A 115,343-nucleotide genomic window follows, 5' to 3' on the forward strand; every position below is an offset into this window, starting at 1 on the left:
AAGTACCTTTATCGGTGGCGCGGGTTGTCCTGTTCAATGATGCGGTATTGGTTCCCTTGGGTGGCCCTTTAGTCGATGTGGTAGCTACTGCGAAAATCGACCTCAAAGCTGGGGAAACTATTGATGGCATTGGCTACTTTATGACCTACGGACAATGCGAAAATTCTGATGTCACCCAGGCGGAAAACTTGTTACCAATTGGTTTAGCTGAAGGGTGTCGCCTGAAGCGGGATATTCCCAAGGATCAAGTCCTCACCTACGATGATGTGGAATTGCCTGAAGGCAGACTTTGCGACAAGTTGCGGGCTGAGCAAAATGCTTACTTTGCCCCAGCAAAAGTTCCGGCTACAGTTGGGTAGTTTTTTAGTTTCAATCACCACCAGTTAGAGCTAAAAAGGCCAAAGTGAACGTAGGAAATGGGAGCCACGGTTGTGCGCGGGTTAAGAGCGCACGAGAGGGCGTGGCTCTTGAGGCAACAAAACCCAATTATTCTTTTGGATTTGTTGGGTTTCGCGTTCTCTCAAGGCAACCTACAGCTAACTTAGATTACTGCTGGAGAGTTCAACTTGCGGGGATTGCTCGCATATCTCGAATTTCCGGGGAGAATCATGTCTTGTTGTATAAAAAGTACCGACCTTTGGGTATGCCTGAACTTTCATGGAAGAGCGGTGTGAAAGAATGGTTAGTTTTGTTTAAGCACTTTCCGCAAGTCCGTTTGAAGGATGGTCGAGCAAGATGGGTACGTCACTTTAATTGGCGGCTGGGGCGGTTAAAGGGTTGTATGAAGCATCGGGTTTTGGCTCTCTGAATGACCAAAATTAAGACAACATTTACCTTAGTGTTGATGTCTAATTGTTATTGTTTAATTTACTAAGTTTTTGCGTTTTGTGGCTGAGGTAGGAAACGTGAAAACAAAACAATCCCCTCTCAAAAATACATCGAGAGAGTAAAATGCAAAAGCGCTTGTACAATCTCAGTAGAAATCGGGTTTTTTACATATCAGGGTTAATATCGTTATCTGTTCTTTTAGCTTTTCCCGTTCAGGAATATGCGAAGAAGTTCTTCCGGAAGGAAGTTATTTTACCGAATTCTCAAATCAAACCCCAGACTATTCAATTAGATTTGCCCGCAGAAGATAAGCGCATTGGTGGTTTGATTGCGGCGGATGTTAATAATGACACAAAGAAAGATTTTATTATTACTAAGCCGGGTTACATGGCGGTTTATAGTAATTCTGGAGAAAAGCTCTGGACTAAGCAAATTGATATCCAAGTCAGCGGACAAGCAGAAAAGCAAGGACTACCAGGCTGGCATGGATCGGGGGTACAAGCAGCTGATGTAGATGGCGATCGCTTGACGGAAGTTTTATTCTTAACCAGGGACAAAAATCTTCATATTGTTCAAGGTGCAGATGGGAAGACCAAGCAGAGTATCAAACTAGAACCGCAAAAGGGCGCAAGCAGTTGGGAGCATTTAGTCGTTGCGAATTTTCGTGGTAAAGGCAATCGCGATTTACTTCTTCAAGCTACCAATGCTAAAGGTTATCGCAAGGGACGTTATCTAGCAGCTTATGCCATAGATGACTTGCTCAAACAAGAAAATCCTAAACCTCTATGGACGCAAGATAAGTTTTTAGGTGGTGTACACGCTGGTGCAAGGGTTGCAGATTTAGATGGAGACGGTAAGCACGAAGTTTTAGGCGGAACAATCGTAGGAAGTGATGGAAAAATTCTCTTTCAAGTTCCTATGGAAAATACCACCAAACAACATCCTCACATTGATGCGATTTTTGTCGCTGATGTGCGTCCAGACATTCCAGGGTTGGAGGTGGTAGCGTTGGAAGAGGGAGGAAGCGATCGCCTGAAAGAGGGAGGTAGAGGTATTCGCAAGCGCTTTGCCGAGATGTACAACAACATCGCAGGCGGCGGTAATCGCATTTTCCTCTATAACAAAGAGCGCTTAATTTGGGAAACCCATTTTAAACACCAGGAACCTCAAAATGCTGCTGTTGGTGACTTTGACCTTCAGCGACCAGGTTTAGAAATTTGGTGTCGCAGCCGTTACAATACTAACCAGAAACCTTTTGTGTTTGACGCCCAAGGTAAACTGATTGCTGATTATCAAATCGAAGATGTCGCTCCCAAAGGTTGGTCAGATAAAGGCGTAGAGGTGATTTTCACCGTTGACTGGACAGGTGATTCTCGCCAGCTAGCTGCCGCCAAGGAGCGTCACGAGGCTGGGGATGTCGCGATTTTTGACCCGCTCAACGGGCAATTTCTCCATCGCTTCAATGAGAAGTCGGATCGGCTTTATGTAGCCGACGTGTCTGGAGATTGGCGTGAAGAATTAATTGTCATGAACGGTAATCAGCTTCGCATCTACCAAAACCAGGAGCCGAACCCCAACCCCAACCGTCCGCGACTATGGACGCAAGACCACTACCGTCTTAGCAAGATGACTTGGAACTATTACAATCCTTAAGTTTTCTTGTCCAGGCTACAGCTGGGAAAGCCTCTTCAAGGGCTTTCCCAGCTGTAGCTTGTGAATGAGAGAATCAACCAAAACGTCCGCTGACGTATTCTTGAGTGGATTTCTCCTGCGGACTTTGGAAAATAACTTCGGTACGGTCGTACTCCACCAAGTAACCCATTCTGCCGCCCTTTTCCGTCGCTTCCACATTGAAAAATGCCGTCATATCAGCTATACGCGAGGCTTGCTGCATATTGTGGGTGACGATGACGATGGTGTAATCTTCCTTGAGTTGCTGGATCAGTTCTTCAACTCGCAGCGTTGAAATGGGGTCAAGTGCAGAGGCGGGTTCATCCATAAGAATGACATCTGGCTGAACTGCGATCGCTCTAGCAATACACAACCTTTGCTGTTGTCCGCCTGATATAGAAAGACCACTTTGCTTAAGTTTGTCTTTGACTTCATCCCAGAGTGCGGCTTGTCTGAGACTTCTTTCTACCAACTCATCCATATCACCCCGATAGCCGTTCAGCCGCGCCCCAAAAGCGATATTGTCATAAATCGACTTGGGGAAGGGGTTTGGTCTTTGGAACACCATGCCAATCCGCCGCCGTACCTCTACTGGGTCAATATCCGGAGCGTAGAGGTCTTGATTGTTGTAATAAACTTTGCCTTCGGCTCGAAAAATTTTAATTAAATCGTTGAGGCGATTGTAGCACCGGAGCAATGTACTTTTGCCACAACCTGAAGGCCCAATAAATGCTGTAACTCGGTTTTTGGGAATATCTAGGCTGATTTCCTTCAGAGCTAGGAAATTCCCGTAGTAGACATTCAGTTTTTCCGTCTTTAAAACGGTATCTGTTTGATTTTTTGTTTGGGGATTAGACAACATAAAAACTCTTAGGTTTTGGGTTTAACAGAAGCGCAAAAACTTATGGTTTATGGCAATAAAAAAATTTCACTCAACATCGCCCAGCATACTGTTAAACCTGGCATTGTATCCATTGTTATCTTTTTTGTTAAATTTAACAGTATCATAGCGACACATTTCCCAAGACTCGTCGATCAATAGACGCGGCGAGCCGTTGCCAGACGGGAGATAATGCTGGTAAGCAGAACCATCATCACCAGGATGAAAGAAGCCGCCCATGCGAATTCTTGCTGATTTTTAAAGGGAGTCGTAGCGAAGTTGTAAACTAAAACTGCCAGCGAGGCTGTAGGCTCAAGTAAGCGATTATTCCAGTTAGGCCAAAACTGGGTAAATAAAGCGGTAAATAACAGCGGTGCAGTTTCCCCAGCAGCACGCGCGATCGCTAGAGTAGTTCCGGTGACAATTGCAGGTAAAGCAGCTGGCAACACCACTCGCGAAACCGCTTGAAAATTACTTGCTCCTAATCCTACCGCCGCTTGTCTAACTTCTTGCGGCACCAGTCTTAGCGCTTCTTCTGTTGCCCGCACTACAATGGGCAACATCAAAATTGATAAAGCAAATCCTCCCGCCCATGCAGAGTATGTTTTCGTTGTCAAGACGACAGTAGCATAAGCAAAAACGCCGACAATAATTGAGGGAACACCGCTGAGGACGTTGGTAGCAAAACGAATCCAATAGGATATTTTGCCACCGCTAAATTCTGACAAATAAATTGCCGCCATCACGCCAAATGGAATGCTAATTAATGCACCAATTCCCACCATAAGTAAGGTTCCCAGGATGGCATTACCAAAGCCGCCGCCCTCTACTAATGGAGGTGGCGGTAGTTCTGTAAACGCATTGGTATTAAGTTGGCTAATACCTTGAACGATTACATAACCAAGGACAGCCACTAAAGGCACAATGGCAAGCACTGCACAAAAGAACGTTAACCCCGTCATCACGATTCCGAACAGCGTCCGGGGTGAGGTGGGCGATCGCTTCAATGTTCTGCTAGGAAATCCGGAAACAGGTTTATCCTCTAATTTAGACATCGTGGGGATTGGGGATTGGGGATTGGGGACTTTTAAGATTTCTAAAATAAATTCGGAGGTTTCAGACCTATGAGGGTACTGGTAAAATCATGAAATCATTAAATTCGCTGCACCCGACTCACCAGTAACTGAGCCAAAACATTTACTAAAAGGGTCAGTATAAACAGCAGTAAAGCTGCATACATTAGAGCTGAAACTTGTAGACCGCTTGCCTCAGCAAATTGGTTAGCTAATAGGGAAGCAATCGTATTAGAAGGAGCTAAAACTGAAGGACTGATATTATTAGAATTTCCAATCAACATGGTGACAGCCATCGTTTCTCCCAAAGCTCTACCTAGTGCCAGCATGACTGCACCCACAATTCCAGAAACGGCTGATGGTAGTAGCACCTTGAGAATTGTTTCCCAGCGCGTCGCTCCTAGTCCCACTGCCGCCTGACGCAAATCGCTGTGTAAAGATATCAAGGCATCGCGCGAAAGAGCCGCTATCGTTGGTAAAACCATGATTGATAAGACGATTGATGCTGGTAGTAGTCCTGGGCCGCGCAGCGGCGTACTAAAAATTGGCAGCCAACCCAAGTTAGCATTGAGCGCTTCTCCCAGTGGTTTCAACAGCGGAATCAAAACGAAAATTCCCCATAGACCGTACACTACACTGGGAATCGCCGCTAGCAGTTCAACCAAGAAAACTAATATCATCTGAATCCGTGGCGGTAAATAATCTTCGCTTAAAAAGATCGCCACGCCAAGACCTACCGGTACAGCAATGAGCAGCGCAATCAGAGAGCTAAATACTGTCCCGACAAGTTGCGGAAGCGCTCCGTACTGATTGCGAACAGGGTCCCAAGTGGTAGAGAATATAAAGCCTAGCCCGTATTGTCTTATCGCAGGAAATGCCTGAATTGCAACTTGGATTGTGATCCAAATTAAGGTGGCAGCAACTGCGAAGGCAAAAATTCGAGTCAGCCAAATAAACCCCAGATCCAGTTTTCGCTCTGCGTCAGAGCGCGGTTTAACGATTACCTGCGGATTGTCTGTCACAGAAGCCACGATATTGTTTTCCTCTGGTAACTGTAGTAAATGTAATATTTAACGGCCGGATTTTATTCAGCCATCTTGCTGAACAATTTAGCTCAACTTCTGCTTTGGCACGGGGATTTTCCTTGTAGCCTATCGCTTAATTGTAAAGATTAGGTTAAGATAGCTTGCTTGTTTTCTGCAACTAGAGTGATAAAATGCCAAAGTTTCAGTAGATGCGATCAAAAGGGGCAGAACGTGGTTCAAGCACCAGTGTCGAACGCGGATATTCAGAGCCAGGAACAGGAGTCACTGCGGCAATGGCTGCACAACCTGAGTGTTGCGATTATTGAGGGAAAGAGAATTGGGAAAGAGGAAGCGATCGCACTCACCCAAATTGAAGGTCAAGAAAATATTTTGCTACTCTGCGAAGCCGCAGATAAAGTACGTCAAGCTTGTTGCGGCAACACAGTAGATTTGTGCAGTATTGTCAATATAAAATCTGGCAGTTGTTCGGAAAATTGCGGTTTCTGCGCCCAGTCTGCTCATCACCCAGGTAAAGATTCACCTATTTATGGTCTGAAATCTACAGAGGAGATTCTGGCTCAAGCTAAGTCAGCCGAAGCAGCAGGAGCAAAGCGATTTTGCTTAGTTTCCCAAGGACGAGGTATAAAATACAACAGTCCGAAATCGGCGGAATTTGAAGAAATTTTGGAAACGGTACGCCGAATTATTGCCGAAACCAATATAAAACCGTGCTGTGCTTTGGGCGAAGTGACACCAGAACAAGCCCAAGAGTTAAAAGAGGCAGGTGTAACACGATACAACCATAACTTAGAAGCATCGGAGAAATTTTTCCCAGAGATAGTGACGACGCACACATGGCGCGATCGCGTTGAAACTATTAAAAATATCAAAGCCGCCGGGATTCAAGCCTGCACAGGCGGGATAATGGGATTAGGCGAATCTTGGGAAGACAGAGTAGATTTGGCTTTGGCTTTGAGGGAATTAGAAGTTGAATCCGTGCCATTGAACTTGCTCACTCCAAGACCAGGAACACCCTTAGATGATCGCCCGAAACTAGATGTGTATGAAGCATTGAAAGCGATCGCTATCTTCCGCCTCATCTTGCCCCAGCAAATTCTGCGCTACGCTGGAGGGCGCGAAGCCGTAATGGGAGAACTCCAAGCCTTGGGCTTCCAAGCTGGAATGAACGCCATGCTGATTGGACACTACCTCACCACCCTCGGACAACCGCCAGAGCAAGACCATGCTATGCTCGAATCTTTGGGACTAGCTGGCGGCGAAGCGCCCATCCCCGGCGAATATAGCACTCAGTGCTGAGTATCTGAGTGCAGAAGAAGAGAAAGTATCTTCTAACTAAGTCCTCAATTTCTTGCTTCAAAATCACGCGATATTTTGGGAAGAATCAATCTCCCCAAAAATCGCTTCAAAATCCAAAATCGTTGCGTGTTTGCACCCACTGAACTACTTTGGGCCTTAATTGGCTTACTTCTAACAATTGGTGGCACCTTTCTGGAAGCGTATATCACCAACGTTCCCTGGAATTGGACTCAGCAAGGAGTTCAAGCTCACTCGCTGGGCATAACCTATCAGATTGGTGCAGTTCTGTTGGTAGGCTGTATGGGGGGTAAGAATGCTGGTGCTATTTCCCAAATTGCCTACCTAGCCTTGGGTTTAACCCCCTGGTTTCCCATCTTTTCCCAAGGCGGCGGTATCGACTACCTGACACAGCCTACTTTTGGCTACTTACTAGGCTTTATTCCTGGTGCTTGGGTTTGTGGCTTGTTAGCTTTTAAAGCACCGCAACGACTGGAGTCTTTGGCATTTAGCTGTATATGCGGCTTACTGGTTATCCATATCACAGGTTTGACCTACCTTATTCTCACCAATTCGTTGAGCTTGGGTGCAGGATCGCTCCCCTTATGGAAAGAAGCTTTGATGTACTCTGTCTATCCCGTACCAGCACAAATGGTGATCGTCTGTGCAGTTACAGTCTTGGCTTTTTTCTTACGTCAGCTGATGCTTTATTAAAAAAGCTGTTAATTTGTTGTCAGTTGTCAGTTGCTAATGGTTAAACAATTAGCCAGTCTGACGTTAGCCATTAACACTAAAATTGCCATGCCTTTTAAAAATTACCTGTTTTGGCTTGCTGGACTCGTCAGTCTGATTCTGGATCGGTTGACTAAGTATTGGGTAGTGCAAAATTTTGAGTATAGGGAAACCTGGGCTTTGTTGCCTAATGTGTTCCACTTCACCTATGTTACGAACACTGGGGCAGCTTTTAGCTTGTTTCAGGGGGGAGTTTGGTTGCGCTGGCTGTCTTTGGCGGTGAGTTTAGGCTTGATGGCGTTCGCTTTATTTGGCCCAAATCGCGACACTTTAGAACAATTCGGCTATGGTTTTATCTTGGGAGGAGCGTTGGGTAATGGGATTGACCGATTTGTATCTGGTAGTGTAGTAGATTTTCTGGATTTCCGGTTGATTCACTTCCCAGTATTTAATCTGGCAGATGTATTTATTAATATAGGCATTGCATGTTTGTTAATTGCCAGTTTCCGCCCAGAATCTGATTCTGGCAGAAGTCGTTAAACTCATATTTTGCACCTTGTCCCGACGACTAGAAGTGGCGGCTACAAAAACAAAGTTCGCCTACCTTGGCTCAGCCAAAATCAAGAGTTTTTAGGCTGAGTTTGTGGAGCATCAAAGCTTCTAGTTTGTGGAGGACGAGGTATTTCTTTCTTTTGCATGAGAGCCTTTGGTCTTTTTAAAACGCTACCTTGAGCTTGCGAGTAGAATGTTCAATAAAAGCCTCTCGCTGACAATTGCTTGACTGACATGACCTCACCCCAACAGCCGCCTAAAACCATTCTGGGACAAGTAACCCAGGCTATACAGACAATTCAAGCCAAAGTTAATTTTAATGCGCTGGCGCTGAAGCCGAATGCCAAAGTGCCGGAACTTTGGGTACAGGATGCAGGTGCTGCGAAGGCAGAAATTTATCCAATGTTGGGCGATCGCTATCTTCTAGGACGCAGTTCTAAATCTTGCGATATTGTCATCCGCAACCCAGTCGTCAGTCAAGTTCATTTGTCTGTCTCCAGAGATCCCAAGCACCAGAAATCCTTCATCATCAAAGATGAAAACTCCACCAATGGCATCTATCGGGGTAGGCGGCGACTCCAATCTCTAGAACTCCGTCACGGCGATATCCTCACCCTTGGCCCCCCAGAATTGGCTGATGCAGTTAGGCTTCAGTATCACAATCCCCCGCCTTTGTACGTTCTGGCATTTCGCTACAGCCTTTACGGTGCAGGGGCGCTGGTCAGTTTAATCGCCTTTTTGATACTTTATGAGTGGCGAAATATCCCAGTTCGACCGTTACCAGTAGCCGTTCAGGGGCCAGTAATAGTTAATTCTGATGAGGGGACACCGTTACAGCGTCCTCGAACTGAGGCTCACAGGGAGCTGCGACGATTATCTGACTTTTCCAAATATTTGCCCGCCGCGGTGCTCGCATCGGAAGACAGCCGCTATCATTGGCACTTTGGGGTCGATCCGATTGGGACGTTGCGGGCTGTGGTGACGAATGTTAAAGGAGGCGGAATTAAGCAAGGGGGAAGTACGCTGACGCAGCAGTTGGCGCGGAGTTTGTATCGCGACTATGTGGGAACTGAAGACAGCGCGGGGCGGAAAATCCGGGAAGCGATAGTCGCCTTAAAGTTAGAAACTTTCTACAGTAAGGACGAAATCTTACGGAATTACATGAACCGCATCTATCTGGGGGTAGGTGCTTCAGGTTTTGAAGATGCGGCGCAGTTCTATTTTGAAAAATCTGCTAGAGACTTAGATATTTCCGAAGCGGCGACGCTGGTGGCGATTTTGCCAGCACCAAATAGTTACAATCCGATTCGGGATTATAAGACGGCGGTGGGACTGCGCGATCGCATTATTACCCGCATGGTTTCCCAAGGTCGAATTAGTGCAGAGGAAGGACAACGGGCAAGGCGATCGCGTATTGAAGTTAGTCCGAAAGCTAGAGAAGCTTTGGCGAACATCAAGGCACCTTATTTCTACAGCTACGTTTTTACTGAACTCCGCACTTTGTTGGGCGAACAGTTGGCCAAGGAAGGCAACTTTATTGTCGAAACTAATCTGGATCTGGAAACTCAGCAGAAGGCAGAAACCTCTCTCCGCAATTCAGTTAACACCAGCGGTTCCAGCTACGGCTTCTCTCAAGGGGCAATTGTCACCCTCGACTCCAGCACCGGAGCAATTCGCGCTTTGGTCGGTGGCACAGATTACGAAAAAAGTCAATTCAATCGCGCTACTCAGGCAAAGCGCCAACCTGGTTCAACTTTCAAAATTTTTGCCTACGCCTCAGCGCTGGAACAAGGTAACTCGCCGGGAAAATTTTATTCCTGCGCCCCGCTAGTCTGGCAGAATCAACGCTTTCGGGCGTGCGAAAGAGTTGGGGGTAGCGGGACGGATATGTATACGGGAATGGCCCAATCGGAGAATGTGGTCGCTCTACGAGTTGCCCAAGATGTCGGTTTAAATAGAGTGGTGGAGATGGCGCAACGTCTGGGCATCACCACACCCCTGAATCCCGTCCCTGGCTTGGTTCTCGGACAAAGCGAAACCACCCTCTTAGAAATGACGGGGGCTTTCGCCGCTATAGAAAATAACGGTGTCTGGAACCGCGCCCACGCGATTAAGCGCATTCTCGACAGCAGCGATTGTACCGATTTCAAAAATCCGCAAACCTGCCGAGTAATTTACTCGTTCGAGGAGGAAACCGGGGCAACTAAGCGAGTGCTACCGCAGGGAATTGCAGATACTATGAACGTTATGCTGCGGAGCGTGGTACGAAGCGGTACGGGACGCGCTGCGTCTATCGGACTGGGAGATGAAGCGGGGAAGACGGGGACAACTAACAGCGGCGTTGATTTGTTGTTTATCGGCTACGTTCCCAGTCGCGATTTAGTCACGGGTGTCTGGCTGGGAAATGACGACAACTCACCAACGCGGGGAAGTAGCGGACAAGCTGCCCAAGCTTGGGCAAATTATATGCGGCAAGTTGTGCGTTAAATAAGCTGTGGCGATTGGCAGATACTGTTAGAAGGTTAAGGTCTAGATTTTAGATCAAAATTGCAGCGCGGTTATTAAATCTGACGCTGGTATTTTACTATTTTCCAGCAATTTTGTCATTGGATAATAACTCAATCACCCATCTCCCGAAGATGATCTGTGATCGCATATCTGAAAAAACGAGCGATCGCACTCTGAGATTGAGAAGAATGCGATCGCTTCAGTTACTCCCTTTCCTGTTAACCTTATTTTTCGCTACAACACCCTATTTAACAGCAGATGTTAAATAGGGTGTTGCTTGTCTCTCCACTTTGTTAACTTGTTAGCAAAGAAGGATTGCTTCAATATTCTTTTGTACCTGCTCAAGTTCCTGACGCTTTTGGGCGATAAAAGCTTTTTCAGCTTCGCATTGCTCCACTGTCTTTGCGTGTTCTCTTTCTTGACTTTCTAAACAAGCTTCGTAAGTTGAAATTGCTTGCCTAACAATTTTATCTACTAAACTAAGTCTGACTTGAAAAAATTGTTGTGAAATTACTAAATTTATCTGATAAATAATCTTGTCTACTATCTGTTTTTCGATTTTTATAAACTGCTTTTTACACTCCTCAAAAACTGCTTTTTTTATCTGATTGTAAATACCCTTCATACCAAATGCACCAGCACCAATGACTGCTGCTGCAACTCCTAAAGCTATAGCAGGTGTAAAAGACAATGCTACAATGTATCCTAGTAGACCTACTAAGCTTCCTAATACTGCACCAATTAAATAATCTAGAAAATCACCACCAAAGCCACCTGTGTAACTACTGGCAAAGCCCCCATATTCATCATTAAACTTTTTCTGAAACTTTTCCTCATCAATATCAAATTTATTGTATAAAGACTTAATTTCATAATTAACCTCCTTATCTAAAATTTCCAGGTTATGCTTAACAATATCCTTAATATTTTTATCTGCCCATTTATTTATCTCTTCCGAAAGTTCTCGGCTGAATTGATTAACGTAATCCGTTACTATACCCTTTTGATCCAAAATAAGATTTTTATCAGAATTCCATTGTTCAGATTTTTTCCGTAATACTTCCTCCCACGAACCTTCTTTCAGCCACTCCTTCCAAGCTTCATAGACTTCCTGCTTTACTTTATCCATCATTTTAGACATGAGTTTTTGAATTTGGAGACGGATTCTGATACCTTGTCCACTTACTTCACCGATTTGCTCTATAATTTTTTGTTTTTCTTCAGAAGCTTTTATCTTGCGATTCAAATTATTCTCTAATTCTTGAAGCATATTTGAACCGCTTGCAATTATTGCCTCAATTGTTGTTGCAGCTTGTTGAATTTCTAGAAAGCCACGCTCAGATGTAAGAAAATGTTCGATTGAGTCAGAAAAGTTTTTAAATGCCTTCAAATACTGCTTTTCAATTTTGCCAGGACTAGCCTTTAGGGCAGAGATAAAATGAATGCGATTCTCGCCCGTAATAATAGGAGTTTGACCATATATAAAATTTTCAACTTCCTTTTTTACATCCTGCTTATCCTCTTCAGAATCCAGATGATCCAGCTTATTGACTACTATAAATAGGTTGTTTGCGGGTTCATTTTTACCGCCACCAAGTTGGCTTCTCAAATCCTGAACTAGGGTACGTTCTTCTTTAGTTAGAATTTGTGAGGCATTAGTTATAAAAATTACAGCATCAGTATCTTTGAGTAATTTTTGAGTAATAGCAGCACGGTGAGGATGTTCATTTAAACCTGGAGAATCTACAAGCTCTACACCATTCTTACATAACTCTAAATTAGGATGTTCAAAAATAATCTCTTCGACCTCAGAACGCCCTAACTCTTCACTGCGATAATCACACGCCGCTTCTTTAGAAATAGTTACTAAGACTTTATACTGATCGTAAGAGATATTGTCTTGTCGCCCATTTGTATAATGGCATACAATCCGCTTCTGTAACCCATGTTTTAACACTGTAATTGTACGATTACAGGCAATCGCTCTTACGGGTTGTATCTCTTCACCTACAAGGGCATTGATTAATGTTGATTTTCCTCGGCTAAACTCTCCTACTACTGCTATACGAAATCTCTGAGATTGTAGTTTTTTAGATACCTGCCCTATTTTCGTTATCAAGTTAATAAATTGATAATTATGCTGATTATCTTCTTGAAATATGTTAAATAATTGATTGCAACTCTTATCTAGTTCTTTCCGATATTTTTGAAACTCTGCCAAGGATGAGACACGACGCTGCTGGTTGCCCTGTAAGTTAGTCATCAGTTAATGATTCCTGTTATCAGCATGAGTAATGCTAGGATAGCTGCAACTAATCTTCATTCGCATCTGTAAATTTACCAAAAGTAATGATTTTTGAATTTTCTCCTGTAATACAGGCTGGTATCGCTGCTAGCAAATATGTGCAAGTCTTTACATCGGCAGGGGTGCCGATAGGCATGGCTAGAGATGCAACGACTGGGCAATTCGTTGCTCATGCTGTCGGTGCTGTAGTTAACAACAGTCCTTTGTCACCGCTGATAGCACCGTTTCAGTTCGCTATGAGCGGGGTACGGATGTATCAAAGACACAGAGGATTTCAAGCTGTCCAGACTAGCTTGGGAGTTCTGCAAGCGACTACAGCCGTTATTGGTGTTGGTGTAGCGGCTGGAGTTGTGCTATCAGCGGTAAATCTTCATCAAATTTTGAAACTCAGGGAAGACGTAAAGGCACTGAGACTTGAAGTTAAAGACGGATTTATCGACTTAAAAAAAGCTCTGAAAGGACAAGGAACCGAAATTATACAACGGATTGACCAAGTTGCCGAAGATGTTGAGTTTAGACAACATCGCGCAATTTTAACTCAGGCTTATGGACGCTTCTTAGAAGCGGCTAAGCTGATAGAAATAGCTATGTGCTGCGAAGATAGGAGTATTAGAACCGCTACTCTGGCAAATGCACAGCTAATGTTAGCAGAGGCTGTAGCAGACTATAGTAATCCTCATCTTGTATCAGAAACTTGTGCATCTGGGCAGCTTCGCCGGATGGAATGTGCTTGGGCAATTGAACAAGCGATCGCCTTAACCTATCAGTTACAGAATCAGCCAGCAGCTGTGATTCATCAACTTTCCCACCTTCAAGACAAAATCCGTCAAGATTCCCTAAAGGTTATTGAGCGCTGTAAGTCTGAGGATGAGCTTGATTTTCTCTTCCCTGAAATTACTCGAATTCACGACCACGATCTGGCTGTACTAGAATCCTGGCAAAATCACGTTGATTGGATACAAAGTCTTCCACCTTCAGAACTAAAATTGCTCCAAAGTGTTGATTTTAGCAATTCAGAAGTACCTAATAGCACAGATACAACTGCCTTAGCAGTGCCTCCAGAACAATTAGTGTATGAAAATTTAAAGCAAAAATCTCATCCTCAATCTTTACGCGATCAGCTTCAATTTATGATAAAGCCTGAACTACGTCGAGAGCCAGAATCTTATATTAGTCAGCAAGCAGCGATCGCAGGTTATAAAACTTTAGTCACCTCAAACTTACAGAAAGCTTCAAATTTAGCTGTTGCTAACCTTTACTGGTATTTCAAAGTCAGAGATGAAGCAGAAGACGAGGCAGTAACGGCGTAAAACTTAAAAAATAAAGAAAGGAAGATGCGATCGCATAATTACGGGAGGAGGCGATCGCGTCTATTATTCGATTTGAAGTCGAATACTATTATTCCAACTCGACTGCCCCTAAAGCTTTCAACGTGTCTTTTTGAGCTTCACTTAAACCAGCGACACGACTAATGTTCAAACCCTCATAAGGTCTTTCACTTCTAAACGTTTTTATACACTCTCCTGTCTCGACATCCCAAAGCTTGATCGTTTCATCGTGACCACCACTTGCTAAGTTATGACCTTGAGGACTGAAAATAACAGACCAAACGCGATCGCTATAACTTCATATTTGTGCTGGATCGGCGGCTTGATTGTGAAGTTTTCGTGAAGATGACCCGTCTTATTACTCCCATTACACGCAGATAACCTTCCCCTAATGTCTTGACCATAGGCTTAGGTTGATAACAATCCGTAAATCTACGGGTTGTTATCAACCTAAGCTGAAAAACCCTCAGTAAAAACACTATGTATTGCTGAGCGAGGGGTGCGTCTTGATGAGGAGAAGCAATGGGGAAAGGCAATTGGGAGAGAGCGATTGCGCCTATCATAACTAGCTGCTTAGCAGTTTTGTGTGTATTATCGGACACACGGGCGGCTGCGGCAGTAAGTTTGGTGCGTCCAATAGTAGAGACGCCCGAAGTCTTAGACGAGATTGTAGACCCACCTGGTGATGCGGATGATCCAGCTATTTGGCTGCACCCAACCGATTCATCGTTAAGTTTGGTTCTGGGAACTCTCAAAAATGCGGGACTGGGGGTATACGACTTAGACGGAAAGCTGTTGCAATCTGTACTACCCGGCGATGTGCGATACAATAACGTCGATTTGTTGTATGGGTTCAATCTCGGCGGTCAGTCAGTTGACTTAGCGATCGCATCCGACCGACTCAACGACACCCTCGCCATCTTCAAAATTGACCCGATAACTCGCCTTTTGGAAAACGTCGCCGCACCCGATCTGGGAACCATCTTCACCCCAGTAGGAGAATCATCGAACGGTAGCACCACTGCTTACGGTTTAACTTCATATATCAGCCCATTCTCTAACAAAAACTACGTCTTTGTCTCCCAGAGAGAAACGGGTAATGTTGCTCAGCTAGAACTATTTGACAATGGCTCAGGTAAAGTGAGTGCTAAGAGCGTGCGATCGCTTACTCTTCCCATTCCCGAAGGGGGAGAATTAGAAGATGCCCAAGTAGAAGGTATGGTAGCAGATAATGGGTTGGGCTATCTCTACGTAGGTCAAGAAAATCGGGGCATTTGGAAGTTTTTAGCCGAACCATCCAGCAGCAGCAATGGCGTTTTAATCGATGCAGTTAAGCCAGAAGGTAGCAATTTAGAGGCGGATGTTGAGGGTTTAACTATATATTATGGCGGCGATGGTGAAGGCTATCTACTGGCTTCTAGCCAAGGCGATAATACCTTTGCTGTTTACAACCGTGCAGCCGATAACGATTATCTGGGTAGTTTTGGTGTAGGGGCTTTTGGGGATATTGATGCAGTGCAAGAATCTGATGGTGCTGCTGTAATTAATGTACCTTTAGGGTCAAAGTTCCCCTTTGGTTTGTTCGTCACTCAAGATGGTTCTAATGATCCAGAAGTCTTGTTCTTTGATGAGGAAGACCAAGAATTTGAGAATGTCAGCAGTAACTTTAAGTTTGTGGGTTGGGAAAACATAGCAAATGCTTTCCCTAATCCTTTACTCATTGATACTACTAGCTTTAATCCGCGTCAAAACAGCTCGAAATCGGTTCCTGAACCAAGGAATAACGGTTTAACGCTGTTGGCAATTTTTGGTATGGGATGTTTGTTGCAGCGAAGAAAAAAGAGAACAAATTTGAGTTAGTAGGCTGGGTTGAGGAACCTCACCCCAACCTACAAATTATTAGCAATTACCAATTTTGAGGGGTGTTTATGGATCGTTTTGATTTTGAGCGCTTGCTATCAACCCGAAAGGGACGGCGCGGGTTTATGATTGGCGCGGGTGGTCTGACTGGACTCGCGATCGCTACTCAATTTTCTAGCCGAGTAGTTGCCCAGCCGAGATTTTCCGGTTATCCTTTCAGCCTTGGTGTAGCTTCCGGCGATCCGCTTCCAGACAGCGTTGTGCTGTGGACGCGGTTAGCTCCCGATCCGTTAAATGGAGGGGGGATGCCATCTGTGAATGTCCCGGTGCAGTGGCAAATTGCCACCGACGAGAACATGAGTAAGGTGGTGTTGCGGGGAACTGCGATCGCTACTCCAGAACTCGGTCACTCAATTCGGGTGGTTATCGGTGGACTCCAACCTGCCCAATGGTACTGGTATCAGTTCAAAGCGGGTTCGGAAGTTAGTCAGATAGGACGGACTCGCACGGCTCCGGCTCTCGGTTCTCGCGTTGATCGATTCCGCTTTGCCTTCGCCTCGTGTCAGCTTTGGGAAGCTGGCTATTTCGCAGCCTATAAACACATGGCTGAAGAGGATCTCGACCTGGTTGTGCATCTGGGTGATTACATCTACGAGGGAGCAGGGAATCCCCAGGCAATCCGTTCTCACAATGGGCCGGAGCCGGTGACATTAGAAGAGTACCGCAACCGCCATGCCCTTTACAAAACCGATCCAAATTTACAAGCCGCTCACGCTGCCTTTCCGTGGACTTTTACTTGGGACGATCACGAAGTAGATAACAACTGGGCAGACGAGATTCCGCAAGACCCTGAAAAACAGTCACGGGAAGCATTTCTGGCTCGACGCGCTAACGCTTTCAAGGCGTACTACGAACATATGCCCCTGCGCCAATCTTCCATGCCTAAGGGGATTGATATGCAGCTGTACCGCCGTCTGAGCTTTGGGGATTTAGTCGAGTTCAACGTACTGGATACCCGTCAGTATCGCAGCGATCAGCCTTGTGGCGACGGCATCAAGCCGCGCTGTGCGGAAGCTTTCGACCCAAACGCCACAATGACAGGTCAAAAGCAGGAGCAGTGGCTATTCCAGGGTTTGGATCGCTCGCGATCGCGCTGGAATGTTATTGCCCAGCAGGTCGTCTTTGCCCAGCATGACTGGACAGCAGGTGAGGAGGATGTTTTCAACGTCGATGCTTGGGATGGCTATGTGGCTCCCCGCAACCGGGTACTCAACTTCCTGCAACAACGCAAACCATCCAATCCCGTCGTCCTCACGGGTGACACTCACTCAAGCTGGGTTAACGACTTGAAAGCGGATTTCAATAATCCCAACTCTGCCACCGTGGGTACTGAATTCGTGGGTACTTCCATCACCTCTGGCTTCGGTGCTAGCGATCGCATTGAGGCGGCTCTGCCAGAAAGTCCGTGGGTCAAGTATTTCAACGGTCGGCAGCGTGGTTACGTTCGCTGCGACCTCAACCGCGAACGTTGGCGGACTGATTTCCGACTGCTGCCGGAGTCTGCGCCCGGTAGAACGACCGTCCCTGACCCCAATACACCCATTACCACAGCAGCTTCCTTTGAGTTACCGGATCGAGGAGTTGTAAAGCGCGTCTAGGTTTCACACTTCAGCGGTTGGGCATTGATATGGCATGAATCATTGTGCTTGTCAATAGTAGCGCGATTAATTTTGTCTGTACGTTGGTTGCTACTTAAGCACTGTGGATGGCTTTATGCAATTTTGATGCTCAACAGCCTGCGTTTTTGTCAGTTTTTTAGCAAAAAAGTAGCAAAGGTATTCTATGGATGACTTTGATTTCGAGCGTTTGTTATCAACTCGGTTGAGACGGCGGGGCTTGTTGGTTGGTGGTGGGGCATTGACTGGATTAGCGATCGCTACTCAATTTTCTAGTCGAGTAGTTGCTCAGCCGAGGTTTTCCGGCTATCCGTTTACTCTTGGCGTAGCTTCCGGCGATCCGCTTCCCGATAGTGTTGTGCTGTGGACGCGGTTAGCTCCCGATCCGTTAAATGGAGGCGGGATGCCATCGGTGAATGTCCCGGTACAGTGGCAAATTGCCACCGACGAGAACATGAGTAAGGTGGTGTTGCGGGGAACTGCGATCGCTACCCCCGAACTCGGTCACTCGATTCGCGTCGTCGTTGGTGGATTGCAGCCGGATCGTTGGTATTGGTATCAGTTTAAAGCAGGTAACGAAGTTAGCCGCATTGGAAGGACTCGCACCGCACCCGCCTTCGGGACTCCCATCAACCAGCTAAACTTTGCCTTTGCCTCCTGTCAAGATTGGCAAAATGGCTACTTCACAGCCTACAAACATATGGCTGAGGAAAACCTGAACTTTGTTGTTCACTTGGGGGATTACATCTACGAATACGGGCCGCTACCCATTGGGCCACGTCAACATAATAGTCCGGAAATCGTCAGCCTTAGCGACTACCGCAACCGCCACGCACTGTATAAAACAGATCCAAACCTACAGGCGGCTCATGCGGCGTTTCCGTGGATTGTAACTTGGGACGACCACGAAGTTGAAAACGACTACGCTGACTTGATACCCGAAGACGGTCAAAGTCCGCAGGCGTTTGTAAATCGTAGAGCCAACGCCTACAAAGCTTACTACGAGCATATGCCGCTACGTGCTGCTGCCCTACCAAAAGGTGCGGATATGCGGCTTTATCGGCGTTTGACCTTTGGGGATTTAGCCGAGTTCAATGTGCTGGATACCCGTCAGTACCGCAGCGATCAGCCGTGCGGCGACGGATTTAAACCCCGTTGCGCTGAAGCTTTCGCTGCTGATGCCACCATGACGGGTCGAGAGCAAGAGCAGTGGCTACTCCAAGGATTGTCCAAGTCGCAGACTCGCTGGAATGTCATCGCACAGCAGGTGATGATGGCGGAATATGACTTTGTTGCCGGAACGCCTGAAATTTTCAACTTGGATGCTTGGGATGGCTACGTAGCTTCTCGCAACCGTATCCTTGGCTTTATCAAAGACCGCAAGCCGAATAATCCAGTCGTGCTGACCGGGGATATTCATTCGAGTTGGGTACACGACTTGAAGCCTGACTTCCAAAACCCAGCCTCGCCGACAGTCGCTACTGAGTTTGTGGGAACGTCCATCACCTCTGATTTCCCAACCGCAGCCATTGCCACAGTTCAAGCAGCATTGCCTGAAAACCCCCATACTAAGTTCTTCGATGGGCAATACCGGGGCTATGTCCGTTGCAATCTCACCCGCAATGCTTGGCAGTCCGATTTCCGTGTTGTCTCAACCATTCTCGACCCGAATGCTTCTATTAGCACCCTAGCTTCGTTTGTCGTTGAAAACGGGCGACCGGGCGCAATGCGTGTTTAGTTCGGTTTGGCGCGTATTGCAAATACCAACATTTCACCAAATTTTTCTGACGTGAGGAAATACACAATGCTCAAAAACAAAAGCACTCTCAACTCGCATTTCTACACTGGACTCTCTGCCATTGGAATTGTCTCTTCTGTAGCATTTGCCTCTCCTACACTAGCGGCAGCTATCAGCTTCGATAACTTCTCGGAAGGCTTTTCGGGAACAACGATTACGAATGAGAAAATTACCTTCTTTGATTTAGATACAGGTCTTTCTCCGGAGGCAACTGCTTTTTATATAGAAGGTACTACGAAAGATTATCTAGGGGAATTCTTCTCAGATTCCAATTACCTCACCTTTGGCGGCTATGCTGAAGGAGCCGAAGCGAGCTTTGGACGGTTTGGTTCAACTCGGATTACTACGGGCAAAGTAGAATCATCTGCAAGTCTAGATGTCTTCAGTCAGTTATTTTCTCCTTCAAATAACCTTCTGACTCTAGAGGCGTTTTTAGATGGGAACCTAGTACAAAGTAACTCGGTAGCATTAGCCGATTTCGGAGTTATTGAAACTAGCTCCTTGCTGCATTCTACGCTCTCAATTTCTGGGGTGAAGTTTGATGAACTTCGACTGGTTGCGTCTGGAAGCGATGATGATGGTGCCGCCTTTATCGGCATTGATAATGTCCGCGTTGGGGTTCCTGAACCGACTTCTGCTTTAAGTGTTTTAGCCTTTGGTATTTTAGGCGTTGGTTCAGTGTTGAAGCGCAAATCCAAATTGGCTAAGTAACTTTACAATTGATTGCGATCGCGCTTTGATAATCCGCACCCTTGCATCTTGGGTGCGTGATTGTCATTGGTTGCTCAGCATTTACTCAAATACTACTGTTTTATTGCCGTAGACTAATACGCGGTTTTGTAGATGCGATCGCACTGCTCTTGCTAATACGACTCGTTCTAAATCTTTACCTTTGCGAATCAAATCGTCTACCTCATCTCGGTGACTGACTCGCACCACATCTTGCTCAATAATTGGCCCTGCATCTAAGTCGGCGGTGACATAATGTGCTGTAGCACCGATAATTTTTACGCCGCGTTCGTAAGCTTTGTGGTAGGGATTTGCGCCGACGAAAGCGGGTAAAAATGAGTGATGAATATTGATGATTTGCGGAAATTTGGCGATAAATTCCAGGCTGACAATTTGCATATATTTTGCCAGTAAAACCAAATTAATGTTGTACTGTTTTAATAAGTTTAATTGTTTAGCTTCTTGATCAGATTTAGTTTCTTTGGTAATCGGAATGTGATGATAGTCGATGCCAAATTGAGCGGCTACATCTTTTAAATCGGGATGGTTGCTGATAATTAACGGAATTTCGGCGGAGAATTCTTTGGCGCGATGTCGCCAAATTAGGTCAAATAGACAATGATCTTGACGGCTTACCCAGATGGCAATGCGAGGTACAGTGTCAGAAAAGTGCAGCTGCCATTTAGCTTGTAGAGGTTGTGCGATCGCATTGAATGCTGGAGCAATATACTCTCGCGGCAAATTAAAGTCTTCTAATTGCCATTCAATGCGGGTGAGAAATAAACCAGCAGCAAAATCAGTGTGTTGATCGGCATGAATAATATTACCGCCGTTAGCGTAGATGAAATTAGCTATTTTTGCCACCAGCCCCCGTTGATCGGGACAGGAAACTAGCAGCGTTGCGGTGGGCTTGTTCATGGTGAAGGCGAAGGGGAGGGGCTGGGCTTATTTGGATTTGATGGTGATGGCGCTGCTTTTTTAGAAGTATCGGGTTTCTGATTTACTGGCGAAGGTGATGGACTGGCTTTTTCTGAAGTAGATGGGGCTGCTTTTTTAGAAGTATCAGTTTTCTTAGTTTCTGGTGAAGGAGAGGGGCTGGGCTTAATTGAATTTGATGGCGCTGCTTTTTTAGAAGTATCACTTTTCTGATTTTCTGGCGAAGCAGAGGGACTGGGCTTAATTGAATTTGATGGTGATGTTTTTGGTGAAGGGGAAGGACTGGGTGACGGTGTTTTGTCAGAAGTGTTGTTTTTCTGATTTTCTGGGGAAACTGAGGGGCTGGGTAAAGGTGTTTCTTTTTTCGTCTCGTCCTTTGCTGTCCATTCTGACAAAGGACGATTTACACCATACTGAAATTCTAGCGGCACCAACAGCACATTTAGCTGACCAGAAGGCGATTTAAGAGGGTCAACTTGAGCATACAAGAAACTGTTGTTAAAGTCAGGTTTCCCCAGAATCAGCTGATGAGTTTGCTGATTGTTCAATTTTACTTCGACGGTAGCTAAAGGCTTGTCTAATCCATATTCTGGAAGCTGGGTAGCGGGGACGCTGAGAATGCGATCGCTTTTACTATCCACTAGCAAATTTAGCAAATACGACACATACGGATCGCTGGCTGGGTTGTCATTGGGCGCTTTCATCTGCCACTCAGAAAGACTTGACTTTTTGCCAGCAGTCTGGCTCATTCGCTCAAATTGTAAAGTCTGTTCCTGAGTTTTAATTGTTAAAGCTTGAACTTGGTCTTTAGTAAAAGAAAAGATTGGCTTTTGTTTCACCAGTGCTGCTTGTCGTTGCGGTTCGCCTTTAATTTCATAAAAATAAACGAAACCGCCTAAACCAAGCGCCAATACCATCAAAATTAGTGTTGTTCGTTGTAACTTCATAATCGATTTATTAGTTGACTTTAGATTTCAGATTATTACCTCACCCCAACCCCCTCGTAAATAAAATTTCTTCCTTTTCTACCCCTTACTGGCGGGAGGTAGAAAAGAGGAGAGAAATATTTTTTTTGTTTGAAGGTAACTTGGACATCAATCCAAAATCCAAAATTTCTAGCGTCTTAACCACCAAACAAATCCCGCTGTAGCAAAGCCAATTAAAGGCATAATCAACACAGCCATCCAACCTACTAAATTTGCTTTTTGCTGTGACAAGTTGAGGCGGCGGTCTTTTATTTCTTTGGGACGAATAGATAGGGTTTGTTCATCCTGTTTACTTAACCAACTGATAGAGTTGAGAAAGACATCTCCATTGAGTTGTTGTTCAAACAAACCATCGGTAGCAAAGTCAGAGTTTCCTACTACAACGAGGCGAGATTCAACTGGCTTTTGGGAAGTATTTTCTGGGTTTGTTGGTGAAGCCGTGGGTGAAGCTGTTGGGCTTGGTGAAGCCGTGGGTGAAGCTGTTGGACTTGGGGAAGGAGATGGTGAACCTGTCGGGCTTGGTGAAGCTGTTGGGCTTGGTGAAGCTGTTGGGCTTGGGGAAGGAGATGGTGAACCTGTCGGACTTGGGGAAGCTGTTGGACTTGGTGAAGCCGTGGGACTTGGCGAAGTCGTGGGCGAAGCTGTCGTTGGGGAACCTGTAGGGCTTGGAGATGGTACAGAGGCGCTTTGGGGGGCATATCCGCGACTCAGGGCGACACCGAGAGTTAAAGGCCCTTGGCGATCGCTTTGAGGATTGAACTCTAGCTGGTCGTTTTCGGGATCGCTTTCCGCCCAACTTTCGTTATTAGTAATCAGCAAAGGTGTTTCCTGAATACCCATAATTGATGTAGTTTGAACTGGTCGCGCCAAGGGGTAAAAAGAACGACCTTCACCGAAATCTTTAGTGATGGGATGCTGACCGTAGCGTGTCACCATAATAATCGCAGGGCCTAGTCCAAGTTGCCGTCCAGAAAGGTCAACAGCAAGGCGATTATCTAGTTTCACCCCCCACTCTTTCAGCAGACTGTCCAAACCGGGATTAACATTGGGGTCTACCATTACTAACAAGCTACCGCCGCGTTTCAGATAATCGTTTAACGCTTTGACTTCCCCTGCAAACAGTGCCTTTTTCGGGCCTGCGATCGCAACTACAGTAGCATCTTCAGGAATTGTCGGCGTTTTAGCTAAATTAAGTGGTTCGGCGGTGTAATTTTTCTCTCCCAAATTGCTTATCGCTTGTGAAAGTCCGCCCTGTACCGCAGTTAGAGGTCTTTCACCGTGACCTTGGAGGAAGTATACTTTACCAACGCGATCGCCTGTAATTTGCGCGATCGCATTCGTTACCTGCGTTTCTGAAAGGTTCTCTCTCTGTTCTTGGTTCAGCGTCTGAATTAACTTTCGCCGCGTCCCAGATTCTATATAAACTTCTCCTGGTAATTGGACATTAAACTTTTGGGCTAAGTTCGGTCGCAGTTGCGGGTCAACAAACTCAAAATTAAATTGCGAACCATACTGTCGATAATTTTCTAGTAATTGTCGGGCTTCAGGATTTGGGTTACTTTCAAAAACCCAAATCTTGACTGGTTGCTGCAAATTTGCCACCACTCGCTGCGATTGGGGGGCGAGAGTAAATAGCTGATTTTCTGTTAAATCTACGCGCAACGCACGGCGAACGCCCAAGAAATTAATCAGCCCTAAAATCACCAGCATAGACAGCGTTGCTGCTAAAGCATTCGTCCCCGCTTGAGTCGATCGTTTTCCCCAAAAACTGTCTGGCGCAGTGCTTACAAATAGCAACCACAACCCAAGTATTATTATTCCAGCAATAATCAATCCTACTGGTACCGCCCCCCAACTGTTGGAGACAAACCCAGCGACTAGACCCGCCATTGTCAGAAATGGGCCAAGCAAAAAGAGATATTTTATATATTTCCAATTGATGTTCTTCATTTTTGCTAATTGCTAATTGCTAATTGCTAATGGGGGTTTAAGCTTCTGAGTTACGAGTTTTAAATAAATTAATAACTCTTCAATTCTTACTCTTAGCTTCTCCCCATTCCCCATTTCCCAAATTAAGAACGCTGGAATCGTAAAGCATCGATGGATTGGGCGGTGAGAAACAACCCTAAAATAATGTAACTGGCAAACAAGATTAGACTGCTGGTATCTACTACGCCTTGGACTAAGTTGTTGTAGTGCTTCAGCAAAGATAAATGTCCCAAAGCGTCTCCGAATGAACCACCGATCCATTTGGCGGCAAGATCCATTAGCCAGAGAGCTAAAATTAATCCAAAGGTGAGAAATGCTGCAACAATTGAACTTTCAGTAAGAGAGGAAATAAACATTCCCAAACTCAGAACCGCTGCTGCAAGTAATATTAATCCAGCATGACCGAGTAATGGTACTGCTAGGGGAACGGTGGAACTGGCTGCACTAAATGCGATCGCTTCATACAAAAGCAACGGCAGCACCATCACTGTAAAGAACGTCAGCACTCCTAAAAGTTTACCCACCGCTACAGCCCAATTCGTCAGCGGTGACGTTGCTAATAGTTCCAAAGTCCCGCGCTTGCGTTCTTCAGAATAAAGTCCCATCGAAAGAATTGGCAACACAAACAACACCAACCAACCCATTACATATAAAAAACTTCGCAAAAACTCGTAAGGAACATCTACAGGCGGAACGGGTACGCCAATTTGCTGTCCTTGCAAGTCAGCCAAAGCTACTTGTTGAATGATTTCTACTAAAATCCAGACAAAAAAGAAGCCTGATAAAAGCCAGAAAACACCCGCTACTAAATAAGCTAGTGGCGAAGCAAAATATCCTTGCAACTCCTTGCGGTAAATTGCCACAATGTTACTAAGTACCACGCCCATTAAGTTGTTGTCTCCTCTGCTTCGGTAGCTGACTCTGACGAAGATTCAGACGCATCCGAATCTACAATCGGCAGGATTTTTTCTGCTGTCGTCAGTTCTAAAAATACATCTTCAAGATTAGCCCTAGTGCGGCGCATTTCATACAAAGCCACACCAGCACCAATCAAAACCGCTGCAATATCTCGTCCCGGTTCTGCACCCGGTTCTGATACTACACGGATCTGGCTGCGATTGGGCGGTAAATCTTTATTGGCGATTGATTCTACAAACCGAATTCCCGGCAAAACTTGAATCATTTGTTGTGCAGCTTCCTCATCGCCATCGATTTCCAGTTCGTAGCCAGAACCTCCAGCTAGTTGCGCGACCAAGTTTTCTGGAGTGTTGGTAGCAACAATTTTACCGCGATTGATAATTGCCACCCGGCTACAAGTCATGCTGACTTCTGGCAAGATGTGTGTTGAGAGGATGATGGTGTGGCTACCAGCAAGGCTTTTAATTAAATTGCGGACATCGATAATTTGCCGGGGGTCGAGTCCGACGGTGGGTTCATCTAGAATAATGGCAGGTGGATCGTGGACAATGGCTTGGGCAATGCCTACTCGCTGTCTGTAGCCTTTGGAAAGCTTGCGGATTAGGACTTTGCGCTTTTCGGTGAGGTTGCAGCGCTCCATTGCTGAGTTTACGCGATCGCGTCTTACTTTCCTAGCCACGCCCTTGATCTGCGCCACAAAATGCAAAAATCCCTCCACTGTCATGTCAGGATACAAAGGCGGCGTTTCTGGTAAATAGCCAATTCGTCGCCGCACTGCCATAGAATCTTCATGCACGTCGTACTGGGCAATTTTGGCACTGCCGCTGCTAGCTGGTAGATATCCAGCTAAAATCCTCATGGTTGTGGTTTTTCCTGCGCCATTCGGCCCCAAAAACCCCAAAATTTCTCCAGGTTCCACTTTAAAGGTGACATCCTGAATCGCTGGGGTAGAACCATAGATTTTGCTTAAATGTTCAACTTCAATCATTTTTGTTGGGGATTGGGGATTGGGGGTTGGGGATTGGGGACTGGGGACTGGGGGAGAATAGTTGTTTATTCCAGTTGTTTATTCCCAATTCCCTATTCCCTTTTGTTTGGGATTAGGGACTGGGGATTAGGGACTGGGGGAGAATAATTGTTTATTCCCTATTCCCCTTTGTGTGGGATTGGGGAGAATAGTTGCCAATTCCCAATTCCCCATTCCCCATTCCCCATTCCCAATCACTAAACTCTCTACTATATGGTTCAACTAATGCTTTATGTCAACCCAGTTACTGGAAAAGATACTAACGCCGGAAACTTATCTACACCGCACAAAACCCTCACCCGCGCCATAAGACAAGCTGAAGCCGGAACCACAATTCAACTGGCTGCTGGAACTTACAACGCTGCTAGTGGCGAGGTTTTTCCCTTAGTTATCCCTTCTGGGGTGACGGTGGTGGGAAATGAATCCACCAAAGGCAAGGGTGTTCAAATTGATGGTAGCGGGGAATTTATCAGTCCTAGCTTTGGTTCCCAAAATATCGCCCTGCGTCTGGAAACAAATGCCCAATTACGGGGGGTAACGGTGACAAATCGCGCTGCTAAGGGAGTCGGGGTTTGGATAGAATCAACATCGCCAACTCTGGCTAATAATACTTTCACTCTTTGCAGTCGCGATGGCGTGTTTGTGACTGGCACGGCTAAACCGTTAATTTTGGATAATGTGTTTAGTCAAAATTCTGCCAGTGGTGTTTCTGTGTTACGCAATGCTAAGGGGGAAGTGCGGCGAAATGTGGCTCAAAATACTGGTTACGGTATTGTAATTGCAGATAAGGCGGCTCCTCTGCTTACAGATAACAAAGTTTTTGCGAATAGGGTGGGGATTTCTCTGTCTGGTAACGCTAAACCTGTGTTGCGTAATAATTTGATTGAGAAGAATACGCAAGCAGGGTTAATTGCTGCTGAGGAAGCTAAACCACAGTTAGGCAGTCGTCAAGATCCTGCTGGCAATATTATCCGGGATAACGGGGAAGCGGATTTGCAAAATAATACCCGTTTTACTATCGTTTCTGCGGGAAATCTCCTGAATCCGGCGCGGGTACGGGGAGGAATCGATTTTGTGACCACTCAGGCGACTGGTTCTAGTTTTATACTTGGCCCTGCCCAGTTTAGCGATGTTTCTGGTCATTGGGCGGAAGCTTTTATTAAGGCTTTGGTTGCGAAAAATTTGATTAGTGGTTTTCCGGATGGTACGTTCAAGCCGGAAGCGCCAATTACTCGTGCCCAATATGCGGCGATAATTGCGAAGACTTTTAATTTACCGCCACGTCCGGGATCTGGAATATTTACCGATGTTCCTGATAATTTTTGGGCAAAGGATGCTATTCGCAAAGCAGCAGGAATGGGCTTTATTTCGGGCTTCCCTGATAGTACATTTCGACCGGGACAAAATTTAACGCGAGTGCAGGCGATCGCATCTCTAGTTTCTGGCTTGTCACTTACTGGCGGCAATCCTAGCGTATTGGGAGTATATAGCGATCGCGCTCAAATTCCCAGCTATGCCACAGACGCAGTAGCAACTGCCACTACGCGGCGCATAATTGTAAATTATCCCCAAACCAGTCTACTGCAACCGATGCGGGATATAACTAGGGCTGAAGTCGCAGCTTTAATATATCAGGCATTAGTGGCAACCGGGGAAGTTCAGGCAATCTCAAGTCCCTACATCGTCAACCCCGACGCCACCCTTCCCACCTTCAGCGACATTCAAGGACACTGGGGAGAAACTTACATTCGCCCATTAGCTACTCAAAACTTAATCAGTGGCTTTACTAATGGCACCTTCAAACCAGACGACAAACTCAATCGCGCTGGATTTACTGCTTTACTAATTAAAGCCTTTAACCCCACTCCCAAACGTCCACCTATACAATTCAAAGATATCCCCGTTGATTTTTGGGCGCAGGGTGCAATTCAACAAGCCTACAGCAGTGGTTTCATTACTGGATTTCCCGATCAAACTTTCCGTCCCCAGCAGCAAGTGTTGCGAATTCAGTTAATTGTCTCCCTAGTAAGTGGCTTAGGTTTCCCATCGGGGGATGAAAAACTCTTAGAAAGGTACGAAGATCGAAATGAGATACCAGCCTACGCCCGTCCCGCTGTTGCTGCTGCTACCCAAAGAGGCATAATTGTCAATTATCCTTCACCAGCACAACTTAACCCAAACCGCGAAGCCACACGGGCCGAAGCAGCTGCTATGGTTTATCAAGCATTGGTCGCCACTGGACGACTGTCTGTATAGTCAGTTGTTTGTTGTTTGTTAAAGTTTAAAGGTGGGAAAGTTGTTAGAACCTGACAACGTTTCAACTTTCCTTCCTTGATAACTCTTCCCTGGCACATAACCAATGACCGCTAACATTGTTTCTGGTCTGCTATTTTAACTTCTGATGACATCTACCCAAGACTCAGCTGCGGTCTACGTCGTAGCTTTGCTTGTTCACTATTGTTTTGAACTGGGGGGTTACAAGCCAGAGGAATTAGTTACCCGGTGGCTGCAAAACTATGCCGCCAGCTGGGTGCGTTTTGCTGTAATTGAGGCGCTTTATCAGGGACGTTACAAAGCGGTTTCTGTAGAACAAATTTTAAGTGCTTGGACTAGGCGTGGGCGGGCATTATATCACTTTAATCATGATTTTGAGAGACTAATTTCGCGCAATTTTCCTAACAATTTACTGGAACCAGTCGATGCTTTATCGTCAATAGCCTCTGATAATGCGGCGATAGAAGAAGCGATTTATAGCGATTCTACCCCGCCAGAGGATGCGATCGCTTTAACCGCATCTGGCGAGGTAAAAATTCCGGTAGGTGTCACCGAAATGCCGCCAGCAGAAACACCTAACCTCGCCGAACCTGCAACTGAAGGTATCACTGCGGGTCTTGCTCGTCGTCCGGACACCCGTATTGTCCGCCAAGCCGATTGGACGCGCTGGAGTGTTGGTAAACGTCCGATTCACCAATTCATTCCCCAGACGGATGATTCTGATTTTTACCAGAAGTTGAAAGCTGTCGCTCACAACGATGAAGATGACGCTTCAAAAAGTGATAAAAATGGCTAATTGTTGATAGCATATGTTTAGTTTCAGATACCCGACTTCTCTAAGAAGTCGGGTATCTCGCCTTCACGAAAAGGGCAATTAGCTATTAGCTACGAACAATTGACTACTGACTAACAGCCGCATCCGTTTCTTCTGGCTTTGGCTGTGTGCCACCCATGCGAATTTCCGAACAAAAAGTAGCCATAGAAAAGCCACCAAATCGCTTTAAAATACTACTTCTTAACCGCAAATTAGGACTAGCAAACCAAATGCGTTCTTCAGAGTACATAGTTTCGTACTCTGTAATTAACGTCATCGCTTCATCGCTGCCGATGATGTAGCGACCAGCAACAGATGCTTTCTCCGCATAGCCCATGTCGCGCAGCAACTTACCTTCATTCGGCTTGTCCGGGTCGGCAATCGGAACGAGAACGGTTGTTCCAGTGTGTTTTTCCTTATCCCATTCCATTGTTCCATCCCAAGTAACACGAGCGCCACCCCAAGCTAAGGCAGGATCAGCTTCATATTGCTGGCAAAGCTTAATCACTTCTGGATCGTCTGCTGTTACCATTTCAATCTTGATATCTGACTTGCCGCTTTCTGCTTGTTTGAAAGCCAAATGGTGGCTGGTACGCTGAGAAAACCATTTGCCAGCACTTTTCTGGAAAAATTCTTGAATATCCATGAATCAAACTCTGAGGTCTAATACTTTTTTAACAGCACTTTGAATATCTTAATTGTTTCAATCCTTAATCGGGATTTTAACTTCCGCTTAGATTTTACACCTGTTTATGGGTAGGTTTATTTACCAGTCGCCAGAGAGAGTGCTGCTGGGTAGCCTCTAGTTTATAAAAAGGTTAAGAGTCTCGGATTTTGGTTAAAAGCGCATCATGTCACGAATTCACGGCACCCCTAAAGATGACTACATCGAAGCGACTGAAGGCGATGATGTTATTTTTGGCTACGCTGGCGATGATACGCTGGTTGGGAAGGAAGGTAATGATATCATCCACGGCGGTCTAGGGAATGATTTAATTCATGGTGGAGAGGGTGAGGATACCCTGTTCGGAGAAGATGGAGATGATTGTTTGCTAGGTGGGGAAAAACGCGATCGCTTATTCGGGGGCGATGGCGATGATACTCTAATTGGGGGTAAAGATAGCGATCGCTTGTTTGGCGGTAGAGGTAATGATATCTACGTTTACTCTCCCGGCGATGGTTTTGACACTATTGAGGATGAATCTGGTACCGACATCCTACGCTTAAAACATATTCTCTCCAATGAGGTAAGCGTGGATTTTGCCATCGGTGGTTGGCTTTGCGTATCCTACCGCGACCAGCCTATTGTGAAGATGCGCGGTGTGGAGTTTATCCATACTGAAGATGGCTGCTTCACTGTCGCGCAATGGCTGAAGAGATGAAGGGATTGGGGATTGGGGATTGGGGATTGGGGATTGGAAGGACTCTTTCTTACCTAGTCCCTAGTCCCCAGCCCCCAGCCCCCAGCCTTTACTTTTCTGCCAAGCGCTTGAGGGAAATAGTGGCAGCAGCAGAAACTTGGGGATGGCTATCTTTTTCTAAGTAATTAAGAGCTGATATACTCTTATCACTTTTCAAGTGTCCCAAGGCTTCTGCTAAACGCTGACGAACCAGCCAATCTTCTGACTGAGCAAAGCGGAGAATTTTATCTACAGATTCTACTGCTTTGATTTCTCCCAAGGCTGCGATCGCTGCTTGTTGCAATACTACTTCTGGGCCATCTAATGCCCGTATTAGCACATCAAAGGCGCGGGGGTCTTTTAAATTGCCTAAACTAACAGCAGCACTGAACCGCACTAACCAATCTGTATCTTCGTAGAAAGCTCTTACCAAAGGTTCAAATCCTCTGATATCGGCTAGATAACCTAACGCACCAGCCGCATCAGCACGGATACCGTAATCTGGATCTGTTTCTAGCAACTTCGCCAAAATTGGAAAGCATTCTTCGGTCGGTTTTACACCTAGTGCAAATACTGCCATTGAACGAATTTGCAGATTTTCGTCATTTAAAACTTTTTTAATTAAAGGCACCGCCTCGTCTGGTGTAACTTGACGCAACGAAGCAAGAGCAATCATGCGATCGCGTGAATTTGGACTTTCTAACTGTTCGCCAATCTCTTGTAAACTGGGATGACTCATAATATTCTAAGCTTTTTAATAAATCTTAACATATTAAAAAATGGTAAGGGGGTAATAAGTAGTTGGGCAATCACCCCATTACCCGCACTTTACTTAAGGCTAAAGCGTCCCAAATGTTCTTCGCCTTGACGTTTTGGGATGGAATTTGTCACTGGTTCTAAGGAAAGAATTTCAAAATCTGTCTCAAAGTAGTTGCGAATTTCTGCGGGTGTTACACCAAAGGGAGGGCCACCCGGACGATTATGGGTGAAAAATAAGCCAATCAATTCTCCTTTAGGCTTCAACAAAGAGCGTACTAATTGCACGTAGGCTGGACGCTGTTCGGGGGAGATGGCGCAGAAGCAAGTATGCTCAACGATGTAGTCGAAATAATTGGGAAACTCCGCTGGTAAGTCAAAAATATCGCGTTGCAAAAATTGGGCTGTGCTACCAGTGGCATTCGCCAAAGATGTTGCGGATGCGATCGCACTCGGTGCCAAATCAACCCCAATTGTTTCAAATCCATAACGAGCAAATAGTAAGGCATCATAACCGCGACCGCAGCCGAGAACAACTGTACGACCAACAGGAAGTTGAGACGAATTTAGGAGACTTTCCAAAGGCGGTGCTGGCTCACCTAAATCCCAAGGAGTTGTTCCTTCTTGGTAGCGATTTTCCCAATCATTAGATTCAGTCACTGATTGCATAATTGGTAGGTAATGGTGAATTTTGAATTAATCCTTCTTGTAACTCCTAACTTTCCCATTTTCAAGGGTAAAGCTAGCAATTTTCCAAGGCTGGATTCTGATAGATTGCCCGGTGGGAAACGCTTCGGCTGCATCAATGGGACGCTCTAATAAATCAACAGGATGCGCGATCGCTAATCCCAAATTGCTTTGAAGTTGCATTTGTGCCTCTTCTCCGTGGCATTCATAGCACCGCAAAAGCCATTGTTGCGGATTATCTTCAGACTCTTTAAACGCCATCAAAATCAAATTTTCAGCTTGTAAGTCTAAAAATTGACCAACAGCAGGTAAAGAAGAATTTTGTTGATTTACTGATGGCAACACCATCGCTTGCAAAGGTATATTTAGCTCATAGCCGCGTCGCACTGTATGGGCTGACTGCCAAGTGCCGCAATGAGGATATAGAGCATAAGTGAATTGATGCTTGCCTTGGTCTGCTTCTGGGTCAGGCCAAATAGAACTGCGTAATAATGTCAGGCGTAATTCTGAAGGTTGAGCATCGTAACCGTATTTACAATCATTTAGCAAACTGACACCGTAGTTATTGTCGCCTAGGTCAGCCCAACGCAAGGCGCTGACTTCCCATTTTGCTTTTTCTTGAGGTGTTTGTGGTTGGGTGGAACGGACAATAGTACCGCAGGGAATTTCGTATGTCGCTGAATCTGTCGTCACGGTAAGCGGGAAAGCAGCTTTTACTAATACGTGACGTTCTTGCCAATCTACAGTAGTGACAATTTTCAGCACTGGCGATTCAGCTTCCAGCAGATAATCTTGGCAAAATTCCGATTCACCCAACTGCCTCACTACGCGCAGACGAGTTTGCACTAATCCTCGTTCTACCCATTGAATAGATTTTAACTCGGTTGGAGGTAAGGGATTTTGGGCATAGTTGGGATTTATGTTCCAAGCATCCCAATATTGTCCGCTATCTTTGAATGCCTGTAGTTGATTTCCGCCGGGTTTATTTATAACTTCCTTATGATTAACTTTGTCGAAAACGCTGCTTAAATCTCCTGTCTCATCGTCCACAATTACCCGCAGCAATTCATTCTCTAAAACCCAATTTTTTAGGTTATTACTATCAGTATCTTGACAGGTGGCATTTTCTCCCGGTATGCTACTGCTAAAATAGCCTTTTTCTTGCTGATTTAGGGAAATATCGTCTTTTTTACATAGCCAAAAAACGCGATAACCCAAGCCTGGTATATTTTTGGCAAGAAACAGTAGAGTTGATGCCTCACCGAGTTGAACAGGCATTTTTTCCCCAACCGATGTACAAATTTGCCAGCTTTGTGCAGAATCTGGTAAGTTGAGGGTAACAACCTGAGATCGTTGCCAGTTAAGGGAATTGAAGACGATAACAGGTAAAGCGTCGGGTTGCGGTGGTGGAGGAAGAGAGATAGAGGAAGCGATCGCATTCAAAGATTTCGCCAATATTTCCTCACCCACCTGTTCTACTTCCTGCCAAGCTTGGTTTGCCTCCACAAAGACTTGAGGAATCGAAGTTCCCGGCAGAATGTCGTGAAATTGGTTGAATAGAACTTTTTTCCAGGCGGATTCTAACTCATCTTTGGGATAAGTCGCATTTGTAGTGATAGTTGCGACACAGGCGAAGAGTTCGGCTTGGTACAACAAACCTTCCGTGCGACGTAGAAAGCGCTTTTGGTCAGCGTGGGTAGTGTAGCAGCCGCGATGGAATTCTAGGTAAAGTTCGTCTTCCCAGGTAGGAATTGGAGACTGCGCCTCTGCCAACTTATCGCTAATTTGCTGTAAATAGTTGAGAGTAGAAGTAAATTCGAGGCGAGGGAAAAAAGGAGACTTTTCCCAACGCTGTTGGACTTCTAACATATCGCGGGTGGGGCCGCCGCCGTGATCGCCAACACCAGGAAGCCAAAGAGCATCTTGCAGATTAGTTTGTTTTTGCCAATCAAAGGCGTAGGATGACATCTTTATCGGGTCGATACCTTCACCGATGGGGGCAGACATCAGACTGAAAATCTCAGACCCATCAGGCGATCGCCACCAAAAAACACCATAGGGAAATTCTGTAGTGTCGTTCCAGCGCAACTTCTGGGTGACGAAATATTCAATGCCGCCAGATAAAAGAAACTGCGGGAGAGTTGCACAAAAGCCAAAAGTATCTGGCAACCAAGCGACCTTACTCACCTGACCAAATTTTTCTTGGACGTAACGCTGACCGTAAAGTAACTGACGAACAATCGACTCCCCACTAATTAAATTAAGCTCAGGTTCCACCCACATTCCGCCGACAACTTCCCAACGTCCAACAGCAACCTGTTGTTGAATAGCAGAAAATAAATCAGGACGATGCTGCTCAATCCAGGCATAAAGCGCCGGCGTAGAATGGCAAAACGTCAGATTAGGAAACTCCTGCTGTAACCCAAGAACAGATTCAAAAGTGCGTTGGGCAGTAACCCAAGTTTCACCAACAGGCCATAGCCAAGCCAAATCCAAATGAGCATGACCAACCAAAGAGATTACTGCTTCTCTTCCCTCGGCGCTCACTGTGCCTTTGCGGTTCATCCCTCCCAAATTTTCACGAAGAGTAGAAAGCGATCGCATAAACTTCTGACCATCTGGTAATGCTTCCCAATCAATTTGAGAAACAGCTGCGGCTAATATTTCAAGTTTTTCTGGTGCATCTTCCAAATAGCGGTGTAATACAGCTAACTCAGAAGCCACAAAACCCGGTTCTAAAGTAGATTCATACACGCAAAGCGAATTTACCAACGCCCCATCATCATGTCCGGGACTTACCAGACGCAAGACAACCGTAATTACCTCACCCGGAGTAACAGAAGGACTAAGTAGAACCCGTGTAGAACAATCAAATAAATCTCCCTCTTGCACCAACTTACCATTAACAAAGATTTGGGCAGAATCCGCCCACCAAGTCAGCACCAGACGTAATGCCAAACCCGTTAAAGGGAAACCAGACAAATCTTGGGGAATTAAGAATTGTTGAGCAAGCCATAAAACTTGCCTTCCCCCACTCCAAGCGATATGTCCTTTAGCATTAGGTTCGACAACTTGCCAATTATTCCACTCAGCGTCCAGTGCTTCCGAAACTGGGATATCTGCGGTACAGTAACGCCAATGGAGTTTAACATTCGTCTGAGTCAGCGCATACAGCTTTTCAATCGCTTCCGAAATCTGGCGGCTGCAAGGCTGAGATATAAAAGGTGTCTTGGAATCGGTCATTTTTAGATAGAATCAGGGCATCTACTATTTTGAGCTTTTTAGCACTTAGCTTTTTAGCATTTAGCAAAATGTCCCCCTCTTCCACTGGTCGCTATCAAAGCCGATTATTTAATTTTCTATCTCAAGCGTCCCTCAAGTTGAAGGATGAAGGCGATCGCGCCTTTCGGAATTTAAAAGTAGCAACGGTTTGGGGAGTGCAAATTATGCTTTATCCTGTATATTTGCTAGTTCAAACTTCCCAATTAGCAGGAAAGCAGTTACAGCAAGCAGCGCCAGAAGGATTTCCCCAATTAGACGCTTCTAATAAGGATAACCAAAAAAACCGTTCTTCCTCCCAAACAACTCCCGCCGCAGACACACCAATTCAGCAAGTGCTACTCGCACTCAGTGGCGGGGAAAGTGAAATTTCAAATCCACCGCTAGCAGCTAGTGGGAAAAATGAATTTCTCAATTTCTTGACAGATACTGTTAATCGCGTGTCTGCGGCGTGGTGGGGATTCAAATTATTTAATAATAACTCTCTTGCTCGTAGTTCGCAGCCGGAAAATTTAACTCTCCAACCTGCTTCTTTAAAAGAGAAGGGGGGAAAATTATTCTTTACTCCCCTTTTAGGGGAAGGGTTAGCTGAATCTTCCGAGTCTTGTGCGCTGACAATTCAACTGAGTGAGGATGTATTACCCTACACCAAGACATCCATCAGCACTTCTACAGAATCATCAGAGGTATCTCCAGCAGGAATTAAAGTGCAGGGAGTGGCGACACTATTAAATACCCGTTCTTTGGTACTCGTCACAGCCGAAAATCAAATTCTGGATATTCTCAGCCATCAGCAACAGCAAAAATTACAACAACGCATCAGTTGGGAATTGGCTGATTACTGGCATCAGTTGCGGTTAGTGCAAGCATCGGCTAGAAGAGCCCGAATGCGATTGCAGCCTCCCGTTGACCAAAAAAATATCTTACCACCAGTGCGGGTCTTTTGGGGATTGATGGCTTGGGTGCAAAGAGGGCCAGTTGCGATCGCGGCTAATGTCTTCCAAGAAATCACTTTCGGCAGCACAGCCGTCCAGTCGCCCAGCCGTCCAGCTACACAGCCGCAAGAAAGTAATATCACCCTTCATCCTACATCTTTCATCTTTCAGCTTGACCGCACAGTTGCTGAAATAGAAGTGCGACAACAAGACTTTTTAGCGAATCTGAAACCCGGTTTGGAATTAGAGAAAATTTATCAATTTCCCCTACAGCGTCTACAAACTTTATTCGACAAGCCAAAACAGCAACCTACGTCTCCCGATGTTACTGATACCCAAAGTCTGAAAATTCAAGCGTTAATTCGGGCAGCAATTGACTACTTTTTTGGCAAGGGAAACGGGAAATTATCTAGTCAAGAAACACCAGTAATTAATTCAGGTTCCAACAGAGAAATCAATCAGTTAAAAGGTCGCAATTGGACTTCGTTGTTTTTACGTCAACCCAGTAGGGAACTTACAGCAGCAGATGTTGCCGATCCGTGGTTAACGATGGACGATTTATTCGGCAAAACTGCACCTACAAAAGAGAAAATAAACAACGCTCAACAGACTTCTCAACTATCGGGAACAAAGACAAGAATCGCTCTCCCTGTAGCCGAAAGTACAGAGGTTTCTGTTAAAGATTCTATCTGGAATGTTGTTAAACGTAACCTATTCCGACAAAATGATTTACCGCAGTTGGAACCTGCAACAACTGGGGAAATAATTCATCGAAAGGCTTCTAATGTAACTACTCAGAAAAAAGAGGTTGTACGCAAATCTAAAACCTCAGTTGCCAGGACTCGGCAACTGCCAGTAACATCTGTGTTAGACGCAACACACGCTGGGGTTAATAGCGCTAATGCAAACGCGATCGCACCCGTCACAGGAAACCGCTTCGCTACCCATACCCCAGATTGGATAGAAGCAGATGCACAACCTGCTGGATATGTCAAGCACCCCTTAGAATATTTACTGGAATGGCTAGATGCGGCGATGCTTTGGCTGGAAAATCTGGTGGTGAAAATTTGGCAATGGGCGAACAGAAAGATAAAAGGAAGAAGGTAACTCTCAACTACCCATTTTCCAGATTCTTTTCTCGGTGGTTCTCTATCATATGTTCGCGGGCAACTGCCATATTATTTTGGATCGTCGCCGATTTTTCGGGAAAAGCTTCGCGCGTGTAAACTTGTAATGCGTCTTTGTAGGCAGCGATCGCTATTGTTAAATTTTCGGCTTTGTCGCCCTGAATCCGGTCGCGGTAGGCATTGCCGAGATTATTTTGCACCATCGCCCAATCTTCCGGAAAGGCATCGCGGGTATAAACTTCCAACGCCGCTTTGTAAGCAGCGATCGCTTTTTCTAAATTAAGAGTGCCATCACCCTCATTCCTATTGCGGTAGGCATTACCGAGATTGTTTTGAGTCGTCGCCCACTCTAGGGGATGATCGCGAGTAAAAATTTTAACAACTATCTCGTAACCTGCGATCGCAATTTCCAAGTTGCTTTCTCTGTCCCCCAAGGGGAACTGCGCCATCAGGTTACTTAAAGTACCTAGGGTGGCGGCAAACAATGGTGCTTCTTTTGACTTTACCTGCGGCAAAGTTGCCATTGCCCACTGCTGCAAGATTTGGGCAAATTTCCGATCCAATTTTTCCAGATTGCCCTGTAGCAGGGGATACACTACATACGGGTCGCCATTGCTATCTGAAGTTGCCTGCAAAAGTTGGGTTAAAAAACTCAGATACGCTTGAGAAGCTACTGGTGAAAAGTTGACCATTTCAGCGACTAACGGGGCTGCAACATTTTGTAACCACTCGGCGGCTTCTGTATCGCCCCGTTCTAAAAGCATTGAGGCTACTCCTGCCATCGTCTTGATTAACCCAGCATCGATTAGCCCTGAATTAATCTGCAAAATCTCTCTTTCTTTGCCGCGATCGCAATTGAGTAGCGCTTGAATAATCTTGAGATAAGTTTCGAGACGCTGTTCGTTCATGAACAATAAATCTACCAGTTGATAGATTTATTGTTCCCTAAATTTCTTAGAAATGTACCTACAAATTCATAGTTTGTTAAAAGGTACGGTCAGAAAAAATTCCAAATCGCACAAAAGATAAATTTCAAGGCTCCAAAAACGTTTCCACTTTGCCATCAGGACTAAGAACGACACGGATTTGAGCATTGCGATCGCTTTCAATAGCAGAAACAAAAGGTTTCCCAGGCGCAGGCATTCCCGTGTTGTCAATATACCTAACTGAAGCTTCTCCTAAAGGTCGAATGCGCTCAATTGAGCCATCCGGATTCAGTTGCAGATAGTATTGCAGAGTTTGTTTCAAATCTGCGGGGGGCTTCCAGCGCTGCTGAAGGTATTCTCTGATTTGCGCTACCTGGGGAATAGTGTCAAATAACCTGCCATCATTAGTAGCCGACCTATTATTTGATGCCACCTCGCGCCTTCCCGCAGGTGGGGCAACACCGCGACTAGCCACCTGAGCAGGAGCATCGTTGCTAGACTCTGCCGAACCGGGATTAAGTAAAGGAAGATCCGGAAGTGGGGGAGGCGTAACCGGAACGCTGGCGCTACTTGGCGACCCTGAAACGCTTTCACCCCCAGAATTGCCAGTCTGCGATGGTACTATCGGCGCACTCACCCCACTTTGACTGGGGATAGGCTGAAACCTATCAGGACTAAGAGTTGGTTTTACTGCTGGCTCAGGAGGTGCTTTCAGGACTGGCAGCTGTTGGCGATTGCCAGGGGCTATGGGTGGGAAAAGTGGCTCTTGGGGTGGGGCTGGGGCTGAGGTTCGAGCTTGGGGAAGCGTACTAAAAGACGGGGGGCTAATGTTTCTAGGGGGAGGGGGGAGCGCAGTCAGAGGGGCAGGCGGAGTCAGAGGCGACGGCGAAACGACTATGGGAGAAGAAGATAACGCACCTGGAGAGGGAGATAAGGAAGGCGTGGGCGACGCAGAAATCAACGGCGGCGGCGTTGGCGCTCCTCCTTGGAACGGTGTTGGCGTTACTAGCGGCGACTGAGCTGCATTTGGCAGTTGAGCGGTGGTTGTGGGTGTAGCTTGGGGTGTGGATGCAGTTTGCACGACAGCATTCTGTGATTCCAGCAGTTTTACCATAACTGCTGTCAAACCCACTCCTAGCAGAAAAATTGCGGCCGTCCGAGTCCAAGCGGGCGGATTAGAAAGCAATTTGTGGCGCTTCAGGCTAGGCAAAGCGACAAGTTCAGTCGCGTATTCATCTAAGGCTGTGGCTAAGTCGAATAATTGCAACACGCTCAGGGTAACGACTGGCCCTGTTTCTTCGGTTGCCATCTGCCCTAAAAATAGGTCGTGGGAAAGTAAACCTCTCGGTTGCAAATAGGGGGTTAAGGTGCGAGGGTACGATCCTATGGGGACAACATCTGGGTTTTGCAGTGTTGTCACTGGGACGCCTAATGCTGGTTCTTCTTGGGCTGCGGCTGTCTGAATTTTCGTCGCCGGAGGCTCGAAAGAGGACTGCTGGAGGAAGTTCTGCACGTAGCTGGTAACACCTTCATACAAGGCTTCCAGATCAGCGCGATCGCCCTGAATTGTCACTCGTTTATCTTCTGGCTGGCGCGGATCGTCAAAGCTCAGCTCAAATCGTAGATGCTTCAGCACTGGTTGTCCTGCCCAGCGGGACAGGGGCGAGTTTTTCGCCTTTATTTCCAGCGTACAGGTGGGGGGAGTATAGCGTCTCAAAACCATTTTGCTAATTCAAGGATTGCTAATTGTTAGCGGGCGCGATCCAAAAGTGCTAACCAGAGGCGGCGATGACCGTTAGGGCTGCTGTAAAAGAGTAAATCAATCAGAAGTTTTAAAGCCAGGTGGGTTAAGGAGTCAGTTGATACGTTTTCTCCTTCGTCCATGCGTTCTTGATATGTGTTACTAAAGGCATCGAGATAGTCTCCTAATAACGATGCTTGATGTGGTTCGCGGTTTTGCTCGGTTAGCTGTTCGAGTAGGGCAACAGCGCGACGGATTAGCTCTTGGTATTGTTTGGCAAGATGGCAGATGATCAAAACAAGCGATCGCGCTTCCTCTACATCTAGCTTTTTCCGGCCTCCCTGGCTCTTCCGCATTGGGTTAGATTGTCGCAGTCGCCACAAAGCTACCCGATCTGCCACTATTGACTCTAAATTCAGTTCGGCTGCTGCCTGAAGTATCGCCTCGGAACCTATGTTCGCCAATGCTTCCAAAGCCAATAAAACTAAATCCAGTTGAGCTTTGATGTTGTCCAACTGAACTTCATTCGGCTGTTGGGGAAGGGGCAAATCATCCCACTGCGGGGTTGATGCAGGTGTCTTCACGATGGAGGTCATATCTTTAGAGTAGGTGACGAGACTAGCTGTAACTTCACCGTTACCAGTCTTGAAACCAGACTCTCACGATTTGGAGAAGTTTCACAAGTCTTGGCCAAGAGCTAATGGCTAATCGCTAGAACAATTAGCCATTAGCTCTTAACGCTATTTAATATACGCAATTGTGACACCTGTGCCGCCTTCTGATGTCCCAGCTAAAGAAAAACTCTCGATTTGCGGGTGCTGTTTCAAGAATTCGTGGACTCCTTCTCGTAATTTTCCGGTTCCTTTGCCGTGTATTATCCACAAGCAGCCAGACTCCATTGCTTTAGCGATCGCTTTCTCGATCACTACTTCTGCATCAGCTACTCGACTACCCCGAATATCGATAGTATTTTGGGAAGTGCGAATTACTGGCTTCGGGCTGGGGGTTGGGGTTTGCGAATCAGATTTTGGATTTTGGTTTTTGGCTTGACTTTGTTTCTGTTCCTTGTTCTTGACTAGCTGTTCCGGTTTTTGACCATCCAGAGATTCAATATCTTCCAGCTTCACGGTCATTTTCATTAACCCGAAGCGGACAGTGAATTCTCCATCTTCGTCTGGATTAGTCAGCACTTCGGCGGTTTGATTTAAGCGAGGAATGCGGACGCGATCGCCACTTTTGGGATTAAACCCTGGTTTTTGTTTGGGTGGCGGCGATGGTGGGATATAACGTTCGGCAATTTGATTCAAGGCATTGGTTGCACCTTGGGCATCTTGAGCGGTAGCATTTCCTTGCTGTAAGCGCCGAATTACTTGGGCAATTTCTCCTTTGGCTTGATTTAAAGCTTCGGCTACTGCTCTTTCTTGCGAAAGCTTCAAGTCCCGCTCCCGTTCTTGCAAATTTGTTGCTTTTCGCGAAACTTCTTGATAAAAACGTTCTGCTTGTTGCAACAACTCTTGAGCTTCTTGCGCCTTGGTTTCTTGGCTGCGGCGTTGTGCTTCAAGTCCAGCAATCACCTGGTTGATGTCTTCGGATGCACCACCCACCAAACTTTGAGCATCTTCGACAATTTCCGGATTTAGTCCCAAACGTCGGGCAATTGTCAGGGCGTTAGAACGTCCGGGAATTCCCCATAATAGCCGATATGTAGGGCTGAGGGTACGATCGTCAAACTCTACGGAGGCATTTTCAAAGCGTTCGTCTTCATATTTCAGCGCTTTGAGTTCGCCAAAGTGGGTAGTGGCGATAGTCAGTTGGGCGGTATTTGCCAGATATTTTAAAAGAGCGATCGCTAATGCACTTCCTTCGGCCGGATCTGTACCCGCACCGACTTCATCCAGCAAAATTAGGGATTGGGGATTGGGGATTGGGGATTGGGGATTGGGGATTGGGGATTGGGGATTGGGGATTGGGGATTGGGGATTGGGGATTGGGGATTCTTGTTCTTCCTCAGTTCCTGTATTACTTATCGCTTTTAAAATCCGACTAATGCGGCGAATATGACCGGAAAACGTAGATAAACTCTGTTCCAGTGACTGCTCATCCCCAATATCAGCCAAAACCAGGTCAAACCAGGGCAATTCTACTGGCTCTCTTGCTGGCACAAATAACCCCACCTTCGCCATCAGTGCTGCTAATCCCAGCGTCTTCAAGGTGACAGTTTTACCGCCAGTATTAGGCCCGGTAATCGTTACTACCCGAATTTGCGGATGAATCAGTAAATCCACTGGTACAACTGCGGTGCCTTGTTCGTGTCGCTGCTGCCACACCAACAGAGGATGACGCAACTGGCGCAGGGTGATGGGTTCGCCTGCATCACGTTCGATAAATTTGGCTGGATTTGCTTCTAACCAATAACTGTATCTGGCTCTAGCTGTTGCCAAATCTAAAGTGGTTGCCACTGCCAATAACTGTTCTAAATCTGGCTTAACTGCTGCCACTTGTTGAGTTAAAGCTTGGCGAATCGCTTCTTCTTCAGCTTGTTCTTGCCGTCGTACCTGCCGCAATTGATTTCCCAGCTGCACAATCGCATTTGGTTCAATAAACAGCGTTGCGCCGCTGCTAGAGGTGTCGTGGACTATACCGGGAATGGCATCTTTTTGGGGTGCTTTGACAGAAATCACAAAGCGATCGCCCCGCTGTTTTATAGTCGGTTCCTGTACTGCATTGCTTTGACGCTGCAAAATTCCCTGCAATGTCTGATAAATGCGATCGCGCAATTGCCGCATCTGGATGCGAATGCCACCTAGTTTGGCACTCGCCCTATCTGCTACGTCTCCTCGCTCATCAATACAGCGGTTAATTTCCTGCTCTAGTTCTGGATAGGTGCGGATGTCGGCGACTAGCTCACTTAACACTGGCACATCTTCTTGATCGTCGATAATGCGCCGCAGTCGCCTCACTCCCGCCAGAGTTGTTGCGATCGCCAGCAACTCTTCCCCAGCCAAAAGTCCCTGAAGTTCCGCCCTTTCTAAAGAATCGCCTATGTCACTAATTCCATCAAATGTCAAACCAGCCCTCAAGCGATTTTCCAGTTGGTAGACTTCCTGAGTTTGGGCGGCGAGGTGCAGACTTTCAGACTGAGCAGTGGGGATTTGCAGATGGGTTGCAGCGAAAGCCCCCAGCTTAGTTGCCGCAAAGGTTGACAGATGCTGGCACAGGCGGGGCCATTCTAGTAGTTCGAGCGTCTCAGATTGAATCAAAGCTTAAAAAAATTGCTTATATATATTCAATTTTAAGCTGTGATGAAGCTATAGAACGAGCCAGCCGCAATGATTGCCGTCAAGCAAATTGCCATTCATAGTCCTGGGCTTGCTCGAACAACACCCACCCGATTTCCTCCCAAGGTTGCAGGGGAGTTGGGGTAGAGGGAGTAGCGATCGCTTCATCAAGATTTTCTGCCTGTTCTGTGTCCAAGTCATCAAATATTTCTGTAAGTGCGTCCAAGTCCCGCTCCCTCATAGGCATGGCGAGCTGGGAATCTTTCCCGGCTGGGATTTTTCCAGTAGTAGATGCAAACATGGCGTTCCTGATGAAGATAATTTTTTCAAGCTATGGCAAGCTTCTCCTGCACACATCTACCTAATTAAATAAGTTTATTTTTACTTAGTTCTATCTTTATAAGGGTGCTGAAGATAAAATTTCTCTCTAACAACTTTTAATTCCTTCTTTGGATAGAGGACATTAAAAAAGATTTAATTTTTCCGGTTTTCCCTGACATCGCGGCTAGGTCGGGACTTGTTTTACCTAAGTTAGTAAGAATACAACAGCCAAAAAGAAGAATCTCATTGTGACGAGTGACGCAGGTGGAGCATAGAAAAACCAGTGAGCCAACAACTGAGTCAAACAGTGAGCCGAATAGCCGATACATCTGAAGGGATTATAAAAGTGTAGTCAACAGCTCAGTTGGTTAATGAAGCTCAAGAACAAACTTCTCGTTTATGGATTTTGTGCATAAGTCTTGTAGCTATCTAAGTGCCAGTGCAACTCATTCAACAATACTAAGTATTTATGCTGTTCAACCCAGCTAACTTACCCTACTGGATCTTCCTAGGGATGGGAGTCCTTTTATTCCTATTGGTGATTGTTTCTGGTGGAGGAGACTCTGACGTAGATGTAGATGCTGACGTAGATGTAGATGCTGACGTAGATACCGGCGCAGAGGGTGAATTTGGCGGATTAGAAATATTGGGATGGTTAGGCATTGGCAAAGCACCGCTAATTCTATTGTTAGGAACTGACTTTAGCCTCTGGGGTGTCATCGGCTGGATGCTCAATGTCTGGGTTGGCAGCCTCACAGGTCGCATCCCCTACCGTTTTTTTGGATTAGGGGGAGTTGTGTTATTAGGTTCAATGGCAATTAGCTTATTTCTGGGAGGGTTGATTGCTCGACCGTTGGGGAAAATTTTTGCTTCCTTTGGGGAAGATGTCAGTAGCGATCGCTTGATTGGTTGCATTGGTACAGTCAGTTCTGCCTTTATTCCCCACCAGCACCGAAACAAAATTGGTCAAGTAGATGTAATTGATTCAGCGCGAAATCTCGTTACTATTAACGCCACTTTACCTAATTGGGCAAACGTTCTCCCGCGACGCGGCGAAAAAGTTTTAGTCATTGAACGTTGGGAACAATACTATTTAGTCGTCGCCAAAGATAGTTTAGATCAAGAACATTGGCTTGAAAATTCACGCAAGTAAGATATTCCTCCTTCCCAGTGTGCGACTGGCAATGAAGTTAAAGAGGCTCTGGTTCCTTATCAACTAAATCACCTTTTTACCAATCAACAATATGCTATTTTGGCTCACCTTTATCCAATCACTACCGATTGCTAACGTCTCTGAATTAGCGCCTAACGATTTGCAAGCAGAGGAAAATATTCCCCTGAATGAGCAATCAAATCTAGTCGCTCAAACACTCCAACCACTTCCAGTACAACCTACAGTTGCCCAACTAGGTAGCGGCATTGTCTTCCCTGGAATTATTGCCGCTTTGGTTTTATTACTGCTGTTAAGTATTTGGGCGTATACGCGGGTTTATGTTGTTACACCCAACAACGAAGCTTTTGTGAGAACTGGCGGAGTTTTTATTAAAAGTAAATCGGTCATTCTCTATGGTGGTTGCGTTGTTTTACCTGGCTTTCACCAACTTACCCGCGTACCTTTGCGAGAAATTTCGATTGACGTTGAGCGCACCGGGAAGCTGGCTGTTCGTACTCAAGATTACCTCCGGGCAAATATGCGGGTGACTTTCTATGTCTGCATCAATGCCGACGAACAAGATGTTTTAACAGCAGCAGCTAGACTATCCAGAGCTGGGAAGATTACGCCGGAAGATATTAAAGATGCCCTGGAAAAACGCGCAGATGATGCGATTCGAGCAGCGGCAAAAAATAAGAGTTTAGCCGAGATTGATTCAGACAAAATTGGGTTTGCTGATGCCGTTTTAAATTTAGTTCAGCAAGATTTGAAGAAAGTAGGTTTGACGCTGAACAATATTGCCATTTCAGAAATTGAAGAAAGCGATACCTACGATACAAATAACTTCTTCGATGCTCAAGGTGTGCGACTGCGGACTGAAACCATTCAACGCTCGATTCAACAAAAACGAGAAGTTGAACTAACGACTCAAGTTACCATTGAGCAGAAAGAATTGGATGCCCAAAAGCGATCGCTCCAAATCGAGCAAGAGAAAGAAAACGCCAAACAAGAGCAACAACTGCAAGTAGAAGCACTCAAAGCTCAAAAACAGCGGGAAATCCAAGAATCGAAAGACAGAGAAGCAGCAACCGTGCAGCGTACCAAAATTTTGCAGCTAAAATCCGTTGAAGAAGAAGAAATTCGCAAGAAATTGGGAGTGCAACAAAGCCAAATTGAGGCAGATATTTCCCTAGAAGAACGCAATAAACAACTTAAGGTGGCGCAAGCACTACAAAAACAAGAAGCGGAAGTTGCGGAAATAACCCGCCAGCGCATCATTCAAGAGGAAGAAATTAATAAAAAACTGGCAGTCCAACAAAGCCAAATTGAGGCAGATATTTCCCTAGAAGAACGGAATAAACAACTCAAGGTGGCGCAAACACTGCAAAAACAAGAAGCAGAAATGGCGGAAATTATCCGTCTACAGACAGTAGAATCCTCGAAATTGCAAGCGCAAGTGCAGGTAGCAGATTCAGAAAAGCTGTCAAGAATTGCCCAAGAAGAGGTAGCGATCGCAGTCGCCAACAAAAAACGGGAAAGCTTTGTCGCTGAGGCACAACAAGCCAGAGCAGAATCATCTGTGACAACGGCAAGCGCCGTTGAGAAAGCCGAACGGGACAAACAGCTTTCAATTATTGCCGCCGAACGAGAAGCCCAAGAGAAGAGTATTAGCGATCGCAACGTTGTCGAAATTGACGCTTTCCGACGCAGAAGGCAAGCCGAAATCGCCCAACAAGCAGCAGAACTAGAAGCCGAAGCAATTCGCACCCTAGCCGATGCTAACCGCGACAGAGCTTTAGCCGAAGCCGAAGGGATTCAAGCCCAAATTTCTGCCCAAAATACGATTAGCGACGCTAACCTCACTGCCAAGATTATCACCACAATTTGGCCGGATCTAGCAGATAAACTGCCAGAAATTGTCAAGGCATTGGCACCTCAACCAGGAGTTATCGGCGATGCCCGAATTTACTCCTTCCCCGGTGCAAATGGCAGCAACGGCAACGGTGCAGGTGACATCAACAAAATGTTACTATCCACCAGCGGTTTAGCCTTAATTAACACCTTGCTTGAAGATGGCAAATTAGGCTCATTAATTGGTCAAGTTAGTAATCTGGTTCGTAGCAACAACGGTAGCATCCCGCCAGAAGCTCTCACCGCCATGATTTCCTCAGTGGAGAAGCCAAGCCAAAATAACAACCAAGACGGTATGCAAACCAGTTAAACCCTCGTTCCAATCCCTCTCCTGTAGAGACGCGATATATCGCGTCTCTTTTCCGTAATTGAGAAGGCATTTAGGTCTTCTTATCCGAGAAGTATTGGCATACCCACTCTACTTTGGGAAGATGCCACTCACGAACGGCTGAGCCAAGTTTGAATGGAATTCTTACCCAGGCGAATCCAGCCACACGACAATGAGACGGTTAATCCTCCCCCTAATAGGGTTGCTGGCGCTTTTCACCTCTAGCTGTCGTTCTGAGCGTGTGGCAGCTACCCCAGAACAAGTTGTACGCCAAAACAACCTCTGTCCCTCTCCCACAACCCAAGCTCAAGACTTTCACGTGCTGGGTACCCGCCAATGGTCGCAGGGTGTAGTGGTACTCTATAGCGCCATCTGTCCCAGCAGCGATCGCAAACAAGCGCCGCCGCAGATATTTGGTCACAGTGTGCTTGTGCGTCAAGGTAGTGGCTGGGAACAGATTGGTAATGGCAGCGCTGAATTCTTTACGGAGCTCCCGCAGTTACCGCCAGAGGAGCTGGTATGGTATGCAGGCAGCAACTACTCGAATGATAAAGGTGAAACTTACGCCCTCACTTACGGTAAGGTACTCTCGCCAGAAGTCTCAGCTGTCGAAATAACCTTTGATAACAAGCAGATTCTGCGCGACGAAGCCACTAACGGTGTTTTTGTCCTCATATCACCAGCCGCTAATCATTCTTGCCAAATGCGGGTACTGGGTAAGAATGACAAAATACTGCGGCGCATTAACGATGTGAACTTTGACTTACAAAATAATCGGTGCTAATCGCTTTTTTAGTGAGATAGTTTACTCGCGCTTCGCTATCCCTTCGCAGCATCTCCGATGCAACCGCAGCGCCTCATTTCCTAGGCTTCCTCACTCAGTAGTTTTTCCTTCAACTCCTGACACTCTTTTGCTAACGGTATGCCTAAATCTGTAGCGATGGATAAAGCGCGATCGCAACACTCTAGAGCTAGAACGCGATCGCCTAATTTGTGATGGAGTCTGGTCAAGTTGTAGAGAATTATAGCCTCATCAGAACAAGCACTAATGTATCTAAAAATCTCTAGCCCAGCCTGGAGATTTTCAACAGCTTTTGAATACTCCTTAAGTTCGATAAGAGTATTCCCCAAATTACCATGTGCCTTTCCTTTGCCCTCATTATCGCCTATTGTCTGTGCAATGGCTAAATGCTTGCTATGGCAAGATTTCGCCCGTATGAACTTTTCTAAGCAATGATAAACAACGCCTAGATTACCTAATGCTATACCTTCCCCAGCAGGATCTCCAATCGCCTTTGCAATAGTCCGATGCTGCTTATGGCAATTAATTGCACGGTCATAATCTCCTATGGATTTATAAGCAATACCTAAATTGCCTAATGCCTTAGCTTCAGCTTCTCCAGCACTATCGCCTCTGTTGCGTACGGTAGTTAAATACTGTTCAAGGTATTCAATAGCTTGGGGGTAGTTTCCTAAAGATAGGTAGGCATTACCCAGATTACCTAGAAAAAGAGCGTCCTCTCTAGGATGTAATTTGGCTACAAGTCTGTTATACAGTTCAATCCTTTCCTGATGGTAGCCCCAAATACCTAGCTGGATGTGTAATTGGTTCTTTGTAGGTGTATTGAGGCGAATAGAAAGAATTTTGCTAGCTCTTTCCCAGTCTCCTACTTTGCATAAATGGTGAAATGGTTCCAGGTATCCCCGCACTTGCTCTAGCTTGGGGGCATCTGGATCTGATCTATACGCTGTGCGCCAGATATAAGCTGCCATGAGGTGAGCCGATCTCTTGTCTGTTTGTTCCAAAAGTTCATACGCCACACTCCGAATCAAGTTATGCTGACGGAGTTGGTATTTGCTAGTGCCAGTAGCTGACTCTTCAAAAACGAGATAGCGAAGTTTTAATGTCGCAATTGCAGATATTTTTTGCTCCTCAGTCAGACTCCATAACATTTCAAGCCAGAAGGCTTTTGGCACTGAACGCCGATAAACTGAACTACGAAGGAGTAGTGCAAAGGCAGAGGGTACATCTTGCTGCAACCGTTCTAAAGACTTCCTCACTCTGTCTTGAACTTGCAATTGCAACTCCTGATGACCAATCGCTGCTTCAATGGCTTCAAATTCTTGACGGTATTTGTTCCAGTACGCCACCACATTGCCATTAAACGGCTGAGTGAGGATTTCCCCAGCAATCACTTCGATAACCAGCGGATGTCCTTCATAAGCTTTCCCCATCCGCTTGAGATAATCTGCTGCCTCTGATTCTGGCGAAATCTCTTTCTCATCTCTCTGAAACAACTTCTGAAACAACTCGATCTGTTCGTTTTCATCAAGTCCCGTTAACCGTTCCTCATGCCAAAATCTTCGAGACTTGCAACTTTTAAACTGCGTTGGTAAATCCTGTGAAGTTAAAATCAGCCGACTTTGGCATTCCCCACCCGCCAGCAAGCGATTAAAAAATTCCCACCACCGCTCATTCTCAAACTCATTCCTGGCAGCATCCTCATCCCCTTTCCCTTTCAGCAGAAATTCTAGGGAATCCATCTGCACTAAGTAACAGTAATTTCGCAGCTTTTGCACCAAGCTATTTAGCAACCCATCTGCATTTGCTCGGTCATCTGCCGTTACTTCTTCTCCCAGTTGAGCCAGCAGCGCATCTGCGGCACTGACAAAATCTCGCATATCCCTATCATCAAAATTTACACATTTATACTGTTGCCAGTCTCCCCGCAGCTCGAAACTTGCCAAGCGTTCAGCTAAAGCAGTCTTACCTTGTCCCGTGATACCAGTAATAATTAATACTCGCAATTGTCCCCGCAGCTTTTCGCTTAGCTGGCAACTCAGTTCTCCTCGCTTTACCCAAGTCTCCTCGTCATAGGCAGAACAAGCGATTGACGGATTATCTTGAGGCAGGTTGGCAAATAGCTTCTCTTGTGAGTCAAGGTTAGAGATTTGTTTCCAATCCAGCCCTAATTTCTCGCAAATTTCTACAAAATTCTCAAAATCTACGGGTTCGCCTTTAAGGAAGTTTTTAACAGTAGATAGGGAAGGATTGATATGCTCAGCAAATTTTTTCTGACTGGGATAGCCATTGCGCTTAAGAGTTAATTTGACTTTCTCGATGTACTGCGGGGAAACCTGAAGCGATCGCGCCATAGCTAATCTTAGATAAACCTAACTCCCCAGCCCCCATAGAGAGCAAGGGAAGGGGGAAAATTAAGCCCCTCCCCGCACTCCGTGCCGCTGACGCTAACGCAGGGGAGAGGTCAGAGGTTGAATTACTCTATCAACTTAGTAGCAATTCTAACCTGCTAAAACTCAGCCATAAGTCAGCTACAACCCAACCATTTCTCAACTCAGTTCTCAACTAGCACCAAATTCAAATGGGATTACGAACTAAGAAGGAATCCCATGATGAATAAGAAAAACTTCGACTGCCTCCTAAAAGCCCTGGAAATCACTGAGATTGTGCTAGCTCTTTTTGCCTTTTCCCAACCTTTGGGAATTGCTGCTGGTACAGCGATTCTTGGCTACCTTTACCTGATGCCCTACAACAACGAAAATGATGAGGATGAAAATCAAGACTAGAAATCACTGAACCTGAAACAAATAAGCGATCGCCCACCGAGCTAACTAAACTGAGCCAAGGATGGGATCGCGCCTTTGAGTCCGCTCTCGTAGGACTTCGTTTGTGTAGCTGCGATCGCTCCACCCTAACCGGAAATCTTACCCTCACCCCCAGAACAAATTACCCATCGAATTTGATACCCTAACTTAAATAGTCTTGGGAACGGGAAGAAGCGTGGATATTGAAATTGGGCGGGGTAAAACAGCTCGTCGAGCTTATGGAATCGATGAAATTGCGCTAGTACCAGGGAATAGAACCCTAGACCCCAGTTTGGCAGATACGACTTGGCGCATCGGGGGTATTGAGCGAGAAATCCCAATTATCGCTAGTGCGATGGATGGGGTAGTAGATGTCCGCATGGCAGTTCTGCTGTCTCAACTGGGGGCTTTGGGTGTCCTCAACTTAGAGGGAATCCAAACCCGATATGAAAACCCAGAGCCGATATTAGAGCGCATTAGCTCAGTCGGGAAAGAAGAGTTTGTTGCGCTGATGCAAGAACTTTATGCCGAACCGATTAAACCAGAATTAATCGAGCGACGCATAGAAGAAATAAAAAGTCAAGGTGGAATTGCCGCAGTAAGTTCTACCCCTGCTGGGGCAACTAAGTACGGCGAGGTTGTGGCGAAAGCTGGTGCAGATTTGTTCTTCGTGCAAGCCACTGTGGTTTCTACCGCTTACCTGTCGCCAGAGTCGATAACCCCCTTGGATTTGGCGCAATTCTGTTTAGAAATGCCCATGCCAGTGATTTTGGGCAATTGCGTTACCTACGAAGTGGCTCTCTCCTTAATGAAGGCTGGGGCTGCTGGCGTGTTGGTGGGAATTGGCCCCGGCGCGGCTTGTACCTCTCGCGGCGTTTTGGGCGTGGGTGTGCCACAGGCAACAGCAGTTGCGGACTGTGCCGCTGCCCGCGATGACTATTTCAACGAAACTGGCAATTATGTCCCCGTCATCGCCGATGGCGGTTTAATCACTGGCGGCGACATCTGCAAGTGTATTGCTTGCGGTGCTGACGGGGTGATGATTGGTTCTCCGTTTGCCAGAGCAAAAGAAGCACCCGGAAGGGGGTATCATTGGGGGATGGCAACGCCAAGCCCTATTCTGCCTCGTGGTACTCGCATTCGCGTAAGCACTACAGGCACTTGCGAACAGATCCTTCGCGGCCCGGCTGCACTGGATGATGGCACTCATAACCTGCTGGGAGCTTTGAAAACCAGTATGGGGACGTTGGGAGCCAAAGACCTCAAACAAATGCAGCAAGTGGAAGTAGCGATCGCGCCCTCCTTGCTAACTGAAGGCAAACTTTATCAGAAAGCACAGCAATTGGGCATGGGTAAATAAACTTAAAGCCTAGTTTTTGGGCAAGAAAATTTTCCGGACTCAACACCAGAGTACGGGAAAAACTAAAGCCGTCGTCTAGAATAGAGAAAGCGGAGACGCATGTTTCCGTTCACTCCTCACACCACACTCCGCCCGGACTACTGTTCGGGCGGTTCCTTATTTAGGGCAGGAATAATTTATGTCTAAATGTATACGGTTTGAGGGAGAGAATGTCGGTTTTCACTATGATAGAATTGCCTATGAAATAAGAAAAATTTAAGCCAAGGATTTCTAGGGATGTCAGCAGCCGCACAAGTTACAGACGCCTCGTTTAAGCAAGAAGTACTTGACAGTGAAGTTCCCGTTTTAGTAGATTTTTGGGCCCCCTGGTGCGGCCCCTGCCGGATGGTGGCTCCTGTCGTTGATGAAATTGCTCAGCAATACGACGGTCAAATAAAAGTAGTGAAACTCAACACCGATGAGAATCCTAACGTCGCCAGCCAGTATGGAATTCGCAGCATTCCTACTTTAATGATTTTTAAAGGCGGTCAACGGGTTGATATGGTAGTGGGTGCGGTTCCTAAAACCACTCTCGCTAATACTTTGGAAAAGTATCTATAACCGCTCTCTAGGGGCAAAATACTGATAAGCCGCGAATATAGTTGTCTGTATTTTCGGAAATTATGCCCTTATGACATCAGCTGCTTCATCCTGCCTGGATGTCTTGGCTGATGGTTTTTCATAACTAAAAATATGCAAAAGCTAAAAAACCCGTTTTTTTTGGAAAAAATGGGGCTTTATTTTTTAGGTTCTCCGATTGTGTATAGTTCACAAACGGAGAATTCCTAGTATAAACTCCTATAGAAGGATACCCATATCTGCTCTGGGGACGCGAATCTAGCTACAATAGAATGCCGCCCTTGAAGCAAGAATTTATGACGATAACTCCTCCTTCCGATGCGCTTGAGTCGCTTCAGGCAGACGTAGCTGAACTAATTAACAATCTGCCGAACCTGAAACATGGAAAATGGATACAACGCACGCTGACATTACTGGTGCGATTGGCGGGGGAGGAGATCGATCGCCTGGACTGGAAAATCTTGAGTGCTTCTATGCTAGATATGGAGCGAGCATTTCAAGTATTTTATCCTTATCGGCACGTCCGCAAGGTGACGATTTTTGGTTCGGCTCGGATTTCGTCGGATAGTCCAGAATACCGCATGGCTGCTGATTTTGCTCGTTCCGTGACTGGATTGGGTTACATGGTGATGACCGGTGCTGGTGGGGGCATTATGCAGGCGGGAAATGAAGGCGCTGGTGCTGAAAATTCATTTGGGTTGAATATTCAGCTGCCTTTTGAGCAGGGAGCAAATCCGTTTATTGAGGGCGACCCTAAGCTAATTCCTTTTAAGTATTTTTTCACGCGAAAGCTGTTTTTTCTGAGAGAAAGCGATGCGATCGCACTCTTTCCCGGTGGCTTTGGCACCCAAGATGAAGCGTTGGAATGTTTAACGCTTTGCCAAACCGGAAGGTCTGGCCCCATTCCTGTCGTTTTAGTTGACCGTCCCGGTGGCGACTACTGGAAAGCTTGGGATGCTTATGTTCGCGAACATTTAGTTAAAACAGGTTTGGTGAGTCCAAACGATCCTAGTCTCTACACGATTACAGATAATTTAGATGTGGCGTGCGAGGCAATTAATAGCTTTTATCGGGTTTATCACTCCAGTCGCTATGTAGAAGGGAAATTTGTTATCCGCCTCAAGACTGATTTATCGGATGCAGATGTTGAACAGCTGAATGCAGACTTCAGCGACATCTTAGTGAAGGGACAAATTGAAAAAACTCAGGTATTACCTCAAGAGACAGGGGATGGAACTGAAAAACTGCCTCGCCTGGTTTTGTACTTTAACCAGCGGGATTTTGGTCGCTTGTATCAGATGATTGCCGTAATTAACCGTCTGGGAACTCCTTCACCAGTAGCAGCGCATCCAGAACGCAAGTAAAAATTTGTTAGCACGATTACAAAAATGCTCTGCGGGCAGCATTGGTAATTTTACCAATGCTTTATCGCTAATTTAGTGGTAGTATTTCTATCCTAAAATTTAACTTATCGGAAAGTTGTCATTAGCCAGCTTTCCGATACTTCATATTTGCCGTGAATCTTCACACGAGCTTTAAAAAAGGAATTAGTATTTTTACTTGATCTTTAAGCCAACTTGATAAATTCTTTAAAAAAGTGGTCTAAGATAAGTAGTTACACGGAGAAATTAAGAATTTATTGTCTGTCTAAAGGCTGATTCTGGTAAAAACACCCATAAAAAAATCAGTAAATTCATCAGTCTAAGGGATGAGAAAGGGAAATAACGGATTGACAAAATGTGAAATATAAGTTGCGGTTGTAAGCAAAAAATGCGATCGCTCTATTAGCGAAATATAAAGTGACTCGATAACAACCCAGGAGATGCTCTCTAATGATGAAATTCAGCATAGTTATCACTACCTACAACCGTTTACCGTTCCTGCGGCGGGCAATTGAATCAGCACTAGCCCAAACCTTGCCTTGTGAAGTTGTGGTAGCGGATGACTGTTCATCGGATGGTACCCAAGAATACGTTCAGAGTCTGGGTGATCGCGTTGTTTATCACCGCAACCCAGTTAACAGCGGTCACTCGGTCACAGTAAATACTGGGGTTGAGGTGGCAAAAGGAGATTGGGTCAAACTGTTGGATGACGATGACTATCTGGCACCCAACTGCATTGAGGAAATGACCAGAGCGATCGCGCAACGTCCAGGCGCAGTTATTTGCTCTTGCCAAGCCATTCAAGTTGATGTCAATGGCGAAGAAGTCACCCGCACAAAACCGAGTGGCCCAGGCAACGTGTTTTACGTGCCACAAGAGGACATCCACTACGGAATGCTCATGGAAGTAGTTCCTTTTGGTACACCAGTCCAAGTTGCTTTCAAAAAAGAAGCCTTTCGCCAGTCAGGAGGTTGGGATTCAACCTTAGATGGAAACTGCGACGACATCGACTCCTGGGTAAAAATTGCTCAGTACGGTGATGCTACCTTTGTCAATCAGTATCTCACCTTCCGCACATTATGGCCCGGTGGATGCAATCAGAAGTTTTCCCTACAAAAACGATTAGAAACAAATATTTTAATCAAAGAAAGAATCTACCCGTTAGTCAATGAAAAATATCGCTCATCCATACCGAAACTTAAAGAAATTCAAGCGTTTCTTAAGCTACATTGGAGCCTGGTAAGTTTAAAGCAAGGAAAAGTCGGAGCAGCTTTGAAAATGGGATATCCAGCTTTACTTTCGCCTATAGCCTGGACTTCTTTAGCAAGAGTTGTTTATTCCAAAAAAATCAAGCGTCAGTCTCAATATGTGCGGCAAGAAGTTATGCCATACATCACAGCGTCTACATAAGTTGTAGACGTTCCGTAAGCTGTAGGCTATCTTAAATAGATGAATTGATTTCAAGAAAAATGCAAATTCCCCTATTTAGGAAACTTTGGCAAGAAAGTAAGAAGCAAATAGCAGCAGATCGTTTTATTATCATATTTAATGGTTTGACTGTATTATTGTTTTTGGCTTTGTCATTTTACGCCAAACTATGGGGAAAAGGTCGAGCAATCGAATTTATATTTGCAGATCCCTTTTCTATAAAACGACCATACTACGGCTTCTTAACCAGTGTTTCTGAAATTATATGGTGTATAGGAGCTACAACCTGTTTATTCAGTTTTAGCTTGCTAAAAAGTATTCATCCCAAGCGCAAAGGAAATTTATTTATCCTCTGTTCTGCGATTGGGCTTTTTGCTTTACTAGCCGACGATCTGTTTCGGATCACCTTAATTTTGAATGGAACCGCTGGTGTACCCAAAATAGTGATGTACTTAGTTTATGGTGTGGGTGCGATCGCTTATGGCTTTCTCTTCCGGCACCGACTCGTATCGACCCCCTATATTCTGTTGCTAGTTGGTGGTTCGCTGTTCGCTATTTCTTGCATAGTAGATGTCCTACCCATCCAAGGACAGGGAACTCCGGCAATGCTAGAAGACGGAACTAAATTATTAGGAATAATTAATATTACTTTTTATTTTTGGCACGTATGTTGCGATGAAATCTTGCATGGGAAGTATGGCATACGTGTTTTTAAAGGATAAAACTAGGCGAGAATTAGGAGTTTTACACTACCTGCTAATAACCTCATTTAAAGATTGCAACAACTGTTGTGTTGTGTAGGGTTTTGACAAAAAGTTTTTAATCCCCAGCTGAGCCACTTCAGTAACTCTCTCCTTGGACGCTAACCCACTGACAGCAATAACTTTAACTTGTGGGTTGATTTTTTGTAAAGTGCGAATAGTTGTTGGCCCGTCCATAGAAGGCATCATCATGTCGAGTAATACAACACTAATTTCCTCTTTGTGCTGCGCGTACACTAAGACTGCCTCAATTCCATCACTAGCACTTAAGACTCGATAAGCATATGTTTCTAGGGATGTTTTAGTAACCTCAGCAATTGAGGCTTCATCATCAACAACAAGAATCAACTCTCCTTGTCCATTAGGCAGTTTAGATTCATCTTTTTCCACTTGCTGCACTTGCTTTGCCTGGACGGCTGGCAAGTAAACCTTAAACTCTGTGCCTTTTCCAACTTCGCTATATACGTTTATAAAACCGCCATGACTTTTGACAATCCCAAGAACAGTTGAAAGGCCCAGCCCCGTACCTTTGCCAAGCTCTTTAGTGGTAAAAAACGGCTCAAAAATTCTATCCAAAATGTCAGAAGACATTCCCACTCCAGTATCTGAAACAGTAACAACAATGTGGGAACCAACTTTGGCACCCGCGATCATTCGGGCATAATTTTCATCAACAATAATATTTTCAGCACAAATCTTTAGAACCCCGCCATTTGGCATAGCATCGCGAGCATTGACGCAAAGATTCATTAATACTTGATGCAGTTGCGTGGCATCTCCAGAAATAGTCCAAAGCTCTCTTGTCTGGATATCAGTACAGAGTTGGATTGATTTAGGAAAAGTTTCTTGGACAATTTTTTTCAGCTCAATAATTAGATGCCCTACTTGAATAGTTGTACGCTCACCTTCGATTCCTTTCGCAAATGACAGCACTTGCTTAACCAAATCAGCGCCGCGTTTAGTATTCGTTTCTAATATAGAAAGTAGATGTTTACTTTGTTCGTCTTGGAGTTTTAGTTGCAGCAGTTGAACTGACATCAAAACAGGTGCCAGCACATTATTCAAATCGTGGGCAATGCCACTAGCCAGAGTTCCTAAACTTTCCAGGCGCTGGCCTCTGAGAAACTGCCTTTCTAGTTGTTTTTTCTCTGTGATGTCAGTGTTGACAATTAAAACGGCTTTTGGTTTCTCCTGGTCATCTCGGACTAAAGTCCAACGGCTTTCGACAATAATTACCTGACCGGATTTCGTGACTTGATGCAACTCACCATACCACTCTCCGTAGGCAAACAAAATTTCGCTATATTCTTGAAGTTGGGATGGCGTTTGCTTGTACAAAAGCTGATTGGTGTTTTTTCCTACTGCTTCCTCTTTATTCCAACCGTATAGACGCTCAGCACCTTTGCTCCAAAATAAGATTTGGGTTTCTAAATTCTGCACAATAATAGCGTCTGTGGCGATATCCAGTAGGGCAGCTTGTTCGCGAATTTTTTGTTCTGAGTGCTTGCGTTCGGTGATGTCCATGTCAATTCCGGTCATCCGCACTGGCACGGAGCCGGTTTGGTTGTAATAAACTTGGCCTTTGGTTGCCACCCAATGAAGGCTACCGTCAGTCCAAATAACGCGGAATTCAATGTCGTAGTCCGCACCCTGCTCTAGGGCGCGTTGCACAGCTTGAGTTACTAAATTTCGGTCTTCAGGATGAACGCTCTCTAGAAAGCCTTCATAGGTGGCTTCAAATGAGCCAGGAGCAAGCCCCAGGCTTGCCTCAGTGTTAGAAGAGTAAACAACTTTGCCGTTTTCGATGTCCCAGTCCCAACTACCCATTTGGGCCGCTTCCAGGGCTAATCTCAGTCGCTCCTCGCTGAGTCGCGTGCGTTCAGTCTGCTGTTGTAATTCGGCTGCTGCGCGACTAGCTTGCAGGAGACGACGTACACGCTGGCGCAGAACTGCCCAGTGGATGGGCTTGGTGATGTAATCGATGGCACCTGCTTCAAATGCTTGATCGACTGATTCTTGGTCGTCAAGGGCAGTGATCATTAGTACGGGTGTGTTCTCGCCTCGCGCCGCCGAATTATCTTTAGGAAGTGTATTTAGTAGATGACAGCAGGTAAAGCCATCCATAACTGGCATCATGGCATCCAACAGCACAATATCTGGGTGTAGGCGAGTGTAGGCGGACAACCCTTCTTCTCCGTCACCCGCCTCTGCTACTTGATACCCTGCTTGTTCCATCGCTTTGCGAAGTTGAATGCGCGTGAATTTGTCGTCGTCTACGACGAGGATGAGGGGAGTATCTTTATTTGGTTCGGTGCTGTTCATCACTAATTCTGCTGGCGTTCTATTTGCAAAGCCGCTTTGACCCTTTGATATTCAGTTTCCAACTGAGGCAATTTTTCTATTCCACTTTCAGTATTACCACTACGACTGATTATTTCTAACTCTTTGCAAAAATTGGAGAAGGTTATTGCTCCTAGTGTTGCACTGCTTGATTTGAGAGTGTGGGTTGCCTGTCGCAATTGTGTAGCATTTCCTTGTTGGAGTGCTGTTGCGATCGCGCTGATTAGTTTTGGCGTATCTTCAAGGTAGCAATCAATCATCTCAGCTACAATCGAGCCGGAATTTTCACCAATCATTTTGCGGAATGATTGCATTACCTTGCCATCAATGGCATTGGGGGATTCGGGAATTGGGGATTGGGGATTGGGGATTGGGGATTGGGAATTCTTACTCTCCGCCTCTCCCCAGTCCCTTGTCCCCAGATCCTTGTCCCCAGTTTCTTGTCCCCAGTCCCCAGCTTCTTTAGGTTGACACTTGCTTATGGCTGTAATCAGTGCTTCTATCCGGATGGGTTTGCTAACATAGTCGTCCATGCCCGCATTAAGACACTCTTCGCGATCGCCTTGCATGGCATTGGCGGTCATCGCAATAATGTAAGGGCGATCCTGGCACCATTCCTCCACAATGCGCCGAGTTGCACTCAAGCCATCCATTTCTGGCATCTGCACATCCATCAGCACCACATCATAATACTGGTGGCGTAAAGCTTCCAATACTTCTAATCCATTGTTAGCTATATCTGCTTGATAGCCAATTTGTTTTAGTAATTGCAAAGCTACCTTTTGATTCACTATATTATCTTCAGCCAACAGAATTCTTAGGGGAAAGTCTACCCCTAGTTGGGAATTTATCTGAGGGATGTTAGAGCGAGAATGCTTTACTTGAATAGGCTGTTGCGCTAAAACATTGCCTAATACATTATAGAGATGGGATTGTTTTACTGGCTTAGTTAGGAAAGCTGCGAAATCTACAGTTCCAGAGACAGGATTAATTATTTCTGACCTATTGATAGAGGTCAATACGATTAAGGGCAATTTTTCGTAATTAGGCAGTTGGCGAATTTCTGCCGCTAAACTCATACCATCCATTTGCGGCATCTGCATATCCAGAATTGCCATATCAAATGCTTCCCCTAACTTTAGCAATTCCAAAGCTTGAAAGCCTGATTCAGCTTCTTTGGTTAGCATTCCCCAAGATTGTGTTTGTAGCCTTAAAATTTTCCGATTTGTAGCGTTATCATCTACAATCAGCACTTTTTTACCATTCAACCGAGGTGGTAAATTATTAGTACCAATGAGTGCGGAATGGGGATATGATGCAGCAACTATGGTGAAATAAAAAGTAGAACCAATCGATTTTGGATGGTGGGGAATTGGGAATTGGGAATTGAGAATTGGTAACTTGCCCACGTTCCCCTCCTCCCCAGTTCCCAGTCCCCAGCCCCCAGTCAATGTAAAATCTTTAGGAGGATTTCCAGCGATCGCGCCTTTACTCTCGACCCACATCTGACCGCCCATTATTTCGCACAGTTGTTTACCTATTGCTAAACCTAACCCTGTTCCTCCATACTGGCGAGTTGTGGAAGAATCCACTTGACTGAATGACTGGAAAAGACGGTCGATTCTGTCTGGGGGAATACCAATTCCTGTATCTGTGACAGCAAATTGAATTTCGTATTTTTGTTGGTTGTCCGTTAACGTTGTCAAGTTGTTAAAACCTGATACGGGTTCAAGAGAACTTGACAATTCCGAGTCAACTAACAACGGACGACTGGCCACTGACAGAACAACTTCCCCTGTCTGTGTGAACTTGACCGCATTACTCAGTAAATTTATTAATATTTGGCGTAATCGAGTCGCATCACCGACAATTGATGTAGGGACTTCAGGATGAATTAAATAGGCTAATTCAATACCTTTTTCTGCTGCTTTAAAAGCTACTAAATCAAGAGATTCTTCAACACAATTTCTAAGAACAAAAGAATGTTCTTCTAACTCCAGTTTCCCTGACTCAATTTTAGAAAGGTCGAGGATGTCGTTAATTAGCGTTAGTAACGCATCGCTACTGTTCTGAGTTGTTTCCGCGAAATCACGCTGCTGTTCGGTTAATTCTGTACCAAGTAGCAAACCCGTCATACCAATGATGGCATTCATTGGGGTACGAATTTCGTGACTCATATTGGCTAAAAATTGGCTCTTGATGCGAGTTGCTTCCTCCGCAGCAGCTTTTGCTTTTTCCAATTCCTGATTCGCCTCGGATAATTCCAGGGTGCGTTCAATGAGCGCTTGCCGTGCGAAATAACGCTCAGTAATATCATCTAATATCCACAGACGACCGGGTACATTGCGTACCTTGGTTGGCGTACTAGAAAGGCTCAAAACTTTGGGCTGCGGTTTATTAAAAACCCAGTTCCAGTTACGAATTACAGCTTGAGGTTGGGAGAAAAACTGCGCCGCCAGTGCCATAATTTCCGCTTGATTATCAGCGCTGGTACGCAATATGGCCATTGCTTGCGCGATCGCTGGTGGTTCTACAGCGCCGGGAGGAAGTTCCAGTTGTTCAGCGGCTGCTTGATTGACCCAGCCTTGTTCGCCACTCTCGTCAACAAAAACTACTCCTTGATGGATTGTTTCTAGCATGGCACCAAAGCGGGCCTGTAGCTTATCCAGGTTTAAGGTAGTATCGCAGAACTTGATCAGGGTGCCTAACTCGCCAAGTAATGACTCGATAAATTGGCGCAGATTTGAGGAAATGTCAGTCTGACGATGCCAAATGAGTAGGATAGCACCCCGGAATGCTCCCGTCTTATCCGAAGTTAGGGTAGGTTGGAGTGGGAGTATAGCTAATGACTTAGTGCCTTGGGCTAATAAGACATGAGATGCGCCGGGGGTTGCTTTGTAGTCTGTATAGTAGAGGCAACACTTTTGCTCTAGTGCCTCTGCAAACAAGCTGGGAGTTGTAACTTGATTGGGGAGAGCCTTTGGAGGTATACATACCAAGGCTTCAGCCGTGACATCATCGAGTTGGCGTAGCGCGATCGCTGCATCTGCACGAGTTAAGGAGTGCAGTAACTCTAGGGCTTGCTCAAGCAGTTTATCGGGTGTAGCATTTGTCTGATCATCCGTGAGTTTAGCCAGTAGGGATTGAGAAGCCAACCGCCACTCAATGCCCCGCAGGAAAGAGCCAAAGTTAGTACCGAATACAGCCGCGCTACCCAGTTCTATTGACTGACGTAACAGCCCTAGATCGCGCAGCAGCGCTACGATTAGGGTCATAAGCCCCACCGATAGAGCAACGCGCCAGCTTTTTAGCGGTGACAGCGTGCATAATGTCAATATCACTGGGGCAAAAAGCTGTCCGGGTGTCCATCCCGATCCCACGCCTAAGCCGACAAGAAAGAGGGTTAGCCATAGTAAGGCTGGTCTAAATGTCGGTAGCCACTCAGGAGCAGGACGCAGTAGTAACGGCGACCAAAGACGATTTAGAATTAAGCGGCGAAACATGGGGAAAGGTGCTGCATCTAGCGGCATATGGCAACGAGTAATGCTTATGCCATTTTGGATTTTGAATTGTAGAGATGGGAAAATTCGCATCTCTACCAAGATTTAGCTAAAAAAGTCAAAGCGTTACAAGTCTCAACCTAAGTATTATGCAGCTATGCTATCAGCGATCGCATTCGTTACCACTTCGGGGGCGCTGATATGCGGTAAGTGTCCCTTGGCGTTGATGTTTACCAGCTTACCTTTAGGAATTTTATCTGCCAGATACTGACCGACTTGGGTTGGCACAGCAATATCGTCACTCGCCTGGAGAATCACCGTTGGTACAGTTAATCGAGGCAACTCGGTTCTATGGTCAGACTGGAAAATCACGCGAGAGACAGCTTGGGCGATGTCCGGACGGACAGCCGCAAGGGTCTTGGCAAATTCTGCCGCCAACTCAGGTTGATCCTGGGTAGCCATTGCTATAGGAGCAAACCCAGCCGCCCAAGCATAATAGTTGGTTGACATGGAGTCATAGAGCGCATCCAAATCAGACTGCTCAAAGCCGCCGTAATATCCCATATCATTGAGATAACGGGGAGAGGCATCGAGAAAAACCAACTGGCTGAAGCAATCAGGCTCTACTAATGCTGCCAGCAAGCTTACCATTCCACTAACAGAGTGACCAACCAGGATGCTCTTAGTTAGCTTTAACTCAGCACACAGATCCAGCAAATCTTCTGCATAGCTGTAGAGACTGGTGTAGCGGCGCGGACTATAAGCTCCAAAATCTGACTTACCCGCGCCTACATGGTCGAACAGTACGATCCGGAAATCAGACGCAAAAGTTGCTACCTGGTGTCTCCAGGCTGTCTGATCGGAGCCGAATCCGTGGGCAAAGATGATTGTGCGATCGCCCTGACCCACAATATTGACATTATTCCGTTGCATGATGCTAGTTGCCATCGGTCGGGACTCCTGTCTCCATTCTTTAAATACGCGCCAAAAATGCTCACTGAAAAAAAAGTCATATATTATAGTTCCCTCAAAGCATCAATAGCTAACGGAGAACATCAAAAAGTTATACAGCACCCAGTTTCTTTGAGGCGAGAATAGCTTGAAAAACAAGCACTATGTCCTAAAGTTCCAAAAGTTTAAGAATTATTGATCCTTCTATGATAAAACTTCCAAATACCAAAGGCAAAGCATAGCAGCTGCTCTATAGCTCTGTTGACTTTACCTCGCACACCTCGCCGCAGGTTCACCTGATGGCAGGCTTATACCAATTCTAGGCGTGGGTGCGATACATCTGTCGGGACATGGCCATGTCCCTAGCAAGGTAGCCCGAAGGTCAGAACCGCGATATATTTCACCCAACTGAGAAACGCTATATATAGCAAGCACCTTCCGTAAACCAGCAGGACTAATCTCAAATCTAAAATTTTAATGACTCCAATTCGGGATAGGATTAACTCTGATTTTGCTTTTCTATCTCGTTTGGCGAAAAATACTTATGAAGCGCTATTTATCACGTCTACTTGCCATTGTTTTAGTTTTTGCGATCGCTATGACGGGCTGTTCCTCAAACAGCGCAGTCGGCTTGAGTGGAGATTACCGCTCTGATACATTGGCATTGCTGCAAAATTTGAGAACAGCCATTGAATTACCAGAAGGTACACCAGACAAGGCAGCAGCTCAGGCACAAGCGCGTCAGACAATTAATGATTTTGCCTCGCGCTATCGGCGGGATAGCTCTGTCACCAAGCTGAGTTCGTTCACAACTATGCGAACCGCTTTGAACTCCCTTGCCGGTCATTACAGTTCTTATCCTAACCGTCCTCTGCCGGAAAAACTCAAGAATCGCTTAGAGCAAGAGTTCCAGCAGGTGGAACTCTCTCTCAGACGAGGATCTTGAAGTAAAGGCTCTCATGCAAAAGGAAAAAATGAAGTATGCTTTTTTTGCATGAGAGCATGAGAGTCTTTATCCGCTTGAAGCGATCGCCGCAGTGCTTCAAATAGGTAAGACGCGGCAGCTAGACCTGCCTGCTTATAGGTGCATATCTACTAAATGCTTATATTTCTCGGAAAAACTTTTCCAAAATCTGTATAAAGTGAATCAAAAAGTGCTGTTATGATGCTCTTTCAGTGAAAGGGGAATGATGACACCTTATTTCCCACCTTTCGTCTGATAAACAGACACATATAACAGTTCAATGAAATTGGTGTATAGGAGGAAGTCCTTGACTCAGGCATCGCTAAAGTTGCCGCAACAGTGGCGGCGTCTCTATCGCGGCTTGGTCGCGGCAGTGCTGACAAGTAGTAGCCTTGTCAATCCGTGGTTAGGGTTACAACCAGTTGAAGCTCAAACAAAGGCATATTGCCAATTATCAACAGATGCGATCGCAGAAAAAGAAAGCCTGCGCTTGGCAGCCTTAAAGGGAAACCCAGATGCTCAAAGCCGCTACAAAACGCTCTTGAAAAAACACGCAGAGCGTTTGCAGCAATGTCGCTCTCAAACCTGGCCTCGCACTCAGGCAATTTGGCTACGCCTGTACCCATGCGATATCCGTCAGGGTGCCCTCGATGAACTTATGGATCGTCTGGTTAACCGAGGCTACAACCAAGTTTATGTGGAAGCCTTTGCTGATGGTCAGGTGTTGTTGCCCGTCGCCGAAAACCGTACTCCTTGGCCTTCCGTAGTCCGAAGCCCTGGTGCAGAAAAAGTTGACTTATTAGCACAAGCGATTAACAAAGGGCGTGAGCGGGGGCTGAAAGTTTACGCCTGGATGTTTAGCATGAACTTCGGCTACTCCTACTCTCAGCGAAGCGATCGCCAACAGGTTTTAGCTCGTGACGGCAAGGGACAGACCAGTTCCTCGGTTGTCGAGGATGGCTCTCAAGTCTTCATCGATCCCTACAACCCCCTAGCCAAACGAGATTATTACGACCTGGTGCAGGCGGTGGTTCGCCGTCGTCCGGATGGGGTACTTTTTGACTACATTCGGTATCCACGGCAGGCAGGTGCCAGCTCCGTAGTTACCAAAGTCCAAGACTTGTGGATTTATGGAGACGGTGCGCGAGAAGCTTTGTATCAACGCGCCCTTAACAATAAGGGACGAGATTTAATTCAGCGTTACTTGACAAAAGGCTTTATTCGTGCAGGTGATGTTGCCGAGGTGGATAAGCTTTACCCGCAGGAAGGATCGCCGCTTTGGCAGGGACGTAAACCCCCGGATGAGGAAATGAAAGCCACCCCTGGTCAGCGTCAACCATTGCTGCAATGGGAGCTGTGGCAATTGAGTGTTGCCCACGCTGCTCAAGGCGTTCTGGATTTTATAAATTTAGCCAGCCAGCCTGCCGCTAGGCAAGGAATTACCACCGGGGCAGTGTTTTTTCCAGAGGGGAACCAACCCATTGGACAAGGAGGTTATGATTCCAGAATCCAGCCTTGGGATCGGTTTCCGGCTTCTATGGAGTGGCATCCGATGTCCTACGGAACCTGTGGCAGCACCAACTGCATTGTCTCCCAAGTTCAGCGAGTCTTGAGTCAGGCACCACCGGGAACTCAGGTTCAACCAGTATTGGCGGGAGCCTGGGGAAAGTCGTACAATTCTCGCCCATCGCTAGAAGACCAGATGCAGGCAATTCGCTCTGGAACGCCACAAATTAACGCAGTGAGCCATTTTGCCTTCTCCTGGCAAGAACCGGAAGTAGATCGCGATCGCAAATCCTGCGGTTCCCGCTAAGTTACTCGTTCCTGGGTTGCGGCCTGGGAACGAATACCAGCGCTCTGCTAAGATCCAAATGGTTTTAGCCGCGAGTGGCTCTACTGGTACGATTCCAACTCTAACCGTTTCCCGGCACCAGAGAATGTTATTCAACAGGAGCGCCAACGCACTGACAGAGCTGAACAGCAGCTTGCCGAATTAATGGCTAAGTTACAAGAGCGAGGAATCGATCTCGAAGAGCTTTAGAAAAAGCGATCGCTTTTCATATTAGTGGTTAACGCTTCCCTCTACCACAGCTTTAACTTATTGTCAATCAGCAATTCTCATTCCCAGACTGAGCCTGGGAATGAGTTGGAAGAGGACTTTTCTGCTTCCCAGGCTCAGCCTGGTGCCTCCACCCTAAACCTACGCCACCACAAAATTAACCAACTTTCCAGGCACCACAATTACCTTTTTAATCTCCTTACCCTGGATATGCTTCAAAGCCACCTCTGACTCACGGGCATACTTCTCCAAAGCCTCCCGACTAGCATCAGCAGGCACTTGAATCGCCCCGCGAGTTTTGCCCATAATCTGAATCACCAAAGTAATTTCATCAACCACCAAGGCATCTGGGTCAACTTTAGGCCAGGTTTGCAAGTGTACTGACTCAGTGTTACCTAAATTCCACAACTCATCAGCAATGTGAGGCGCAAAAGGTGCCATTAACAAAATTAGAGTGTTTATCCCTTCCGCATACACAGGAGAATCTTTGCAGATGGCATCAGTAAGAGCATTACTTAACTTCATCAACTCAGAAACCGCCGTATTGAATTGATATTCGCCCTCTAAATCTTCCGTGACAGCTTGGATAGCATTGTGAATTGCTCGTCGCAAATCTTTTTCAGGTTTTGTTAGTTGTACTGACTCAGTGTTATCTAAAGTCTTCCACAACTCATTAGCAAGGTGAGGCGCACAAGGTTCTATTAACAAAATCAAAGTTTTTATCCCTTCCGCATACACAGGAGAATCTTTGCAGGTGGCATCAGTAAGAGCATTACTTAATTTCATGAAATTAGAAACAGCCGTATTGAATTCATATCTGCCCTCTAAATCTGTGAAAGCTTGGATAGCATTGTGAATTGCTCGTTGCAAATCTTTTTCAGGTTGTGTTATTTGTCCCGCGTCCGTTGTTTGTTGTAAAGACGACTGACTGCTGACATCCGCAACTAAACGCCAGACGCGATGTAAAAAGTGGAATTGGCCCTCAACGTCAGCATCATCCCATTCCAAATCTTTTTCCGGAGGTGCCTTGAACAAGGTAAACATCCGCGCCGTATCTGCGCCATACTTGGCGAGAACTTCCAACGGATCTACACCGTAGATCCGTTGGATAACATTGTGAATTGCTCGTTGGAAATCTTTTTCAGGTTGTGTTAGTTGTCCCTCGTCCGTTGTTTGTTGTAAAGACGACTGACTACTGACGAACTCCGCAACCAAACGCCACACACGATTTAAAAAGCGGAATTGTCCCTCAACGTCAGCATCATCCCATTCCAAATCTTTTTCCGGAGGTGCCTTGAACAAGGTAAACATCCGCGCCGTATCTGCGCCGTACTTGGCGAGAACTTCCAACGGATCTACACCGTTGTACTTCGACTTCGACATTTTCTCATAGAAGACTTCCAACGGTTTACCCGTTTCCGGATCTTTTGGTGCTGTCGGATCTTTTACCTGTGCCCCTGGAATATACTTACCAGTCTCAGGATTTTTGTAAGTTATACCCTGAACCATGCCTTGAGTTAGCAAGCGCTGGAAGGGTTCGTCAAAATTTAGCAAGCCGCAGTCTCGCAACACTTTAGTAAAGAAGCGCGAGTAAAGCAAGTGCAAAATTGCGTGTTCAATTCCGCCTACATACTGGTCTACAGGCATCCAGTCGTTTGTCTTCGTCTTGTCGAATACCTGTTGCCCATTATTAGCGTCGGGATACCGCAAGAAATACCACGAGGAATCGATAAATGTGTCCATCGTGTCTGTTTCCCGCTTTGCTTGCGTTCCGCAACTCGGACAAGGCACATTTACCCAATCCATCCCAGACAAAGGAGAAGCACCGCGTCCGGTAAATTCTACATTTTCCGGCAATACTACTGGTAAGTCTTCGTCCGGGACTGGCACTATACCGCACTTGGGACAGTGAATGACCGGGATAGGCGCACCCCAGTAGCGTTGTCGAGAAATTAGCCAATCTCGCAAGCGATACTGTATCCGCGCTTTCCCGAAACCTTGTTGTTCGGCGTATTGAATAATCGCTGACTTGGCTTCGGTTGAATCCATGCCATTGAAGATGTCAGAATTAACTACAACTCCCGGTTCGGTATAAGCTTCTTTCAAAGTTATGGGTGTATCAGCTGCATCAGCACGCACAATTACCACGTTGATTGGCAAATCGTTTCCATTAGCAAATTTGAAATCCCGAACATCGTGAGCTGGGACTCCCATCACCGCGCCCGTGCCATACTCGTACAATACATAATCCGCGATCCAAATCGGAATCTCTTCCCCAGTGAAGGGGTTAATTGCCTTACCACCTGTAGGAATACCCCGCTTTGGCTTATCTTCAGCAGTACGTTCCAACTCAGTTTGGTTGGAAACTTCCTGAATAAAGGCTTCTACAGCCGCTTTCCGTTCTGGAGTAGTAACCTTGGCAGTTAAAGGATGCTCTGGTGCCAATACTACGTAAGTAACACCATAGACAGTATCGGGACGGGTAGTGAAAACACCGACTTTTTCATCCTTCCCGACAATCGGAAATTCTAAGTAAGCGCCAACAGATTTACCAATCCAGTTAGCCTGCATCAACTTTACACGCTCAGGCCATCCGTTCAATTTGTCCAAATCGTTGAGCAATTGCTCGGCATAATAGGTAATCTTGAGGAACCACTGCCGCAACAACTTGCGCTCAACTTTGGCACCGGAACGCCAAGAACGCCCTTCGTTATCAACTTGCTCGTTTGCCAATACTGTCTGGTCGATGGGGTCCCAGTTGACGGCGGATTCTTTCTGATAAGCTAGTCCGCGAGAGAAAAATTGCAAGAAAATCCACTGCGTCCACTTGTAATAGTCGGGAGAACAAGTGGTTACTTCCCGGCTCCAGTCTATAGAAAGCCCCAACTGCTGTAACTGACGCCGCATCTGAGCAATATTTTGATAAGTCCACTCTGCCGGAGGAACGCCCCGGTCAATGGCGGCATTTTCCGCAGGCAAACCAAAGGCATCCCAACCCATTGGATGGAGTACGCGATACCCTTGCATCCGCTTGAGTCGGGCAATCACATCTGTGATTGTGTAGTTACGAACGTGTCCCATGTGCAGGCTGCCCGATGGATACGGGAACATAGACAGGGCGTAGAATTTCGGCTTGCTGCTGTCTAAGGAGGGGGTTTTATCTAAGCCTTGTTCTATCCAAGTCTGTTGCCACTTTTCCTCTATTGCTGCTGGGTTGTATCGGGACTCCACAACGAAAACTCCTACTGGGTCATTAATCGTCTACGTTTTCCTAATTCTGTCATACTACCTCGCTGGGTGTGGCATGAGTAGGGGGTTTCAGTTTATAAGTGACAAACGAATGACATCTGAAGTTGTCTAGTCATCAAATGTTAAAAGTATTCGTTTACGGCACTCTCAAGCCTGGGGGGTCGAATTATCAACGTTATTGTGCGGGTAAGGTGGTGGAGGAGACAAGCGCGATCGCGCACGGTAAACTCTTCGCCCTAAAATTAGGTTATCCCGCCATGACTACAGGCGACGGGAAAGTTCACGGCTTTTTGTTATCTTTCGCCGATTCAGCAGTTTTACTGAATTTGGATGAATTGGAAGATTACAATCCAGAGCGGAAAGCGGCACAAAATTTATATAATCGGCACGAAATCCAGACGTATGATTTAGATGCGCGATCGCTAGGGACGGCGTGGGTTTATCTGATGACACCAGAGCAAGTTAGACGCTACGGGGGTGTTGCTCTGCCGTGTGGTTACTGGAAAGGATAAAACCCTGAAGTGCAAATAAGTTAAAGCCCCTCTCCACCTAACCCTCCCCTCAAAGGGCTAGGGTTAGGTGGAGAAGGGTGGGAAAGATGTTAACTGTGAATTGATTGAGCGTTTCATCCCCCAACTCCAAAGGTCAATTGAGGGGTTAAGAATGTAAATTAATAACTTTGATTTTGTGTATCTTCGGCAGAGTTTAGCAGTTGGTTGAGAGAGTGTTCTGGACTCGCTACTGCTGCTTTGGGAATCTCTATGGCAGGGCGATTCAGAGCAACCATCAAAGGCTCTGAAGGCTGCGGTGCTATGGGAGATTGAGCCATCTGCGGACTCAAGGAGTAATTGCCGGGGAGAATGCCTGAGAAAGCGCCAACAAACAAAGCTGCGATCGCTGCACCACTCCATCCAGCAAATTTTTGAAATCTGCGGCGGTTGATCGAAGCGAAAACTTCATTTACTGCCTGTTCTGTTGATTGCCCAGACTCAGGAACTGGCAGGGTTTGTAACCCTTGACGTAACGTCACTAATCTGGTGTACAAGCACTGCACTGTCGGGTCAGTTTTCAGCCATTCCTGAACTTGTTTGCGTTCCGCAGCGGTTACTTCACCGTCTAAGTAGGCACTGAGCAATTCAAAGCGATCACGCTGCAAAATATCCATTTCCTTCGAGGTCTGTGCGTCCGCTGGGCATCGCAGTCCAGCATCCTTATGAGTATTAAAGTCAGGGGTCATGTTTACGTCACCAGCAAATCACACAATTGGAAACTACAGCTCTCACAAATTTTTGCCACTATCAGTATATGGTAGATACTCGTATCTCGTCTAAGATTGTAACTGTCCTGTCAACAATCAGCACGTAAGTGAGTGGTAGGGAATTTACTTAAGCCGTCCGGAGTAGCTTGGTTGGGGTTCAACTCAGCTCTTTGGGAGTTTTTGGCGGTTATAGCAGCAAGTAGATATCAAACTTTCTTCACCCGGTGATTAGGGTAAATTCCTTACAGCAGCACCACTTCAACAATCTAAAGAACACCATTCTACTGCCTTGAGCATAATTGACTTTCTGGGGAGGGCAAATCCACCTAAAAGCTGAAAATTAATTTCACCTTGAAAAGGCTAGCGCCCATCTAGATAGTTTTGCAACTGAGATTGCAGCCGCTGTCTGGCTCTAGCAATTCTAGACTTCACAGTTCCCAAAGAAACGCCAGTAATTTCAGCAATTTCTTCGTATGCCATACCTTCGATTTCTCTAAGGACGATGGTAGTACGGAAAACCTCTGGCAGATCAGCGATCGCTTCATGCAGTTGTTCGTAGAATTCCCGCGTCGTCATATCTTCGTCGGGACTTGGATTGTCTGAGGCAATTTCCCAATCCATTTCACCGTCATCCATCATGCGAGGAGCATCCAGCGACAGCGGATTAGAAACCCGTTTGCGTTTACGCAGCTCATCGTAAAACAGGTTGGTGGCTATGCGGCTCAACCATCCCCGGAACTTGACTGGTTCCTGCAAACGTTTGATATTGCGGTAAACCCGAATCCAAACTTCTTGTGCTAAATCTGCCCGATCCTGCCAATCTGGAGCCAGGTGGTACAAAATTTTCTCGACATGAGACTGATAGCGACGCAACAGCTCTGCAAAGGCAGCGCGATCGGGACGCAGATCGGCCTGACAGCGTAAAATCAAATCGTAGTTTGAGAGTTTTTCAGGTTGCACCTGAACCGTTACTTCAGCCGTTGACCAGGTTGCAGGAATCGATTGACTCATGGATGAAATGGGGGTTAAAACAGCCTTACTCCCCAAGACGCTGCCACTTGTGCAATGTTCCCAATTAGATGGAACGCAATTTTTGCGCTCTCACACCAATGTAGCGAATAGCAGTAGCAGAGAGTGGGGAGTTATTACTATTCTTCGCAACTAATAAAATCCCATCAGGAAAAATTTCCTTGGCTCAATAAACTGCTGGCAAAGTCCCCAACGACTGAATTCCCTTAAAAGCCAACCTCTATTCTTCTGGAAGAGGACGCAAGTTGAGAGCTTTTATTTAAGGAAGTCCTCATGGTGAGGGGACTTTACTATATCAAGCTTGGGTGGATGAGGCTTGGTTTGTGTAGGGTCATTTAGCTTTCCGCCAATTGCGCGAAGCCTAATATTGATAGGCGTATGCTAAAAGAAGAAGGTTATAAGGTAATTAGGTAGCAACTCGTAGCGAAAAGCGCTATGTCAAGAAATGAGCCACTGTCTCGAAATTTGATGCTGATTTGTTTTGGGACAGCTTTTGTGCTGTTGTCAGTTTCGTGGCGATCGCATTTCTCAAAGCTGACGCTCAACAGCTTGGGATTACCAGTTATTGCTGGGGAAAATTTTAGCTTCGGGGCTGCTTTATCGCCATCAACGTCAGAATACCTTGGGCGATCGCGTTTGATTGTCGATTTGAGCGATCGCGTTGTCTATGTTTACCTAGACAATCAGCTTTTCGCCACCTACCCGGTAGCTGTGGGACAGTCGGGTTGGGAGACTCCCATCGGTTCGTTTCAAGTTCTAAAAATGAACAAAAATCCAGCTTGGAGTCAACCCATCACCGGGGAAGTCTTCCCCGCCGGGGCGAAGAATAATCCTTTAGGCGATCGCTGGATTAGCTTTTGGTCGGATGGACGACATCAAATCGGGTTCCACGGCACCAACCAGGAGCAGCTGGTAGGGCAAGCTGTTTCTCACGGCTGCGTGCGAATGCGTAATCAGGATATTCGGGCTATGTATCAGCAGATAAGTAAAGGAACGCCTGTAATTGTTCGTCGCTGAGAAGGTAAAGGTTTGACCTCCTCCCCACCTTAAACCTTAGCTCCACGAGCCTGCGGTTTTGAAAGTGGGGATTTCCCGGAAAGTTGGCATTGCTTGTGAGTTTGTATAGCCTCGCGGTTTTTCTTCCCTGCTTCATTACACCCGCCGCCATCCTGCTCGGCTCTCGGCGTTACGGTAGCTTTACAGGCTAACACTGTGAGTCCCACAGCTAAGATATTCTTCCCCGCGTTCTCTTATTTAGAAGATTTCATTCTTCATCATTTTCATTTTCATCCTTATCTCTTTGCTCAAAGTTGGAAGCGTAAGTTTGTAGTAAAGAACTGACCTGCTTAAATACATCCGGCCCAGAAGATTTGCTGATAACTTGTCCTGGGTTTTCGGGACGATCCAAGTTACGAGCGATCGCTTCGTTTACTTGCTGGGTAATTAGCTCTTGGAGTTCATCTTTTGCTCGCATTCGCTGATAGCTGGCTCCTTCCTCCGTCGTCGCGTACAGGGGCGGTAGACGATTTAGAGCGTAGGCGGCAATATCCCCCACATCCAAAACGCGATCGCTAGTAGCTTCAATTTCTGCGACTCGCGCGATCGCTTCCGTCAGCACCAACTCTTCCATCACATTGATAAACTGTTTGCGAGGAACCGCAACGACTTCCCCCGTCAACAGCGCCCCCATCAGACGATCCAGCGCCATGTACTCTTCAATTGACAGCTCAGACGCGGTGTCACAAATGCGTCCTACCTCTGCCTCCATCGCTGGTGTCAGATAACCATCTTGTAGGGCTTGTTCAACAATCTTTTCAATACTCATCTAAAAATCCCGCTTTATACCCCATCCTTTACAGCGGAGGCGCAGTAAATCCGCCTCCGGGCAACATGGCTAGTTGCCTCCTACTTTGGTTGGCGAGGAAAGCAAGGCTGAGATTGCCGCTTCCCTAAAAAATTGATTTTCTCTCTTTGGGTAGAAGCAATTTTTTTAAACGCCTCTATAAGCCATGAGTAAAGTTGAAATCTGTATAGATGTCTCTTCGCTCATCCCCATCAAAATATCTTGGCATGACACAGCACCTCTCACCAGCTACCCTGAAAATCAGTTTTGTCGGGCGAAGAAACCGGAAGTGTTTTACCTACGGGGATTTTCGAGATTGTTCCCTGGAGGCTATTCAACATTGGCGTTGCCGCTAAACCTATATGCAATCCCCAAGCGAGGAATATTGCAAGACATTAAAAGTGTCACGCCCCCTCCTTTTTCACATAGACAACCCTGCCACAATGTGTACCTCAATACAACACTAAATAGATCAAAACTTCAAAAAATACATCAAAACTTCCTAAAGCCTCATTGAAATTCTTGATTTCGCCAGGGGCCAGGGTCAACTGATAAGCCATTTACATACAATCCCCAGTGCAAATGAGGGCCAGTTGAAGCGCCCGTAGAACCAATTGCACCAATTACCTGACCAGGTTTTACAATATCCCCTTCCTTAACATCAATACGGCTCAGGTGCATAAAAATGCTGGTGACACCTTGCCCGTGGTCAACTCCAATTACATTACCGTGAACCCGGAACCCTTGGCTTACCCTTCCCACCAACGCCACCCGTCCTGCTGCTGGCGCTGTGACAGGCGAGCCATACCCGCCAGCGTAGTCAACTCCGCGATGGTAGTAATCGTTGGCAAATTTGCCATTGTAGTAGCGACGAACTCCGTAAATGCTGCTGATTCTTCCCCGGTTCGGCTTCAGGAAGGGGCCATTCCAGAACTTCTGGGGTGTCACTAACTTTTTAAAAGCCGCTACCCGATCTAGTTCATATTGCGTTGCTCCCTGTCCAGCTTTTCCAGGGGGTAGAGTAATCCGTTGCACTGGGAAAGAGCGCGATCGCAAAACAATCGGAATTTCCCGCACTTGTCCATCACCCGCTACCCGAATTACCAACCTTCCCGGCTTATCTAAAGGTGTCGTTGGTAGCAAAGCTCGAAAGCGATTTTGACCGATAGAAAACGTTGAGTAATTCTGCTGTTTCAGAGAAACCGTGGGACTTTGCGAGTCTGCTACATCTTTTTGAATCACCACTGAAAGGGTATCCCCCAACTGGGGATTAGTGGGTGTCACCTGAACCTGCAAGGCTCGCGCTGGCAAAGTAAAAAGGCAAAAAGCAACGGGCAAAAGAAAAAATTCTTTCTTTGTATTTTTGACTTTCAGAGAAAAAAGTGTAGAACCGAGTTGCTGTAGATCAGGGCGAAATTTTAGCAGATTCTTCGACATTACAGGCAATTACTCCCACAGGATTGTTGACAAAATATACAGATGTTTTTTGTACTAGCGGATAGACTATCACCCTGTCTCAAGTGTTTCCCATATTTTTCTACTCGTTAAGAGCCTCCGAACGCGATTAAGAAAGGCTCCAGTCTCCCCCAAAGGCAAATAAAGCCAAGGAAGAGATGAGGTGGGAGCCTGATTCGGAGCATTCCCTCCTCTGACCTGGGAAGGAGAAAAGGCAGACTAAGTAGTGTATGCAGTTCCTACTGAAGGCAGATGAACCTTTAGCCAAAGGGACCTGCACAACCCTTAAAACTCTGTATCCTAAAGTTTATATACCTTCATAGTTTTTTTATAAAAGAAACTTGTGCAAGAAGATTTTAGACTGATTGTTGACTTAGTGACGGTTCTCGCGGCAGCTGCGGCTGGTGGTCTGGTGGCAGCCTTATGCCGTCAACCTGCTTTACTGGGCTATATTCTGGGTGGGATGGTTGTTGGCCCAGCGGGGTTGAGACTAATTAAAGAGTTGATTCAGATAGAAACGCTGGCTCAGTTTGGCGTTGCCTTTTTGTTGTTCGCGCTGGGAGTCGAGTTTTCCTTTACGGAACTGAAAAAAGTTCAAAAAATTGCTCTGGGAGGGGGCGGGTTACAAATCGCCCTGACTATTCTAGTCACAGTTTTGGTATGTGGCGTAACTGGGGCTTGGGGTACTTTACCAGCGAAGGGTGTCTTCCTAGGGGCGATTCTGTCTCTGTCTTCCACCGCTGTTGTCCTCAAGTGTCTGATGGAGCGCAACGAGACGGCAACGCCTCACGCTCAGGTGATGCTGGGGATTCTGGTGGTGCAGGATTTGGCGCTGGGATTGATGCTGGCGGTGTTACCAGCGCTGGACAAACCCCCGGAAGCAATTGGCAAAGCGATCGCTTTAGCGCTTTTGCAGATTGGGCTATTTGCTGCGGGGGCTGTGGCTGTTGGTATTTGGCTAATTCCGCCTTTGCTGCGTTTGCTGGCTAAAACGGAAAGCCGGGAGCTGTTTCTACTGGGCGTGGTGGCGCTGTGTTTGGGCATTGCGTTGCTCACAGAGTATATGGGTCTTTCGATTGAGATGGGGGCATTTGTCGCCGGGTTAATGATTTCGGAGGTGGAATATGCCGACCAAACTCTGACTTATGTGGAACCGCTGCGGGATGTTTTTGCAGCTTTATTTTTTGCCGCGATTGGGATGCTGATCGACCCGGTTTTTCTGTGGGAAAATCTGGAGTTAATTTTGGGGCTAGTCTGTTTGGTTTTTGTCGGCAAGTTTTTGATTGTGACACCAATCGTGAGAGCGTTTGGATATCCTTTGAAAACGGCTTTAATTGTTGGGTTGGGATTAGCGCAGATTGGGGAATTCTCGTTTGTGCTGGCGAGTGAAGGGCAAGCACTGGGATTGGTTTCTCGCCGAATTTACTTACTGATTTTGGGTACAACTGCTGTAACGTTGGTACTTACGCCTTTTGTGCTGCGCCTGGTACCAAAATTGTTGGAGTTGCCTTGGCTAAAGTCGTTTTTAGACACAGCAGATGCCCCTTTGGAAGTTGCTTGCGATTTGCCTTTGCAAAATCATGTGGTGGTTTGTGGCTATGGGCGAGTCGGACGAAATCTGGTGAAACTGTTGCAGGAACACAAGTATCCAGTTGTGGTTATCGATCAGTCTGAAAGCAAGATTCAGCAAATGAGAGAGGCGGGGGTTTCTTATGTTTATGGCAATGGGGCTTCTTTGCATGTTTTGGAAGCTGCTGGGGTAGGCAAGGCGACGGGGATGGCGATCGCTATGCCCGATCCGATGGCTACCCGTCTTTGCCTGAAACGCGCTTTAGAATTGGCTCCTGAGTTGGATATCGTTGTCCGCGCCAACCACAATAAAGATATCGAACTGCTTTACCAACTGGGGGCGCGGGAGGTGGTGCAACCTGAGTTTGAAGCTTCTTTGGAACTGGCTTCGCATCTTTTGGCTGGTAATGGCTTGCCTTCATGGACAATCCAGAAGGAAATGCAGCAAATCCGCAATAGTCATTATCTGGCACTACGCCCAGAGCGATCGCCTTTGGAAATTGCCCGCGATTTGGAGGTTGCGGCTGCCCAAATGAATAGCAAGTGGTATCCTCTCCCTCCTGGTTCTCCTTTAATCGGGATGACGCTGGAGGAGACTGATTTGCGCCGTTTGACTGGTGTTTCTCTGGTGGCAATTCGTCGCAGTGGGGGGGAAGAAATAGATTATCCAAATATCCAAACAATTTTGGAAGAAGGCGATCGCTTGTTGGTGGTGGGAGAATCAAATGAACAAGCTGCCTTCGATCAACTGGCAAAGGGTAAAGTGGCAATTCCCAGTGAAAATGCTCCTTGTCAGTGGTTGTTAGTTCCAGAGGATAGTCCGGTTGCAGGGAAAACTCTCTCCCAGTTGCATATGCGCCGCCAGTACGGGGTACAAGTGCAAGCAATTCGGCGCGATGGGAAGTTCATCCGGTTTCCCGGCGGCGACACCCAGTTGTTGGCAGGGGATCAGCTACTTTTGTGCGGCGGTAGTTATCCTCTAAATCAAGTGCAGGAGTGGCTTTCCCCAGTGTCTGAGGATTCTCGTGTTGTGCAGGTTCCTGTAATCCAGGTGCCTGCGAGCGAAGCTTTCCAAGAATTGCTTCCATCTGATAATCAGCAGGAACTTTAAAAAGTGTTGAGTGTTGAATTGGAAAAACAACTCAACACTCAACACTCTTCAGGACTTCGGCTTCACATACGCGATCGCTTGCAGCCAAACTATTGTGGGCTGATTTGATTGCTCCATCAGACAAATACAGTTCTGATCCAGCCAGCGAATTTTCCCACCTAAAACATCGTTTGTAAGCAGTTTTATCTCGACTTCTTTTCCTTCTTTAACAAATGTTTGGAGTAGGCGAATACTCGGTAATCCAGTTTCCAGTTCAGCAGCCATAAAATATATCCTTGATAATTGGTAATTTTAAAAAGTTAGGAATTAAGAGTTATTAATCGAAACTTGATAACTCCTAACTTTTCCATCACCCATTACATAGTTTATGCTAATTGAAGACCGTTAAGTGGTAATTGCTGCTATGAATATCGAGTTTACTAAATATCAGGGACTGGGGAATGATTTCATCCTTATTGATAATCGTGGCACAGACGAACCCTGTCTGACACCAGAGGATGCTGTCAAGTTATGCGATCGCCACTTCGGTATCGGTGCAGATGGTGTGATTTTCGCCCTTCCCGGACAAGATGGCACTGACTACACGATGCGGATTTTCAACTCCGATGGTTCAGAACCGGAGATGTGCGGCAATGGTATTCGCTGTTTAGCCAAATTTATCGCCGATTTAGAAGGCTGGGGACAGAAGGAAAAATCTACCCAGTCCCCAATCACCTATCGCATCCACACACTGGCTGGTGTCATGACACCGCAAATTAAGCCGGATGGTCAAGTTACAGTCGATATGGGAATGCCGCGACTACTTGCAGCAGAAATTACCACGACGCTAGTAGCGCCAGACAAGAAAGCGATAAATGAACCTTTGGAAGTTGCTGGAAAGTCTTGGTTAGTAACTTGTGTTAGCATGGGCAATCCCCACTGCATCACATTTGTGGAGGATGTCGCTGCTATCGAGTTAGAGACTATAGGTTCTCAGTTTGAACATCACCCAGTTTTCCCCAAGCGTACCAATACTGAGTTTATTCAAGTGGTGCGCCCAGATTATCTGAAAATGCGGGTGTGGGAAAGAGGTGCTGGGATAACTTTAGCTTGCGGTACGGGTGCTTGTGCTGTAGTGGTGGCTGGGGTATTGGCACAGAAATGCGATCGCGTTGCTACGGTGGAACTACCCGGCGGTTGTTTGGAAATCGAATGGTCAGAACAAGACCAGCGAGTTTATATGACTGGCCCAGCTGAGTGCGTGTTCGTAGGTAGAATCTAGCCGCTGTGTAACATCGAACCTTGAAAATGGGAACCTTAGATAGGTCAATACAAGGAAATTTCGATGAGTGGTGCTATTTACCTGATTCAGGATAACGGTCAGCTGGTTGAGATGAACGAAAAAGCCTATGACTCAGAGGCTTTGCTGCAAGAACTTCTTGCTAAATATCCTAATCTGCTGGCTGGCGATCAAATCGACACTGCTGCACCACGAAAATGGTTGCTAGTTAAACGAGAGGTTGGAGTGCTATCTCAGGAGGGTGGTATCGATCGATGGTCAGTCGATCATTTGTTTCTTGACCAGGATGGAATTCCAACCCTAGTGGAAGTTAAGCGTAGCACTGACACCCGCCTCCGGCGAGAGGTGGTAGGTCAGATGCTCGACTATGCTGCTAATGGAGTAGTTTACTGGCCTGTTGAGAAAATTATTGCTCAATTTGAGGCTACGTGTCAGTTTCAAGGTGGCGATTCTGAACAGATACTAGCTGAATTTTTGGGTGCTGACGCTGACCAAAAGCAGTTCTGGCAGCAGGTCAAAACTAACCTGCTAGCTGGCAAAATACACCTAGTCTTTGTTGCTGATAAAATTCCTACTGAACTTCAGCGTGTAGTGGAGTTCTTAAATAAACAAATGAATCCAGCGGAGGTATTGGCAGTTGAAATTAAGCAATACGTCGGTCAAGGTTTAAGGACTCTTGTTCCTAGAGTTATTGGTCAAATTGTTGATAAAAATTCCTCTGTTTCTGTTACTGAGAAAAGACAGTGGGATAAATTATCGTTCTTTAAGGAACTTGAAGAAAAACAAGGTAGCGATCAATGTGAAGCTGCCAAAAAAATTCTTGAATGGATCAGTCCTGACCAGATACAGGTTCGATGGGGTAAAGGCAGCAAATACGGGACATGTATTCCAAAGCTAAACTATCAGGGAAAGGATTATTCGCTTTTTACAATATGGACTGATGGCACCATCCAAATTGACAGGCGGCTATTTTCTTCCCAAGACAAAGTATTAGAATTTGAAAAACGCCTTGATTCTCTTGTGGAGAAAACTTATCCTAATTATTTCAATGTCTTCCTTTCAATGTTGACAGATGAAGCTGCACTAAAACAGTTTCTTGAAACATTTGATTGGGTGATTCAAGAAATTAAAGCTTTGTGATAAGACCACTATATTCAAGTTCGCGCATTTGTTTCTAAAACGCATCATTATCCATCAGCTACCCCATTTTTATTCCATTCCCGCACCTCAAAAGCAGAGTTATCAGCAATCTGCACGTAAAATAGCTTGTGAAAGCCTTCCGCATAAGATGGGGGTTTTAGTTTCTTGATTGTGGCATAAATCCCTACATCTGGAACTCTGGCTCTCCCCGTGCGTTGCTGGTTGCGCTCAAGGCATTGGTTTAAGATTGATTCAAAGTAATAACCGATAATTTCAGCATTGTAGCTACAACCCAACTGAATTAGAGAGGCACGATCCTCAATTGTTGGGTTAGTGTTATCAACAACTACTGATTCTCCGGCTTGAAGTGCCTCTTTAATCAATTGTGCTTGCCTTCTGGAGGGCTTTTTATTGTTACGCAATAAATCTTTGCTAACAAGTTTATGGGTTTCGGCAAAATTAGTACGAAAAAACTTACTTTTTCCAGAAGCTTGTAAACCGATAAAAATTAATAATTGCATAGGCTAATGGCTAATAGATTTTGAACAATTAGCTATTAGCCATTAACTATTAGCAATTGTCAATTCATTTCTTCAACAATAGCTTCCACACCCTTGTTATCCAGCATTTGCACAATTTCGTTAGCGCGATCGCGTCTGCTAAATACTCCCACTTGCATCACTCCGCGACCGTTGGCGACAGTGCGGAAGGCATCCGGAACCAGCGATCGCACTAAAGCTTCTTGGCGCGAATCCTGAGCATTCACCAAAACCCGATAGCGCAAACCCCGCGCCTGCGTACTACTACGGCGAGACGAATTTCTTGTCCCTCTAGTCGCTGTCTGGTCGCCAATATTCCCCAGTGGAATATTAGCGTTAGGCACTGGCAGTAAATCTGAAGAATTGGGATTGCCTAGAGGCTCCTCTGGCGAAGCGCCAAAGTCTATAACCCTAGGTTGAGTAGGTGACGCTGGCGACGAGGAAGAGGGCGTTAGCGAGGGTAGCGCTGGTAATGTCCTAGACTGCCTGGGGGGGTCGAGAGTAGGTAGAGACGACCTTGATGCAGGCGGTGTTGCTGGAATTGGTAACGGTGAGGTCTGAGGAAGAGGCGGTAAGGCTGGTAAGGTACCCTGTAGCGTTGGTAAAGACCGGGGCGATCGCGACCTTGATGCAGCCGGCACAGGTTTTATAGCTGTGTTGTTGGGTGCGCGTTGTCCTGGGGTGGAAAAGGTTGGCTCACTCCGCCAATTTGGGTCTAAATCTGAGGATGGAGAATTCTGGCTCGGTGCGATCGCTCTGGCGACTGGCAATATTTGCCTTGGCGATAGGGCAGCAGGAACCCGATCCAGAGTGTTGCTGGCGACGGCGGGAGTAGCGACACCACCTAAATCGATGTTTCCTTCTGTACGGGAGGCGATCTGATTTCCGAAAGCGGGAATAGTCTGATTAGAAGCTTTGGTGTAAAGGTCTAATTCACCATTAGCACGAAAAACATTACCTCCCGGTTCGTCAGCTTTCCCCAAATCGGGACGAGCTTGAGAAATTGCCACTAACCCATAGCGAGTATTGTTTTCTATGACATTGTTTCGTAAGATTGGCTGCGCCTTACCTTCGAGAACTACACCATCTTTATTGCCGATGATGCGATTCCCAATCAGCTGCGGTGCGGCATTCTGACCGACGCTAATGCCAAATCCTGTGTTTTGAAACACATTTTCCCGCACTTCGGGGCTGGAGCTGCCGTAGATGGTGATGCCATTTCCGCCATTGCTGTAGAAGTTGTTGCCGCGAATCCTGGGCGAACTTTTTCCGTTGACAGAAACCCCGTCATGTGTATTTCCAGTAAAGGTATTATCGACGACGAGGGGACTGTTGGATTCAATCCACAGACCGTAACCTCGCGGATTAGGATTAGTTACCGTTACCCCTGTGATTGTGGATTGGTTAGCTGAGGCGATCGCTATATTTTGACCAGCAAAGGTCGGACTCAGGAAACCGCCCCCGCCTTTAATCACAATATTCTGCCCTTTGCTGCTGGGGTCGCCTTGAATCGTGATCCCCGATTTTAGCCTCAAGGGAAAAACTTCGCCCGTCTCCAGGCTGTAAGTGCCGGGAGAAAGGATAATCGTGGTGTTGGCTCCAGCTACCCGCAATGCTTGGGTAATGGTTTGGAAAGGTGTCTTTTCACTTCCATTGCCATTAGTGTCATTCCCAGCAGTTGGGTTGACGTATAGCATTTTCATGGTGCTATCAGCAGCAGGCTGAGCTACATTAGACTGTGCCACTACTGCGGTTACATCTAGGCAAAACGGTATTGTTGTCGCCGCCACTATTCCCAGGACAATACTACAGGTACGAATATTGTGGCGGCTCTTGCCTGAAATTTGATAATCGAAAATCCAAAATCCGAAATCCGAAATTTTATGATTGCGGGGGCGTGTCAAACTCACGGCTCTACTCCTCTCAAGTTGGCACTGCAATACAAGGTGAAGTTTGATGGCATTGGCACCTAGTTTTAGTTTATGCACGCCAATGCTGGATAGACACTACCCATCTTTTTACATTTCTAAAAAGCTGTTTCCAGCCATCTATCAGAAGATTAATTTTTCAATGTGCAGGGTCATATCTTACCAACATACTTTATTTTCGACAAGATTTTTAATCAATGGATGCAATACAAGTTATGTTTATTTTGTTCAACATACTTAATCCCCGCGTCTTTATTTTTTTATCCGTTTGTATAAAATAGATGGGTTAATGGCAAAATTTGGCTCGGCGTGCCACCCTCTCACCTTAAATATTTCGCGAACAAGGGGAAGTGACTGTTACGATGAAAAATAATGGAGTGGTTGCGATGGGCGAGAAACACAGCGTTCGAGGGCGAGTCGGCGATTTGCCCATACAAACACAGCCAGCTGTTTGCCGCATTTTAGATGCCAATCTAGACCGAGCCAGAGAAGGCTTGCGAATTATTGAGGAATGGTGTCGCTTTGGCATGAATAGCTCGCCACTTGTAAATGAATGCAAGCAAATGCGGCAGGAGCTAGCGAGCTGGCATAGTATTGAACTAAGGGCAGCGCGGGATACTCCCGGCGACCCAGGCACAGAGCTGAGCCATCCTCAAGAAGAACAGCGCTCCAGTATTGAGCATCTGTTGCAGGTAAATTTCTCCAGGGTGGAAGAAGCGTTGCGGGTGCTGGAAGAGTATAGCAAGCTTTATGACCCGGATATGGGAGCGGCGACTAAGCAGATGCGCTATCGGGTGTATACCTTAGAGAGCAGCTTGCTGGCTTACAAACGACATCAGGCACTGTTGCGATCGCGTCTGTATTTGGTAACATCTGCCTCGGAAGAGCTGTTTTCCATCGTCGAAGCCGCCCTGCAAGGGGGACTAACTCTGGTACAGTACCGAGAAAAAACAGCCGACGATAACGTGAAACTGGCTCACGCCAACAAACTCCGCCAGCTGTGCCATCAATACGGTGCATTATTTATTATGAATGACCGGGTGGATCTAGCTTTGGCTGTGGATGCCGATGGTATCCATCTGGGACAACAAGATATGCCAATTGCGATCGCTCGTCAGATACTTGGGCCACAACGCCTGATCGGTCGTTCCACCACAAATCCAGAAGAGATGCAACGCGCGATCGCTGAAGGTGCTGATTATATTGGGGTGGGCCCAGTTTACGAGACTCCAACCAAAGTTGGTAAAGCGGCTGTTGGTCTAGAATATGTCCGCTATGCAGCTGCAAATTCCCCGATTCCTTGGTTTGCAATTGGTGGCATTGAGGTGGATAACTTAAATGATGTGCTGGGAGCGGGAGCCGAGAGAGTGGCAGTTGTCCGCGCTATTATGCAGTCAGATCAGCCGATGTTGATGGCTCAATATTTCATCTCGCAACTGAGTCGAGTGCAAACTCTTCGCACAATTGATGCTCGTCTTCCCCAATCTCATGTCTAATCAGTCCCATCAGATTGCGCTTCAGGTAAATGGCGAACCCCGTAGCTGTTCGCCGCATACCAAATTGCCCGAAATGCTGGAACAATTGGGGTTAAACCCGCGTTTAGTGGCTGTTGAGTACAACGGTGAGATTCTGCATCGCCAGTTTTGGTCGGAAACTGAGATGAAACAAGGGGACAACTTAGAAATCGTCACCATCGTCGGCGGCGGCTAGAAAAAGGGTCGGTAATCCGTCCCCCGTATAGTCCCCAGAGTCAGAAACCAAGCGATAGATTAAATATGTACCCGGTGATGCCAATCGAAAGATGCCTTGAGCTGCAAGAGCCGCTACAGTTTAATCAGATTCAAGAGGCATAGTTTAATGCGTAACAAAATACTTTCAACAATTAAACCATTTTTTAAATCTCTGCTCGTCATTGGGCTTGTCCTAACTTTGGCATTTAGTCATGCTGATGGAGCTTTAGCAGCCCGCACAGGTGGGCGGATGGGGGGTAGTGGCGGTTTCAGAGCGCCCAGCCGCACCTATTCACCTCCTGGCCGTACTTACGCACCAGGAGGAGGAGGGTACTATCCGGCTCCCTATCCCGGTGGTGGCGGTTTTGGCTTCCCGTTACTTTTTCCCTTCTTTTTTGGTGGGGGAGGCGGCGGTCTGTTCAGTATTCTGATATTCTTGGCGATCGCTAACTTCTTGGTTTCCAGCTTCCGTCGTGTTCGTGCTGGCGATGCTGGCGAAGTGGACTCCCTCGGCTACAGCAATCCCAAGGTTTCCGTCGCACGGGTACAAGTTGGTTTGTTGTCGGAAGCCCGGAGTTTGCAAAAAGAGCTAGACCAACTGGCGCGTACAGCAGATACAAGTTCCGCCGAAGGTCGCGCTCAAGTTCTACAAGAAAGCACCTTAGCTTTGCTACGTCACCCGGAATACTGGGTTTACGGTGCGGGTGAATCTCAGCAAACGGCGCTACAAGCCGCAGAAGCTAAGTTCAATCAGCTAGCGCTGGGCGAACGCAGTAAGTTTACTGAAGAAACTCTCTCTAACGTCAATAATCAGCTCAGAGCAGCTGCTCCTCCAGCATCTTTACCAGGAACTGCTGCTGGTGGTGAACTGATGACACAAGACCCTGGTGAATACCTCGTTGTGACGATGGTAGTGGGTGTGGAAGGTAATCTGGAACTACCGAAAATTAACAGCACCGACGATCTGCGTCAAGCTTTACGTCAAATTGGCGGTATTTCAAGCGATCGCTTACTCGCTGTAGAAGTTCTCTGGACACCCCAAGCAGAGGGCGACACGCTCACTACTGATGACTTGCTGGCTGAGTATCCGGATCTGAAATTAGTTTAATCGAAATTTGTAGGGGCGCACGATTGCGTACTTCTACTGAATTTCTTCTCAAGAGGAGGTTGATTATCAGCCTCCTTTTTTCATGTCAATCCAAAAACTATTTGGTCAGTCTAGGTTACTGTCTTGGTATGACAAACTTAACTCAGGCTTTAACATGACCATCTAAATTTATTTTTTCAATAAAACCGCGCCGAAATGCTGGTAATTGTCTTGAAATTATGCCATTTTTATCTAGGAATGTTTTTAGCCGTACTGCTAAACAGATTGGTAGCTATCTGCTGGTTCTAGACGCACATCCCAACCTACCGAAGTTAGAGAATCGGATACAAAAAATGATGAAGATTTGGCAAAAACTCTCAGTAGTAGCGATCGCACTCGCGATCGCATTGCTGACAAATATCTCTCCCGCCACTGCTGTTAGCTTAGTATCTGCTGGAGACATTGCTGAAAAGCCTATACTCTCGGCTACTTGCCACGACTACATTAATTGTTATGAGATTGCTATCACCAATTCTAACCTTTCTCTGAGTGCGCCTTTTAGCGATGGCTCGTTCTTAGAACTCAATCCCATCACCACCGATGTAATACCCGTACCCCATTCTGTTGCCAAGCTTAACTCTGTTGTTAGTTTTTTGGTTTTTGGTGCTTTAGGTGCAGGTTGCTGGTTGTTAAGCAAAACCAGCAGAAAGTTTAAAAGAGCTAAGTTGCTTTGGTAAGCCTAGAAAAATAACTTAGCAAATAGCGGCATAGCCCAGTATATCTGGGCTTTTTTTGTGGGGTTCTTCTTGAGAATGGCTGGTTAGAGCCGCACAAACCCTCGTAGGGACACGGCAATGCCGTGTCCCTACAATGTTATCTATGCAACCGAGAATTGCTATATACCAGCGGTTCTATTTGATTCGTTAATTTTTCGTTTAGGAATATGAGTAGGAAAAATTGATTATTTACTTTCGTGCCGCAGGGCGGTATTATTAAATAATGGAAATCTGTTTTTATATCAAAAATCCAGACAAATTTTCATTATTAAAAAAATACTTATAATTAGACTTTATTAAATCATTATAGCCTAAAAAAAGTTAATTTTTTGACAATATTTCTAGTTAAAGTTTTAAAATTCATAAACTCAAAAAAACTACTTAAACCGTTTTTGTTCGCTGCGATAGCGGAGTAATTCAGCGACAAAGGCAACAAAACCTGAAACTATCATTAACATAACGCTCAAGGCATTGATATCAGGTTTAACGCCAGTGCGGATGCGGCTAAAGATTTCCATTGGTAGAGTTGTGGCACCAGTACCAGCAGTGAAGCTGGCAATCAGAAAGTCGTCCATGCTGAGGACAAAAGATAACAGACAACCAGAGATAATTGCTGGCATCAACTCCGGAAGCAACACTTGTATAAAAGCTTGCACTGGTGTCGCCCCTAAATCTAGGGCGGCTTCTTCTAAGTGGGGATCGAGGGCGCTAATTCGGGAAGAGACGACAAGGGCGACGTAGGCAAGACAAAAGACGACATGAGCGGCGACAATTGTCCAAAGGCTGAGAGGTATGCCAATTACTGCCAAAAATACCAGGGTGGCGACTGCGATCGCAATATCGGGAATAATCAGGGGTAGGTATGCAACGCCGCGATACAAGCTTTGAAGAGGAAAACGATAACGAGCTAAACCTACTGCCATCAGCGTACCAATAACAGCAGCGATCGCTACGGCACAGAAAGCCACTGTCAAGCTATTTTGCAGCGCTGTGAGAACGCGAGAGTCGCCAAACAGTTTGAGATACCACTTCCAGGTAAATCCTTCCCACCCAGCGCCATAAGCAGATTCGTTAAAACTGTAAACGCCAAGTACCAGAATGGGTAGGTACATATAAAAAAACATCAGCAGGGTAAAAAGAACCTGCCAAGAGACACGAGGTTTATCCTTGGACTTCAACATATCTGGGGTGATGTCCTCCTGCTGATTTGTTACTGTACCTGTCATCAATTTTCACCACTAGCCACGGGAAGCGATCGCACTATGCGCTATTTCTTCACTTTACCGGATGCGATCGAATGTCTGGAAGAGTGCGATCGCGTCAACCTGTGCAACTTTTCAGTAATATCTTTAATCTTTGTATCATTTATTACTAATATTTCTTGAGTTAGGGCTATACTTATAGAATGGGAATCTGTGCGCTCATATATAGTCTTTTAAACGAACCATTCTAGACGCTGCATAGGGTAGAGGAACAGAGGAAGCAAGCCTTACAGTTACCAAAGACGTACTGAGGTGGGAAGGAAGAAGGGAAGAAAGTGTTTTTCTTACTGTTGATACAGGCGCGATCGCATTCTGGCAAGATATCCTCAAAAAAGAGCGCCTGGTAGGAATGGGAATTGAACGATGGAAAACAAACCGGGAATTGTATCTGAAAAAGTGGAAAAGTCCGATACACAGTCCACGGATGTCAAACCATCGTTTTGGGGTTCAGTTGCGGCTTCTGGGCAAGCGATCGCAAAAACAGCCGTTGGAGGAGTTGCTGCAATAGGCAACACGGCTTATAAAACAGGCAAAGCTGTAGTAAAGACAGCAGCTGGTGTTGGCGAGACGGCGGCGAAACAAACGCAAAAGTTGATTTCCCAAACTACGCAAGGTGCAGGACGTGCGGTTAATTATGTAGGTGATAACCAATTTTTGCGTCATGTCACCAGAGCCTTGCCAACAACTTGGCTACTCGGTATCATCAATCAAGTTGATGTGGTAAAAGCCGAAAATGCTGTTAGAGATTTACAGCAAAAGCATCCAGAGGAAAGCCCCAATCAGGTTGCCCATCATTTGATGGTGGAAAAAGCAGTTTATGGCGGCGGGATGGGTTTGGCTACTAGCTTTTTGCCCGGACAGGCGTTAGCGTTGCTGACTGTTGATGTGGCGGCGACGACACTGTTACAAGCGGAAATGGTTTATCAGATTGCGGCAGCTTATGGGTTAGATTTGAAAGATCCAGCCCGTAAAGGTGAAGTGTTAGCTATATTTGGTTTGTCGCTGGGCGGTAGTCAAGGAATTAAGGCGGGTTTAGGTTTGTTGAAAGCTACACCTGTGGCGGGTGCAGTAATTGGTGCCAGCGCAAATGCGACGATGATATATGCGTTGGGTTATGCGGCTTGTCGATTTTATGAGGCACAGCTGCATTCGCAGGTATCGGAGGATAAGCTGGTAGAAACGCAGGCGGCGAGTGAAAGTTATTTGCAGACTGCGATCGCGCAACAAGCGATTATGGATCAAATACTGGTTCATACAATTGTGGCAAGTTATCCCGGCAAGTCTTGGGAAGATATTCTCCCTTCCTTACAGGCGGCGAATCTCAGCCCCGCATCAATAGATGCGATCGCTTCTAATATTAAATCTCCTCAGCCTTTAGATACTCTTTTAGATCAACTCAACCGCGATTATGCTATCCCCTTGTTGGCGCAGTGTTACAGAATATCCGAACTTGATAGCACACTGACACCAGAAGAATCCAAGGTTATCGACAAAATTACTCAAAGATTTGATATTGACGTGGATGCGATTAAAAAACTTGTAAAGATTTAAGGCAGCTTCGTCAATCGTAAGCCGTCTCGTGGGTTCCAATACTTTCTGGTTAATCTCTTCACGCCAGCGCCACAACCCCTCTCATTGCTCCTTGGGTTCGTCCGAAATCGCGTTACCCAACAAATGCCCTTATAGCCTTAGTTTTTTGCCCTAATCCCCCAAGCTACGCGGGTTTCTGGCAATAAATTTGGCACTTTTTATCTTTCTAGTGTTAGTAACGTATTTAATTCGGGAATCCTAGTAATAGGGGTGATTCTAAATGTGTCTCCCGCAATTACTGCTCTTAATGACTAGACAGCCGCATCTTCTAGAAAGAACCGGGGAAAAGTGGATAAGATCGTCCCCTCTTAGCGCAAAGCTTCCCACCCATAGGCATAACTGCCGAATGGCAAGTGGAAATCTCTAGCGCTGTGTAACCAGCAATAAATTTTATTGCTGATATCAGGGTGATTCAGTAGGGAGGACAAAATGAATATAACAGTTTATGTTAACCTAACCTGACTAATTGTTAGGTTGTTTGAATGTATTTTAGGCTCCGATTTGTATACCTACTTATAATTCATTCAAGTCATGGCTGAACAAGCATTTATGGAAGCGCAAATTTTATTCCAAACCGACTCAGAAAGTATTCTTGATAAGCTGCCTCCGGAAGCCAAAACGTGGGCTGAAAGCTTGCCTTGGAACCAGCGCCGTTATGTACTTTCTTTGTGTCATCTAATGTGTGCGGCTACTCCAGAAATGCAAGCCGAATTTTTAGATGATTATACGGCAACTGGTTTAGTTACTAAAAGGCTTCAGGACAAAAATACTCAACAACGTGTTCAAGAACATTTAAAACAATTTCAGATTCAACTAGAGCTAAGTGAAACTGTCTTAAGAAGTTATATTAGACAGTTTTATATACATTCAGCTCAAGATGTTAGCAGACAGCCGGATTTATATTTAGAATCCGCTCTCCGCTTGGTTCTGAGTACAGAAGAACGAAACAACGTATTTAATTACATTTTGGGTTTTGAACTCATTAAAATGATGTTTAGTATGAGTTGGTTACAACATGAAAGGTTGTATCAACTTCAGATAAACCAAGAAGAATTTCTTAATACCTACATCAAACCTATTCAATATGCTCACCGAGTCAACGGTATAATTGTTCCTACATCTAGAAAGAAGTTTTTTGAAAGGCGTAATTATTTTGTTCAGAAACCCAACATTACTGAAAAGAAATTAATTCACCTAGTCATGGCTACTTTTAATACAGATATAGTGACTCATTTTGGGTTTTCAATTATTCGTCATGTTAATTCTTTAGTTTTTGACTACGAATACATTTTTAACCCTGAACAAGAAGGTGTATTTACATAGTTAGCAGGTAAGAGTAATTAAACATCACTGGTGGTAATTGGTAATTAGGTAGCAGTGTATTACCGATTAATATTTCAGCCAGAGGCAATTTTTAGCGAGAAGCCAATTCTGGATGGCGACCCCTTAAACCAGTCATCAACTGCAAAGCATACTTCTTCACAGGATGTATCCGCCGCAGCATCCATAAACCTAGACGACGAATTGCTACAACTGGCAAGAAATTGTTAGAAAACATTCGATCTAGAAAATCGGTGAAACCTAAAATTGTCAGGTTTTCGGTTTTCCGCCAGCGTTCGTAGCGTTTGAGTACGCGGATATCCCCGATATCTTCACCCGAATTGTGGGCAGTTTGCAAGATTTGCGCGATCGCAGCTGCATCCCGAATCCCTAAATTCATCCCTTGTCCCGCTACTGGATGGCAACAGTGGGCTGCATCGCCAATCAAAGCCAGTCGGGGAAGAGTGTAGCGATCGCTGTGCATCAACTGTACCGGAAAAAGATAGCGATCGCCATCAAGTTCCAAATGCCCCAACTCTCCACCTGTGCGGTGTTCCAGTTCTGCGAGAAATTCCTTTTCATCTAGTTCCTTCAAAGCTTTCGCTTCCGCGTGGGGTGCAGTCCACACAACTTGGCAGCGATTTCCTGGTAACGGCAAAACTCCCATCGGGCCGCTAGGCCAGAATCTTTCGTAGGCGATATTATTATGGGGTCTTTCGGTTTTAATCGTTGCCACTACGCAGGATTGCCAGTAGTGCCAGCCTTGGGTGCGGATACCAGCTGTTTCCCGAATACGCGATCGCGCCCCATCTGCCGCCACTAGCAACTTTGTGCGGATAACTTTGCGATCGCCGTCCGCACTCAATTCTATCTCTACGGCTTCAGGCTTATATTCTGCGTTCACCACTTCTGCTGGACACAGCCACGACACATTCGGGGAATTTTCTAGACACTCCTGCAAAGCAGTTAGCAAAACCCGATGTTCCGCCGCATAACCCAATCTTTCCGTACCTAAATCCGGGGGATAGAACTGCACCACGCGAGGATCTTCGGCATCCGAGAGGCTAATTTGCCCAAATTCAGTGATTTGAGGCAAAATTTTATCCCAAATGCCGATTCCCTGGAAGATGCGCCCCGACATCAAGGAAATGACGTATGCTCGTCCTATGGCTACAGCAGCAGATTGACGCGATCGCTCTATTAACACTACCCGCAACCCGGAATCCTTCAAGGCACAAGCGAGGGTTGCCCCGACAATACCACCGCCGACAATTGCCAAGTCGTAGTCAAAATTATCTGTCTGTTGCAGCGCCATTTTTAACAAAATTTGTCAAACAAGATAAGAATATTTACTTTTCTTTATTTTGACGCGAATAGCCCAAGCGAGCAAGGCAGAGCCTATTTTTTCTGGACTTCTGGCAAAAGTGTGCAGTCGCTATAGCAATTCAAGGGTTGGGTGCGATACATCTGTAGGGACATGGCATTGCTCATCGGTGTCAATTTAAGCCCCGGCGAATGAATTCGCGGATACAAAAACCAAGTCCGCCTGCGCGGACTAACGGATCAAGATTCTTATAACCCGCGCAGGCGGGTTTTGTTTGTATAGCTGCGGTTTCAACCGCCAAGCTAACGTTAAGTTGACACCAATGGGCATTGCTATGCCCCTACCAAACGTTAGAACCGCGATATATTCCACCCAACTGAGAAACGCTATAAAGTCTGACGCGGCTTAAAAAGGCTGCTTTAAGCAGCCTTTTTAATCTTCTAAAGCCTGGGGGTGGACAGGCTATGTTTGCTACTTACTTAGCACCCATCTCAATCACTGCACTCCGCATGAAGTTGATCCGCTCTTCAAAGCCGAGTTGCTTGATCTGAGATACAAACTCATTGGTTTCTTCTGGCAGTTGATAGTCAGAAGGCACTTGGATGATTTCGCCTTTATCCATACCTTGTGCTAGACGCAGCCAAATATCCAACTGAGAACTGGAACTCATAGAGCCATATGCACGGCTGAGATCGCTATCAGCTTTGGAAATGATATCGCGTTGCACCTGTAGCTGTTGCTCTTTGGGCAGCGCCACGATGTGATGATATATAGTTTCGGCTTCTGCTTGAGCAGAAGTGGCATTGGCTGGTGTCAGTTGATCTTTGATGTCGAGGTAGCCAAACCACAGGATACCAAGCTGAGTATCCGCATCGAAACGCTGAAAGGTTTCTAAGGATTTTCTGGTAGTTTCATCGGTTGCAAATGTCATTTTAATCTCCGAATGCTTAGTAAAATCGTCTGTCTATGAAATATTGAGGAACTTTCGTTTCGCCTCAATATTAAGATTTAATAAGCTCAGAGCTAAGGATTAACCACGCTGAAGACAGATATAGCGATCGCTACTCGCGACAGATGTAGATATCTCATATCGCCTATAATCTATTCCCCAGTGTAAAATTAGTCACATCGGGTAGGGCAGGCATTTTGCCTGCCCTATAAAAAGATATAGTTAACAAACTAGACTCAGAGACATCAGCTCATCCGCCATTTCAAAGTTAGGGGTGACATTTTGGACATCATCCAAGTTTTCCAGGGTGTCGATTAATTTTAAGAGCGATCGCGCAATTTCTGGATCGGCTACTTCCATCGTATTGTTGGGAATCCAGCGCAGTTCCACCCCACCAACTTTAAAGCCTTTTTCCTTCAAGGTGCGTTCAAGGCTCTCCAAATTTTCCACCGAGGTAAATACCTCAGCACCTTCATTATCCTCATCCTCAATCAGCTCATAAGACTCAGCACCGCCTTCTAAGGACGCTTCCAGCAACTCCTCTTCCTCAACCGCACCTACTACCGTGCAAACGCCTTTTTGCTCAAACATCCACGATACGCAACCAGTTTCACCGAGATTGCCACCATTTTTACTAAAAGCTGCTCTCAAGTCAGCTGCGGTACGATTGCGATTATCTGTAAGCGCTTCCACCAAAATCGCCACACCGCCGGAACCATAGCCTTCGTAACGGATTGTTTCTAGTTGAGCGCCACCTTCCCAAGTACCAGCACCCTTTGCGATCGCGCGATCAATATTATCATTCGGAATTCCCGCCGCCTTGGCCTTATCAATCGCCGTCCGCAGTTGAAAATTGCCTGCTGGATCTGGGATACCGCTCCGAGCTGCCACAATAATAGCGCGAGACAGTTGCGTGAAAGTCTTACCCTTCACCGCATCTACTCTCGCCTTCTGACGCTTAATATTTGCCCACTTACTATGTCCTGCCATACACTCAAATCATTAACACGCTTATTCAAAAATAGCTTGTAGCTTGTAGGTTAAGTTGAGGCTTATCTATCCAACATTAATCCTACTCTGCTATATCAAATTTTGGGATGATGTAAGTGTCTAGCGGTTCTATAACAATCCTATTTAAGTAGAGACGTTGCATAGAAAGAAGAGGTGGTGGATTTGCATCTTTTATTGAGAGGAATTTAGATTTTATAGCTGAAAATAATAAGAATTTAGGTTGATTATAGTAAATTTTGATTTATTATAAATAGTTCTTTCAGTAATTATTCTTATAAATCTAAATATGTTGATTTATATAAATGTTAAGATTAATTCTATCTGTTTGTATTAAATAATTTTTTATATTATGTCGCTGGGATTGGATCTATTGGGCCGCATTTTGCTGCGGTGGTTGCTGTTGGGTGTCTGTTTGCTATGTTTGGCGGGATGTCAAGTGCAGCAACAGGTGGGTGTAATTAAGTTGACGTTGTGGCAAGGGGTGAATCCGCCGCCGAATCGGGATGTGTTGCAGTCGTTGGTGGATAAGTTTAATCGGCAGCATCCAGATATTCAGGTGGAATCGCTTTATGTGGGTCAGGCGGATCAGCAGTTGCCGAAGATTCTGGCGGCGGTGGTGGGAAATACGCCTCCGGATATGTTGTGGTTTTCGCCGATGCTGACGGGTCAGCTGGTGGAGTTGGATGCTATTCGTCCTTTGGAAGATTGGTTAAATGCGTCACCGATACGTGATGAAGTTGACCCAGCTTTGTTTGAATCGATGCAGTACGCGGGTCATACTTGGTCGGTGCCGTTTGGGACGAATAATGTGGGAGTTTTTTACCGTCCGAGTCTGTTTCAGGCGGCGGGAATTACTCAGTTGCCGAAAACTTGGGAGGAGTTGCGGCAAGTTGCGCGAACTTTAACTAGCGATCGCGATGGGGATAACCGCATCGACCAACACGGGATGCTTTTGCCTTTGGGGAAAGGGGAATTTGCGGTATTTCTGTGGTTGCCGTTTATGTGGAGTGGCGGCGGCGACTTTACGATTGGGAATGATAGGGCGAGTGTGAATCTTGTTAATGAGGGCGCGATCGCTGCCTTGCAATTCTGGCGGCATCTTATAGATGATAAATCAGCGGTTTTGTCTTTGCCAGAACGCGGTTATGAGTTAGATAATTTTCTTACTGGTAAGGTGGCAATGCAGCTTACTGGCCCTTGGACGCTGGGACAATTGAACGCAACTGGTGTAGATTATGGCGTTTTCCCAATTCCGGCACAGACGCAACAGGCGACGGCGATGGGAGGAGAAAATTTATTTATCCTCAAAACAACTCCGGAACGAGAACGCGCTGCTTGGACGTTTGCCCAGTACGTTATCAGCGAAGAATTTCAAACTCAGTGGGCAATAGGAACGGGTTATTTACCAGTAAATCTCAAATCACGGCAAAGTGCAGAATATCAGGAATTTATTGCAAAGTCGCCAGCGCTGAAGGTGTTTTTGGAACAAGCAAAAGATGCGCGATCGCGTCCTATTTTTCCTGGTTATAACCGAATCTCGGAAAATTTGGGCAGGGCGCTTGAGGGGGTATTATTAGGTAAAAGTTCGCCTCAAGAAGCACTCAATACTTCCCAGCAGCGACTAAATTTGATTTTTTAACGCTTTAAGTACGGCAGAGGTTTGCGCTCTTGTTACGCAAAGGAAAATCCTTTGCGTAACGACGATACAATACTTCGCGGTTAACGTTGTGATACAGCGCATTTTATCCCCCAATCCGATAAATTGAGGGCTTTGAGAAGTTTACCTCTCCGAAAAGTATTGACTACAATCTGGAGGCGGAAATAGCAGCACCGATGAGTCCGACTTGCGGATTTAAAACTATATGTACTGGCACCCGTTCTAGTAAAGGACTGACGCGACCTTTGTGGGTGAAAGCATGAAGAAAACTTCCCTCTTTTATAAGTGGGAGAATTTTAGCAGCGATGCCACCAGCAACGTAAAGACCGCCATAAGGTAATAGCTTGATAGCAAGATTACCTGCTTCGGCACCATAAGCTTCTACAAATAATTGTAGGGTTTGTTCCGAGAGGCGATCGCTTTTTTCTAAGGCAGCTTTGGCAATGACAGCCGCTGGATCTACAGTTTTCTCACTTCTGCCTGCTTCTTGTTCCCAAGTTCTGACCGTTTGTCCAATTTCTGGCATTTCAGTAGCAATTTGTCTGTCTCTCAAGAATTGGTAAATCGCCACAATTCCTTGCCCAGAAACTACCCTTTCTACAGAAATACGCTGGATATTGTGCTTATCAAGCAAGTATTTTAACAGCCCAAATTCTAATTCCGAGCGGGGAGCAAAGTCAGCGTGTCCGCCTTCGGAGGGAAACACTTGATAGAGATTGGCTGCCGTTCGGATCAAAAACCCTTGTCCTAAGCCTGTACCAGCACCAATTACCCCAATGGGAGCCTCTGGCTGATGTTTGCCAGTTTGCAAGGTGTACAAGTCAGACTCAGCTAGACCCAAGACACCATAGCCAACGGCGGCAAAATCGTTGATTAAAATGATTGATTTTATTCCCAGTTGCTGCTCTAGACGTTTGGCATCCAGCGACCAAGTTAAATTGGTGAGTGTAGAGGTATTGTTGACCACAGGGCCTGCGATCGCAAAACAAGCCTTTTGCGGCACCAGCACTCCCCCTTTCATTTCCTGCGTCAACGGCGGGGAAACTGAGGGAATGCTCTCCGTAGCAGCTTTGAGAAACTGCTGCACTATCGGCACCAAATCGGGATAGTTGCGGCTAGGGTAAATCGCTTCGTAGAGGGTGTGTAATGATCCCTCAGCATCAGCCTCATTAACTAAGCGCAGAATGGTTTTGGTGCCGCCGATATCGCCTGCCAAAAGTAAGGTCATAACTCTAGTGAAACCGGATGACTTTTTCGCTTTGACTCAAGTGGGAGGTATCCCCGTTGAGTTCCATCACCCATTTTTCACCATCACGCACCAGCTTAACCAAACAACACAAAGCAGCGTTGACTTGGGTGCTTTCGGGTGTGCCGCCTACTAACCCGATAGTCGCACCCAGGACGGAGGCTCCGTGACCCACCAGCAGAATATCTTCTGAAAATGCTGCTAGTTGTCTTGCTATTTCGCCGGAACGTTCCAGCGATTCTTCACCGGTTTCGGGATACTTGGCAATAACGCGAGAGGTGTAACTCAGGTCAATTCGGGGAAATTGCTCGTGCAATGTTAACAAAGATAATTTTTCTGGCATTGCTGGCATCCAGTGAGGATTCAGCCATTCGCTTAAGCCAGACTCCAGTTTTATAGATAAATCGAGGACGGATGCCACTTCGTTAGCAGTTTGCACTGTTCGCAAAAAAGGGGAGGCAAAAATGTGGGCAATGCTTTCTCCTTTGAGGCGTTGCGCCAGTTGTTTTGCTTGCACCACGCCATCAGAAGAGAGGGGTGGATCGTAGGGACGTTCGGCGGTTAAGAACCAGTCGGGGTTCACGAAGTCGAGACGGTTGGCGTGTCTTGCAATCCAGATAGTTTGAGTCATACGTTTTTTTATATATTCCTACAGGCACTGTTGCTAAGGGCGCATTCTGTTGCGTTCAAATATACTCATTCCCACAGGCTCAAGCCTTGATGCTCGAAAAAGGTAGCCTACTCCCGGCAGCCTTTAGTCGTCAGGCGTTTTGACTCTTTTCATGATAGAACCGATCGCTACCCCATCTTCTCATTGGTATCCGCAAATTCTTAATTTAAGTTTAAGTTTTTTATTTTTGCGAAATTTAGCGCTTCAATAGCCCGTATTGCCTTCTACTCTCAGACCTTACTGCCTTTGTTTCCTCGCCTGACTGCCCAAATTTCCCACGTTATAGCAAGCATCAGCAAAGTTTTTCTCATTTTGTTTTCCAAGATGCAATTATCTAGGCTGTTCGTGGGTATCCTCTTAAAGAGCTATACCGAAAGCAAGTAAAGCTAGGAAACCCCCTCTGGGGATAGACAAAGCAGCTTTAAGGAATGTTACAATAATTAACAAGCGATCGCTCTGATTAAAGACTAAGCACTATGAAAACCGCTCAGACCTCCACAGATACCGTCCGTGCTTACCTACGAGAAATTGGGCGCGTTCCCCTGCTAACGCACGAGCAGGAAATCCTTTTTGGGAAACAAGTACAGCGCTCAACCGTCTTAATAGAACTGAAAAATACACTTTTAACTCAGTTAGGACATGAGCCAACTGAGGCAGAGTGGGCAAATGCAAGTGGGTTGTCAGAGAAAGAATTACAGCAAGCGATCGCACTAGGAGAGATAGCCAAACGCAAGATGGTGGAGGCTAACTTGCGGCTAGTAGTGTCGGTTGCCAAAAAATACATCAAGCGCAACGTTGACCTGTTGGACTTAATCCAAGAAGGCACAATGGGAATGCAGCGCGGGGTCGAGAAATTTGATCCTACCAAAGGTTATAGATTTTCCACCTACGCCTACTGGTGGATTCGGCAGGCAATTACCAGAGCGATCGCAGAAAAAGGACGGACAATTCGCCTCCCGATTCATATCACCGAAAAGCTGAACAAAATCAAAAAAGCCCAACGCCAACTAGCTCAGAATCTAGGAAGAGCCGCCACAGCCGCTGAACTTGCTGCCGAACTAGAACTAACCCCCAAGCAAGTCAGAGAGTACCTGGAAAGGGCGCGTCAGCCGCTTTCCTTGGATCTGCGCGTCGGCGATAACCAGGATACAGAACTGGTAGAGTTATTGGAAGACGATGGCCCTACACCAGAAGACTTCGCCACCCAATCATCTCTCCAAGTTGACTTAGAAAAACTGATGGCAGATTTGACCCCTCAGCAGCGCCAAGTATTGGCACTGCGCTTTGGTTTGGCGGATGGGCAAGCCTTAACGTTAGCAAAAATAGGCGATCTCCTAAATATCAGTCGGGAACGAGTGCGACAGATTGAACGAGAAGCCCTCTCCAAGCTCCGCAAGCGCAAAGCTGATATGCGGGAATATATTGCAAGCTAGTAGAAGGATGGCTAATTGTTTATTACCATTAGCCATTAGCAAATCAGAAACTGGTGATACAATCCGCCGTTTTGAGTTCGGTTCTACTCACTGTACCCAGCTAATGAACTTGCTACATTTGTTTACATAAAGGTAAATAAATCTCGGAGCGAGTTTCCGGGTCAACCAGTACAACCAACAGATGAGCAGCAATCTATCCTGGTGCAAAGAACTGGGAGCAGCTGCCGCTCTTGAAGAACGGAGGAACAAGGTGAACAACCCGTCAAATCGAGTCTCAGAATTCTTTGAAAACGATTCAGAAGGCGGCAACTTGCTTTGGCAATACGTCCAATCCATGAATCCAGAAACGATTACCCAACTTTCCAAACCCTCTTCTCAGGAAGTGTTTCAGGTAATGGAACGCAATATCGTGGGGCTGTTGGGGAATCTACCACCAGAACACTTTGGTGTTACAGTCACTACCAATCGTGAAAATCTGGGGCGTTTGCTGGCTTCGGCAATGATTAGCGGCTATTTTCTGCGTAACGCCGAACAGCGAATGACGTTTGAGAAATCCTTACAAGCTGCCACTGAAGCCAACTCTTTTGAAGCTGAGTAATAAGCGCCAGGCGATGTGCGAGTTTTCTTAAATACCTGTAGAACAAGCGTCTTGGCTGGGTGATGATTGCAGCCAGGACGCTACGGTAAATCAAGGTACAGGCTAAATAAAGGTACAGCGTCCGATATAGCGACTCGGCAGACGAGAAAGTAAGTCTGCCGAGTTCTGCTATTTTGGAGGAAAAGTGATTCTCTTATGAGCCAAACTTCCGCGCTTCTTCCTCATAAGTCAATTGGCGTTGCTGTTATCTGGAACGAGCAAAGACAAATTTTAATAGATCGAAGACGCCCAGGCGGTTTAATGGGCGGACTTTGGGAATTCCCCGGCGGCAAAATCGAGCCTGGAGAAACCGTCGTAGAATGTATAAAAAGAGAAATCAAAGAAGAGTTGGGAATTGAAATAGAAGTAGGCGATCGCTTAATTGTCATCGACTACACCTATAGCCAATTTAGCATCACCCTCAACGTCCATCACTGCCAACACCTTAAAGGCATTCCCCAACCCATCGAATCCGAAGAAGTGCGCTGGGTGACACTCGATCAACTCGATCAGTATCCCTTTCCCGCCGCTAATATCCAGATTATCAACGCCCTGCGGAAAAATTAACAATTCTTCTCTCATCGCTCGTTTCCAGGCTCAGCCTGGGAACGAGGAAAGAACTCTATCGATAAACTGGCAGGGTGAAGTGAAAACTGCTGCCTTTATCAGAAGCCGAATCTACCCAAATTCGCCCATAATGCGCCCGGATAATGCGCTGACACAAACCAAGACCAATCCCATATCCATCTTTTGCTTCATCTCGCTCCAGCCGATAGCGATCCTCAAAGATCCGGTCTTGATTCTCTACAGGGATGCCAGGGCCAGTGTCGTCAACACTCACTTGAATTTTCTGTGTAGTGCGGTGAAGCATTGAAACCTGGATTTTGCCTCCTTCTGGAGTGTACTTAATCGCATTGTCCAGAAGGTTTACAATCACCTGACGCACCCGTTCTTCATCTGCATAAACATAGGGGAGATCGTTGGGAATATCAGTTTTTAAGGATTGAGATTTTGCCTGACACCGATTTTTCAAGGAGTTGAGAACCTCATGGCACAGCGCCCCCAAGTCTAACTTCAGAGGTTTAATATGTAATTCAGCGCTCGTCCCCCTAGAAGCTTGCAGAATATCTGTAATCATCCTGTCCATAGCGCGGAGTTGGGAACGAGCCTGTTTGCTTAACTGCTGCATCTGCGCTGGTGTCAACCTGGGAGTGCCGCCACCATTGCTCCAGTTTTGGGTTATTTCTATAGTTTCCACTGCCAGAGAGGCAGCTGTCAGGGGACTACGCAGGTCGTGAGCCAACATAGCAACCACCCGGTCTTTGAACTTTAGCTGCGCCAGCAGTTCTTCTTTTTCTTTCTTAAGGCGAAAAATTTCGTCAGACAGTTGAATAAGTTCTGCGGAATGGGCAACGGAACTAATTGCTGATTTTGGTGTCTGTGTTGTCGGTGCCTCAGTTGGGAGTGGTAAATTCTGTTGATATTCCTCAACACAAAGTTGCCAGCGAGGCCACCAATTCTTCAACTGAGTTACTAAATCACTACCAGCAAGAGTCTGTCGGGGTTCTGGATGGATCTTAATCAGAGCAGGAGTCGCTATAAGTTTAAAGTGTTCAGCCAAATAAGGCTGTTCCCCCACCTCGATCACCTGAATTTCAAAGGCATACTGTGCCTTGAGCTGAGCTAAATAACTGTGTATTTGTTGAATCTGTTTGCGCGAACTAGGACGCTCATCAACGAACAGCACTAGCTGTAGTGACGCTTCAGAAGAGGTAGGTTTTTCAGGAGCTGCCTGTATGTAATCTGGTTTCAGCACTGGCACCAACCGGGGACGCTTTGACGGTGAGTGAGACTAACTGACAGTTGAACAGAATCCAAGATCCGCTTTCAATTTAATATCTATTTAACATTTATAAACGATTGTAAGTGATGTTGTTAAGATTACAGAAGCAGTCAGTGTTGCGGATGGTGATGGGCGCAGCGATCGCGTTCTTTTTGTTTACCCTGATTCTCACCCTGCACCGACACTACACCTTCTATTCCTCCTACGACCAGGGCATCTTTAATCAAGTCTTCTGGAACAACCTTCACGGTCGTTTCTTTCAAAGTACGCTTTCTTCCCAACTTTCCACCAACGTCGTCCACAATGGCGAAGTACCAGAGGCTTTTTACCACCGGTTAGGGCAACACTTCACCCCCGCCCTTTTGCTCTGGCTACCGCTGTATGCTTTATTCCCTTACCCAGCAACTCTCACCGTTTTACAAGTCACTCTTGTAACTGCCGCTGGTTTGGTTCTATACGTCTTGGCGCGACAGTATTTGGAACCACCGCTGTCAGCGATGATTACCGTCAGCTTTTACTGCGCTAACGCTATCCTCGGCCCTACTTTATCCAACTTCCACGACATTTGCCAGATTCCCTTGTTTATGTTTACTCTGTTGCTGGCAATGGAAAAACGCTGGTGGTGGCTGTTCTGGGTGCTGGCTGTTTTGATTTTGGCGGTGCGGGAAGATAGCGGAGTGAGTTTGTTTGGTGTCGGCTTTTACATGATTCTCAGCAAACGCTATCCGCGCATCGGTCTTGCTGTCTGTACTCTCAGCTTTGGTTACATGATTGTCCTCACCAATCTGATCATGCCGCTATTTTCCGAAGATATTTCCCAGCGGTTTATGATGGAACGATTTGGTCAGTACGCGGATGGCGATGAAGCTTCCACTCTGGAAATTATCTGGGGAATGGTTAGCAATCCGATGCGGCTAATAGTAGAGTTATTTTCACCCTTAGACCGCACGATTAAGTATTTGTTAGGCCAATGGTTGCCTTTAGCTTTTGTACCAGCGATCGCGCCCGCTTCTTGGATGATAGCTGGATTTCCCCTCTTAAAGCTGCTGTTGGGTAAAGGTATGTCCGTCCTCGCCATCAGCATTCGCTACGCCATGACAGTTGTACCTGGACTATTTTACGGGACGATTCTTTGGTGGGGAAGAAAGCAGAACAGAGGGGCAGAGGGGATGTCCAATTCCCAATCCCCAATTCCCAAATCCTTTCGCCGCTTTTGGATAATTTGCCTAAGCCTTTCGCTATTTTTTACCTTTACATCTAACCCGAATCGGACTCTTTATTTCCTGATTCCAGATTCCATTCAGCCTTTAGTTTATGTTCCACTTCCGCGACAGTGGGAACACGTCAGCCAAGTGCGTCCGTTGCTGGCTCAAATTCCGCCAGATGCTAGTGTTACTGCAAGTACCTATCTCATTCCCCATCTTTCCGGTCGCCGCGAAATTATCCGCTTTCCTAACTTGCAGCTACGCAACGATGCGCGTGAGGTTGTGAATGTGGACTACATTATGGCTGACTTGTGGCAGATGCAGCAATATCAAACCGCCTTTCGGGAGGAACGCGAACTCCTGCAAAATGGCATTCCTTTTATTGATCAATTGTCTAGTAGTGGGCAGTATGGGATTATTGGCTTCAAAGATGGGGCGATTTTGATGCAAAAAGGTGCTGCGTCGGTAGAACAAGCGATCGCATCTTGGCAAGCCTTTCGCCAACAGGTTCCGCCCAAATAAGTTTTAAACCAATTGTCCAGATAGACGGGGAAAACTATCTGGACTCTTGAACGGGAAAATCTCCGCCACAAGTCGGGTAAGAAGCGGCATAAGCTGTAGGCGATCGCACTTAGATGTTCCTCCCATCCACCCATGATCCGCATTCGCGCGGAAGCCCTAGAGGGCGATCGCGTGACAATATTAATTTACCGATAACGACCCCTGCATGGCTGAAAATTTACGCGATCGCATATTTGATCTGTTTTTCACCAGAAAAGCGGTAGGTAGAGTTACTTTTCTGCGGTTGTCTATTAGTTATTAGATTGTTTTGGAAAAACACGGCGGTCAATTGAAGTGTATTTCAGAGCTTGGTTTTGGGTCTTTCGTGATTGAGATTACGAGAAACGCAGTACATCAAGGGCTAGGGACTGGTAGCTAAAAAGGCTCTCATGAAAAGAAAAGAATTTTTTACTTTTCCCTTTTTCTTTCTTTAAGGGCTGTGGATTAGGAGAACTTTTGTAATTTCCTGCATTTAACCTATTTATTGGTCGTTACTCAACTTAGAGCGGCGATCGCAGCAACTTTGCTGTCAATCCCTGCTAAATGTTAAAATATTATTAAAATTTTTTACATCTTACACTAATTCAGGTAGAAAACTATAACTTTGAGAAATATGTCAATCTATAGCAATTTGTAAATTTATTAGGAAGACGGGAGTTATGAAGATTTTGGTACTAACTTGGGAGTTTCCGCCGCGCATTGTGGGAGGGATTGCCCGCCATGTAGGAGAGTTATATCCAGAGATTGCCAACCTGGGGCATGAAGTCCACTTGCTGACGGTAGAGTTTGGTCATGCGCCGCTGTATGAGGTGGTGGATGGTGTACACGTACATCGGGTGCCAGTCGGTTGCGGTCACGACTTCTTCCACTGGGTTGTGAATCTAAACCAAAGCATGGGGATTCACGGTGGTAAATTGATGATGGAAGAAGGGCCGTTTGATTTGATCCACGCGCATGATTGGCTGGTAGGAGATGCCGCGATCGCGCTCAAGCACAACTTTAAAGTTCCCCTAGTTGCCACTGTCCACGCCACAGAATTTGGACGTTACAACGGCATCTACAACGACGACCACCGATATATTAGTGGCAAAGAAAAGCTTCTCGCCTATAACGCGTGGCGGATAATTGTCTGTACCAACTATATGCGGCAAGAAGTAGAACGCGCTTTAGAAAGTCCTTGGGACAAAATTGATGTAATTTACAACGGCATCCGACCGGAAAAGAAACGTAAGTGGCATGAATTTGATGCTTGGAACTTCCGTCGTCGCTTTGCTGAAGACAGGGAAAAAATTGTCTATTACGTCGGGCGAATGTCCTACGAGAAGGGCGTTTCTGTGCTGCTGAATGCTGCCCCCAAGGTAATTTGGGAAATGGGGAGTAACGTCAAAATTGTGATTATTGGCGGCGGTAACACCGACCCTCTCAAACAGCAAGCTTGGAATTTAGGCATTTGGGACAAGTGCTATTTCACAGGTTTTATGTCTGATGCTGATTTAGATAAATTTCAAACCGTTGCCGACTGCGCCGTATTTCCCAGCCTTTACGAACCCTTTGGCATTGTTGCCTTAGAAAGCTTTGCGGCCCGCGTTTCAGTTGTAGTATCAGACACGGGTGGTTTACCAGAAGTGGTGCAACACACCAAAACTGGAGTTGTGACTCAGACAAATAATGCTGATTCTCTGGCTTGGGGAATCTTAGAGGTGCTAAAAAACCCAGCTTACGCACAGTGGCTAGTGGATAACGCCTACAAAGATTTAGAACGGCGGTTCAGTTGGACAAAGATAGCGAAACAGACAGAGGAAGTTTATCAGACGGTAGTGCAAGAGCGATCGCAAGTTCACTGGGCGTAATCCGACTTTGGAATTTGCTGAGGTCGGAGTTTCGGAAACTCCAATGATTTTAGATTGAGAAATTCTCGTTCCCAAACTCAGTTTGGGAACGAGAGACGGAATGGTCTGCATCACCATAAGGCTGGCTGAAAGAAAACTATGAACACTCCAATATTTTCCCAGCATCCATACCGTTGCAAACTGGATTGGGGACAGAGGGGCGCTCGTCAGGCGGCAGAGAGAGGAGATATTATCGTCATTGTGGATACCCTCAGCTTCTCGACAGCGGTAGCGTGTGCAGTGCATCATGGCGGCATTGTCTATCCCTGTTCAAAAACTGAAGATGTAGCAGCCTTTGCACAGCGCATTAGTGGTGAAGCATCTGTGAATCGGAGAGACGTACCTGACAAGGGGCGCTTTTCGCTATCGCCTCTGACCTACCTGGGACTAGAGTCAGGAACACGAATCGTGCTAGCTTCCCCCAACGGAGCAACGTGCAGCCGCTTGTCTGGTCAGGTTTCTTACCTTTTCACTGGAGCATTAGTAAACGCAGCAGCCGTAGCTACAGCCGTGTCACAGGTTATGAGTACAACTAATCTATCTGTGACAGTCATTGCCTGCGGAGAACAGTGGTCAATACCTTCCTCAGAAGGGCAACTGCGCGTAGCAATTGAGGACTACGTGGGTGCAGGCGCAATCTTGTCTTATCTAGAATATGAAAAATCACCTGAAGCCCGTGTGTGTGAGGGTTCTTTCAGGTATATTCAAAACCATTTGGAGGAGACGCTTTGGGAGTGTGGAAGTGCGCGGGAACTGCGAGAGTCAGGATTTGAAGCCGACGTACAGCACTCCCTAACATTAAACCTGTACGATTCCGTACCCGTCATGCGAGGCGAGTATTTTGAAAAAGCCTACTTCAAAATCAACTGACACCGATGACTGTGCAAAAGTTGAAACTCCCGCCCTGCTACTTGTTCCAACATAGAAACAAGATGTTCAGGTCTTAAGATAGTTCCATCATTGCAATAACTACCCACATAACGCAAAACAACTCCTTCCTCCTCTCTGTACCCTCCATGCTTCTGCGATTCCTTAACCTCCAACTCAAACAAGCGATCGCGCAGATTCACCTGTTTAATCTTCCCAGACTTCGTAGTTTGCTCTACTAAAATCTCGTCACTAGCCTTAATCGCCTCCACCCAATCTAGCCACTGAGTTTCACCCTCAGTCGCCACCGTAATCAAATACTCCGCCTTCTCTAGCAGCGCAGTTGCAGCAGTCCCCTTGAGATCAACATCTTCCACCCGATAAATCGGAATATCTGAAGGTAACTGTGCCGCTAACCTCTGGCGGAAAGATTCCTCATCCACCCTTTCTTTCAACTCAAAATCGACAATCTCACCACTGCTAGTTGCACCTAGAGTCAGCGCACTAGCAGGAGAAATTCGAGGACTAGGATGAAACCCACCAGTGAAAGAAATCGGTAAAGCCGCCCGTCGTACCGCCCGGTCAAATAGGCGCACCAAATCCAAATGACTCACCAGCGCCATATCGCCCAGCTTCCCAAACCAGACTCGCAAACGCTGCACCCGGTCTTGATTTGGCGTGAAGTGTCCGGCAAATTCAGGAATTGGCAATGGCTTTACCACAATATTGTGACCAAAGTCAATACCGCAAACGCCACAGTGAGAACAACCTTCAAAAGAGCAATCTGGAACCGTCGCCGCTTCTAGCGCCCGTTTGAGATCATCTTTGAGCCAATTTTTATCAATTCCCGTATCTATATGATCCCAAGGGAGAGGCGCATCTATTAATTGGGCATTAGGCATAGACGACTGGGAATTGGGAGTTTCTTCTCCCCAGTTTCCAGTTCCTAGTCCCCAGTCCCCAGTTTCCACTAGGCGATATTTCCAGGTTAGATTAGATTGCGCGATCGCTTCTCCCCAAGCAGCAAAAGCCCGTTCCACATTATCGAACCAGGAATCCATTCCCGCGCCCAATTCCCAGGCGCGACGCAACACCTGGCCTAAACGCCTGTCACCCCGTCCGATAAAATCTTCCATCGCCGAAAGCCGAACATCTGTGAAGTTTACCTTCACCCCCCTCATGCCGCGAAACTCCTCGCGTAGAAGTTTCTGCTTTCGTTTAAACTCAGTTGTTGATACCGAGTGCCACTGAAAAGGCGTGTGCGGCTTGGGCGTAAAATTAGAGATTGTCAGGTTAAAATTCAGCCACCTTCTGCCCTCGGCGCGACACTCTTGCTTTAGCCAGCGTACAGTCTCGGCAATGCCCAGTACATCAACATCCGTCTCCCCAGGCAACCCGATCATAAAGTAGAGCTTAATCTTATCCCAGCCCTGCTCGAACGCTGTTTTCACACCCCGCAGCAGTTCGGCATTAGTCAACCCTTTGTTGATAATATCCCGCATCCGCTGAGTTCCAGCTTCGGGTGCAAAAGTCAGCCCACTTTGTCGCGTACCGCCGATGATATTGGCAATATTTTCATCAAACCTGTCTACCCGCTGACTCGGCAAAGATAGGGAAATATTCTCATCTTTGAGGCGATTTTTGACTTCCATCCCCACAGCTGGCAGAGACAGATAATCGGAACACGAGAGAGATAATAGGGAAAACTCGTTATACCCAGTTTCCCGCATTCCTCGCTCAATTGCTTCGACAACTTGCTCTGGTTCCACATCCCGCGCCGGACGAGTCAGCATTCCTGGTTGACAAAAACGACAACCGCGAGTACATCCGCGCCGTATTTCTATCGTCAAGCGATCGTGTACTGTCTCCACGAAGGGAACTAAGCCGATAGAATAAGCTGGCATAGGCGCAGCAACCCGCCGCATAACCCGCTTTGGCACGTCTGGGCGGTTGGGATGAACTGAGCCACTGATAAAAAGCTCCTTATCTTCCCCCTGTTGCGGGGGGATTGAGGGGGGTGCCATGTCATAAAATTGAGGCACGTAAACGCCGGGGACTTGTGCCAAAGAAAGCAGCAAGTCTTCTCTACTCAATCCGGCTTTTTTGCCGCGTTCTACTACCCAGCCTATTTCTGGCAACAGTTCCTCGCCATCTCCCAGCGCAATAAAGTCGAAAAAGTCTGCGTAGGGTTCGGGATTCGATGTTGCAGTTTGTCCCCCTGCGAAAATTAGAGGGTAAGAGGAGTTAGGGGAGTTGTCCCCAGTCTCTAGTCTCTCGCGCCACGTCAAAGGGATTCCTGCCAAATCCAGCATTTCAAGGATGTTGGTGGCTCCGAGTTCGTAGCTGAGGCTAAAGCCTAAAATATCAAAGTCTGTGAGACTGCGCCGTGACTCAACAGCAAACAGGGGCGTTTGTGTTTCTCGTAGCTTCGCCGCTAAGTCGGGAGCTGGTAAATAAGCGCGATCACACAGTTGCCCTAGCTGAGCATTCAAAATATTGTAGAGAATGATATGCCCAAGGTTAGATGCACCCACCTCATAAATTTCTGGGTAAGTCAGAACCCAGCGCACCGACGCTGCGTCCCAAGGTTTGTGTACCGCTCCTAACTCGTTCCCCAGATAACGAGCAGGTTTCTGTATGTCTGGCGTAAGTAACTTTTCGATTGCGATCGCCACAGCAAAACTCTCCCCTGCTTCCAGTGCCTCAGATTCAACCCTAGCACCAATTCGCAGTCAGCAGTTTAGCTTCTAGTTTGAAGTAGTTACACTCAGCGGGCAAAATTCGATATTTCCTAGTCCCTAGACTTTTTGAGCTGCTTCAAATGCTGACTGATTTTCAAAAATTTCAAATACACCGTCAAGTTGAGCCAGCTCAAAAATCATCCGAATCGAGGGCGAAACCGAGCAGAGTCCAAACTGCCGATTTAATTTATGAGCTAGACGGTGAGCGGATACTAACGCCATGAGTCCAGCACTATCCAAAAGATCCACTCCAGCCATATCAACTAACACTATGGACTGTTCAGAGGAAACCGCCGCTGTCAGTTCACCTTGAAGCTCTACCGCGTTGGAAGCATTTACGTGACCTTGGGGGCAAACAACCGTAATGTTTGGGCGGACCAGTGTACTTTGCATAGGGTATATCCTGCTTGAGCTAATAATCAAAAAATTGTCTGATAGCTTTGACGATATACTCTAAATTCTTGAATTGCCTACTCCTTCCTAGGTATTTTGCCAAATCTTCATTAGTTGACCCCTATTTTTTAAAGTTTTCAATAAGCTTTAACTTTCAGTGTCAAATACTACGGACATAATTTAATTAATCTATTAGTTGCATTTAGGCATATATCTTCTTAACTTATTCCCCCTCCTTAAATCAAACCTATGGTAGATGCACTAGCTTTTAAATTATTCTTTATTTCTGCACTTAGCGAAGCCAAGCTAGGGTTCAAACCCAAGGCTAGACAAGATCGCTTACCTTAGGAAGCCATAATCTTTATGTTAAATCTGAAATAGATAAGATAAATAAAATTGTAAAAAAACTAAAAGTAATCTCAAATTTTAAAAAACAGTGATTTGGATCACTTGGCTATCCAGTATTAGATCACTCTCTCAACTAGATATATAATTGATAATTTTTATATGCGGAGTTCTATAGGTTTTTATGAGAACTAGATTCGTTATTCGTCAACTGGTAGAAAAAGCTCTCCATATTAAGAAATTGACTCCAGATATAGAGAGTGAAATAAACTATGAACTGACCAGGCTAGGCTACATCTCTGATGTAGATTATGAAGCACTGGAATTACTTATGTCAGAGATGGATGCAGGTCGCATTCAACTTGTGGCAAGTTGCTAAAAAGGCAAAATACTCATATTTGGGCGATCGCCTTTTTTGTCCCACTTGGCGGTAAACTGTCTGATGGTTCATTATAACGCCATTTTTTCAGTTGCTATTCCATGCAGTTTGCTAAACACCTAAAGAATATTTTGCCCTATATATTTGCTGAAATTAACAGCAAGCAGGATGAAATAGTCGGCTTAGGGCTGGACATAATCAACATGGCCGTCGGCACTCCTGACCGTCCAACGCCAGCAGGTATTGTCTAGGCGATGCACGAAGTAATTGACAATCCATTGACTCATAATTTTCTACCAGATCAGCGAACAAAAGATTACCGCTCATCTGCTGCATGGATGAAATACTGTTTTGGTGTCAAAGACTTAAATTCAAACACCGAAGTTGTGTATTTCATAAGCTCGAAAAAAGTAATCCACAATACCTGGAAAGAATTTATCTCCCTGTCCTAGAAAAATGCGGCATCATTGTACCCCCTGTAAAGGCTACGATGTTGGGAAGCTTCTTCTGAATTGCCTTGAAACTAGCAAATGAACGGATGCGCGAAGCGATTCAACAAATGAAAGACGCACACATTCGCTAGGAAGCCTGAAACTCACTTTTGTACACTTGCCAAACCTGGCGGACAAAGCAAGTAAGCTGGCGATGACCTTCAGTTGCGTCGGTTATTGGCCCATTTGGAGCATCCATCTGGGTTAACAGAGGAATCACCTCTGTATCAAGCGCTGGTCGAAACAAACTTACAGGCCATACTAAATCTGCACCTTGACGCAAATTGTACAGCACTGGTAATTGGTTGGCATCGTTGTCTGGTAATACAGTAAGCATCAAAGGACGCACCCAGCAAACCTGTCGCGAAGTCACAACTTGAATAACTTCAGCGTACAGGCGAGAATTTTCATATTCTAAACAAACAATCTGGTAAGGCTGAAAGTTAGGAACGGAACTGATTGAGGCTTGCTTCACAGGAAGAAATAGGGCTTTTCTTATTGCTTCTTTATTGTAGAAGTTAGATGCCTCTTAGGGGGTAAGCTCGGAGTAGCTTTGCTGCTACCCTTGGCACGTCCTAGCGGATCAGCGATCGCTACCAAATATAATAATAACAACCTAATGTAGCATTCCTAAATGATTCGTGAAGGCAAGATACCCGACTTCTTTAAGAAGTCGGGTATCTGACGGTCTACAATCTCACAAATCAATATTTATGGAAAAACTATTTACGCTTAAAGAATTACTGCTAAATAAGTATATCCAAGGCTCATTAGCGATTATTGAATAACTCGAATAAACAAGTAAAAAGGGCATTATTAATAATATTAGCAGCTATGCCGTTATATCCGATAAAGGAGCAAGTCGAAAATTGCATAAATCGCTGTTGGGCAGTATCTATACTGGTTAATAAAAAGGAAATTTTCTCTGGTGCCTTGGCTTTAATGTCAGCGCCAGAATGAAGAAATTTTGACGCTTTGCGGATAAGCGATCGCTATAATTTCTTTCTATAAGCAATGTGCTATATTTCTTATCTAAATAAAAATATTAAGACTTGCTCCCCAATCCCTAATTTATCGGGGATTGGGCAGCAAATGTGTTGCATCACAACGTTAACCGAGATGTATTGTTCTCAACCCTTCCCCCTTTATGAGGGAAGGAGTTGGAAGTAAATCTCCCTTAAACTGGCAGCACCGAATTTGCAGAATTCACTCCCATCGCACCGGAGTAAATCAAACCTCGTTGCATATCCAGCGTCAGAATCGCTCCATCCCGAATGATTTCCGTTGCCTTCTTCACGCCCACAATTACCGGAACACCCAAGCGTAAGCCAATCACAGCCGCATGAGAAGCCAGACTTTCATCCTCAGTAATAATCCCAGATGCCTTGCGAATTACATCAACAAAATCAGCATTAGTGCGAGGCACCACCAGAATTTCTCCATGATTGAAGTTTCCGATTTCCCTGGCAGTGTGAGCCACCCGCGCTCGACCGCTGACCGCACCCTGTCCGATGCCAATACCCTTACCCAGAACCGAAGTCACCACCTCAACCTTAATTAAGTCGGTGGAGCCAGATACGCCTTGCAGCGTTCCAGCGGTCATCACCACCAAATCGCCCTCAATCAGCATCTGCTTCTCTAGAGCCACATTGATTGCCGCATGGAACGTCTGACCAGCCGAAGGCAACTCTAGCACCAGTAGGGGTTTCACGCCCCACACCAGCTGCAACTGTCGCGCTACATCCACATGGGGAGTTATTGCCAAAATCGGTTTTTCTGGTCGGAATTTGGAAACATTTCTGGCAGTAGCGCCACTTTTCGTCAGCGACATAATCGCCGCCGCCCCCAACTGTTCGGCAATCTGACCGACAGCCTGACTAATAGCATTAGTGATAGAGCGGGTGGTGCCTTTGACATTCGGGGCGATTTTTTCCTGCTCAATCCGCACGGCAATTGCTGCCATCGTCTGCACAGCTTCGATGGGGTATTTACCGACAGCAGTCTCATTCGACAGCATTACCGCATCGGTACCGTCAAGAATGGCATTCGCCACGTCGGAAACTTCAGCCCTGGTTGGGCGGGGATTGTTCACCATGCTGTCCAACATCTGAGTCGCCGTAATCACGGGAATGCCCAGTTGGTTCGAGGTGGCAATCAGACGCTTTTGTAAAATCGGGACATCTTCCGCAGGCAATTCCACGCCCAAGTCACCGCGAGCCACCATAACGCCATCAGAGAGGGAAAGAATCGCCTCCATTTGCTCGATGGCTTCGTGCTTTTCAATTTTGACAATTACTGGCACTTGCTTACCAGCATTGGAAATTAGCTCTTTGATTTCCAGCACATCCTGGGGGTTGCGGACAAAACTCAGCGCTACCCAGTCAACGCCCTGGTCAAGACCAAACATTAAGTCTTTACGGTCTTTGTCAGTAAGTGCCTTAATTGACAAGTAGACACCAGGGAAATTCACACCTTTGTTGTTGGAGAGAGTTCCCCCTACGACGACGCGACAATGCAATTCCCGTGAAGTGCGGTCTATCTTTTCCACGATCATTTCAACTTTGCCGTCATCAAGCAGAATTGTGGCACCGCAGGGTACTTCATCGGCCAGAGGTTCGTAGGTGACAGAGCTAATTTCCTGGGAGCCTGCGATTGGTTTGCTAGTTAGAATGAAATGATCGCCTTTCCTTAAAACAATAGACCCATTTTCAAAGCGTCCCAGACGAATTTTCGGCCCTTGCAAATCTTGCAAGATGCCGACTGGCTGATTTAGTTCAAAAGCCGTCTGGCGAATCAGGCGAATGCTACGCTGATGGTCTTCATGCGTGCCGTGGGAAAAGTTGAGGCGCAAAGTAGTCGCACCCGCTTCAATTAAATCGCGTAGGACTTCTGGACGACTGGTAGCGGGGCCAATCGTAGCAACAATTTTTGTCCGGCGCAGGAAATTTCGCAGTTGCATGGGGAAAATTTCAGGGAGAGCAGAAGAGGACTGCTAACAACACTAAAGCAAAAGGGATACTATCATATTTCGTTGAGTGATAGTATATAGCTCTAATTTTGGGTTGCGATCGCGTCAGGGAACGAGCCTAGTTGTGGATTCTGCCATCAGGCATAATTGTACCCTTGAGGTTAGCACCCGCCAACTCTGCTTTTTCTCTAGCGATCGCTCCTAAAAGACTTGCATTTTGCAAATCGGCAAATTGTAGATTTGCACCGCTGATGTTAGCACCATTGAGAACTGCATTGCTCAAGTTAGCATTAGCCAAATTAGCTCCCGTGAAGTCGGTATTTGCCAGAATCACACCGCTTAAGTTGGCGTTAGCTAAATTGGCACCTTTGAGCTTAGCATTGCTCAGGTCACTCCCTGTAAAGCTAGCGCCACTCAAGTCGCAAAATTCACATTGATTCGTCGCCATTAACCGCTGAACGTGTTCTGGATTATCCGCCTTAGCGGGCATCGCCCAATAGTAAGACATCAACAACGCAGCTACAGTTAGTATTTCTCGTTTCATGTTTTTTGATGCAACAGCTGCTTTCAATCAGTAGTAGTAGTCTTTTTTTGACTTTTACCTTTTCAAGGTGCTGCCGTTTCGGAAGGCGAATATCTGTTCAAGCCGATAACACCTTTCAGCTTAGCCTCCTGCCAGTTGGCACCTGTGAGATTAGCCTCAGCCAGATTAGCCCCCTGAAAATCTGCTTCAGTCAGGTTAGCGTAACTTAGATTAGCATCTCCCAAATCAGCCCCGCTCAAATCTGCGGTGCTGAAATTGGTATAACTCAGATTAGCTTCCTTCAAAATGGCACTAATCAGATTGCACTGAACTAGATTTGCACCAACTAAAGACGCACCAGTTAAATTAGCAGAACGCAGATTTGCCTCGCGCAAGTTTGTGCCACTCAAGTTTGCATTAATCAGATTAGCTTCACTGAGGTAAGCATAATTAAGGTTAGCACCGCTCAAGTCAGCACCACTTAGATTAGCGATCGCTAACTTGGCATTTGTCAGATTAGCATTTTTCAGCCCAGCCGTAGTCAGATTAGCGCGATTGAAACTAGCACCACTCAAATTAGCACCACTCAAGTCAGCATCGGTAAGATTGGCACTCTGCAAGTTAGCATTCGGCAACAAGGTGCCAAGAAGATACGCCTCAGCCAAAACAGCACCATTCAGGTCAGCATTGCCCAAATATGCCTGATTAAGCTTGGCTTCGCTGAGGTTAGCACTACCCAGCTTGGCATTATCAAGTTCGGCACCCGTCAGGTTAGCAGCCGCCAGGTTAGCACCCGTCAAGTCAGCAATGTTCAGTTTTGCCTCTGCCAGGTTTGCCCTTATTAGATTGGCAACCGCAAGATTAGCATTACTTAAATTTGCCTTGAGCAAATCAGCATCAACCAGATTAGCAAAATTCAGATTCGCATTCTCTAGCTTGGCACCACTCAACTGAGCTTTGGTTAAGACAGCGTTATACAAGTCAGCGCCCTTTAAATTGGCGTAGCGCAAATCCGCAGGAAATTCCTTAGCCTGCTTAGAGTCCTTGCGGTCTTCATTACGCGATCGCATTATCCCCAATTTTGCTTCCCTTAAGTTTGCCTTCTCTAAGTTGGTAATAACCAGCTTGGCACCGTTCATCTTGGCACCTTCTAGCTTGGCACCACTCAGGTCAGCACTACTCAAGTCTGCCCCTTCCAAGTCAGCATCAGTCAAGTCAGCACCCTTCAGCTTGGCATTGTCCAACTTGGCATTCTTCAGGTCGCATCTGGGACAGGCGTTTGTTTCGAGTAATCGTTCTACTTGTCGAGAATTGGCCGCTGGCGCTGGGTTGACCAACACTCCGACGACTAAAGTTGCAACCGCGCAAGCTAAACCCACGAAAGCGGGCTTAATATACCAGTTAGGGCGATGAACTGCCCCATCAATCCAAGCAAATGCTTTCTCTGGCGCTATAGTCATTCATCCCTCATCCTTGATATTGAATGCGGTAAATTCGGTCATTTGCTTCCTCCGTAACTAGCAAACTGCCGTCAGGCAGTACGAGTAAACCCACCGGACGCCCCCAAGTGGTTGCTTGGGCTGGGTTTAGCAGAAACCCGGTGAGAAAGTCTTCATAGTAGCTTTGAGGACGCCCGTTAGAGAAGGGGACGAAGACAACTTTGTATCCCGTGCCTTGGTCGCGGTTCCAAGACCCGCGAAAGGCAACAAATGCACCGTTGCGATATTTTTCTGGGAAAGTCTTGCCGTCATAAAACTGCAATCCCAAGGCTGCTGAGTGTGCTTGGAAGAGAACATCGGGCGTTTTTGTTTTCGCTACCAGGTCGGGGCGTTTACTCTTGCCATTGACCACCTGACGCGGGTCGAGGCGATTTGGTGCCAGGTAAGCGTAGGGCCAGCCGTAAAATTCTCCTTGTTGGATGCGGGTTAGGTAGTCTGGTACGAGGTCGTCGCCTAGTCCATCGCGTTCGTTGACGGTGGTGTAAAGTTCGCCCGTGGTGGGATGAAAATCAA

93 protein-coding genes and 1 pseudogene (2 of these 94 running past the window's edge) are annotated in these 115,343 nt (G+C 46.1%); 48 read left to right on the forward strand and 46 right to left on the reverse strand.

What is annotated here, in order from left to right; genetic code table 11:
- From H6F63_RS21545 to H6F63_RS21555, 3 genes are all read left to right on the forward strand, one after another.
- Nucleotides 1-359: the 3' portion of an SAF domain-containing protein gene (locus tag H6F63_RS21545; protein WP_190639492.1), read on the forward strand. It extends 955 nt beyond the left edge of the window; the window shows 359 of its 1,314 coding nt (coding positions 956-1,314); its start codon lies beyond the left edge, outside the window; it ends in the stop codon at nt 357-359.
- A gap of 44 nt (nt 360-403) precedes the next feature.
- A complete protein-coding gene (locus H6F63_RS21550; protein WP_190639493.1) occupies nt 404-808 on the forward strand; it encodes a hypothetical protein in 405 nt (134 codons plus the stop codon).
- Nucleotides 809-951: 143 nt separating this feature from the next.
- Complete coding sequence (locus tag H6F63_RS21555) at nt 952-2,481, forward strand: FG-GAP-like repeat-containing protein (RefSeq protein ID WP_190639494.1); 1,530 nt, start codon at nt 952-954, stop codon at nt 2,479-2,481.
- 73 nt (nt 2,482-2,554) lie between these two features.
- Here the strand turns inward: H6F63_RS21555 and pstB are convergent, their stop codons facing one another.
- From pstB to pstC, 3 genes are all read right to left on the reverse strand, one after another.
- A complete protein-coding gene (gene pstB / locus H6F63_RS21560; protein ID WP_190419539.1) occupies nt 2,555-3,361 on the reverse strand; it encodes a phosphate ABC transporter ATP-binding protein PstB in 807 nt (268 codons plus the stop codon).
- Between the two features lie 173 nt (nt 3,362-3,534).
- Nucleotides 3,535-4,434, reverse strand: coding sequence for a phosphate ABC transporter permease PstA (pstA, locus tag H6F63_RS21565; protein ID WP_190639495.1), 900 nt, complete (start codon nt 4,432-4,434; stop codon nt 3,535-3,537).
- Nucleotides 4,435-4,532: 98 nt separating this feature from the next.
- Nucleotides 4,533-5,483, reverse strand: coding sequence for a phosphate ABC transporter permease subunit PstC (gene pstC / locus H6F63_RS21570; RefSeq protein ID WP_190639496.1), 951 nt, complete (start codon nt 5,481-5,483; stop codon nt 4,533-4,535).
- A gap of 225 nt (nt 5,484-5,708) precedes the next feature.
- On the opposite strand from pstC, the gene bioB reads away from it, so the two are divergent.
- The 4 genes from bioB to H6F63_RS21590 all read left to right on the forward strand — a co-directional run bounded on the left by bioB (nt 5,709) and on the right by H6F63_RS21590 (nt 10,562).
- Nucleotides 5,709-6,794 carry a biotin synthase BioB gene (bioB, locus tag H6F63_RS21575; RefSeq protein ID WP_190639497.1) on the forward strand — a complete coding sequence of 362 codons (1,086 nt, stop codon included), beginning with the start codon at nt 5,709-5,711 and terminating at the stop codon, nt 6,792-6,794.
- A gap of 126 nt (nt 6,795-6,920) precedes the next feature.
- Nucleotides 6,921-7,505 carry a biotin transporter BioY gene (locus H6F63_RS21580; RefSeq protein WP_190639498.1) on the forward strand — a complete coding sequence of 195 codons (585 nt, stop codon included), beginning with the start codon at nt 6,921-6,923 and terminating at the stop codon, nt 7,503-7,505.
- 87 nt (nt 7,506-7,592) lie between these two features.
- Nucleotides 7,593-8,063, forward strand: a complete 471-nt coding sequence (lspA, locus tag H6F63_RS21585; protein WP_190639631.1) for a signal peptidase II — start codon at nt 7,593-7,595, stop codon at nt 8,061-8,063.
- A gap of 246 nt (nt 8,064-8,309) precedes the next feature.
- The gene (locus H6F63_RS21590) at nt 8,310-10,562 is read left to right on the forward strand and encodes a transglycosylase domain-containing protein (RefSeq protein WP_190639499.1); all 2,253 of its coding nucleotides are present in this window, start codon (nt 8,310-8,312) and stop codon (nt 10,560-10,562) included.
- Between the two features lie 322 nt (nt 10,563-10,884).
- On the opposite strand, the gene H6F63_RS21595 is transcribed toward H6F63_RS21590, so the two are convergent.
- On the reverse strand, nt 10,885-12,846 hold the full coding sequence (locus tag H6F63_RS21595) for a dynamin family protein (protein WP_190639500.1): 1,962 nt from the start codon (nt 12,844-12,846) through the stop codon (nt 10,885-10,887).
- Between the two features lie 86 nt (nt 12,847-12,932).
- On the opposite strand from H6F63_RS21595, the gene H6F63_RS21600 reads away from it, so the two are divergent.
- Nucleotides 12,933-14,198, forward strand: coding sequence for a hypothetical protein (locus H6F63_RS21600; RefSeq protein ID WP_190639501.1), 1,266 nt, complete (start codon nt 12,933-12,935; stop codon nt 14,196-14,198).
- A gap of 88 nt (nt 14,199-14,286) precedes the next feature.
- Here H6F63_RS21600 and H6F63_RS21605 read toward each other — a convergent pair.
- Nucleotides 14,287-14,493 (reverse strand): annotated as a pseudogene (locus H6F63_RS21605) (hypothetical protein); the annotation flags it as partial.
- A gap of 245 nt (nt 14,494-14,738) precedes the next feature.
- On the opposite strand from H6F63_RS21605, the gene H6F63_RS21610 reads away from it, so the two are divergent.
- The 4 genes from H6F63_RS21610 to H6F63_RS21625 all read left to right on the forward strand — a co-directional run bounded on the left by H6F63_RS21610 (nt 14,739) and on the right by H6F63_RS21625 (nt 20,261).
- A complete protein-coding gene (locus tag H6F63_RS21610) occupies nt 14,739-16,076 on the forward strand; it encodes a phytase (RefSeq protein WP_190639502.1) in 1,338 nt (445 codons plus the stop codon).
- Between the two features lie 68 nt (nt 16,077-16,144).
- The gene (locus tag H6F63_RS21615; protein ID WP_190639503.1) at nt 16,145-17,734 is read left to right on the forward strand and encodes an alkaline phosphatase; all 1,590 of its coding nucleotides are present in this window, start codon (nt 16,145-16,147) and stop codon (nt 17,732-17,734) included.
- Between the two features lie 184 nt (nt 17,735-17,918).
- A complete protein-coding gene (locus H6F63_RS21620) occupies nt 17,919-19,490 on the forward strand; it encodes an alkaline phosphatase (protein ID WP_190639504.1) in 1,572 nt (523 codons plus the stop codon).
- 66 nt (nt 19,491-19,556) lie between these two features.
- Nucleotides 19,557-20,261 carry a hypothetical protein gene (locus H6F63_RS21625; protein ID WP_190639505.1) on the forward strand — a complete coding sequence of 235 codons (705 nt, stop codon included), beginning with the start codon at nt 19,557-19,559 and terminating at the stop codon, nt 20,259-20,261.
- Between the two features lie 81 nt (nt 20,262-20,342).
- Here H6F63_RS21625 and purU read toward each other — a convergent pair whose 3' ends face one another.
- The 5 genes from purU to H6F63_RS21650 form a co-directional block, all read right to left on the reverse strand.
- Nucleotides 20,343-21,197: a formyltetrahydrofolate deformylase gene (purU, locus tag H6F63_RS21630; RefSeq protein WP_190639506.1), complete on the reverse strand. Its 855-nt coding sequence runs from the start codon at nt 21,195-21,197 to the stop codon at nt 20,343-20,345.
- The gene (locus tag H6F63_RS21635; protein ID WP_190639507.1) at nt 21,194-22,162 is read right to left on the reverse strand and encodes a DUF4340 domain-containing protein; all 969 of its coding nucleotides are present in this window, start codon (nt 22,160-22,162) and stop codon (nt 21,194-21,196) included. The genes purU and H6F63_RS21635 overlap by 4 nt, the downstream gene beginning before the upstream one ends.
- A 168-nt stretch (nt 22,163-22,330) precedes the next feature.
- Nucleotides 22,331-24,151, reverse strand: coding sequence for a Gldg family protein (locus H6F63_RS21640; RefSeq protein WP_190639508.1), 1,821 nt, complete (start codon nt 24,149-24,151; stop codon nt 22,331-22,333).
- A gap of 122 nt (nt 24,152-24,273) precedes the next feature.
- Complete coding sequence (locus H6F63_RS21645) at nt 24,274-25,077, reverse strand: ABC transporter permease (RefSeq protein ID WP_190639509.1); 804 nt, start codon at nt 25,075-25,077, stop codon at nt 24,274-24,276.
- Nucleotides 25,077-26,096: an ABC transporter ATP-binding protein gene (locus H6F63_RS21650; protein WP_190639510.1), complete on the reverse strand. Its 1,020-nt coding sequence runs from the start codon at nt 26,094-26,096 to the stop codon at nt 25,077-25,079. Before H6F63_RS21650 ends, H6F63_RS21645 begins: the two co-directional genes overlap by 1 nt.
- 252 nt (nt 26,097-26,348) lie before the next feature.
- Between H6F63_RS21650 and H6F63_RS21655 the strand changes: the two genes are divergently transcribed.
- The gene (locus H6F63_RS21655; RefSeq protein ID WP_190639511.1) at nt 26,349-28,391 is read left to right on the forward strand and encodes an S-layer homology domain-containing protein; all 2,043 of its coding nucleotides are present in this window, start codon (nt 26,349-26,351) and stop codon (nt 28,389-28,391) included.
- 145 nt (nt 28,392-28,536) lie between these two features.
- Entirely contained in the window at nt 28,537-29,205 is a 669-nt protein-coding gene (locus H6F63_RS21660) for a hypothetical protein (RefSeq protein ID WP_190639512.1), read from the forward strand.
- A gap of 103 nt (nt 29,206-29,308) precedes the next feature.
- On the opposite strand, the gene H6F63_RS21665 is transcribed toward H6F63_RS21660, so the two are convergent.
- Nucleotides 29,309-29,869 (reverse strand): phycobiliprotein lyase, encoded by a 561-nt coding sequence (locus tag H6F63_RS21665; RefSeq protein WP_190639513.1) that lies wholly within the window; start codon nt 29,867-29,869, stop codon nt 29,309-29,311.
- Nucleotides 29,870-30,074: 205 nt separating this feature from the next.
- Between H6F63_RS21665 and H6F63_RS21670 the strand changes: the two genes are divergently transcribed.
- Nucleotides 30,075-30,605 (forward strand): calcium-binding protein, encoded by a 531-nt coding sequence (locus tag H6F63_RS21670; protein WP_190639514.1) that lies wholly within the window; start codon nt 30,075-30,077, stop codon nt 30,603-30,605.
- Nucleotides 30,606-30,693: 88 nt separating this feature from the next.
- Here H6F63_RS21670 and H6F63_RS21675 read toward each other — a convergent pair whose 3' ends face one another.
- The 3 genes from H6F63_RS21675 to H6F63_RS21685 form a co-directional block, all read right to left on the reverse strand.
- A complete protein-coding gene (locus tag H6F63_RS21675; RefSeq protein WP_190639515.1) occupies nt 30,694-31,362 on the reverse strand; it encodes a HEAT repeat domain-containing protein in 669 nt (222 codons plus the stop codon).
- An 89-nt stretch (nt 31,363-31,451) separates the two neighbouring features.
- The gene (locus H6F63_RS21680; RefSeq protein ID WP_190639516.1) at nt 31,452-32,048 is read right to left on the reverse strand and encodes a methyltransferase domain-containing protein; all 597 of its coding nucleotides are present in this window, start codon (nt 32,046-32,048) and stop codon (nt 31,452-31,454) included.
- A 27-nt stretch (nt 32,049-32,075) separates the two neighbouring features.
- Nucleotides 32,076-35,309, reverse strand: coding sequence for an alpha-mannosidase (locus H6F63_RS21685; RefSeq protein WP_190639517.1), 3,234 nt, complete (start codon nt 35,307-35,309; stop codon nt 32,076-32,078).
- 68 nt (nt 35,310-35,377) lie between these two features.
- Between H6F63_RS21685 and H6F63_RS21690 the strand changes: the two genes are divergently transcribed.
- Nucleotides 35,378-37,387: a hypothetical protein gene (locus H6F63_RS21690; protein WP_190639518.1), complete on the forward strand. Its 2,010-nt coding sequence runs from the start codon at nt 35,378-35,380 to the stop codon at nt 37,385-37,387.
- A 7-nt stretch (nt 37,388-37,394) separates the two neighbouring features.
- Here H6F63_RS21690 and H6F63_RS30180 read toward each other — a convergent pair whose 3' ends face one another.
- From H6F63_RS30180 to H6F63_RS21715, 5 genes are all read right to left on the reverse strand, one after another.
- Nucleotides 37,395-38,315, reverse strand: a complete 921-nt coding sequence (locus H6F63_RS30180) for a tetratricopeptide repeat protein (protein WP_190639519.1) — start codon at nt 38,313-38,315, stop codon at nt 37,395-37,397.
- A gap of 124 nt (nt 38,316-38,439) precedes the next feature.
- Nucleotides 38,440-40,056, reverse strand: coding sequence for a DUF4335 domain-containing protein (locus tag H6F63_RS21700; protein ID WP_190639520.1), 1,617 nt, complete (start codon nt 40,054-40,056; stop codon nt 38,440-38,442).
- Nucleotides 40,057-40,082: 26 nt separating this feature from the next.
- Nucleotides 40,083-40,670, reverse strand: coding sequence for a DUF3038 domain-containing protein (locus H6F63_RS21705; RefSeq protein ID WP_190639521.1), 588 nt, complete (start codon nt 40,668-40,670; stop codon nt 40,083-40,085).
- A 144-nt stretch (nt 40,671-40,814) separates the two neighbouring features.
- Nucleotides 40,815-43,334 (reverse strand): endonuclease MutS2, encoded by a 2,520-nt coding sequence (locus H6F63_RS21710; RefSeq protein ID WP_190639522.1) that lies wholly within the window; start codon nt 43,332-43,334, stop codon nt 40,815-40,817.
- Nucleotides 43,335-43,413: 79 nt separating this feature from the next.
- Complete coding sequence (locus H6F63_RS21715; RefSeq protein ID WP_190639523.1) at nt 43,414-43,653, reverse strand: hypothetical protein; 240 nt, start codon at nt 43,651-43,653, stop codon at nt 43,414-43,416.
- A gap of 489 nt (nt 43,654-44,142) precedes the next feature.
- Here H6F63_RS21715 and H6F63_RS21720 point away from each other — a divergent pair, with 489 nt between their 5' ends.
- From H6F63_RS21720 to H6F63_RS21730, 3 genes are all read left to right on the forward strand, one after another.
- Nucleotides 44,143-44,826: an OB-fold-containig protein gene (locus H6F63_RS21720; protein WP_190639524.1), complete on the forward strand. Its 684-nt coding sequence runs from the start codon at nt 44,143-44,145 to the stop codon at nt 44,824-44,826.
- Nucleotides 44,827-44,917: 91 nt separating this feature from the next.
- Nucleotides 44,918-47,047, forward strand: a complete 2,130-nt coding sequence (locus tag H6F63_RS21725; RefSeq protein WP_190639525.1) for a flotillin domain-containing protein — start codon at nt 44,918-44,920, stop codon at nt 47,045-47,047.
- A 190-nt stretch (nt 47,048-47,237) separates the two neighbouring features.
- The gene (locus H6F63_RS21730; RefSeq protein ID WP_190639526.1) at nt 47,238-47,849 is read left to right on the forward strand and encodes a hypothetical protein; all 612 of its coding nucleotides are present in this window, start codon (nt 47,238-47,240) and stop codon (nt 47,847-47,849) included.
- Nucleotides 47,850-47,929: 80 nt separating this feature from the next.
- On the opposite strand, the gene H6F63_RS21735 is transcribed toward H6F63_RS21730, so the two are convergent.
- On the reverse strand, nt 47,930-50,221 hold the full coding sequence (locus H6F63_RS21735; protein WP_190639527.1) for a tetratricopeptide repeat protein: 2,292 nt from the start codon (nt 50,219-50,221) through the stop codon (nt 47,930-47,932).
- A 255-nt stretch (nt 50,222-50,476) separates the two neighbouring features.
- On the opposite strand from H6F63_RS21735, the gene H6F63_RS21740 reads away from it, so the two are divergent.
- From H6F63_RS21740 to H6F63_RS21765, 6 genes are all read left to right on the forward strand, one after another.
- Nucleotides 50,477-50,653 (forward strand): hypothetical protein, encoded by a 177-nt coding sequence (locus H6F63_RS21740; protein WP_190639528.1) that lies wholly within the window; start codon nt 50,477-50,479, stop codon nt 50,651-50,653.
- Nucleotides 50,654-50,867: 214 nt separating this feature from the next.
- A complete protein-coding gene (locus tag H6F63_RS21745) occupies nt 50,868-52,031 on the forward strand; it encodes a GuaB3 family IMP dehydrogenase-related protein (protein ID WP_190423831.1) in 1,164 nt (387 codons plus the stop codon).
- Between the two features lie 276 nt (nt 52,032-52,307).
- Complete coding sequence (gene trxA, locus H6F63_RS21750) at nt 52,308-52,631, forward strand: thioredoxin (protein ID WP_190423833.1); 324 nt, start codon at nt 52,308-52,310, stop codon at nt 52,629-52,631.
- Nucleotides 52,632-52,945: 314 nt separating this feature from the next.
- Complete coding sequence (locus H6F63_RS21755; RefSeq protein WP_190639529.1) at nt 52,946-54,013, forward strand: LOG family protein; 1,068 nt, start codon at nt 52,946-52,948, stop codon at nt 54,011-54,013.
- 471 nt (nt 54,014-54,484) lie between these two features.
- Nucleotides 54,485-55,441, forward strand: a complete 957-nt coding sequence (locus tag H6F63_RS21760) for a glycosyltransferase family 2 protein (protein WP_190639633.1) — start codon at nt 54,485-54,487, stop codon at nt 55,439-55,441.
- 323 nt (nt 55,442-55,764) lie between these two features.
- Nucleotides 55,765-56,181, forward strand: coding sequence for a hypothetical protein (locus H6F63_RS21765; protein ID WP_190639530.1), 417 nt, complete (start codon nt 55,765-55,767; stop codon nt 56,179-56,181).
- Between the two features lie 27 nt (nt 56,182-56,208).
- Here H6F63_RS21765 and H6F63_RS21770 read toward each other — a convergent pair whose 3' ends face one another.
- The 3 genes from H6F63_RS21770 to H6F63_RS21780 are packed head-to-tail and all read right to left on the reverse strand — an operon-like array spanning nt 56,209 to nt 63,008.
- Nucleotides 56,209-58,542, reverse strand: a complete 2,334-nt coding sequence (locus tag H6F63_RS21770; RefSeq protein ID WP_190639531.1) for a response regulator — start codon at nt 58,540-58,542, stop codon at nt 56,209-56,211.
- Between the two features lie 2 nt (nt 58,543-58,544).
- On the reverse strand, nt 58,545-62,153 hold the full coding sequence (locus H6F63_RS21775; RefSeq protein WP_199298194.1) for a response regulator: 3,609 nt from the start codon (nt 62,151-62,153) through the stop codon (nt 58,545-58,547).
- Nucleotides 62,154-62,207: 54 nt separating this feature from the next.
- Nucleotides 62,208-63,008 (reverse strand): alpha/beta hydrolase, encoded by an 801-nt coding sequence (locus tag H6F63_RS21780; RefSeq protein ID WP_190423841.1) that lies wholly within the window; start codon nt 63,006-63,008, stop codon nt 62,208-62,210.
- 547 nt (nt 63,009-63,555) lie between these two features.
- Between H6F63_RS21780 and psb27 the strand changes: the two genes are divergently transcribed.
- Both psb27 and H6F63_RS21790 read left to right on the forward strand, forming a co-directional pair.
- Entirely contained in the window at nt 63,556-63,957 is a 402-nt protein-coding gene (gene psb27 / locus H6F63_RS21785) for a photosystem II protein Psb27 (protein WP_190442439.1), read from the forward strand.
- Nucleotides 63,958-64,282: 325 nt separating this feature from the next.
- On the forward strand, nt 64,283-65,788 hold the full coding sequence (locus tag H6F63_RS21790; RefSeq protein WP_242020015.1) for a family 10 glycosylhydrolase: 1,506 nt from the start codon (nt 64,283-64,285) through the stop codon (nt 65,786-65,788).
- Between the two features lie 387 nt (nt 65,789-66,175).
- Here H6F63_RS21790 and leuS read toward each other — a convergent pair whose 3' ends face one another.
- On the reverse strand, nt 66,176-69,265 hold the full coding sequence (gene leuS, locus H6F63_RS21805) for a leucine--tRNA ligase (protein WP_347276826.1): 3,090 nt from the start codon (nt 69,263-69,265) through the stop codon (nt 66,176-66,178).
- A gap of 137 nt (nt 69,266-69,402) precedes the next feature.
- On the opposite strand from leuS, the gene H6F63_RS21810 reads away from it, so the two are divergent.
- Nucleotides 69,403-69,795 (forward strand): gamma-glutamylcyclotransferase, encoded by a 393-nt coding sequence (locus H6F63_RS21810; RefSeq protein ID WP_190639533.1) that lies wholly within the window; start codon nt 69,403-69,405, stop codon nt 69,793-69,795.
- Between the two features lie 158 nt (nt 69,796-69,953).
- Here H6F63_RS21810 and H6F63_RS21815 read toward each other — a convergent pair whose 3' ends face one another.
- Nucleotides 69,954-70,520, reverse strand: coding sequence for a Fis family transcriptional regulator (locus tag H6F63_RS21815; protein ID WP_190423857.1), 567 nt, complete (start codon nt 70,518-70,520; stop codon nt 69,954-69,956).
- A 381-nt stretch (nt 70,521-70,901) separates the two neighbouring features.
- Entirely contained in the window at nt 70,902-71,552 is a 651-nt protein-coding gene (locus H6F63_RS21820; protein WP_190423859.1) for a sigma-70 family RNA polymerase sigma factor, read from the reverse strand.
- A 453-nt stretch (nt 71,553-72,005) separates the two neighbouring features.
- On the opposite strand from H6F63_RS21820, the gene H6F63_RS21825 reads away from it, so the two are divergent.
- Complete coding sequence (locus H6F63_RS21825) at nt 72,006-72,587, forward strand: L,D-transpeptidase (RefSeq protein WP_242018994.1); 582 nt, start codon at nt 72,006-72,008, stop codon at nt 72,585-72,587.
- Nucleotides 72,588-72,616: 29 nt separating this feature from the next.
- Here the strand turns inward: H6F63_RS21825 and H6F63_RS21830 are convergent, their stop codons facing one another.
- The 3 genes from H6F63_RS21830 to H6F63_RS21840 form a co-directional block, all read right to left on the reverse strand.
- Complete coding sequence (locus H6F63_RS21830; RefSeq protein ID WP_190639534.1) at nt 72,617-72,793, reverse strand: hypothetical protein; 177 nt, start codon at nt 72,791-72,793, stop codon at nt 72,617-72,619.
- Between the two features lie 41 nt (nt 72,794-72,834).
- A complete protein-coding gene (locus H6F63_RS21835) occupies nt 72,835-73,395 on the reverse strand; it encodes a late competence development ComFB family protein (RefSeq protein WP_190639535.1) in 561 nt (186 codons plus the stop codon).
- A gap of 528 nt (nt 73,396-73,923) precedes the next feature.
- Nucleotides 73,924-74,850, reverse strand: a complete 927-nt coding sequence (locus H6F63_RS21840; RefSeq protein WP_190639536.1) for a M23 family metallopeptidase — start codon at nt 74,848-74,850, stop codon at nt 73,924-73,926.
- Nucleotides 74,851-75,211: 361 nt separating this feature from the next.
- On the opposite strand from H6F63_RS21840, the gene H6F63_RS21845 reads away from it, so the two are divergent.
- Nucleotides 75,212-77,548 carry a cation:proton antiporter gene (locus H6F63_RS21845; protein WP_190639537.1) on the forward strand — a complete coding sequence of 779 codons (2,337 nt, stop codon included), beginning with the start codon at nt 75,212-75,214 and terminating at the stop codon, nt 77,546-77,548.
- A 48-nt stretch (nt 77,549-77,596) separates the two neighbouring features.
- Here the strand turns inward: H6F63_RS21845 and H6F63_RS21850 are convergent, their stop codons facing one another.
- Nucleotides 77,597-77,812 carry an RNA chaperone Hfq gene (locus H6F63_RS21850; RefSeq protein ID WP_190423867.1) on the reverse strand — a complete coding sequence of 72 codons (216 nt, stop codon included), beginning with the start codon at nt 77,810-77,812 and terminating at the stop codon, nt 77,597-77,599.
- Nucleotides 77,813-77,951: 139 nt separating this feature from the next.
- Here H6F63_RS21850 and dapF point away from each other — a divergent pair, with 139 nt between their 5' ends.
- Nucleotides 77,952-78,809: a diaminopimelate epimerase gene (gene dapF / locus H6F63_RS21855; protein WP_190639538.1), complete on the forward strand. Its 858-nt coding sequence runs from the start codon at nt 77,952-77,954 to the stop codon at nt 78,807-78,809.
- A 63-nt stretch (nt 78,810-78,872) separates the two neighbouring features.
- Nucleotides 78,873-79,967 carry a hypothetical protein gene (locus tag H6F63_RS21860; protein WP_190639539.1) on the forward strand — a complete coding sequence of 365 codons (1,095 nt, stop codon included), beginning with the start codon at nt 78,873-78,875 and terminating at the stop codon, nt 79,965-79,967.
- A 47-nt stretch (nt 79,968-80,014) separates the two neighbouring features.
- Here H6F63_RS21860 and H6F63_RS21865 read toward each other — a convergent pair whose 3' ends face one another.
- Nucleotides 80,015-80,488, reverse strand: a complete 474-nt coding sequence (locus H6F63_RS21865; RefSeq protein WP_190639540.1) for an AAA family ATPase — start codon at nt 80,486-80,488, stop codon at nt 80,015-80,017.
- Between the two features lie 59 nt (nt 80,489-80,547).
- Nucleotides 80,548-82,416, reverse strand: a complete 1,869-nt coding sequence (locus H6F63_RS21870) for a DUF1565 domain-containing protein (protein WP_190639541.1) — start codon at nt 82,414-82,416, stop codon at nt 80,548-80,550.
- Nucleotides 82,417-82,820: 404 nt separating this feature from the next.
- Here H6F63_RS21870 and H6F63_RS21875 point away from each other — a divergent pair, with 404 nt between their 5' ends.
- From H6F63_RS21875 to H6F63_RS21890, 4 genes are all read left to right on the forward strand, one after another.
- Nucleotides 82,821-83,930, forward strand: a complete 1,110-nt coding sequence (locus H6F63_RS21875; RefSeq protein ID WP_190639635.1) for a thiamine phosphate synthase — start codon at nt 82,821-82,823, stop codon at nt 83,928-83,930.
- Entirely contained in the window at nt 83,923-84,144 is a 222-nt protein-coding gene (gene thiS / locus H6F63_RS21880; RefSeq protein ID WP_190447382.1) for a sulfur carrier protein ThiS, read from the forward strand. The genes H6F63_RS21875 and thiS overlap by 8 nt, the downstream gene beginning before the upstream one ends.
- A 147-nt stretch (nt 84,145-84,291) precedes the next feature.
- Complete coding sequence (locus H6F63_RS21885; protein ID WP_190639542.1) at nt 84,292-85,272, forward strand: DUF1517 domain-containing protein; 981 nt, start codon at nt 84,292-84,294, stop codon at nt 85,270-85,272.
- 218 nt (nt 85,273-85,490) lie between these two features.
- The gene (locus H6F63_RS21890; protein WP_190639543.1) at nt 85,491-85,988 is read left to right on the forward strand and encodes a hypothetical protein; all 498 of its coding nucleotides are present in this window, start codon (nt 85,491-85,493) and stop codon (nt 85,986-85,988) included.
- A gap of 416 nt (nt 85,989-86,404) precedes the next feature.
- Here the strand turns inward: H6F63_RS21890 and H6F63_RS21895 are convergent, their stop codons facing one another.
- Complete coding sequence (locus H6F63_RS21895; RefSeq protein ID WP_190639544.1) at nt 86,405-87,253, reverse strand: ABC transporter permease; 849 nt, start codon at nt 87,251-87,253, stop codon at nt 86,405-86,407.
- Nucleotides 87,254-87,289: 36 nt separating this feature from the next.
- Here H6F63_RS21895 and H6F63_RS30655 point away from each other — a divergent pair, with 36 nt between their 5' ends.
- The 3 genes from H6F63_RS30655 (at nt 87,290) to H6F63_RS21905 (ending at nt 90,202) form a co-directional block, all read left to right on the forward strand.
- Complete coding sequence (locus H6F63_RS30655) at nt 87,290-87,412, forward strand: hypothetical protein (RefSeq protein ID WP_277876466.1); 123 nt, start codon at nt 87,290-87,292, stop codon at nt 87,410-87,412.
- Nucleotides 87,413-87,652: 240 nt separating this feature from the next.
- Entirely contained in the window at nt 87,653-88,840 is a 1,188-nt protein-coding gene (locus H6F63_RS21900) for an EcsC family protein (protein ID WP_190639545.1), read from the forward strand.
- Between the two features lie 570 nt (nt 88,841-89,410).
- A complete protein-coding gene (locus tag H6F63_RS21905) occupies nt 89,411-90,202 on the forward strand; it encodes a hypothetical protein (protein ID WP_242017551.1) in 792 nt (263 codons plus the stop codon).
- A gap of 91 nt (nt 90,203-90,293) precedes the next feature.
- On the opposite strand, the gene H6F63_RS21910 is transcribed toward H6F63_RS21905, so the two are convergent.
- From H6F63_RS21910 to H6F63_RS21920, 3 genes are all read right to left on the reverse strand, one after another.
- Entirely contained in the window at nt 90,294-91,514 is a 1,221-nt protein-coding gene (locus tag H6F63_RS21910; protein WP_190639546.1) for an FAD-dependent hydroxylase, read from the reverse strand.
- A 484-nt stretch (nt 91,515-91,998) separates the two neighbouring features.
- Entirely contained in the window at nt 91,999-92,454 is a 456-nt protein-coding gene (locus tag H6F63_RS21915; RefSeq protein WP_190639547.1) for an orange carotenoid protein N-terminal domain-containing protein, read from the reverse strand.
- A gap of 240 nt (nt 92,455-92,694) precedes the next feature.
- A complete protein-coding gene (locus tag H6F63_RS21920) occupies nt 92,695-93,462 on the reverse strand; it encodes a YebC/PmpR family DNA-binding transcriptional regulator (protein WP_190639548.1) in 768 nt (255 codons plus the stop codon).
- A gap of 370 nt (nt 93,463-93,832) precedes the next feature.
- Between H6F63_RS21920 and H6F63_RS21925 the strand changes: the two genes are divergently transcribed.
- Entirely contained in the window at nt 93,833-95,122 is a 1,290-nt protein-coding gene (locus H6F63_RS21925; protein WP_190639549.1) for an ABC transporter substrate-binding protein, read from the forward strand.
- Nucleotides 95,123-95,285: 163 nt separating this feature from the next.
- On the opposite strand, the gene H6F63_RS21930 is transcribed toward H6F63_RS21925, so the two are convergent.
- Complete coding sequence (locus H6F63_RS21930) at nt 95,286-96,368, reverse strand: glucokinase (RefSeq protein ID WP_190639550.1); 1,083 nt, start codon at nt 96,366-96,368, stop codon at nt 95,286-95,288.
- 4 nt (nt 96,369-96,372) lie between these two features.
- Nucleotides 96,373-97,017, reverse strand: a complete 645-nt coding sequence (locus H6F63_RS21935) for a histidine phosphatase family protein (RefSeq protein WP_190639551.1) — start codon at nt 97,015-97,017, stop codon at nt 96,373-96,375.
- A gap of 515 nt (nt 97,018-97,532) precedes the next feature.
- Here H6F63_RS21935 and H6F63_RS21940 point away from each other — a divergent pair.
- From H6F63_RS21940 to mutT, 3 genes are all read left to right on the forward strand, one after another.
- Nucleotides 97,533-98,489: an RNA polymerase sigma factor, RpoD/SigA family gene (locus tag H6F63_RS21940; RefSeq protein WP_190423900.1), complete on the forward strand. Its 957-nt coding sequence runs from the start codon at nt 97,533-97,535 to the stop codon at nt 98,487-98,489.
- Nucleotides 98,490-98,739: 250 nt separating this feature from the next.
- Complete coding sequence (locus H6F63_RS21945; protein WP_190423928.1) at nt 98,740-99,087, forward strand: DUF760 domain-containing protein; 348 nt, start codon at nt 98,740-98,742, stop codon at nt 99,085-99,087.
- A 195-nt stretch (nt 99,088-99,282) separates the two neighbouring features.
- The gene (mutT, locus tag H6F63_RS21950) at nt 99,283-99,693 is read left to right on the forward strand and encodes an 8-oxo-dGTP diphosphatase MutT (protein ID WP_190639552.1); all 411 of its coding nucleotides are present in this window, start codon (nt 99,283-99,285) and stop codon (nt 99,691-99,693) included.
- A gap of 55 nt (nt 99,694-99,748) precedes the next feature.
- Here mutT and H6F63_RS21955 read toward each other — a convergent pair whose 3' ends face one another.
- Nucleotides 99,749-100,924: a histidine kinase gene (locus H6F63_RS21955; RefSeq protein ID WP_190639636.1), complete on the reverse strand. Its 1,176-nt coding sequence runs from the start codon at nt 100,922-100,924 to the stop codon at nt 99,749-99,751.
- A 131-nt stretch (nt 100,925-101,055) separates the two neighbouring features.
- Between H6F63_RS21955 and H6F63_RS21960 the strand changes: the two genes are divergently transcribed.
- The 3 genes from H6F63_RS21960 (at nt 101,056) to H6F63_RS21970 (ending at nt 105,494) form a co-directional block, all read left to right on the forward strand.
- Complete coding sequence (locus H6F63_RS21960; RefSeq protein WP_190639553.1) at nt 101,056-102,696, forward strand: DUF2079 domain-containing protein; 1,641 nt, start codon at nt 101,056-101,058, stop codon at nt 102,694-102,696.
- Between the two features lie 698 nt (nt 102,697-103,394).
- Nucleotides 103,395-104,585 carry a glycosyltransferase family 4 protein gene (locus H6F63_RS21965; RefSeq protein WP_190639554.1) on the forward strand — a complete coding sequence of 397 codons (1,191 nt, stop codon included), beginning with the start codon at nt 103,395-103,397 and terminating at the stop codon, nt 104,583-104,585.
- A 138-nt stretch (nt 104,586-104,723) separates the two neighbouring features.
- The gene (locus tag H6F63_RS21970) at nt 104,724-105,494 is read left to right on the forward strand and encodes a 2-phosphosulfolactate phosphatase (protein ID WP_190639555.1); all 771 of its coding nucleotides are present in this window, start codon (nt 104,724-104,726) and stop codon (nt 105,492-105,494) included.
- On the opposite strand, the gene H6F63_RS21975 is transcribed toward H6F63_RS21970, so the two are convergent.
- Complete coding sequence (locus H6F63_RS21975) at nt 105,476-108,166, reverse strand: TIGR03960 family B12-binding radical SAM protein (protein ID WP_190639556.1); 2,691 nt, start codon at nt 108,164-108,166, stop codon at nt 105,476-105,478. The two genes, H6F63_RS21970 and H6F63_RS21975, sit on opposite strands and share 19 nt — an antisense overlap.
- A 123-nt stretch (nt 108,167-108,289) precedes the next feature.
- Complete coding sequence (locus tag H6F63_RS21980; protein WP_190423911.1) at nt 108,290-108,625, reverse strand: STAS domain-containing protein; 336 nt, start codon at nt 108,623-108,625, stop codon at nt 108,290-108,292.
- 529 nt (nt 108,626-109,154) lie between these two features.
- Between H6F63_RS21980 and H6F63_RS21985 the strand changes: the two genes are divergently transcribed.
- Nucleotides 109,155-109,349 carry a hypothetical protein gene (locus H6F63_RS21985; protein WP_190423913.1) on the forward strand — a complete coding sequence of 65 codons (195 nt, stop codon included), beginning with the start codon at nt 109,155-109,157 and terminating at the stop codon, nt 109,347-109,349.
- 101 nt (nt 109,350-109,450) lie between these two features.
- Nucleotides 109,451-109,600 (forward strand): hypothetical protein, encoded by a 150-nt coding sequence (locus tag H6F63_RS21990; RefSeq protein ID WP_190639557.1) that lies wholly within the window; start codon nt 109,451-109,453, stop codon nt 109,598-109,600.
- 328 nt (nt 109,601-109,928) lie between these two features.
- Here H6F63_RS21990 and H6F63_RS21995 read toward each other — a convergent pair whose 3' ends face one another.
- From H6F63_RS21995 to H6F63_RS22015, 5 genes are all read right to left on the reverse strand, one after another.
- Nucleotides 109,929-110,315 (reverse strand): hypothetical protein, encoded by a 387-nt coding sequence (locus tag H6F63_RS21995; protein WP_190639558.1) that lies wholly within the window; start codon nt 110,313-110,315, stop codon nt 109,929-109,931.
- Between the two features lie 702 nt (nt 110,316-111,017).
- Nucleotides 111,018-112,799, reverse strand: coding sequence for a pyruvate kinase (pyk, locus tag H6F63_RS22000; RefSeq protein ID WP_190417046.1), 1,782 nt, complete (start codon nt 112,797-112,799; stop codon nt 111,018-111,020).
- Nucleotides 112,800-112,926: 127 nt separating this feature from the next.
- Nucleotides 112,927-113,352, reverse strand: a complete 426-nt coding sequence (locus H6F63_RS22005) for a pentapeptide repeat-containing protein (RefSeq protein WP_190639559.1) — start codon at nt 113,350-113,352, stop codon at nt 112,927-112,929.
- A gap of 62 nt (nt 113,353-113,414) precedes the next feature.
- Nucleotides 113,415-114,791 carry a pentapeptide repeat-containing protein gene (locus H6F63_RS22010; protein ID WP_190639560.1) on the reverse strand — a complete coding sequence of 459 codons (1,377 nt, stop codon included), beginning with the start codon at nt 114,789-114,791 and terminating at the stop codon, nt 113,415-113,417.
- A gap of 7 nt (nt 114,792-114,798) precedes the next feature.
- Nucleotides 114,799-115,343, reverse strand: the 3' portion of a protein-coding gene (locus tag H6F63_RS22015) for a sorbosone dehydrogenase family protein (RefSeq protein ID WP_190639561.1). Its footprint extends 811 nt past the window's final position; 545 of the gene's 1,356 nt are visible here — the last part of the coding sequence; the start codon falls outside the window, past its right edge; the stop codon is at nt 114,799-114,801.

It is taken from the genome of Trichocoleus sp. FACHB-40 (assembly GCF_014695915.1).
Classification (GTDB): domain Bacteria; phylum Cyanobacteriota; class Cyanobacteriia; order Cyanobacteriales; family FACHB-T130; genus Funiculus; species Funiculus sociatus.

Bases quoted from the DNA above. Each gene is read 5' to 3' on its own strand.
- H6F63_RS21555 (WP_190639494.1), top strand. From the start codon at position 952: ATGCAAAAGCGCTTGTACAATCTCAGTAGAAATCGGGTTTTTTACATA.
- pstB (WP_190419539.1), bottom strand. From the start codon at position 3,361: ATGTTGTCTAATCCCCAAACAAAAAATCAAACAGATACCGTTTTAAAG.
- pstA (WP_190639495.1), bottom strand. From the start codon at position 4,434: ATGTCTAAATTAGAGGATAAACCTGTTTCCGGATTTCCTAGCAGAACA.
- lspA (WP_190639631.1), top strand. From the start codon at position 7,593: ATGCCTTTTAAAAATTACCTGTTTTGGCTTGCTGGACTCGTCAGTCTG.
- H6F63_RS21590 (WP_190639499.1), top strand. From the start codon at position 8,310: ATGACCTCACCCCAACAGCCGCCTAAAACCATTCTGGGACAAGTAACC.
- H6F63_RS21595 (WP_190639500.1), bottom strand. From the start codon at position 12,846: ATGACTAACTTACAGGGCAACCAGCAGCGTCGTGTCTCATCCTTGGCA.
- H6F63_RS21600 (WP_190639501.1), top strand. From the start codon at position 12,933: ATGATTTTTGAATTTTCTCCTGTAATACAGGCTGGTATCGCTGCTAGC.
- H6F63_RS21610 (WP_190639502.1), top strand. From the start codon at position 14,739: ATGGGGAAAGGCAATTGGGAGAGAGCGATTGCGCCTATCATAACTAGC.
- H6F63_RS21615 (WP_190639503.1), top strand. From the start codon at position 16,145: ATGGATCGTTTTGATTTTGAGCGCTTGCTATCAACCCGAAAGGGACGG.
- H6F63_RS21620 (WP_190639504.1), top strand. From the start codon at position 17,919: ATGGATGACTTTGATTTCGAGCGTTTGTTATCAACTCGGTTGAGACGG.
- H6F63_RS21625 (WP_190639505.1), top strand. From the start codon at position 19,557: ATGCTCAAAAACAAAAGCACTCTCAACTCGCATTTCTACACTGGACTC.
- purU (WP_190639506.1), bottom strand. From the start codon at position 21,197: ATGAACAAGCCCACCGCAACGCTGCTAGTTTCCTGTCCCGATCAACGG.
- H6F63_RS21635 (WP_190639507.1), bottom strand. From the start codon at position 22,162: ATGAAGTTACAACGAACAACACTAATTTTGATGGTATTGGCGCTTGGT.
- H6F63_RS21640 (WP_190639508.1), bottom strand. From the start codon at position 24,151: ATGAAGAACATCAATTGGAAATATATAAAATATCTCTTTTTGCTTGGC.
- H6F63_RS21645 (WP_190639509.1), bottom strand. From the start codon at position 25,077: ATGGGCGTGGTACTTAGTAACATTGTGGCAATTTACCGCAAGGAGTTG.
- H6F63_RS21650 (WP_190639510.1), bottom strand. From the start codon at position 26,096: ATGATTGAAGTTGAACATTTAAGCAAAATCTATGGTTCTACCCCAGCG.
- H6F63_RS21655 (WP_190639511.1), top strand. From the start codon at position 26,349: ATGGTTCAACTAATGCTTTATGTCAACCCAGTTACTGGAAAAGATACT.
- H6F63_RS21660 (WP_190639512.1), top strand. From the start codon at position 28,537: ATGACATCTACCCAAGACTCAGCTGCGGTCTACGTCGTAGCTTTGCTT.
- H6F63_RS21665 (WP_190639513.1), bottom strand. From the start codon at position 29,869: ATGGATATTCAAGAATTTTTCCAGAAAAGTGCTGGCAAATGGTTTTCT.
- H6F63_RS21670 (WP_190639514.1), top strand. From the start codon at position 30,075: ATGTCACGAATTCACGGCACCCCTAAAGATGACTACATCGAAGCGACT.
- H6F63_RS21675 (WP_190639515.1), bottom strand. From the start codon at position 31,362: ATGAGTCATCCCAGTTTACAAGAGATTGGCGAACAGTTAGAAAGTCCA.
- H6F63_RS21680 (WP_190639516.1), bottom strand. From the start codon at position 32,048: ATGCAATCAGTGACTGAATCTAATGATTGGGAAAATCGCTACCAAGAA.
- H6F63_RS21685 (WP_190639517.1), bottom strand. From the start codon at position 35,309: ATGACCGATTCCAAGACACCTTTTATATCTCAGCCTTGCAGCCGCCAG.
- H6F63_RS21690 (WP_190639518.1), top strand. From the start codon at position 35,378: ATGTCCCCCTCTTCCACTGGTCGCTATCAAAGCCGATTATTTAATTTT.
- H6F63_RS30180 (WP_190639519.1), bottom strand. From the start codon at position 38,315: ATGAACGAACAGCGTCTCGAAACTTATCTCAAGATTATTCAAGCGCTA.
- H6F63_RS21700 (WP_190639520.1), bottom strand. From the start codon at position 40,056: ATGGTTTTGAGACGCTATACTCCCCCCACCTGTACGCTGGAAATAAAG.
- H6F63_RS21705 (WP_190639521.1), bottom strand. From the start codon at position 40,670: ATGACCTCCATCGTGAAGACACCTGCATCAACCCCGCAGTGGGATGAT.
- H6F63_RS21715 (WP_190639523.1), bottom strand. From the start codon at position 43,653: ATGTTTGCATCTACTACTGGAAAAATCCCAGCCGGGAAAGATTCCCAG.
- H6F63_RS21720 (WP_190639524.1), top strand. From the start codon at position 44,143: ATGCTGTTCAACCCAGCTAACTTACCCTACTGGATCTTCCTAGGGATG.
- H6F63_RS21725 (WP_190639525.1), top strand. From the start codon at position 44,918: ATGCTATTTTGGCTCACCTTTATCCAATCACTACCGATTGCTAACGTC.
- H6F63_RS21730 (WP_190639526.1), top strand. From the start codon at position 47,238: ATGAGACGGTTAATCCTCCCCCTAATAGGGTTGCTGGCGCTTTTCACC.
- H6F63_RS21735 (WP_190639527.1), bottom strand. From the start codon at position 50,221: ATGGCGCGATCGCTTCAGGTTTCCCCGCAGTACATCGAGAAAGTCAAA.
- H6F63_RS21740 (WP_190639528.1), top strand. From the start codon at position 50,477: ATGATGAATAAGAAAAACTTCGACTGCCTCCTAAAAGCCCTGGAAATC.
- trxA (WP_190423833.1), top strand. From the start codon at position 52,308: ATGTCAGCAGCCGCACAAGTTACAGACGCCTCGTTTAAGCAAGAAGTA.
- H6F63_RS21755 (WP_190639529.1), top strand. From the start codon at position 52,946: ATGACGATAACTCCTCCTTCCGATGCGCTTGAGTCGCTTCAGGCAGAC.
- H6F63_RS21760 (WP_190639633.1), top strand. From the start codon at position 54,485: ATGAAATTCAGCATAGTTATCACTACCTACAACCGTTTACCGTTCCTG.
- H6F63_RS21770 (WP_190639531.1), bottom strand. From the start codon at position 58,542: ATGAACAGCACCGAACCAAATAAAGATACTCCCCTCATCCTCGTCGTA.
- H6F63_RS21775 (WP_199298194.1), bottom strand. From the start codon at position 62,153: ATGCGAATTTTCCCATCTCTACAATTCAAAATCCAAAATGGCATAAGC.
- H6F63_RS21780 (WP_190423841.1), bottom strand. From the start codon at position 63,008: ATGGCAACTAGCATCATGCAACGGAATAATGTCAATATTGTGGGTCAG.
- psb27 (WP_190442439.1), top strand. From the start codon at position 63,556: ATGAAGCGCTATTTATCACGTCTACTTGCCATTGTTTTAGTTTTTGCG.
- H6F63_RS21810 (WP_190639533.1), top strand. From the start codon at position 69,403: ATGTTAAAAGTATTCGTTTACGGCACTCTCAAGCCTGGGGGGTCGAAT.
- H6F63_RS21815 (WP_190423857.1), bottom strand. From the start codon at position 70,520: ATGACCCCTGACTTTAATACTCATAAGGATGCTGGACTGCGATGCCCA.
- H6F63_RS21820 (WP_190423859.1), bottom strand. From the start codon at position 71,552: ATGAGTCAATCGATTCCTGCAACCTGGTCAACGGCTGAAGTAACGGTT.
- H6F63_RS21825 (WP_242018994.1), top strand. From the start codon at position 72,006: ATGTCAAGAAATGAGCCACTGTCTCGAAATTTGATGCTGATTTGTTTT.
- H6F63_RS21835 (WP_190639535.1), bottom strand. From the start codon at position 73,395: ATGAGTATTGAAAAGATTGTTGAACAAGCCCTACAAGATGGTTATCTG.
- H6F63_RS21840 (WP_190639536.1), bottom strand. From the start codon at position 74,850: ATGTCGAAGAATCTGCTAAAATTTCGCCCTGATCTACAGCAACTCGGT.
- H6F63_RS21850 (WP_190423867.1), bottom strand. From the start codon at position 77,812: ATGGCTGCTGAACTGGAAACTGGATTACCGAGTATTCGCCTACTCCAA.
- dapF (WP_190639538.1), top strand. From the start codon at position 77,952: ATGAATATCGAGTTTACTAAATATCAGGGACTGGGGAATGATTTCATC.
- H6F63_RS21860 (WP_190639539.1), top strand. From the start codon at position 78,873: ATGAGTGGTGCTATTTACCTGATTCAGGATAACGGTCAGCTGGTTGAG.
- H6F63_RS21865 (WP_190639540.1), bottom strand. From the start codon at position 80,488: ATGCAATTATTAATTTTTATCGGTTTACAAGCTTCTGGAAAAAGTAAG.
- H6F63_RS21875 (WP_190639635.1), top strand. From the start codon at position 82,821: ATGGGCGAGAAACACAGCGTTCGAGGGCGAGTCGGCGATTTGCCCATA.
- thiS (WP_190447382.1), top strand. From the start codon at position 83,923: ATGTCTAATCAGTCCCATCAGATTGCGCTTCAGGTAAATGGCGAACCC.
- H6F63_RS21885 (WP_190639542.1), top strand. From the start codon at position 84,292: ATGCGTAACAAAATACTTTCAACAATTAAACCATTTTTTAAATCTCTG.
- H6F63_RS21890 (WP_190639543.1), top strand. From the start codon at position 85,491: ATGCCATTTTTATCTAGGAATGTTTTTAGCCGTACTGCTAAACAGATT.
- H6F63_RS21895 (WP_190639544.1), bottom strand. From the start codon at position 87,253: ATGACAGGTACAGTAACAAATCAGCAGGAGGACATCACCCCAGATATG.
- H6F63_RS30655 (WP_277876466.1), top strand. From the start codon at position 87,290: ATGCGCTATTTCTTCACTTTACCGGATGCGATCGAATGTCTGGAAGAG.
- H6F63_RS21900 (WP_190639545.1), top strand. From the start codon at position 87,653: ATGGAAAACAAACCGGGAATTGTATCTGAAAAAGTGGAAAAGTCCGAT.
- H6F63_RS21905 (WP_242017551.1), top strand. From the start codon at position 89,411: ATGGCTGAACAAGCATTTATGGAAGCGCAAATTTTATTCCAAACCGAC.
- H6F63_RS21910 (WP_190639546.1), bottom strand. From the start codon at position 91,514: ATGGCGCTGCAACAGACAGATAATTTTGACTACGACTTGGCAATTGTC.
- H6F63_RS21915 (WP_190639547.1), bottom strand. From the start codon at position 92,454: ATGACATTTGCAACCGATGAAACTACCAGAAAATCCTTAGAAACCTTT.
- H6F63_RS21920 (WP_190639548.1), bottom strand. From the start codon at position 93,462: ATGGCAGGACATAGTAAGTGGGCAAATATTAAGCGTCAGAAGGCGAGA.
- H6F63_RS21925 (WP_190639549.1), top strand. From the start codon at position 93,833: ATGTCGCTGGGATTGGATCTATTGGGCCGCATTTTGCTGCGGTGGTTG.
- H6F63_RS21930 (WP_190639550.1), bottom strand. From the start codon at position 96,368: ATGACCTTACTTTTGGCAGGCGATATCGGCGGCACCAAAACCATTCTG.
- H6F63_RS21935 (WP_190639551.1), bottom strand. From the start codon at position 97,017: ATGACTCAAACTATCTGGATTGCAAGACACGCCAACCGTCTCGACTTC.
- H6F63_RS21940 (WP_190423900.1), top strand. From the start codon at position 97,533: ATGAAAACCGCTCAGACCTCCACAGATACCGTCCGTGCTTACCTACGA.
- mutT (WP_190639552.1), top strand. From the start codon at position 99,283: ATGAGCCAAACTTCCGCGCTTCTTCCTCATAAGTCAATTGGCGTTGCT.
- H6F63_RS21960 (WP_190639553.1), top strand. From the start codon at position 101,056: ATGTTGTTAAGATTACAGAAGCAGTCAGTGTTGCGGATGGTGATGGGC.
- H6F63_RS21965 (WP_190639554.1), top strand. From the start codon at position 103,395: ATGAAGATTTTGGTACTAACTTGGGAGTTTCCGCCGCGCATTGTGGGA.
- H6F63_RS21970 (WP_190639555.1), top strand. From the start codon at position 104,724: ATGAACACTCCAATATTTTCCCAGCATCCATACCGTTGCAAACTGGAT.
- H6F63_RS21980 (WP_190423911.1), bottom strand. From the start codon at position 108,625: ATGCAAAGTACACTGGTCCGCCCAAACATTACGGTTGTTTGCCCCCAA.
- H6F63_RS21985 (WP_190423913.1), top strand. From the start codon at position 109,155: ATGAGAACTAGATTCGTTATTCGTCAACTGGTAGAAAAAGCTCTCCAT.
- H6F63_RS21990 (WP_190639557.1), top strand. From the start codon at position 109,451: ATGCAGTTTGCTAAACACCTAAAGAATATTTTGCCCTATATATTTGCT.
- pyk (WP_190417046.1), bottom strand. From the start codon at position 112,799: ATGCAACTGCGAAATTTCCTGCGCCGGACAAAAATTGTTGCTACGATT.
- H6F63_RS22005 (WP_190639559.1), bottom strand. From the start codon at position 113,352: ATGAAACGAGAAATACTAACTGTAGCTGCGTTGTTGATGTCTTACTAT.
- H6F63_RS22010 (WP_190639560.1), bottom strand. From the start codon at position 114,791: ATGACTATAGCGCCAGAGAAAGCATTTGCTTGGATTGATGGGGCAGTT.